Source organism: Pseudomonas sp. SJZ077 (assembly GCF_007993905.1).
Lineage (GTDB): Bacteria > Pseudomonadota > Gammaproteobacteria > Pseudomonadales > Pseudomonadaceae > Aquipseudomonas > Aquipseudomonas mandelii.
In genome coordinates this window covers 113,390-225,943 of sequence record NZ_VIUJ01000008.1, presented here as the reverse complement: position 1 = coordinate 225,943, position 112,554 = coordinate 113,390, and the positions used below count along the sequence as shown (strand labels likewise).

The following is a 112,554-nucleotide window of genomic DNA, read 5'->3' as shown; positions in this document are numbered from 1 at the left end:
AGCAGCAACTCGGCGGCGGCGCTGGCCATGGCGTAATGACCGAGCGCGGTGCTGCCGAGCAGGGCGCCGATGAACAGGTAATCGGAGCGCAGGATCACTTGCTGGAACAGCAGGTCGGGATGGCTGCGAGCGCTGTAGCGCAGCAGCTCGTTCTGGCTGGCGCGGTCCCATTGCAATTTCAGGGGCTGAGCGCGTTTGAGCCAGAACCAGCCTGCCAGTACCACCAGGCTGATGCCTGCCAGCCAACTGATCAGCGCTGCTTCCAGCGCGGCGTCTTTCCACATCCAGAACAAGGCGAGAAACAACAGCAGCGGCGCCAGGGATTCCACCAGGCGCAACGCGTTGAAGGCCACCACGCCGCCAGAGGCGTTGTGCAAGGTCAGCAGTCCGCTCTTGAGTACGGTCAGCGGCACCGCCAGCAACAACAGCCAGGCGAGCAGGCCCAGTTGCGTGGTGATGTCGAGTTCACTGCCGAACTCACGCACCAGGGCGACCACCAGCAAAGTCAAAAGACCCGCCAGCAAGCAACCGAACACCAGCACCTGACTCAGCAGCAACCCCATGGGGCGTTGCTTGGCCGCCTGAAAACCCACCGCCGAATTCAGCCCGCCGCTGGTGGCGGCGCTGATCAGGTCGGGCAAGGTGCTGAGCAGGGCAAACAAACCCCGTTCGCTCGGCCCGAGGATCCTTGCGAGCAACACGTTGCGCATCAGCCGCAAACCGATCATCGCCAGTTTGGTGCCCATGCTCAGGGCCAGATGCTTGAGGTAATGGCTGCGGCTCATGTGCGGGCCCCACGGAACAGGCGCCAGGACAGCAGCTGCGGATTGCGCGCCACCCGTTGGCTGACGCCGAAACGGGGCAGGTTCAAGGGGTCATCGGTGCCCCGATAGATCCCGGTGCCGGTGCCCAGGGCGAACGGGTAATCGTGATCGGCAACGTGTTCGCGTACCCGCGCATCGTTGTCGCCGTTGGGGTAGCAGTAGACCGGCAGCGGACGGTTGCAGCCATTGTGCAAGGCGTCGCGGCTGCGGCTGAGTTCTTCATGCAAACGCTGATCATCGAGGCCGGTGAGAATCGCATGGCTGGCGCCGTGGGGACCGAACCGCACCAGCCCCGAGCCTTCCAGCATGCGCACCTGCTGCCAGTCCAGCGCCTGGGGCAATGACTCGTCCGGGCACTCATCGGTCAGGCGATTCAAGTCAGCAGGGCTGAGGGTTTTCAGGCTGTGCAGAAAATGCAGCAAGGCCAGGCTGCGACGCTCCACATCCAGTTCATCGAAGGCCACCGGCAACGGCCGACCGACTTGTCGCAGGCAATCGATCAATTGCATCCGCGCCCGTTCACCGTGGCTGCCCCAGAGGGTTTCGCCGATGCTCTCCCACCAGAACCGCTGGCGGCTGCCGATGAAATCGGTGGAGAGAAAAATGCTCGCCGGCACCTGGTATTTTTGCAACAGCGGGAAGGCATTCAGCGCATTGTCGCGCCAGCCGTCGTCGAAGGTCAGGGTGATTTTCGGGCGATCCGATCTCACCGTGCCGGGTTGCAAGATGTCCATCAACGACACGCAATCGAAGTGTTTTTTCAGCCACACCAGCAAGTGTTCGAAGGCTTTCGGCCCGACACAGAGCTCATTGCGATGGGGCAGTTCGGCGGCGTGGTCGCTGGCCAGCACCCGGTGCAGCATCAGGATCACACCGGCGCCTTGCAGTTGATTGCGGCCCACTGGCGAGTTGAGATAAAGCCAGCCACTGGTACGTTTTAATAGTTGTTTGATCGCCATGGCTCAGTCCTTTCAACGGTTTTGCTCAGGGTTCCACTGGGCGTACCGCTGCCCCCGCAGGAACTGCCACAGACCGATACTCATCCCGGCCAGGGTCACTAGCAGGAACGCGGCGAGGCGGAAAGGTTTGGGCAGACGGTGTTGCGAATCCAGCAGACCGGCGATGGCCACGGCGTAACCGAGCAGTTGCGCGACCAGGCTCAGGCGATAGAAACCGTGTTCTTCCCACAGCCAGAAATTGCTCAGCAACAGCGGCAGCAACAGAATCGGCGCCAGACGGCGGATCAACTTGTGGCTGATCAAGGCAATCGAATACAGGCCATGTTTCAGCGGATTGAGCAGCTCGCTACGTTGGGCCAGGCTTTGCAAGCCCCCGACGGTAACCCGCTGACGGCGGCGGAATTGTTTGTCTGCTTCATCGACGCCTTGGTCAATTACTTGCGCTTCGGGCACATAGACAATGCGCTTGAACGCCACCGGCGCGCAGGTGCTGATGAAGAAGTCATCGTTGACCTCGGCCGGCACCTCCTGGAACAACTCGCGGCGCAGGGCAAGCAGGGCGCCGTCGGCGGAGACCATGCAGCCGGTGCGGTTTTCCACCCTGCGCAGCCAGCCTTCGTAATGCCGATAGAGACTGTCGCCGATACTCAGGCCACCGCCGGTGACCGGGATCACCATGTGCCCGGCGCAAGCGCCAACCTGGGGATCGCACAGCGGCGCCAGCAGGTGACCGAGGGTGTCGCGGGACCATTGGTTGTCGGCATCGGTGAACACCAGAATATCCCCGGTGCTCAATGCCACGCCGGCATTCAGGGTCGCGGCCTTGCCTTGGCGAGGCAGGTCGAGGATGGTGATGCGCGGGTCGATGACCTTGCGCGCACAGGCCACGGTGTCATCGGTCGAACCGTCGCTGGCCAGAATGATCTGCAGCGAGGCCGGCTCATAATCCTGAGCGAGCAACGTGCGCAACTTGTGTTCGATGTGCCGCGCTTCGTTGTGCGCGGCAATCACGATGCTGATGTTCATCGGTTCCGCGATTGCGTTACGCCGCGCCGCAAACAATGGCGCCAGCAGTGTCAACAGCAAGGGGTAACCGAGATAGGCGTAAACCGGCAGCAACAGGCACAACCAGAAAATGAATTCAGCCACGGGCAGGCCTCCTGGCTTTCCAATGACAAAAACTGAGAACAAACGCGGCACCGGCCAGATGCAGACGCAACCAATGCAGGCCCCAGAGTTGCAGGGTCAACAGCAGATCACGGTGTTTTAAGGTCTGGCGCATGCTCAAGGCCAGCGCCGGTAGGCTGGTCAGGAACAACATGAGCGCCGCATGGTGGGGGAAGCCATCGAGCAGGGCGGAGATTGCCAGGAAATCCAACATCCAGGCGGCGAGCGACATCAGCGGGAAGCGCAGCAGACGCATGCTCATCCCGTGACTGCGCAGTAACTGCAGATGACTGCCCTGACGCCAGAATTCCTTGCCCATCCATTCACGCCAACTGCACTCATACCCCCAATGCAGGGCGACGGTCTGGTTGACTGACAGCAGGCGCGCGCCCGCGTGGGAAAGGCGCATGGTGAAATCCTTGTCCTCGCCGGTGCGCAGGGTTTCATCGAAGCCGCCGACCTTGTCGAACCAGGGGCGGCGCATCAACAGGTTGGAACTGGGCAGCCAGCGCACCGTCTGCACCGTCTCGTTGTTCGGACGCAAGGTGCGACGTTGCCAGGCATTGGCATACCAAGGGGCTTCGGCCGGGGTGTGCAGGTCCAGTCCGAGGACGTCGACCTGAACCGCGGGCTCGATTTTCAACAACAGCGTGAGCCAGTCCTCGGGCATCTCGACGTCGGCATCGATGAAAGCCAGCCAATCGCCGGTGGCGATGGCCGCACCGCGATTGCGCAAGGCGCCGATGAGCACGCCCGGCAGCACCAGCACCTGAGCGCCGAATTGCCGGGCTATCTGCGGGCCCTGATCGTCGGAACCGTTATCGACCACGATCAGCTCGCATTCCAGACCGGCGGCGATGGCAGCGCGTTGCGCAGCCAGCAAGGTCCGAGCGATGTGGCGAGATTCGTTGTACATCGGAATAACAATACTGATGCGGCTCATGCCTTGGCCTCCGCGAGTGGGCTTTCTTCGGCTTTCAAACGCAGCACGCTGGTCAGGGCGAGCATGATCCACACGTACTTCTGATTGGGTGCGCTGAGGAACATCAAAAACAGTGTCAGCGACAGGAAACTCATGCTCAGGTGCGTCAGCAAATCCGCCTGTTCGCGGTTGCGTCGCTGCATCCATGCACGACGGGCGCGGACCAGGTTGTACAAACCGAGGCCGAGCATGCCGACGAACAACAGGCCGGCGGGAATCCCCAGCTCACTGAAGATTTCCAGGTAGGTGTTGTGGGCGCGGCGGTACAGGTCGCCGATCTTGCGGTTGGCCGAAAACGCCTTGGCATAACCGGTGGTGGCGTAGTGCAGCGGGAACGTCCCGGGGCCGGTGCCCAGCAACGGGTTCTCGCGGATCATCTCGCTGCCGACCACAATGTACGAGGCGCGGCGGCCGAGGGATTGGTCCTGGCTCTTGGCGCCGGCGCTCAAGATGCTCAAGGACTGAATGCGCTCGATGTAACCCTTGGGCATCGCATAAATGGCCAGCGGAATCACGATCACCAGGCCCAGCATGGCAAACCCCAAATGCCGTGGACGGATGCGTTTGAGCTCGAGGCGGTAGTGCCAGACGCCGATCAGCAGGCTGAGGAACAGCACCACCAGCCCCGAACGGGATTCAGTCTTGGTCATGCCGCCCAGCAGCAAAATGCAGCAAGCGACCCAGAAAATTCGATGCAGAAAGTGCGGGCTGCGCACCACCAGCAGCAAGGCAAGCGGCACGGCGAAGGCGATCAGCATGGCAAAGGCGTTCGGGTCTTCCAGCAGGCCGGCGGCGCGCCCCTGGTCCTGGTATTTGCTGGAGAACATCGCCAACACGCAGGTCGCCGTGACACTGAGGGTGACCATCTTGGCGAACAGGTCCATGTTCAGCTCGCGGCCGATCAGCAGGGTGATCACAAACAGCACCAGGCCGACACTCAGCTCCCGCAGATGCGCCATCGACATGCCCATGTTATCGGTGTTGATCACGCTCAGCAGGTACAGGACCATGAACCAGATCAGGTAGCGCCAGATGTTGCTGCGCAGGCGTTCGGAGGGTATCTGGTGGATGGCCAGTTGCAGCATCAGGATCACGGCCAGTGACGCGCCGAGGAACTTGGTGCCCGACAGCGAACTGTCCTTGAAGAAACCTTCGAACGGCACCAGCGCCGCGATCCCGAGCAAACCCCAGGTGGGTTTTCGGTAAAGCAGCGCGACACCGACCAGGCCCAGCACCGCTCCCGGCGCCAGATACGGATAAGGGCTGGCCAGCAAAGCGAGGCAGACCAGGCCAAACAAACTGACGATCGAGAGCGGAAAGATCACGCGCGTGCCTCCCGTGCAGTACGGAGATAAAGTTGCGACCAGCGTTCGGCCAGGGCCTTGAGGTCGTAACGGTCCAATTGCGTACGTTTTGCGTTGTCGATCAGGTCGCGGGCCATGGCCGGTTCAGTCAGCAACGAGCCGATCTGGCGGGCGAGGGCGGCGCTGTCGGCGGGTGTCGCCAGCAGGCCGTTGTGCCGGTCTTGCAGCACATCGGGGATCCCGCCGACGCCGAATGCCACCACCGGCACACCGGCTTGCATCGCTTCGAGCAGAATCATCGGCGTGCCTTCGGTGCGCGAGCTGATCACCAGCGCATCGAGTTGTCGCCACCACACACTCATGTCGGTCTGGTAACCCGGCAGGGTGATGCGGTCCTGTAAACCCGCTTCGTTGATACGCGCCAGCAGCGTCTCCCGTTCCGGGCCGTCGCCGAGCATCACGGCGTCCAGTTGCGGGTGTTGCCGGCAGAGTGGAATCAGCGCATCGAGAAAAAAGTCCGGGCCCTTTTCACTGCTCAGCCGCCCGACGTAACCGGCCAGCCAGCGCTGGCGTTTCGCGTGACGCGGCAACAGTCCGTCAGTCGCCGGCAGACCATTGGGAATCACCTGCAGCTTTTCCGCCCGGACGCTGGCCTGACGGCACAGCACGGCGATGCTTTCGGCAACGCAGACCACGCGATTTACCGACGCGGTGCGGCACAGTTGCAGGCTCAGCCAGGTGTAGAACTTCTGCTTGCGGCTGCGCGGTGTGAAACCGTGCTGGGTAATCACCAGCGGCAGGCGCAACAACGTTGCGCCCACCCAGCCAAACAACAGGCCCTTGAAGTTGTGCGTATTGATCAACGGCCGTTCCGCCCGGCGCTGGCGCAAATGCGCCAGTAATTCCCCCAACCCCGCGCAACCCCGGCAGTCGACCCCCGCCTGACGAAACCGCGCGATCAAGTCTGGCGGCGCATCGAGAAACAGCACCTGGTGCTGCCCCGGCGTCGCCAGGCAATGGTCCAGCAGCATCCGCTCAGCCCCGTAGAAGCCGCCGCTGCTGAGCAAATGAATGATCGGCAGGGAAGGGATGAGCGGCGCGTTCAATTGCGCACCCAATGCACGAGGCCAGGTACGGACCAGTTGCTGTGCGGATTGGTGGGTTCCACGTTCTGATCGTTGATCACCAACAGCACCGGCAAGCCCAGTTCGTGGGTGATTTGCGCTGGGTGTTTGAAACGGTGATCGAAGAACTCACGCACGTAGACCAGGGCAATCGCCAGCAAGAGACCGGTGAACAAGCCGAACGGAATGATCAGCATCGGTTTCGGGAACGCCGCTTCGGTGGGCTCATACGGCGGGCTGAGCACCCGTGCGTTGGACAGGTCGTTGTCCAGCGAACGTGCGCTGCTGCTTTCGGCGAAGCGTTGGGCATAGGTCGAGAACGCCGCGTGCAACGCGTTGATCTCGGTGTCCATCTGCCGCAGCTTGCTCTGGGTTTCCTGCAACTGGTGGATGCGCTCCTTGAACTCGGCAATGCGCTTTGTTTTCTGGTCGATCACCGAGCTGACAATCGCCAGATCAGTGTTGCGTTCCTGAATCCGGTTGCTGACCACTTTCAGAAACTGCTGACGGGTGCGGGCGATTTGCTCGCGGGTCAGCAACATCGGTTCGCTGCTTGGCTGGAAGATTGCCAGGTCGTTCATGTAGCGGCTGACCTGTGTGGTCAGGGCCTCACCCATCTGTTTGATCTCACGATCCTCGAACGCCACATTGTCCACGGTGGTGGTGAAGGTGTAGGGGAAGGTGTAGTCGTTGAGTTTCGAGTTGCTCGCTGCGGCCAGGCTGGTTTTCAGGTAGTCGAGCCAGCGTTGGCTTTGCAGCAGGCGATCGCGGTACAGGTTGAGCGCCTGCTCCTCGGTGTTGATGGCATTGAGGCGGAAGGTGATTTCTTCCTTCGGATCGGACGAGCCGACCGCTTCAAGCAAGCCCAGCCGAGTGCCTTCCAGGCCATCGAGACGCACCTGGTATTGCTTCTTCTTGGTTTCGTAGAAAGACTGCGGCAAATCGATCGATTGCAGTGCCTGACGGCTCGTCAGGTAGTTCTGCAGCAAGGCTGCGACAAAATGGGTGCCTTGGGTTGGATTGTCGAAGCTGTAGATGATGGAGATCACGTTGGAGCCTGGCAGGGTCTCGATTTTCAGACTGTCGATCGCCTGTTGGGTCAGGGCATCCAGCGCCGTGTCGCGTACCGGGTCGGTTTCCAGGCCCAGGGTGGCTTTCATCGGGTTGATCACGTATTCACGCAGCGGCGTGGTCACGTACTGTTTGAATGGCTGGGCCACCAGTTTGTTGAAAACGCCAGGGGTAGGCGTGTACTCACCCTTGTCGCGCAACTCGCTGATGGTCTGCCGAATCAAGGCCGGCGAGCGCAGGATATTGCTCTCGGTTTCCATGTCCGCCAGGGACGGTGGAATGAACGAGGCGTTCTCCTGGTTGAGGGAGGTTGTGGCGTCTCCCTGTGAGAGTTTTTTGGACTGCACGATCACCTGGGCAGTGATATCGAAGCTCTGTTTGAGCATCAGCGGCAGGACCAGCGCGATCACTGCAAAGACCAGGAAGACTCGTTTCACCAACTGCTTGTTGGCGAAAAAGATCCTGAAGAACTCGTGCAGGTAGTTTTCCTTTGGATTCATGGTCGGTCACCTGAGAGTTAGTTGCTGTCACTGTCTTTGTTGTCGACGCGGTAGCCGAAGCTGAAGCCCACGCCCTGGAACAACACCACGTCTGCCAGTTGCCGCGCGAGCTCACCGGCGCTCGCCAGTTTGGTCTTCGGCACATAGAGCATGTCGTCCGGTTGCAGGTACGCAATCTGCGACGCATCGCCGGCCAAAGCCTTTTCGACGTCGTAGCGCACGGCCTGCACCTGGTTGCCATTGCGGCGCATGATCATCACCGAATCGAGCCGCGCCTTGGTGTTGCTGCCACGGGCCAGGGTCAGCGCTTCAAGCACCGAGACTGGCCGGCGAATCGGGTAGGACCCCGGTTGGCCAACTTCGCCCAGCACATAGATTTCGTTACCCGCCGTGGACTTCAGCAGCACGTCGACGGTCATCCGCCCCGGCAGCTTCGCGTAGCGTTGGTTGAGGAAGGTTTCCAGTTGATTGACGGTCATGCCTTGCAGCGGCACGGCGCCGATTTCCGGGAAGCTGGCGTAACCGTCGGTGCCCACGGTGATCTCCCGGCTCATGCCGGTAGCGGGGTGGTTCAGGGCACTTTTGAGGTTCGACTCGTTGCTCAGCGGGCTGATGACCTGCACGGACAACTGGTTGCGGTTCGGCTGGAACAGCTGTTTGCGCTGGTAGGCGCGCTGGATTTCCTCACGTGCCTGTTCGGACGTCAGCCCAGCGATCTTCACCGAGGTGTTGGCGCCCGGCAGTTCAATGGTGCCATCGGGCAGCACCAGTTGATTGCCGTTGAGCTGGCTGGCAGCGGTGAAGTTCAGGCCGATCTGGTCGCCGGACTGGATGCGGTAGGCGTCCGAGCCGCTGGTGCTGATGTGAAAGATCACGTCCAGCACATCCTGTGGCCGCAAGGTCTGTTCGACCTTGGGCATGTCAGTGGCCTGGGCGTTGGCCGGTGAGGCCGTGAGGATATTCACCGGCATGTTCTGGGTTTCGGAAGTGCTGGAGCAACCTGCAAGCGGCAGCAACAGCAGGACAAGCATTTTGGCGTTCATGTCGTCATCCTTTTCTGATTGCTCACAGGTTTTTGTAGAGCCATTTCGGCATGTAGTACTTGCGCCGGTTGAAGACGCTGCCGACCAGTTTCGCGCCGGCCTGGGTCAAGCGCTGAACCGCCGCCTGGGCTACTTCCCACCGCGTGTCTTCGGAGCGCACGACCATGATCACGCCGTCCACCTGGGTACTGATGATCATGGTGTCGGCGGCGGAGTACACCGCGTCGCCGTCGATCACCACAAAGCGATACTGACTGCCGAGCTGATCGAGCAACGGGCCCAGGCGTTCAGGGGTCAGGTGCTCGGTGCCACGCACATACCGGCCGTTGGGCAGGATGTGGAAGGGCAGGCTGGAGACGTTCACCACGCAGTCCTGCAGCAGGGGCGGGCTCTGGGTGTTGAACAGCAGGTCGCGAAAACCGCGCTCCTTGGTCAGCCCCATCTGTTGCGTGAGGTTGGTCGATGACTGACTGGCATCGACCAGCAACACTTCACCGCTGCTCATTTTCGCCAGCTGACTGGCCAGCGCCAGGGCACTGGTGGTGGTGCCGGCGCCGGGGTTGGCGGCGGTCAGAAATAGGATCCGCAGATCTTGATCGAGCACGGTCGAGGTCAGGTTGGACTCGCTCGGGTTGGCAATGCTTAGGCTTTTGGCTGATGAACCGTCCATTTAACTCGCTCCGTGGCCGCTGAATACTTTGAAGGGGGTTTTCAACAGGATCTTCAGATCAAGCAACAGGCTCTGCTCGGCGATATAGCTGAGGTCCAACTCAACGCGCTGGTCGAAGTCGATGTTGCTGCGCCCGGAGATCTGCCACAGGCCGGTCATGCCGGGGTAGATGCTCAGGCGTGCAAGGTGATTGTCCTTGTAGCGGTAGGCGTTGAACGAGGTCGGCCGCGGGCCCACCAGGCGCATGTCGCCCATCACCACATTGATCAGGTTCGGCAGCTCATCCAGGCTGCTGCGCCGCAGGAAACCACCGATGCCGGTGATGCGCGGGTCCTTGTCGATCTTGAAATCGATCGCGTCGGCTCCGTGCTTGTTCAGGTGACGCAGGGACTCTTTAAGCTCCTCGGCGTTGGCCACCATGGTGCGGAACTTGTACATGCCGAATTTGCGACCGCGGTAGCCCGTGCGTTTCTGCACGAACATCACCGGTCCTGGGCTGCTGAATTTGATCGCCAGTGCCAGGCCCAACAAGATGGGCGAGATCAGCAGCAGAATCACCAACGCACCGAGGCAGGCGACCACGCGATTGGTGCGCGACAGCGTCCAGGGGCGACCGCCGTCACGGCCGGTCATCCAGCCACGACCCTGCATATGGATCGCGGTGTCGAGGCGCATTCGGTGCTCCGGGTCCAGGCGCTTGTCTCGGCGCATCTGTTGCATCGGCACCGTTTTTTCATGTCCAGTCATAGAATCCTCCGCTGAAGTTCAGCCGCTAGCGGCGCGTGGGCGATAGGCAGTGGGTAGTAATCGCGGAACCAGGCGATGAAGCGCCCGAGTCCTTCATCCAGCTCGATACAAGGCTGAAATCCGGTTGCCCGAGCCAGGTCGCTGGCATCGGCGCAGGTGTTGAGCACGTCGCCCGGCTGCAGTGGCAGCAACTCGACGAGGGCTTTTTGTCCAAGGTGTTTTTCCAGCAGCGCCAGGTAATCCTTGAGTTCCACCGGGTGCTGGCCGCCGATGTTGAAGATCCGCCACGGCGCCATGCTGCTGGCCGGGTCCGGTTGTTCACGGTCCCATTCGGCGTTGGCTTGCGGTGGACGGTCGATCAGGCGTGCGATGCTCTCGATGATGTCGTCGATGTAGGTGAAATCGCGCTGGTGTTCGCCGTAGTTGAACAACTTCAGTGGCTGCCCTTCGGCAATCGCCCGGGCGAACTGGATCGGCGACATGTCCGGCCGACCCCAGGGCCCGTACACGGTGAAAAAACGCAGGCCGGTGCAGGGAATGCCGAACAGGTGGCTGTAGCTGTGGGCCATCAGCTCGTTGGCTTTCTTGGTCGCGGCGTACAGCGACAGCGGATGGTTGACGCCGTCCTTCACCGAGTAAGGCGTGTGCTGGTTCGCGCCATACACCGAACTGGACGAGGCGTAGACCAGGTGCTTGACCGGGTGGTTGCGGCAGCTTTCGAGAATGTTGAGGAACCCGCTCAAATTGCTGTCGAGGTAAGCCCGTGGGTTCTCCAGGGAGTAACGCACCCCGGCCTGGGCCGCGAGATGAATCACCACCTCGGGCTTTTCACGGACAAACAGGGCCTCAATGGCAGGACCGTCGGCCAGGTCAACCGTCGCGAGCTGGAAAGCGCCAACCTGCTCCTGCACCCAATTCACGCGGTCGTGTTTGAGTTGCGGGTCGTAGTAATCATTGAAATTGTCGAGGCCGACCACCTGGTGCCCGTCACGGATCAACCGCAACACGCAATGGGCACCAATGAAACCGGCCGCTCCGGTGACGAGAATCTTCATGGCCGCGGCGCCTCGGGAACGATGTGCCGCAGGCCGATGCCGCTGTAGTGCAAACCGGCGGCCGCTACCTGTTCCGGGTTGTAGAGGTTGCGACCGTCGACGATCACCCGCGAACGCAGTTTGCTTGCCAGCAATTCAAAGTCGACCACGCGGAAGTTTTTCCACTCGGTGCAGATCACCAAGGCGTCGGCGTCCTCCAGCGTGTCGTCGCGGGTGGCGCACAGGTGCAGGTCATTGCGGTAGCCGTAGATGCGTCGGCATTCGGACATGGCTTCCGGGTCATAGGCCTGCACGCTCGCGCCTTCAGCCCATAACGCATCCATCAGGTAACGGCTGGGGGCTTCGCGCATGTCATCGGTGTTGGGCTTGAACGCCAGGCCCCAGATCGCAATGGATTTGCCGGCCAGCCCATCGGGGAATTGTGCTTTCAGTTTGCTGAAAAGAATGTGGCGCTGGCTGTCGTTGACGTCGGTGACGCTACGCAGCAAGCGCAGCGGCATGCCGTTGTGTTCGGCGGTATGCAGCAGGGCGCGCAGATCCTTGGGGAAGCACGAGCCACCGAAACCGCAACCTGGGTAGATGAAGTGGTAACCGATGCGTGGGTCCGAACCGATGCCTTTGCGAACCGCTTCGATATCGGCCCCCAGCAGCTCGGTGAGGTTCGCCAGTTCGTTCATGAAGCTGATGCGCGTGGCGAGCATCGCGTTGGCTGCGTATTTGGTCAGCTCGGCACTGCGGTTGTCCATGAACATGAGCTTTTCATGGTTGCGGCAGAACGGCGCATAGAGCTCGCTGAGCTGGCCGCGGGCTTCCTCGTCGTCGGTGCCGACGATGATCCGGTCGGGGCGCATGCAATCGGCGAGGGCGCTGCCTTCCTTGAGAAACTCGGGGTTGGAGACCACCCGTACATTGAGGGTGCTCTTGCCGCGACGAAGCAGTTCTTCTTGGGCGGTGGCGGCCACCTGGTCCGCGGTGCCGACCGGCACGGTGGACTTGATGATCAGGGTGCGATCGGCCTCCATGTAACTGGCGATCTGGCGGGCCACATTCAGTACGTGACTGAGGTCGGCCGACCCGTCTTCATCGGCGGGCGTGCCCACGGCGATGAAAATCAGCTCGGCGTGTTCGACCGCATCGCTGGCCTGGGTCGTGAACAGCAAACGGCCGGCCTTGATGTTCTCTTCCAGCGTGCCGGATAACCCCGGTTCGCTGATCGGCGGCACGGCCTGTTGCAGTTGCTTGATCTTGTTTGGATCGATGTCGACACATAAGACACGATGTCCGACATCGGCCAGTGCCGCTGCTTGTATCAGGCCGACGTAGCCCGTACCAAATACGCTCACGTCCATATTGGCGTGCCTCGTAAGACGGTTGAAAGAACTGAAATAAGACTGTCAAAAGGGGTATAGCCCAGCGTTGGGAAAACGTGTCAGCAAAATGACATGTTGCGCAGCTATAACAGCCCCATTTTTGGGGCGTTTTGCCATCAAGTGCTTGCCACTGCTGGATTTGCCGCGGTTTTGACGGGTTTTTCACAATTCGAAGAAAACGATAAACGGTCGTAGGGCTTGAAACACAAGGGTTGTAGCCGGTCAGGTGTGTCAGATTTGAGTCAACGTTTTTTTGACGCTTTGTGTAAAAACCCGACATTTCTTGCGCTTTGATGGCCCGGTGCTAGTGTCAAAAAATGGCTGACAATCTATTGGCCAACGGACGGCCGCGAGCATCGGAAATACTATGATTCGATATCTCAAAGAACTGCTCTTAGTTCTCTACTTATTCAAAAATTACGACTATTACCTGGAGCGCCTGAGCGCGTTGGGAATGGGTTTGCCGGTGCTGCTGTTTGGCGGGATGTTTATCGCGCTGACCGTGGCGCTTTTTATGACCGCGTACATTCGCCAGACGCTGATCCGTCATCTATTAGCTCTGATGATGTTTGTGTCTGCCGTGTTTTTCGATGTCTATACCCGCGTCACGGCCGACTACCTGACCTACAGCAGCTTCGTGTCGCTGGTGTATTCCGGCGGGTTCATTCAGGAGGCGGCGTACCAGTACCGCGACGCGATCATCAGCGGGGTGGTCGGCGGCTTGCTGCTGTTGTTCGGTATCGGGCTCAAACCGCGTCGGCGAATGCCGCTGCCCGGTGCGTTGCTGGTGGCGGCGCCGGTGCTCGGAGTGCTGCTGCTCAGTGCGGTGTTGTTCGTGCGAGCCGGCGAAGGCGCCCGTGGCCTGCCGATCATGTACACGCCGCTGGCCTACTTGAACCTGTTCACCTATGAAGCCCTGCACAACACCGTCGGCCCACGCGAGCCTGTGAGCCTGGCGCGCAACGACGCGCCGCCGGGGCACGACATCGTTCTGATCATCGACGAAAGCATTTCCGGCAACTACCTGGACATCAACGCCCCGTTCGGTGTGCACAGCAACCTCAAGGAACCGCGCCCGGGCGTCGCGATCTTCAATTACGGTTACGCCGCGTCCATTGCCAATTGCAGCGCCGACACCAACATCACCCTGCGGTACGGCGGCACCCGCGCCGACTACATGCGCATCAACAGCACGATGCCGTCGATCTGGCAGTACGCGAAGAAGGCCGGCCTGCGCACCGTCTACATCGATGCCCAGCGCACCGGGGGCAACTTGCAGAACCTGATGAACGACGCCGAGAAAAAGGACATCGACGAGTTTGTGCAATTCGACCAGGCCAGCGTGCGTGATCGCGACATGGCGGCCGCGGCGAAACTGATCAACCTGCTCAACGACGGCAAGCCCGAGCTGGTGGTGATCAACAAGGTGGGCGCGCATTTTCCGGTGCATGACAAGTACCCGGATGCGTTCATGGCCTATCGCCCGACCTTGCCTCGGGGCCAGTTTGTCGAGGTTGCGGACACCGCCAAGCGCGATGGTTTCAACGGACAGCCGGATGATTGGGTGCTCTACCGCAACGCCTACAAGAACACCTTGCTGTGGAACGTCGGGGAGTTTTTCTCACGGGTGTTTGCCCAGGCAGACATGAGCAATGCGCTGCTGATCTACACCTCGGACCATGGGCAGGACCTGCATGAACGGGGCAATCCCGGGTTGAATTTGCACTGCGGCGGTGATCCGGTGGCGGAGGAGGGCTTGGTGCCGCTGGTGGTGATTCAAGGGGATCAGTTGCGCACGCTGGATTGGCAGAAAGCGCTGGCCGCGAACAAGGATCGGTCGAGTCACTACAACATCTTCCCGACATTGTTGCAGTTGATGGGCTATGACCTGGCGGGGATCGAGGCAGTTTATGGCAAGCCGTTGAGTGTGCCGACGGCGGACGATTTTACATTCAACTATCGGTTCAATGCGCGGCTGGGGGCGAAGCCTGAGTGGAAGTATATTGATCTGAACAGCATTGTGACGCCTTCGCAGGCGCCTACAAGTGTTGCGGTGGGGCAGTGAGGTTTTTGGTTGACTGATCCGGCCTCATCGCGAGCAGGCTCGCTCCTGCAGGGGGGGGTGTCGTTCAAAAGTCCCCTGTGGGAGTGAGCCTGCTCGCGATGGCGTCAGCCAGATCAGAGAGAAGTTTTCGGATGTACTCTCGGCTATCCTAGGCGCTCTGACTTCAGCGAGCCTCCCTTCATGCTTCAGGTCCAAGGCGTCTTTAAAAGCTACGCCACTCCGCAAGGTCCTTTGCCGGTGCTGCAAGGTGTCGACCTGACATTGAAACCCGGCAGCAGCCTGGCGCTGATGGGTGAGTCGGGCAGTGGCAAGAGCACCTTGCTGCACTTGATCGCCGGCCTCGACAAGGTCGATCGCGGCAGCATTCAAAGCGGCGAGCATCGGCTGGACCAGATGAACGAAGGGCAACTGGCGAACTGGCGACGGACTGAAATCGGCTTGGTGTTCCAGCAGTTCAACCTGATCGGCAGCCTGCGGGTCGAGGATAATCTGGCTTTTCAGGCACGCCTGGCCGGGCGGCATGATCCGCGCTGGCAGGCGCACCTGGTGCAGCGGCTGGGCTTGAGTGATTTGCTGCGGCGTTACCCGGAGCAGCTCTCCGGGGGGCAACAGCAGCGAGTCGCTTTGGGCCGCGCCCTGGCGTCGAAGCCCAAATTGTTGCTGGCCGACGAGCCCACCGGCAGCCTCGATGAAGCCACCAGCGATGAAGTGTTGAAGTTGCTGCTGGAATTGCTCGACGACAGTCCGACCACCTTGTTGATGGTCACGCATAGTCATCGCGTTGCCGCACGGCTGGCGGAGAAGGTGGTGCTGCATCGCGGCCGTCTGGCTGGCGCGGGCGAACACTGAGGTGCGCGTCTTTCGCGAAACGCTGCGGGCGTTGCTCAGCCATTGGTGGCAGCACCCGGTGCAATTTTTCAGTGTGCTGACCGGGCTCTGGCTCGCCACCAGCCTGCTGACCGGTGTAGAGGCGCTGAACAGCCAGGCGCGTGAAAGTTATGCGCGAGGCAGTCAGTTGATCGGCGGTGAACCGCAGGCCAGCCTCAGTGCGCCCAGTGGCGCGACCTTTTCCCAGCATGTGTTTGTGGACCTGCGTCGCGCGGGCTGGCCGGTCTCGCCCGTGCTGCAAGGGCGGGTGACGCTCAAGGGCCATGAGGAACAACGTCTGCAGCTGATGGGCATCGAACCGGTGTCGCTGCCGGTTGGCTCGGCGGTGGCGGGGCGGTCGTTGGCGATCGAGCAGATTGTCGAATTTTTCACCCCGCCGGGCCGCACCTGGATCTCACCGCAGACCTTGCAGACGTTAGGTCTGCACGAAGGTGAACAGCCAGTGAACTCTAATGGCGAGATTCTGCCACCGCTGCACGTCCAAACCGATATGGCCCCCGGCATGTTGCTGGTGGACATCGGCTTCGCCCAGCAGGTTCTCGGCCTGCCGGAGCAACTGTCGCGCCTGTTGTTACCCAAGGATTTCAGCGCCGCACTGCCCGATCAATACAAAGGCCAGTTGCAGCTCAAAACCAGCGGTGAAGAAAACAATCTCTCGCGGCTGACGGAAAGCTTTCACTTGAATCTCGATGCCTTGGGTTTTCTGTCCTTCGTGGTCGGCCTGTTCATCGTTCACGCCGCGATCGGGCTGGCGTTGGAGCAACGTCGAGGCTTGCTCAGAACCCTGCGCGCCTGTGGGGTCAGCGCCCGAATGTTGATCACCTGTCTGGTGGTTGAACTCGGAGCACTGGCGATGATCGGCGGTATTGCCGGCGTCGCCAGCGGCTACCTGCTGGCCAGCGTATTGTTGCCGGACGTGGCCGCCAGCCTGCGCGGTTTGTACGGCGCCGAAGTGGCGGGGCAGTTGAGCCTCAGTCCGTGGTGGTGGTTCAGCGGGGTGGGCTTGAGCCTGCTGGGTGCGCTGCTGGCCGGGGCCAACAGTCTGCTGCGGGCGGCGCGCCTGCCGTTGCTGGCCCTGGCCGATCCGCAAGCCTGGCATCAGGCTCACGCGCGCTGGTTACGGCGTCAGGGTTGGGTCGCGGCACTGGCCGCTGTCATCGCGCTTATCGCCTTGTTCCGGGGGGACAGCCTGGCCAGTGGTTTTGTGCTGATGGCAACTCTGCTGATCGGTGCCGCACTGGCCTTGCCGGTGGTGCTGAATCTGGTCTTGAACCTGGCACTGAGCCGCAGTCATTCGGTGCTCGGCCAATGGTTTCTCGCCGACTGCCGTCAGCAACTGCCGGCGCTGAGCCTGGCGCTGATGGCGCTGCTGTTGGCGCTGGCGGCGAACATCGGTGCCGGCAGCATGACCGCCGGTTTTCGCCAGACCTTCAACGACTGGCTCGAACAACGCCTGACCGCCGAGCTTTACGTCAATCCGCAAAACCCGGCCCAGTCCCGAGAGCTGCACAGCTGGCTCAAACAGCAACCTTCATTGAGTGCCGTGCTGCCCAACTGGCAGGTATCGATCCAGCTGCAAGGCTGGCCGGCGGATATCTTCGGCGTGATCGATCACCCGACCTATCGCCAGCATTGGCCGCTGCTGGAAGCCTTGGGCGACAATCCCTGGGACCGTTTGGCCAAGGACGATGCGCTGATGCTCAGCGAACAACTGGCCCGCCGGTTGAAGGTGCGGCTCGGCGATCATTTGACCATCCCCACACCGGGCGGCCCGTGGTCACCTCGGATCGTCGGGATTTACGCCGACTACGGCAATCCCAAGGGGCACCTTCTGGTGAACGCCAACCATTTGCTGCGCGGGTGGCCGCAGCTCACGCCCAATCGTTTCAACCTGCGCATCGAGCCCGCGTTGATTGCACCATTCCTCAAAACGCTGCAAAGCCGTTTTACCCTGGACGACAGCCGTATCGTCGATCAGGCGCGCCTCAAGGGCTGGTCCACGCAGGTGTTCGAACGCACCTTCGCCGCCACCGCCGCGCTCAACAGCCTGACCCTGGCCGTCGCCGGTGTGGCGTTGTTCATCAGCCTGCTGACGCAGAGCCAGAGCCGCCTCGGCCAACTCGCGCCGCTGTGGGCGCTGGGCGTGACGCGCCGGCAATTGATGCTGCTCAACCTCGGACAAACCTGGCTGCTGGCGGTGCTGACGCTGGTGCTGGCATTGCCGTTGGGGATCGCGTTGGCGTGGTGCCTGGACACGGTGATCAACGTGCAAGCGTTTGGCTGGCGATTGCCGTTGCGGGTGTTTCCGTTGCAGCTGCTGCAATTGATGGGGCTGGCGTTGCTCGCAACGTTACTGGCGTCGGCGTGGCCGCTGTATTCGCTGTACCGCACGCAACCGGCGGACCTGCTGAGGACGTTTGCGCATGAGGATTAAGGTCGGCGTGTTGCTATTGGTTTTGTTGAGCGGCTGCGACAACCCCGCGCCTGACGAGAAGGGCTTCGCAGGTCTGGGTGGTGACGCCTCCGTATTCACACCGGTAGTGCCCGGGCGAGAATTCAGCTTCCCGGCAGATCACGGTCCTCACGATGGCTTTCGCATCGAATGGTGGTACGTCACCGCCAACCTCAAGGACGACCAGGGTCGCGAGTTCGGCGTGCAATGGACGTTGTTTCGCAGCGCGTTGAAAGCTGTCCCGGAGCAGTCGGGTTGGGGCAATCAGACCATTTGGCTGGGGCACGCAGCCGTGACGTCGGCAACGGCCCATCACGCGGCCGAACGTTACGCCCGTGGTGGCGTTGGACAGGCGGGGGTGAGTCTCGCACCGTTCAATGCCTGGATCGACGATTGGCGCTTCAGCAGCCAGGGGGCCGACGCCTTGGCGGACCTGCAACTCAGCGCGCGGGACAAGGGCTTCAGCTACCAACTGCGGCTAACGTCCACCCGCCCGCTGGTGCTTCAGGGGGACAAGGGTTTCAGTCAGAAATCCGAACAAGGGCAGGCGTCGTATTACTACAGCCAACCGTTTTTCCAGGCCAGCGGCGCGCTGGAAATCGACGGCAAGACGTATCAGGTCAGCGGTCCGGCCTGGCTCGATCGCGAGTGGAGCAGTCAGCCACTGACTGCGAACCAGACAGGATGGGACTGGTTTTCGCTGCACCTGGACAGCGGCGAACAGGTCATGCTTTATCGCATGCGGCAAAAGGACGGCGCGCCTTACCTCACAGGCACGTGGATCGATGCTCAAGGCCAGGCTCAGTCATTGCACGCCTCGGACATCAGCCTCACACCGCAAGACACCGCCAAAGTCGCCGGGCGTGAAATGCCGGTGCGCTGGGCGATCAAAATCCCGGCCAAACACCTCGACATCTCCATCACCGCCCTCAATCCCAACGCCTGGATGGATTTGCGCATTCCTTACTGGGAAGGCCCCGTGCAATTCAACGGCGGCACGGGTTATCTGGAAATGACCGGGTATTGAGTCGGAACTCTCGGTTCGGCGACGGCCTCCTAAGTTAACAAGCCCATTCAATGGAGCCCGTCATGAGCGAAGACCTCAAACCACCTGACCTCGATGCCTGGCAGCGCCTGTTCGAAGACAAGGCCTACTGGCAGCAATCCCCCGACGCCCACTACAGCGAACTGCTGCGGGTGGCCGACGACTTGCTGGGGCAGGGCGCCATTGACCTGGAACAGTGGCAGACCTTGAAGGCCAAGGCCGAGCAATCCCACAAAGACTCGCCCGCGGTGAACGTTGCACAAGAAGTCGATGATCCCGAAGCCTGAGGAGAACCACCATGAAACCCCAATCCCCCGACACCGCCGAACACCCTGACGATCCGCGACCACCCGGCGAAGTCGAACGCGACAACGATGCCCTGCGCCCCACCGATCCGACCCGGCGCAAGGAAAGCGGCAAGGGCACGCAAAGCGGTGAATCCACCGCGCAAGAAACTGCAAAAAAACCCTGAACTGCGTCTATGCTGAGTTGCACAGTCGGCGCTGACCCTCGGGCCAGAGCCGTCTGCTGCCACCCAATCACAGGGAAAGTATGCTTATGAAACTCCACGCACTGACGAAAGCCATCACCCTCGCTACCTTGCTGTCTGCCACCAGCCTTGGCGCCATGGCTGCGGATATTCCGCTGTCTGCCGTTGTGGAAGCGGATCAAGTCACCACCAAAGTCGTCTCGGTCGACGCGGCTAATCACCGGGTTGTCCTGGAAGGGCCGGAAGGCCGTCAGGTCCATGTACAGCTGACCGATAAGGCGAAAAACCTCGGTAATCTGAAAGTCGGCGATCAAGTCGACATCAAGGTCACCAGTTCCGTCGCCGCCCACCTCGACACCGATGTCGACAAAGGCTTGCCAGGCACCATCGAGCGCACCGGCGAAGCCCGTGCCGCCCCCGGCAGCGACAACCCGGGCGGCGAAGCCTACCGTCAGGTGCAGGTTCAGCTGAAAATCACCAAAATCGACTTGAAGAAAAACCAGCTGACCTTTGAAAATCCTGCTGGCCAGTCCAAGACCATCGACGTTGTCCGGCCCGAAGTTCAAGCAAAATTGAAAGACCTGAAAGTTGGACAGAGTGTCGTCGTGACCTACACCGATATCCTCACAGTGACCAGCAAACACTGAAGTTGAGTATTAGCTCTATATATTGATTGTTCTCGTACAGTTTTTTTGTATAAGAACAATCAGTTTTAATGGTCGAACTGGTGAGTTTTTGTTGTCGTACAATTAATATTTAAGATGACATTTAATTAATGTTGTATCGATAAATTTCATGATTATGTATGCGGACAACTTCGCCAACTTCCATTAAAATACTTCCCGTTCGCCCAGTGGCAAGGCTCTTTACCAGTGCATGGATTGCCGAGGCCATTACACTGGGCGAACACCTCCCAGGTGCGATACGCACCTGCAGCAATACGTCAACGCCGAATCCCGCTTGCCGTTTCGCTACCTCAAACACACCTCCAAGCTGACCCGTAAACTCGGCAACTCCGATATTTTGCGCTGCAACACAACAAAGTCATCAACCTCAAACAGGCCGTGTCATCAATTACGGCATAGTCATCGCGTCGGGTGAATACTTTTCCCTCTGCCGCCCGGTCGGCCGACTGACCCGCAAACGCGGCGTCGAAGGTATGGACCTGTCATTTGGTAGCAATTCAGTCGCCGCCTTTAGTGGTGGAGCGGTCAAACCACAGCTTCGATCGGTTTCCTGATGAAGGTCGGGTACTGCCATTCGGTTCAGGGGCGGCGATTTTTTATAACTACGTTGATCTGGTATTGCATAACCCGACGGATCGGCATTTTCAGTTGAAGTTGAACGTGGGCGAGCAGCAGTTGGAAGGGGAATTGTTGTGTGATCGGGTGCGGGGGGGGGGGTGGTATCACATTTATCAGGTTGGGCATCGGTTTTTGCGCGAGGGTGGGCGGGTGTTTCGGGGGAATGAGATTTGGCGGGAGGTGCGGAGTAAAGGGCAGGGGAGTGAGGTGTTGGGGAATGAGCGGCTTTATAGGAATTGGGTGGTTGTTAAGTGTGAGGTTGGGGAGAGTTTGTTGGTGGTGAATGGATGAAAAACGGGTGATCATAAGATCTCACGTTTTTTGTTGTTTAAATTTGTGCCTGTAGAAGCGGATACAGGCGTGCTTGAACACTAAATTTTTCTTAATATTTACGAGCTTCAAGCGAGCCAATTTTGGCGGTCAGTGCCAGGATAAATGCTTCTTCCGACGCGAACCGGGAAGTTTCCAGTAACTCTAAGAACCACTCTGCATTTAGCGCAGAGAAAAGTTTCAACCATTCAGCATTATTGGCCTTGTGAGCTGGGACAGCAGATCCACCCAATCCATGTCCCTTGCCTTCAAAAAAAAGAAAATAGTCATCGGCGTAACAATACCCGATCAACTTTGGCCACTCAGAACTATGGGGGAGCTCCGGTACAAGATCCTTTTCGGCAATTACGTAATAATTTCGGACCTTGGACTCCTGAGGTAGGCGGGAGCCGGAAAGCCAGATAAGGCATTGGGTCGCCCTGTCAATGTCGTCCATCCAGGCAGATTCTTTTTTATCCAGCTCAATAAATGCCCCACCTGATTCCTTAAGATAGAACATCATCCAACCCTCACGTCCTTCGTTGACGATCAAGTAGCTTTGTCCATAACCTTCGACAGTGAGTGACCAGCAGCCGAAAAATACTCGCTGGCCCGAGAATTCGCTAATGGTGAAGCCGGCACGCTGAATTGCATTTTTCAGTTCGGAATAAGGCATCGGTAGGCTCCCGTCATGAAATAAATCCGTCTATTTAACCGCTTTTTCGGAGATATTTATTGTTAAAGATTCTCTAAATCAGTTGGTCCGCCATCATTAATCAGCTTTGATAGTCGCCTGTTGTAAAGCTCGATGTCCTGTGCGTTCGTCGTTTTGTTTATTTCTTGGCGCAGGAATTCCATACATTTAGATATTGTCAGTTTTTCCTTGCTAGACATATCCCTGATTAGGTCAAATCCATTTTCCGATAAGGCTGGAACCTTTTTTCGCATATAGTAATAGCACCCTATATTTTCGAGAAGGTCGTTCACGTCTTCTACGTTGCTGTCTACAGTCATTACGTATTTTTCAAATGCATTTTTTAGGACTGATACTGGTTTTTTTTGTGTGTTGAGAAAGCTGCAAAGCCCTGCCAGTTAATGATGTGTAACTGAGTTCTCCAGTCAGGATCTCTTGTGAAATAAATGCCGGTACCTCTGAAATACTCTGGGAATTCATCTCTGTTTAGCGCCTTTTCAAAATTACTGATCATTGAAGTTGTTCCCAATCATCAAATTGGCTCAAAATAAGAAAAATGGAACGAAAAATTGGATAGATTTATTTTCGAGTGCAGAACATAAATCTGTTCAATTTTGTAATTTAAAGAGCTTCAAGATCAATGGTGCAGCCATTTCGTTTTAGTTTTTGAAGCTGTTGCTCGAATGAAATCATCTGTAAGTCTTTGGTTTTTATATCGTACTCTTTTCTTAACAATTTTATTAGTTTTGCTATGTTTTTCTTGCTTTCGTTATTGATCTCGTCAATTAGGTCGTAATTGTCCGCCGATAAAAAAGGATACATGCTTCTTGCTGAGTAGTAGGCCGATACATTAGCAAGTAATCCGACTGCGTCCTCATAGTTTTCTTTGAGGTATTTCACATACTCTTCAAATATATTGGTCAATAAGCTTTGTGCGAATTTCTGTGTTTCTAGAACGCTGCACATTCCCTGCCAGTTATTTATATGTAAGTGGTCGCCCCACTCGGATCCTCGAGCGAAGTAAATTCCATTTCCTTTAAAGAAGTCGGAAATTTCATGTTGGTCCAAAGCAGTTTCGAATGTAGTTTTCATTGGAGTTTTTCAATGTCCGTGAAGTTGCTAAGTAATGTGTCTAGGTTGCTGTTGTGCGTGATGCTCTCTGATCCGATTAAAGCTGCTTCTTTTGTTCCGCTTTTGGTGTGTCCTCCTGGAACCCATTCGTTTGGATAGGCGCCACGTTCCTGCCCATTCGGCATTTCATATCTGAATCGTGGGTCGTTAGGTTTGATCTTTACTATGTATATAGTGTCGCGCGACAGATCGTTTGATCCGAGATTTAGCTCTTTGTTTAGTACTTTCCAGTCGTTACCTGCAGCTCGATATTTGGCAACTACATCGTCCATTTCTGATGTCAATCCTACGAATTTTCGCGGTGGCAGATTTGCGTGACCGCCTTCGATCCAACTTTTGATCGCGATGAAAGAACCACCCTCTTTTGCAAAAAGCTCCCGGTGAGCGCTGATGTAACTGTCTGGTAGGTAATCACCAGGATTCGGCGGTCGGTCAGCCTTATTCATGTCAATAATTTCGTCGAATTTTTCCTGACTCATTGGCAAATGATCAGGCTTGGTCGCATTCGCAGAGTTACTAGGTATCTTGCAATCAGGCCCCGGACATCCTGAACTCAACCCCAACGGATCCACCCACCCCGTAGGATTAGGCACGTACTGGTAGTTATTCAACCCCCCAGCCAGCTTGATCGGATCCGGCGTCAAATACCGCCCGGTCCCGGGATTGTAGTAGCGATGCCGGTTGTAATGTAAGCCCGTTTCCCCATCGAAGTACTGACCCTGGAAGCGCAACGGGTTGTCGATTTCGGCGACGTCGAGGGTGGCGAGGTTGCCGTAGGCGCGGTATTTCGCCGACCACATGATCTGGCCGCTGTAGTCGGTGAGTTCCTGCGGGGTGCCGAGGTGGTCGAGTTGGTAGTAGAACGGCTCGGCTTTGAGCGGGCCTTCACCATCGAGCATGGCCAATGGGCGGAAGGTGCCCGGTTCGTAGATGTAGCTGCGATAGCGGTTGTCGGCGCTCTCGGCGATGAGGCGTTCGCCTTGCCACAGGAATTGCGTGGTGTGGCCATCGACGGTTTTGGAGATGCGGCGGCCAAAGGCGTCGTATTTGTAGGTTGCATTGCTGCCGCCGGGGAGGCTGACGCCGATCAGGCGGTGCTGGCAGTCGTAACGGTATTCGGTGACGAGTTTCTGGCCGGCTCCTCGACGTTCGCGCGCCAGGTTGCCGTAGGCGTCGTAATCGTAGTGGCGGTCGCCCTGCATGAGCAGGCGGTTGCCTTTGACGTTGGCCAGGTTTGCGGTTGGCTGGTCGCCCTGGCCCAGGAGGTTGCCCGCCGGGTCGTGGGCAAAGCTTTCCGGGGTGGTGCCGCGGACGTTGATCAGTCGGTCGAGCGGGTCGTAGTGGTAGCTGCGATTGCCTTTGCGGCTGTCGTCGATGCCCGCAAGGTTGCCATTGGCATCGTAGGCGTAGCGCCGCTGGAACAGGTTGCGATCTTGCTGACCCACCGTGTGGGCTTGCAGTCGGCCTTGTTCGTCGTACTGGTATTGGCTGAGCAGCAGGCCTTGTTGACGTTGCTGCTCGCGGCCGGCGCTGAACTGGTGAGTGGTCAGGCGCGAGCCGTTGAGGTCGATGCTGCTCAGGCGACCGCCGGATTGGTGGCGGTAGTCGAGTTTGCTGCCGTCGGGGAGGCGGCAGTGGCTCAGTTGGCCGAGTTTGTCGTACTCGTAACGCGTGGTGCCCCAGCCTTGGTGTTCGGTGATCAGTCGGTCTTGCAGATCGTATTCGTAGGCGAGAGGCCAGTGGCCGTCGTCGACGTTAACCAGGCGACCCAATGCATCGTAGCTGTAGTGAATTTCTTCGCCATCGGCCAGGGTTTTTACCAGCAAGCGCCCAGCGGCGTCGCGCTGGTACTCGGTAATCAGTTCGCTACCGTCGTCGCCAAATTCGGTTTTCTTCAGCAGTTGGCCGTTGAGGTCGTACTCGTAAGCGGTGCGGCGACCGTCGAAGCCGGTTTCCTGCTGGATCAGGCCGTTGGGGTAGTAATCGAGATGGTAGTGCTCGCCACGTTCGTTTTCGATCTCGCTGAGCAACAGGCGCGAGTTGTCGTAGTGGTAACGCAGTTGGCTGCCGTCCGGGTTGATGCGACGGCTGACCAGATGCAGGTTATCCGCATACTCGTAGCGGGTGACGCGGCCCAGTTCATCGCGTTCGGCGGTGACTTTGCCGTAAGCGTTATAGGTGAGCGCACGGGTTGCACCGCCGGGCAGAGTGATTTGCGCGAGGCGGTTCGCGGCGTCCCATTGATAGTGGGTGATCGCACCGCTTTCATCCTGACGCGTGATCTGTCGGCCCAACGCGTCGTAGCGATACTTGCGCTGGCCGCCGTCGGGAAGCTGTTCTTCGAGCAGTTGGCCAAGGTTGTTCCAGCCCAGTTGGTGGCGACTGCCATCAGGATGACGAATCTCCAGCAGACGGCCCTGGCGGTTGTAGCTGTAGTGGGTGGAGTTGCCGTCCGGGTCGATTTGTTCGGTGATGTCGCCCTGATCGTTGCGCCAGTAGGTCCAGGTGGCCGGACCACGGTTCACTACACGGACGAACCCGTGGTAGTACTCGTAAGTGGTGGGAGCGTCTTCCGGTGGAATCACCGCGACCAGTCGGCCGGCTTCGTTGTACTGGTATTCGGTAACTGCTCCGAGTGGATCTTTTTCGGCAATCAACCGGCCCTTGTCATCGTAGGCCTTGAGGTGTTCGGCACCATCCGGGTCAACCTTGGCGACCAGTCGAGCCTGATCGTCGTGGGTGTAGATTTCTTCGCTGCCGTCCGCGTTGGTAACCGTGACGCTGCCCTTGTCATCCCAGGCGTAATGCGCGTCCATCTGCGAGAAGCTTGCCCAGTGATGGATGCAGCGTGCCGACTTGCCTTCCTTTTCCCATTCCCAGTAGAAACTCGCGCCACCGGCCAGTTGGCGCTCAAGAATGACGTTTTGATCGTTGTAGGCGTAGCGTTCTGCTTCGCCCGCTGCGTTTCGGGCTTCGATCAGGCGGTGCTGGGCATCGTAGCCATAGGTGACCAGAGTCTGAACGGTACTCCAGGCATCTTCCAGATTGTCCGCCGGGCTGAACTGCTGATAGTCGATGGCAACGATGTGCCTGCGGTCATAACGCACGAGGAGGGCGCGACCGGCACCGTTATCGACACGCTTGATTCGCCCGTGGATGTCACGGGTGATGTGCAGGCGATTGCCGTAATCGTCGCTGATGGCGATTAGCGTGGCGCCCTTGCTGTTGTAGCGGAAGTGGTAAAACTGCTTGCGTTCACCGGCCTGTGTGAGCACCAGCTCGGAAGGGTCGTCACCGATGAAAATGGCCGCTTCCGAGAGGCTATTGGTGATCGCTGGACGCTGCACGCTTGGCAGCGGGAACGTGGTGACACGGTTCTCATGGTCGGTCCAGAGGACTTCGTCGTCGTGGATGTCGACGCGTTGGGCCAAGGCATGGCTCCAGCCGTAGCCGAGGCCGCAATCGATTTCTGCGGCGCTGGTGCGATAGAGTCGCGTCCAGCTGAAGGGCAGCAAACCGCCGAGTTCGCCATCGGTCAGGGTCAGCAACTCTTCGCCCGTAACCATCGACACGGGGCAACCATTGGTGCAGGTTTTCTTGGCGCAGGTGGCGCTTTTATCGTCGGGCGTCTTCGACTGCGTCGGAACGTCGTCGACCTTTTCCTTGGGTGTGAGGGTGGTCTGTTTTTCTTTCTTGCCACGCGGAAACGAAGAAGCGTCTTTCACTTCCTGCTTCGGCGTATCCGTGGTTTTCGGAACCTGACTTTTGGACCCGTTGGCGGCAGCCTCGTCGATTTTAATCGCCGCCGTTTTGGTAGGCTTCATCGGCACATTCTTGGCGCTGGCAATCAACGGTTTCGACACTTCAGCGTGTGCCGGCAGGCTGTGCTTGCCGCTCAACGTCATCAGTTTCGCGGCCAGTTCCTCAAGGTACTTGATGGCTGTACCCGACTTGACGGTGGAAAGGGCTTTGGTGCCCACCCGCACCGCGATCCCGGCGCCACCGGTGAGGCAGATGCCCAGCACCACGTTGATCAGGAACTCTGCTGCGATCGCCGTCACCACGTCGACAATGACCTGCGGAGGCAACATGCCGACCCAGGCGACAATTGCCGAAACGTAGATGAACATCAGTGGTTCGTCACTGAGGATCAACAGGCCTGACGCAATGGACTCCTTGGAGGCCGCATAGAGCTTGTCGATTTCGACGTCCGACAAGTATTTACGCAGTTTCTCAAGGTTTTCCTTCGGATGTGCGAGCAGTTCGAACAGGCTTTTGATGTCGTCCCACAGCCTGAGCAATGCTTTCTCCAGGCCATCCATCGCTTGTTTCAACAGAATGACCGAACGGCCCATGCGGTCGGCCGCCGAGTAGCTGGCCCACTGTGGCTGGAACTTGCCCGACCATTCACTTTGCAGCCAGCCTTCGAGATTGCCGATTACGCCCTGATAGGAATCGTAGAGCGCTTTGACGTCGCTCTGGGAAACGTTGGGGAAAAAGGTGATGCGGTACATCTGGCCTTTCTTGCAGCCGTCGATCACCTTGATGCCGCTGGGGCCTATAGTCGTTTCAATAACAGGGCCGGTGACGTCGTCGTAGAGCGCGCCTTTGGTGACAGGCTCCAATTTCACTGGCGTGTTGCCGATGGGGACGAAACGCGCTGACTCGAACATGTGGATCAGGGTGAAGTCGCCCGCCAGGGGGCAGGTCGCGTAGGTCTCGACTGCGCCGGTTTTGGTCTTGCGTTTGGTGAGGCTGACTTCATTGCCGACTTTGAATGTCTGGTCGACATCCAGTGCCCAACCAGTGAGGAAACCGTCCGCCCACTCCTTGTAATCGCTCAGGCAGTTCTTGAAATCTTTGAGAATCAGATTCACGTCAGGCGTTTTGGCGTCCAGCACGCGCAGGACCAAGGTACCAATCGGGGTATTCATGACGTGACTTCCTTTGTCAGCTGAGCAGCAAGACGCTCTGCCATATCTTCTGTGTTGGGTTGTTGGCGGACGAAACGCTCGACCTTGTGGCGCAAATTACTTTCGGGGAAGGCAAAGAACAGTTCAGGGCAGTCCTCGCCCAGCCACTGCATCAGGTTGTCGACGACGGTGCTGTGGTCTTTTTCCGCCAGCGTATCGAGCAGCTTCTGTGGCACTTCCCACCACGGCCAAGCCTTGGCCGGTGGCACGCCTCTCGGTCCCACGTCCAGTTTTTGGCCATTGATCAGGTAGCGGTCGAACACTGGTAAAAGCTCACCGGCTCCTGCACCTAGCCCTTCAAGAATCGGGAAGATGTGCCGCCCATCCCAGAACCGGAAAAACACCTCGGTCCCGTCGGGCATGAACACTTGAGTCAAACTGCGAAGGTGTTCGAGCACTACATTTGGGTTGCTGGTGGATACCGCCAACCAGCCCCAATCCTCAGCATCGGTTTCGGTAATCCACTGCATAAAACCAGCGTTTGGCTTCAGCTCGGCGAGATAAGGCATGACGGGCTGCCAATCGGCGTAAGGCGTGCCACCCCAGATGGGTATCAGTTCCGGTGCCATCTCTTGCTGATAAAAAGCCTTGAGTGGTTCGGCATCGCTGGCGGCGCTGACGATCAGGTACAGGCGTTCGTCTGCTTGCAACGGTTTTTCAGCAAGCCACGCTTGTGGCGTCAACAGATCAGATCGCACAAGCACCTGCCTTACACTTCTCGCACTCTTCACAAAACGGCGCATTGCGCTTCAGCGTATTGATCTGCGCCGGCGTCAACACCGCACCCGCCTTATCCGCATCCGCCTGCTTCAACACCCCCGGCAACAACGGCGCAGACCCGGTCCCGCTACCCGGCCCCCCCCCGGAGTTCATGTTGATCACCGGCCCGCTCATGGTCACGCCGCCAGCATCGATCTTGATAAAGCTGCCACCCCCGATCAGCGTCAACTCACTGCCCGCTTCCAACACGACTTTCATGCCGCTGCTCAGGTGAATCTCCTGGCCCGCGTCGATGAATTGCCCGGTGCCAATCTTGATGTGCTGGTTCACGCCCACGGTCAGGTGGTCGTTGGCCCGGGCTTCGACTTTGCGGTCGGCGTAGACGGTGTGGTGTTCTTCGGCCTTGAATTCGCTGTAGCTGTTTTGCTCGACGGTGTCGTGGCGTTCGTTGCCGACGCGGATTTTCTGGTCGTGTTCGACGTTTTCGTCCCAGTCGCGCTGGGCGTGGAGGAAGATTTGTTCCTGGCCTTTTTTGTCTTCGATGCGCAGTTCGTTGAAGCCGCCACCGCCCTTGGAGCTCAGGGTTTTGAAAGTGCTGCGGGTTTTGTTCGCCGGCAGCGGGTAGGGGACGACGTTTTCCTTGTGGTACAGGCAGCCGCTGATCAGTGGTTGGTCGGGGTCGCCTTCGAGGAAGGTGACGAGCACTTCCATGCCGATCCGCGGGATGGCGATGCCGCCGTAGTGGGCGCCGGCCCAGGCAGAGGAGACGCGCAGCCAGCAGCTGGTCTTGTCGTCGGCCTGGCCTTCGCGGTCCCAGTGGAATTGCACTTTGACGCGACCATACTGGTCGCAGTGGATCTCTTCACCCTTGGGCCCGGTGACCACGGCGCTTTGGCTGCCGAGGATGCGCGGTTTCTTTTGCGTCAGCGGCGGACGGTTCGGCACGTCCCATGGGGTGGCCTGGAAGCGGTTGCGATAACCCTGGTGGAAATCGCCCTTGAGGCTGGTGGTGTCGCTGGTCACCGACTCTTCCAGCACTTGCGGCTGTTTGCCTTCGTGCAGGACTTCGGTCAGCAGCCACAGGTCGTTCCATTTGGCTTTCGGGTGTTGGGTCAGGGCCAGGAAATGGCCGCTGACCAGCAACGGCTGATCGCTTTTGCCTTCGGCAAGTTGGAAGTCGCTGCGGTGGCGTTCCAGGTTGCGCTTGGCCAGGTGTTTGCCGCGATCGCGGTCGATGAAGCGACCGGGGTAGTCGTAGTCTTCGAGGTCGGGCAGGGCGTCGCCGCGGTTTTCGCTTTCGAGGGTCAGGCGCGGTTTTTCGAAGTCGTAGTCGCGGCGGGTGGTGCGGCTGGTGCGGGTTTCCAGGCGCAGATCGAAACGCTTGATCACCGGGTCGTTGGCGACCATGCCGGAGTCTTGCTGGTAGGCCACGGGTGCGAGTTTCGGGAACACCGTCTGGTCATCGCCGAACACCAGTTTGTGGGCCGTGGCGCTGTGCTGGAAGTGGTAGTGGATACCTTCTTCCTCGCACAGGCGCTGGATGAACTGCAGGTCCGATTCATCGTACTGAACGCAGTAAATGCGCTCGGGATAGATCGCCCCGACCTTGAATTCATAGGCGTTGCTTTGGATGCCGTGCTCTTCAAGGACCATGCCGATGATTTTCGGCACGCTGAGGTTCTGGAAGATGCGTTGGTTGATGCGGTGCGCAAGGTAGGACAGTTGCGGGCGCAGGGTCACCGCGTAGCGGGTCAGGCGTTTGCCGGAATCACCCTGGGCGGCGCGATAGATCAGGCCATGGATGCCGCTGCCGTCAGGCGAGAGCTGCAAAAAGGCCGGTTTGTGCAGCAGGGTCTCGAGGTCCAGGGACGGCTGTTCACTGACCAGCTCCACCTCAAACACAAAAGGCTGGCTGATGGCTTCCCGACCTTGCAGGGAAAAGACCTGGAAGTCGCTGGAAAGACCTTCGATGGTCAGGGCAAAGTGAGTTTGATTGGCCGGCGCGAACATCCCTTGTTCCTCGTGCAGTGCTGCGGCATGCGCTGACACCCGGAAACCGGGTCAACGGACGCGAAATTCTGGAAGGGCGGAAACAACATCGACCAGCAGAGCTGGCCGATGCTTGTGACGGTCAGCCTGACTTAGGCGACCGGCAGACGCCAGTCATCGGAACCCGAAGTACCGGATACTTCGTGGGTCCAGGTGATTTTGCGGTAGGTGAATTGCACTTCTTCCAGGTGAGTGAAGTGCGAGTTCGACGGATCCTGGCAGTTGTGCATTTTGTTGTTGATGGCGACGATGATCGCGTCTTCCAGTTTGGTGGTGTAATAGTGCTCTTGGGTACCTTGAGCCGAAGTGCGGTACCACTGGATAACGATTTCGCTCATGCGCTCGCCGGAGGTCAGAGCAGCTTGCAGCAGTGGCGAAGCCTTGTCGTAGACCTTGGTGATCACAACTGGCTTGTGAACGCGCTGACCGGTTGGCTGGCCGGACTGTGGGTCACGCGGGATGATCACGTCGTGGCTGAAAGCCTGAACCATGACCTGGTCTTCGTGACCTTCTTGATAAGTGTTGCCAACCGAGTCGGCGGTGAATGCGCCGGCGGTGATCAGACCTTGTTTTTCGCCAGTGACGGACATGTACGCTGGAGTAGCCATGGATGTGCTCCTTGCTGAATATAGTGAGGGTGCCCGGGAGGCGGTATCGCCCGGTGGGTGCCTGACTGTTATCAAGGTCCGTGCCAGAAATGGTTAAGGCTATACAAATCAAGGTGTTGAGACTTTTTTTAAAGTGCCTGGAAGGTTTTTGCAAGGAGCGCCGCATGAATGTGCGCAAGTTCTTGCGCAGCACTGCGCAAGAACTTGCGCACTTGGCCGGAGAGCCTGGCAGGCCGGGCGATCAGCGATCCTGCAAGCGCGTTTGACCCGAGCAGTGCGCAACTTCTTGCACAGCAAGGCTTTGCGCCATCACGTGAAGGTGTCTGGAACTCAGTGCAACGAATCGATGGGCTGAGCGGTCCATAAAAACAGCGCCGTCGAGCGTCCAAACAACCTGGAAGTGGAGTGAGAACGACATGAAAATCCTGATGGTTTTAACGTCCCACGATCAATTGGGCAACACGGGTAAGAAAACCGGCTTCTGGCTGGAAGAATTCGCCGCGCCGTACTTCGCCTTTAAGGATGCCGGCGCTCAACTGACCCTGGTTTCGCCCAAGGGTGGCCAGCCGCCGTTGGACCCGAAAAGCGACGAGCCAGATGCACAAACTGCTGCCACTGATCGCTTTCGCAAAGACTCCGCAGCCCAGTCTGCATTGGCGTCTACCGCGCTTCTGAGCAGCGCGAGAGCTCAAGATTACGATGCGGTTTTCTACCCGGGCGGTCATGGGCCGTTGTGGGACCTGACCGAAGACAAGAACTCGATCGCGCTGATCGAAGCGTTCATCAAGGCGGATAAACCGGTCGCGGCCGTTTGCCACGCACCGGGTGTGCTGCGTCACGTCAAGGGTGCGGATGGCCAGCCATTGGTCAAAGGTAAGCGGGTGACGGGGTTCACCAACACTGAGGAAGAGGCGGTGCAACTGACGAAGGTCGTGCCGTTTCTGGTGGAGGACATGCTGAAGGAGAAGGGCGGTGAGTATTCCAAGGGCGCGGATTGGGCAAGTTATGTGCTCACCGATGGCCTGCTGATCACCGGGCAAAACCCGGCGTCGTCCGAGGCTGCCGCTGAGGCGTTGTTGGCAAAACTCCGCTAAACACGGAATCTCAGCGGATTGAAGATTCTATGTGGCGAGCGAGCTTGCTCGCGCTGGGCTGCGAAGCGGCCCCAAAAATTCTACGTATGACGGAGATTTTGTGAGTGCTGCGCACTCAAGCGGGAGCAAGCTCCCTCGCCACACATTGCAATCGGCTGGCAGTTCGTTGAGTCAAATCAGACGCGACAATCTCGAAGTCTCAAAACACTGCTCGATCGAACGCCGCTGCGTCTCGGCATACAAGCCCAATTCATCAATGGTCGGCCGCCCCAGCGCCTGTTCAAAGGCCTGCTGGTTCGAATGCACGCCATAATTCACCTGCGCCGCATCCCCCAGGTTCGACTGGAAAATCCCCGCCGCACTGACCGGCAGAAAATCTTCATACACCAACGGTTCGACCCGCAAGTACCCGCCGCTGAGCAAATCGTCTAGCGACAACGATTTCAGCTCATCCGCCTCCAGGCCTTTTTCCGTGACGAAATAACGAAAGTACGCCAGTTCCTGTTGGCGCATGCCTTCATACGTGTCAGGGAATTCTGCAAAGTGCTGCGTCATCAGCGCGTTGTAGCGTGCGGCATTGGCCTCGTTGGGGAAGTCCTGCAACTCATCACGGGCTGCGTTGAGCAGGCGGTCGTAAAGTGCCCGGCCTTTCGGGGTGAGCGCCGCGCCGCGCTGTTCGATTTCACCGAAGCGTGCGCTGTGGCTGCCACGTGTCCCGGCTTGATCGGTGAAGGCAATCGGCTCGTCGAGCGCCTTGAAACTGGTCTGGCGCAGCAGGATCGGGCACTGACGGCGGGGCGGGCCTTCGATCACGGCTTTGGGCGTGATGCCGTGGGCGGGCATTTGCGCCTGGACGATGTCGATGTCCAGGGTACGCGGCGTCAGGTGATTGATGTGCGGGCCTTTGAACGCGACCACATCGGCAATCAGGCGATGCTGTGCGCTGAGTTTCTGGTACTGCTCGGCGGTGACGGTTGCGCTGTGGTGCCAGCGGAAGGTTTCAAGCGCCTGTTCGACGAAGTCCTGCGCCTCTTGTTCGTTCAGACCGCCTGCGGTTTCGGCGCGGTCGATCAGGGCAAGGGCTGTCGGGGTGAAGATCTGGCGTTTATCCAGCACCGATTGAGCGAAGGCTCGCAGCTCCAGGTCTTCGATCAGTTCCAGGCGCAGCAGTGAGGTGAACACCCGGAACGGGCTGACTTGCAGGGCGGTTTCATGCACGGCGCGGAACGCGGTGGAGTGCACCGGCACGCCGGCCGGGGTCAGGTCGTAATAGCCCACGGGTTGCATGCCCATGACCGCGAACAATCGGGCGAGGGTGGCCAGTTCGCCAGCGGTACCGACGCGGATTGCGCCGTGACGCTCCAGGTCCAGCCGCTCGATTTCGCCGGTGCTGTTCAACTGGCGGGCCACCTGCGGATCGCTGTCGAGCACGTGACGGTTGGTCTGCTCCACCAGCTTCATCAGCGCACCGTACAGCGGCACTTCTTCGCGGTACATGTCGGACATCGCTTTGGAGAAGCGTTGGCGGATCAGGTCAGGGCTGACGAAGCTTGGGTGGCTCATGAAAAAAATTCCTGGCGCGGTGACGTGAAGGATGGGGGAAAAGATCGCAGCCTTCTGCAACGCCGACAAACGAAGAATCTTACGGACTTCATTCTGCCAAGGACTGCTTCGCACTATTGGTTGCCCACAACCCCTGTAGGAGCGAGCGGGCGGCGGTCCCGCAGGATTGATTGGGGATTACAGGTGCGAACGGCTCTCCGAACGCAGCGATCCGAGGAACTCCCGATACAACCGCGCCGTATTGGCCGGTTGTTCGACCATCGGCATATGGCCAATGTGGTCCCAGATGTCCACGCGCAAATCAGCAATGCCTTTACTCCAGACCGCCACGCTGCTGACATCGATCAGACGGTCCTTGCGCCCCCACAGCAGCAGCGCCGGGCACTTGATGTCTGGGAGTTTGGGCTCCATCGGCGGGCTGGCGCGGAAGTCGTTGAAGATTTCTTCCAGCTCATCACGACTCTGTTCATAACGCTGGGCGATGGCGTCCAGCACCACGCCCGGCACCCACGGTGGCTCGGCCATGGTCATCGCGTAGAAGCGCTGGAATTCTTCCCGCGAGTTGATCAGAAACGGGTTGTGCCCCTTGGCCAGATGTCGCTCCAGGTCGCTGGCCTCGGGGGCGGTGACGCCAGCCGGGTCGATCAGGGCGACGGAGGCAATCCGGTCCGGGTACGTCGCCGCCAGCCACGCGGCGATGTAGCCGCCCATCGAATTGCCGATCACATGGACCTTTTCGACTCCGCAAACGTCCAGCAGCTGAATCATCCGCTTGGCCTGCAGCGGGATGTCATAGCCCCCACCGGCCTTGAAGCCGGTTTCGCCATGACCGGCGATGTCCGGGATGATCACCCGATGGTTGCCGACAAAGTGCCGGGCGAAGCGCAGCCAGATGTTCTTGTCGGCGCTGTAGCCGTGCAGCATCAGCACACTGCTGGACGCTTCATAGGGCCCGCCTTGCCAGGTCGAGACGGTCATTTCCGTGATGGGTACGACGATTTTGTGCAGCCGATACAGCTTGGCTTCCAGGGCCATATTCAGGTCATAGAGCCAATAGCCGATGGCCGGGTAACTCAGCCAGCTCCAGGCCACAAAAACCGCGATAAGGACAACCAACACAAGCATCAGGCATCTTCCTTTTACGTGTTCAGGACAAAATGTGGTCGGCGGGTTTCAGTGCCCGGGTCAACCGGTGATAGCTGAAACTGAACCCCGGGAACATGGCGATCACATGACCGCTCTTGCTTTGATACCAACTGTGGCAGCCCCCGGACTTCCAGACGGTACGCTCCATTTCACGGTGGATCATCTCAGTGTAGGTACGTTCTGCCTCGGGGCGTACTTCGATGCTGCGCAAACCCTTTTCTTTCAGCGTGCGGATGCAATCGAGGATGTAATTCATCTGTGACTCGATGATGAACAGCGCCGAGGTGTGGCCGATGCCGGTATTGGGCCCGGTGACGATAAACAAGTTGGGGAAGTCCGGCAGGCTGGTGCCCAGATAAGCCCGCGGGTACTGGGCCCAGACGTCTTTGAGCCGGGTGCCTTTTTTACCGGTGACCGGGTAGGAAATCACCCCGTCGGTGGCGTCGTACCCGGTGGACCAGACGATCAGGTCCAGGTCGATGTGCTGACCGTCCTGGGTGACGATGCCGGTTTCGTCGATGGACGCGATGCCTTGTTCGCGGCTGTGCAGCGTCACGTTGCTGCGCCCGAGTGCCGGGTAGAGGGTGCTAGAGACGATCACTCGCTTGCAGCCGATGGTGAAGTCCGGTGTCAGTTTGCGACGCAATTCGGGGTCAGGCACCTGGCGCTTGAGGAAGCGCAGGGCGTGTTGCTGGACCATGCGGATCGCCGGTTTCGAGTATTTGAAGGCAATCACCCGGGTTTCGAACTGCCAGTAGAGCATCCAGCGCAGCAGTTTGTATGCCGGTTTGAGGCCCAGCAGCCAACGCTGGAAAGGCCCGAAGGTACGGTCGGCGCGGGGCAACACCCAGTGCGGCGTACGCTGGAACACATGCAGGTGCTCGACGTCTGGGGCAATGGTCGGAATGACCTGGGCCGCACTGGCGCCGCTGCCGACGATGGCGACACGTTTGTGCCGGTAATCGAAGGTGTGATCCCAGTTGTTGGTGTGAAACGTCTTGCCCTGGAAGCGTTCCTGGCCTTCGAAATGAGGCACCACCGGTTGACTCAGCGGCCCCGTCGCGTTGATCAGGAACTGCGCGTAAAACGTGCCTTTGGCGCCGGTGTGCACCGCCCAGCGCTGGCCGTCGGCGTCCCATTCGATGCGCTCGACATTGGCTTGCAGTTCGACCTTGTCCCGCAGGCCGAAGTGCTCGACCACGTACTGGGTGTAGTGATGCAGTTCAGCCTGACCGGCGAACATTTGCGTCCAGCGGTAAGGGGCGAAGGACAGCGAATAGAGGGGCGAGGGCACATCGACGGCCGCGCCGGGGTAGGTGTTCTGGCACCAGGTGCCGCCAAAAAAGTCCCGTCGTTCCAGCAGGCGAAAATCGTCGATGCCTGCCTTGAGCAGATTGATCGCCGCGCACTGACCGCCAAAACCGCTGCCGATGATCAACACCTGAAAAGTCTGCATGGGTCTCCTTTATCGTTGTTTATCCAACTCTTCCTTCATGTATAGCCCAAACATGGCCCACAAAGACTGCGCAGGATTCAGGCTGCCCGCCGGTGATGGCTATTTAACGTTGCCCTGATAGACTCCCACCACACCCGCACCCCGTGTTTTGTCGGGTTCCGTTGTGTGACGCAGAGGCCCTTATGGGAAAAACGGGACGAAAAGGGCTTTCACTGGCCAGAAGGCTCTATACATCGCGAACCCTGGGCCTGGCCTTGGGGCTGTTGTGCGTAGGCGCGGCGATGTATCCACTCAACCCGGCGCCGTGGGTCTGGGTGCTGATGGTGGTCAATGGCGTGCTCTGGCCGCATGTTGCCTATCAATGGGCGCGTCGTGCGAAGGTGCCGTTTCACGCCGAACATCGCAACATTCTCGTCGACGCCTTTCTCGGTGGATTCTGGGTCGCCGCCATGCAGTTCAATCCACTGCCGAGCGCGGCGACGCTGTCCATGATGGCCATGAACAACGTGGCGATCGGCGGTTTGCGGTTCCTGCTGGTGGGCACGGTTGCGCAGATTCTCGGGGTGGGTGTCGGCCTGTTGGTGTTCACACCGGCCTTCGTTGCGCAAACCAGCCCGTTGCAGCTCTACGCCTGTCTGCCCTTGCTGAGCCTGTATCCGCTGGCGCTGGGCTGGATCTGTTTTCAACAGGCCACCACCCTGGGCCGCCAAAAGCGCGAATTGCTGGCCCTGAGCCGTACCGACAGCCTCACTGGCCTGCTGAACCATGGCGCCTGGAAAGACCAGCTGGAAGTTGAATTCCAGCGTTGCCAACGCCAGCAGCAGGGCGGGGCGATTGCGTTGATCGACATCGACCATTTCAAGACCATCAATGACACCTACGGCCACGTCGCCGGGGACATCGTGCTGCGGCAACTGAGCAAGATGCTCAAGCAGAACCTGCGGGCGACCGATGTGGCGGGGCGCTATGGTGGCGACGAATTCTGCGTGCTCCTCCCGGATTTGCCCCTCGACAGCGCAGCGGCTGCCATGGACGCCTTGCGTGATCGCTTCGCGACCCTGGGCTACGAGCAGAACCCGGCGCTGAAAGTCAGCTTGAGCATTGGCCTGGCGGCATTCGACCCGTCACACACCGACGCCACGTTGTGGCTCAATGATGCCGACCAGGCGCTCTACCAAGCCAAGACCACCGGCCGCAACCGCGTGATCTACCGCATAGACGGCAAACCCCATCACGAGCTGCTCGACCCGGTCTGAGGGCCTGCACACATCCCCCTGCGGGATAGGCCTCAGGTTCGTGTGCGTCGCATTCGGTCTAGAGCCTTGCGCCGTAGTCAGGTAGGGTGTTTTTGACCCCCGACACGAAACAAGGATCGATTCATGACGCTCAATCTCCCTCGTTCCCTGCTGGCCACCAGCCTTGGCCTGACCCTCGCCCTCGGCGCATTCGCCCCTGCAGCCTTCGCCGAACCCCACAAACAAGTCCTCGCCGACGCCGAACAGTACAAGGGTGAAGCCCTGAAACTGTTGGAGCGTCTGGTAAACATCGACTCCGGTTCCGGCTATGAACCCGGCCTGACGCAAGTGCGCGACATCGCCATCGACGAGTTGAAAAAACTCGGCGCCACCATCGAACTGGTACCCAACACACCGGACAAAAGCAGCCACGTGATCGCGACCCTCAAAGGCACCGGCAAGGCGAAAATTCTGCTGATGGCGCACATGGACACTGTGTTCAAGGAAGGCTCGGCCGCCGAGCGCCCTTTCCACATCAAGGACGGCCGCGCCTACGGGCCGGGCGTGATGGACGACAAGGGCGGCATCGTCGCCGGGATCTACGCACTGAAAGTCCTGAAAAACCTCGACTTCAAGGACTACGCGCAAATTACCTTCCTGCTCGATGCCAGCGAAGAGACCGGCTCGGACATCGCCACCGACCTGATCAAGAAAACCGCCAAGGCCCACGACGTGACCCTCAACCTCGAACCGGGCCGCCCGGCGGATGGCCTGGTGGTGTGGCGCAAAGGCAGCGCGACGGCGGTGGTGGAAGTCAAAGGCAAAGCCGCACATGCCGGTGTTGCGCCGGAGCTGGGGCGTAACGCGGCGATGGAGGCGGCGCACCAGATTCTGCAACTCGGCAAACTGGGCGACGCCGAGAAGAAAACCACCATCAACTTCACCGTGATCAAGTCGGGCGACCGCACCAACGTGATTCCGGACCAGGCCACGGCCAAGGCTGACGTGCGGGCGGCGGTACCCGAAGAGTTCGACCGGATCGAGAAGGACCTGGCGCGGGTGTCCAAGGACAAGCTGATTCCTGATGCCGAAGTCACCACCACGCTACAACGCGGTTTGCCACCGATGCCGCAAACGGCGGAATCGGATCGGCTGATGGCCATGGCTCAGGGGATTTACGGCGAGATCGGGCGCAAGTTGACGGAAGAAGGCAGCGGCGGGGCGGCAGACGCCAGCCTCTCGGCCGGGGTGGGTACGCCGACACTGGATGGGTTCGGGATTGTCGGCGGCAATATTCATACGCCTGAAGAATACGCGGAGGTGGAGAGCGTAGCGCCGCGGATTTATCTGCTGTCGCGGATGATCATGGAGTTGGCGAAGCGCTGAAAATTGTTCCCTGTGGCGAGGGAGCTTGCTCCCGCGGGACTGTGCAGCAGTCCCCTTTTCGTGGGGCCGCTTCGCAGCCCAGCGGGACGGTGCGGCGATCCGACAAGCTCCCTCGCCACAGGGATTTTTGGTGTTAGTAAAATCGATGTCCTACAGCGCAACAAGCAGCAGCGCTATTCCTTCACACTCATGAACTCTTCCGCCCAACGGATATATTCCTCAGGCTGCGTATACGTATGAGTCAGCTCGGTAGCGCTCAAATCCGACGCCTGGGTAAAGATCTGCCGTTGCTCGCGCAGGCTGTCATACGTCGCCTTGATCGCCGCGAAGTACGCGCCATGACCATCAATGGTCACCCGCACGCCCAGTTCGGCCAGGCGTTTGTCATCGCGCAGCAGCGGGTTGCCGTAGGTGACCAGCATCAGTGGCACGCTCAGGTGTTCGGCAATCTGTTCGAGGTGATCGAAGTCCCGCACGCCCACCATGCAAATCCCGTCCGCACCGGCCTGCTGGTAATGACAGGTGCGGCTGATGACTTCCTGAACCGGCAGGATCCCGGCGTTGGTACGCGCGATGATCGCCATTTCCGAGTCGACCCGGGCTTCCAGTGCCGCGCGAATCTTGCCGACGCCTTCCGCCACGCCGATCAGGTCGGTGGATTTGCGGCCGAATTGCGCCGGCAGCAGGGTGTCTTCGATGGTCAGGGCGGCGATGCCGGCGCGTTCCAGTTCGACGATGGTGCGCATCACGTTGAGCGCGTTGCCATAGCCGTGGTCGGCGTCGGCGATGACCGGCAATTGGGCCACTCGACCGATGCGCGTGGCCTGTTCGGCGAACTCGCTGAGAGTGATCAAGGCAAAGTCGGGAGCGCCCAGCACCTGCAACGAGGCAACAGAACCGCCGAGGATGCCCACTTCAAACCCCAGGTCAGCGGCAATGCGGGCCGACATCGGGTCGAAGACCGACGCCGTGTGATAGCAGGTGTTGGAAGCAAACAGCTCGCGGAAGTTACGGCGCAAATCTTGATGAGAAAGCCTGGACATATGAGTTCCACCAATACAAAGGAATGGAAAGGCTTGAGCAAAGGTGTCAACGCCGAAGGAACAAAAGGCTATCACGCGAAGGAGGGGAAGATGATGACGAATTTTGCTGGGGGGCTCAGATAGACGGGGACCTCTGTGCCGAGCGGGTTTACCTGTGGCGAGGGAGCTTGCTCCCGTTCGGCTGCGCAGCAGTCGTAAACGATGGGGGCGGTGTGTCTGGAAAAATAGATTAGGGTGGCAGTTTTGGGGCCGCTTCGCAGCCCAACGGGAGCAAGCTCCCTCGCCACAGGTGAACCCCACTCACCACAAGGGTGGGGGAGGACTCAGGATCTGATCACGCTGCCACCGCCTGCTGTTGCCGATTGGGTAACGGCACGGCCCGCACCGAGTTACCCGGTTGCAGTTGCAGGCGTTTGGCCGTGAGTCGGTCGACGACCAGGCTGTTGCCCACCAGCCTGGCCTGGGCGGTGGTGATGCGGCAGTTTTCCAGGCGGCGATTGTGGATCAGCCACACCGGGGCCTGCTCGTCGGGCGTGCCGATAGCCAAAACCAGCGGTTGGCTGTCGCGCACGGTGCGGATTTTCGCGACCGGGGCTTCGATCACCGGGCCTGCGTCGAAGATGTCGATGTAACCCTGATGCACAAAACCTTCGGCCTTGAGGATCTTCAGTGCCGGTTCGGTGTTTGGGTGGGCCTGGCCGATGACGGCCTGGGCCTGTTCGGTGAGCAGGCACGTGTAAAGCGGCTGGCGCGGCATCAGTTCGGCGATGAACGATTTGCTGCCCAGCCCCGACAGGTGATCGGCGTGGCTGAAATCCATCTTGAAGAAGTGCCGGCCCAGGCTGTCCCAGAACGGTGAACAGCCGTGTTCGTCGGCGCTGCCGCGCAGTTCGGCGATGAGTTTGTCGCCGAACAGGTGCGGGAACTCGGCCACGAACAGCAAGCGCCCCAGGGACAGCAACCGACCGTTGCTGCCGTGGCGCTGATCGGGGCGCAGGAACAGCGAGCAGATTTCCGATTGCCCGGTCATTTCATTATTCAGGAACAGCGTCGGAATCTGCCGTCGAATACCCAGGTCCGGCGACGAACTGACGGTCAGCCCGACCCGATAGTTGTACCAGGGTTCACGCAGGCCAACGGCACCGGCCAGCGCACTGATGCCGACCACTTGCTGATCGTCATCTTCCAGCACGAACAGGTAATCGGCATCGGCACGCTCGACCTGCTCGGCGAAGGTCCGCTGGGCCCAGCGCACCCGGTGCACCAGGCGTTCTTCGTTGGCCGGCAGGGTGGTAAACCCGGGGCCGGCCTGTTGCACCAGATCCATCAAGGCGGGCAGGTCGGTGATGCGAACCGGGCGGACAATCATGATGCAGCTCCTTCTTCGCGCCAGTTCGGGCGCTGTCGTTGGGCATGGGGCCGGGTGCTGCTCACAGGGCAATCAGCCGGATCGGGCTGCCATCGGTGACGTTCAGGGCGGCACACATCTCGGCGCTCAACCCCACCGGTTGCCCGGCCTGGACATTCAACTCGGCGACGATCGCGCGATAGTCCTTCAGCGCGTCATTGCTCACCAGGTAACGGCCGCACGCATCGATCAGTGAAGCCCGTTGCGCCGTGCCGGTCTGGCTTTGGGCGATGGAGAGAATGTTCGAGGTGCGCGCGTACAGCGTCGGCCCACCGTCAAACAGGTCGATGTAGCTGTTGGTTTCAAATCCCTCACGCTCAAGAATGTCGAAGGCCTCCTGGCCATCGGGGTGGATCCGGCCGATGCAATCCTGCGCAGCCTGGGGCAGCATCGGCACGTAGATCGGGTATTGCGGCATCAGTTCGGCGAGGAAGGTCCGGCTCTCCAGACCGCAGAGCCGCTCGGCTTCGGCGTAGGGCAGGTCGAAGAAATGCTTGCCCAGCGCATCCCAGAACGGTGATTGCGCCTCCTCGGTGCTGAAGCCGACGATCTCGGTGATCACCGCTTGCGCAAAACGCTGCGAATGGGCGGCAATGAACAACAGGCGCGCCCGGGACAGCAACTCCGAAAACGCTGTGCGCACCAGCGCTGTTTCGATGTGAAAGCCCCGTAGCAAGGTGTGGCCGCTGAGGTCCTGACACAACGACAACGCCGGTACGCCGTGCTCGATGTTCAGCTCCCGGGAGGCGCTGGTGAAGTGACGGTTGCGCAAACTGTAGAACGGTTCGTTGAAGCCGGCGGTGGCAAGGATCTCCGAGCACCCCACCAGACGCCGGGCCGCGAGATCCTCCAGCACGAAGAAATAGTTCTCCGGGCCATGACCTTCCACGTCTTTGTCGAACGAGGCGCAGGAGTCGAGAATCCTCAGGCGCAGGCGTTCAGTGTCATCCGGCAAGGACGTGACACCGACCAGGCTGTCGCGCGCCAGTTGCTGTAACTGGGGCAGGTCGGCTAACTCGACTGGGCGTAAGACCAGCATGGATGTACTCCTGTATCAAAGGGTTCGGCGCTGTGTGCCGAACCTGACTATCACTGTCGGTTTCCACGCATTAAATCGGCGGTCGCCTGATTTCTTGTCAGACGCCGCTCTTTTTATTGTCAGCCGTTGCTCGGGTCGGGCAACGCTGTGCTGGCGCCCAGTTTGTTGAGGAAAAACAGATACACCAGGCCCAGGGCAATCCAGATCAGTCCGAGTTTTTGTGCATCGACCCCCATGTTGTACATGATGGCCGCGACGATGATGAAGCCAACGACCGGGCAGACCAGGTGACGGATCACCTGGCCGGACTTCTGCCGACGCCAGTAGTAATTGATCACGGTCAGGTGCAGCAACATGAAACCGCTCAGCGCGCCGAAGTTCACCAGCGAAGTGAGGGTGTCCACCGAGTTGATGAACAGGTAGCAGATCACCAGCGACAGTACCGCTACGAGGTAAATGCTCAGGTAGGGGGTGTTGTGTTTCGGGTGAACCTTGGCCAGCACTTTCGGCAGCTTGCCGTCCCGGGCCATGCCGAACAGCAGACGCGATACCGCCGCTTGCGAGGTGATGGCAACCGCCACGCCCCAGGCCAGGGCGGTGGCCACGCCAGTCAGGGTTGCCAGCCAGCTGCCGGCAGCGATTTCGGCGATTTCATAGAACGCGGTGTCGGCGGAGGTGAAGCCCATGCCGGCCGCCAGGTCTGTGGCAATCCAGGTTTGCACGACGAAGATCACGCCCATCACCAGCAGCGTAATCAGCGCTGCCTTGCCAACGCTGCGGCCAGGGTCGCCCTTGATTTCTTCGGCGAGGGTGGAGATCGCATCGAAACCGAGGAAGGACAGGACCGCAATCGACACGGCTTGCATCAGCAGGGCGAAATTGAAGGTGTCCGGGTTGTACAGCGGCGCCAGGGTCAGTTGACCGTTACCGCCGCCGCTGTGCAGCGCATTCCAGGCGTAGAACAGGAAGATCCCCAGCACCACCAGTTGCGCCAGCAGAAAGACAATGTTCATGCGGGCAGTGAATGTAATCCCCCGCAGGTTGACGAACGTCGCGCTGACCAGAAACGCCAGAATGAAACCGACCTTGGGGATGTCAGGGTAAAGGTGATTCAGCGCCATGGCCGCGTACACGTAGAGCAGCGGTGGAATCAGCAGGTAATCGAGCAGCATCAGCCAGCCGGCGATAAACCCGACGTGCGGGTTGAGGCCGCGTTGCGCGTAGGAATACACCGAGCCGGCAATCGGAAAGGCCCGCGCCATGCTGCCGTAACTCAGGGCGGTGAACAGCATCGCCACCATGCCGATGATGTAGGCCAGCGGCACCATGCCGGGTGCTTCGGCGTTGACGTAACCGTACACACCGAACGGGGCGATGGGGATCATGAAGATCATCCCGTACACCACCAGGTCAGTCAGCGACAGGCTACGTTGCAACTCTTGCTTGTAGCCGAATTCTTCTAATTCCATGAAGCCCTACTCCTTGGGATGAAAGCAGCTGCATGCTGCGGGTTTGACGCGATTTCTTACAACAGCGGAGCCAGATAACCTGCCCAGCGACTGACGTTTTCAGCGTTGCGCAGCAGATCGTTGCGCACCTCGATCAACACCGATTCCAGTCCCCGTGCATCGCCGTGCACCGGCACGGTCATGTCGCCCAGCGGGTTGATTTTGTACGGCTCATTACTGGCAACCTTCAAGGGGTGCTGGCTCAACCCGTCAATCAGTCGTTGGGCGTAGTCCCTGGCTTCGCCAAACAGCACGCCGACTTCCAGCGCGCGCGGTTGGCCGTGGAAAACCGGGGTGAAACTGTGAATGCCGACCACCCGGACCGGCCGCCCTTGGGCGATTCGTTGGTCGATCAAGGTTTGCAGCCGGGCGTGAAACGGCTTGAACAGGCATTCGTGGCGGTACTCGCGCGTGACTTCGTCCAGATCCCGATTACCCGGTATCGGATAAATCTCGCTCTGCAGCGGGATGCTGTCCGGGGCATGGCGCGGGCGGTTGAGGTCAATCAAGAGCCGTGAGTAATTGGCCGTCAGCAACGTCGCCCCCAGTGCCTGGGACAAACCTTCAGCAAGCGCCAGCGCACCAATGTCCCAGGCGATATGCTCGCGGGCCGCGTCGTGACTCAGGCCCAGGTCATTCAACCCGGATGGAATAAAACGGCTGGCGTGTTCACACACCAGAATCAACGGGTGCGCCGAGTCTTCGCGGCTCAGGGTGTACGCGGGCTCGGTGTACAGGCCAAGTTCAGCGGATTCAGTACAGGCGTGCATAGTGCTCACAGCGTTCGGCGGGGGACAGCTGTTCCGTCACCGTCAGCTCCTCGGTTTTAAGGGCGAACCAGGTGTCCATCAACGCGCTCGGCAGGGCTTCGATCAGCGCCTCGCTATTGCGCAGGCACTCGAGCGCCTCGGCAAGGGAGGCGGGCAGGGCGACGATGCCGTGGGCCTGGCGTTGTTCTTCGTTCAGGGAATCGGGGATTTCATCGGTGATCGCGTTCAAGGCCAGGCGTTGCTCGATGCCCAGGCGACCGGCGATCAGCAGCGCGGCCATCGCCAGGTGCGGCGACGCCGTGGCGTCCATGGCGCGAAATTCCAGGTTGTATTGCGCCGCCACCGATTTGCCGCCCAGGCTCACGGTCGGGCAGATCCGCAGCGCCGCTTCGCGGTTGCGCTGGCCGAGGCAGGCGTAGGAGGCGCTCCAGTGATGCGGCTGCAAGCGCTCGTAGGACACCGGTGTCGGTGCGGTAAACGCGCACAACGCTGGCAAGTAATGAAGGATGCCGGCGGCCCAGTGCTGGCCGAGGGTCGACAGGCCATTGATCGTGCCGGCGTCGTACATCAGCGGTTGGCCGTCCAGATCCAACAGGCTGACATGCAGATGGACGCCGTTGCACACGGCATGTTCGGACGTCTTCGGCGCGAAGCTCACGTCCAGGGCCATCTGCCGGGCGATCTCGCGGGTGATCTCGCGCACGTTCACCGCACGGTCCGCAGCGGCCACGCCGAGGGCGGGGCGGCAGGTGATTTCGTATTGATGCTTGCCGTATTCGGGCAGGAACATTTCCGGTTCGACGCCACCGGCGCGCAGGGCGCTGAGCAGCCAGCCACCGAACTCGGCGCCCTGACGCTGGGCCTCAAGGGAGAACGCCAGCTGATCGGCCGCGCCGCTGCTCAGGTTGAATTCATGTTCGAACGCGGCGTTGACCTGCAAGCCCAATTCGGCGCGATACCGCTGCACTTCATTGCGCAACAACGTGCGTGGGCAGGCGCCCCACGGGCGGCCATCGGTTTCGTGAATGTCGCTGTGGATGAAGTCCAGCGCCGGGGCCGCGGCATCCGGGCCGTTACTGACTGTCACCCGGCTGCTCAGGTCGGGAATCAGGCGTAAATCGCCATAAGCGCCCCACGGGTTGGTGGAGGCGATGATGTCTTGCGGGGTCAGGGCGCTGTTGGCCGGCACCCAGCCGCAGCCCGTCGCCAGGTAATGTTCAAGTTCGTCCGTGGGAAACGAACGGCCACGGGTCACGCCGATCAAGTCGGTGGTGACGAGGGTGGTCATGGGCAGCGGCGACAGGCGTTCGCTCATGCTTGCATCTCCTGCAACCGGCCGAGCACGGTCTGGGTGTCGGTGATCCAGCAGTAACCCTTGATCGCGTTCAGGCAGGCTTGGTGACGCTCCGGCGTGTAGGTCGCGCAGGCATCCTCCACTAGCGTCACCAGGTAGCCACGGTCGGCGGCGTCACGCACCGCCATGTCCACGCACTGGTCGGTGACGATGCCGGCGATGATCAGGTGCCGCGTTTCAAGGTTGCGCAACACGTAGTCGATGTTGGTGGAGTTGAAGACCCCGGAAGAAGTCTTGGGCAAGACGATTTCGTTTTCTGTCGGCGCCAGGTCGTCGATGATCCGCGCCTGTGGGCTGCCCTTGGCCAAGTGCATGTCCGAGAGCTTGTGGTCCAGCGAGCGGTCGCGGCCATCGGCGGTCAGGCTTTCGATGATCGTGTGCAGCACATTTTGCTGCGCGCTGCGAAAGGCACTGAGCAATCGGCGTTGATTGGGCACCACCTGCATGTGGGTGCGGGTCAGGAAGTACTCGCCATCCGGTCCGTTGAGGTGCGGGTCGAACTGCGGTTCGAGCCAGGCACGTTGCATGTCCACCAGCAACAGCGCGGTGTGATCGGCAGTGAACGGCAAGTCCCGGGGCGAGTGGTGGGGGAGCGTGAACATCCTTATTTATCCTCCAGCAGGTGGGTGGCGAAATCGGTTCGCAGGGCATCGATGCCTTCCAGGCGATCGGCCAGCTCCGGGCTGCGCAGGGTCAGGCAGGCAATCAGCGCCTCGATCTGGGCCAGCGCCGGGACCATGGTGTCGAAGGCCGACACCGATTCCACCGGCGCACTGATAATCAGGTCGGCCATTTCCCGCAGCGGTGAGGCATAGATGTCCGTGAACAACACCACCCGGGCGTATCGGCTTTTCGCCGCATTGGCTACGCGCAGGGCCTGTGACTGGTAGCGGCGATAGTCGAACACCAGCACCACGTCCTGACGCTGCACGTCGAACAGCCGGTCCGGCAGTTGTGCGTTGTCTTCCAGGGCGAAACAGCCTGGGCGCAGCAGGCGCAAATGGTTGAGCAAATAATTGGCGAGGAAACTGCTGAAGCGCCCGCCAAAGCAGTGAACCTGATGACGGGTATCGAGCAGCCATTCCACCAGAATCCGCACATCTTCGGGTTGGGTCAGCGCATGGGTATCCACCAGCGCCCGATGGGTGTCCGCCAGGTAATGGCTCCAGGCGTCGTCTTTCTGAACATGAGAACGAAGCTGCAACAGGGCGCTGGGGGACCGGAGGCGGTGGTCCATGTCACTGAGCAAGGCATCCTGGAAATCGGCGTAACCGCTGAAACCCAGTTTTTTCACCAGCCGCACAATGGTGGGGTCGCTGACACCGGCATGTTCGGCCAAGCGTGACATCGGTCCCAGCCCGTTACGCGGGTATTGGTCCAGCAAGGCACGGATGACTTTGCGTTCCGCCGGCGTAAGGTCCAGGGCGGGATCGGTGATCAGGTCTCTGAGAGAGGGCATCCGGGCTCCTGCTGGATGGGTATGTCGGTTTTGTTTCATAAATCGCTAAAACAGTATTTATGTAGCGCATGCTACATGTCTAGCGAAACTTTCCGTGGTTTTTCAAGGCCCCAAAATGGGGCGAAAAGCCCGTGCGCTGAGGGCTACACGGAAGTCGACTGGCTTTGTAGTCCATCGCCCACATGAGTGTCAGAGATTGCCTAACTTAATGGGTTAAACAAGCTCGCGTCCCGTCGGTGCTGATGCAAACGAAACGCCCTGGATCAAGCGTCTTGCGGCACAATTGCGTGATTATCGGCGGCATCGAGCCGTTTTCCATTTCATCGACAGGGTGATAAACCGTGCAGTCAACCCGTTTGACCCTGATGTGCCACGCGCGAACAGTCGCACAAAAATTGGCGAGTTTTCCTACGAATGAGCCGTTGGAATTTTATGGCCAATTGGCAAAGGGTTCGCGCAGCAGTCAGTTCGAGGGGGCGCCACGGGTGCTCTGTGGACCGGAGTTGCGCACGCAGCAGACCGCCGAGTTGTTTGGCAATGACGTTGAAATCGTTTCGGCACTGAGGGATTGTGACTTCGGACGGTGGAGCGGGGTGCGGATCAATGACCTGCAAAAGTCCGAACCCGAGGCACTGCAAACCTGGCTAGATGATCCGACCTCGGCGCCCCATGGCGGTGAGTCGGTCGCGCAACTCTGTGAACGCGTGGCGCAGTGGCTCCAGGCCCTTGTGGCAACACCGGGGCATGTCCTTGCCATCACCCATCCCTTTGTCATTCGCGCAGCACTGACGCAGGTGTTGCAGGCCAAGGCATTCAACCTGATCGACGTCGAACCGTTGTCGGCCGTCGAGTTGCGGTTCACCGGCCGCTGGCGCCTGCGCTTGCTTGAAGGAGAAATTTGATGAAGAAGCTGCTGGTCATCGGCATCGGCGCCGGCAACCCTGACTACATCACAATGCAGGCCGTGAAGGCGCTGAACCTCGTCGACGTGTTTTTCCTGATGGACAAGGGCCAGAGCAAGGACAAATTGATCGACCTGCGCCGTGAGATCTGCGAGCGCTTCATCACCGGTCACGACTACCGCTTCGTCCAAGCCCATAGCCCGGAACGCGAGCGCGGGGAGGTGGACTACAAGACCAGTGTCGACGATCTGAACCTCGCCAAGCAGCAGACCTTCGAGCGGCTGATCAATGAGGAACTGTCCGACGGCCAGTGCGGCGGTTTTCTGGTGTGGGGCGATCCGGCGTTGTACGACAGCACCCTGCGGATTTTGCAGGCAATCCTGGCCTCGGGCCGTTGTGCGTTCGAGTATGACGTGATCCCCGGTATCACCAGCGTTCAGGCGCTGGCGGCGCAGCACAAGGTACCGCTGAATCGCATCGGCCGCTCAATTGAAATCACCACTGGCCGACGGCTGGCGGCGGGGCAAGTGAGCGATGCCGACAGCCTCGTGGTGATGCTCGATGCCGAGGATTCCTACCATCAAGTGGCGGATCAGGAGACGGAGATTTACTGGGGCGCGTATCTGGGGACGCCGGATGAAATCCTGATCAGCGGCAAGCTCAAGGACGTGGCGCCGGAGATTGAGCGGGTGCGCAAGGCGGCGCGGGTGGCGAATGGGTGGATTATGGATACTTACCTGTTGCGCAAGCCTTGAGGTAAACGGTGCCTGAGCTGATGTCTTCGCGGGCAAGCCTCGCTCCTGCAAAGGCGACGCAATACCTGTAGGAGCGAGGCTTGCCCGCGAAGAGGCCCTCAAGCGCACCTCAAATAATGGCTTTGACCCCACGCCCAAACCGCTCCCGATACACTGACGGCGGCACGCCCACCACCCCACGAAACGCCACGCGAAAGCTTTCCACCGAGCGATACCCACACTGCGCGGCAATCTGGTCGGTGTTTTGCCCGGTGCTCTCCAGCAACTCCTTCGCCCGCGCCAGCCGCTCATGCTGCAACCACGCCTTGGGCGGCATGCCGGTGGCCTCGGTAAACCGACGCAGAAACGTGCGTTCACTCATGGCCGCCTCGCTCGCCAGTTCGCGAACCTCCAGCGGTTCGTGCAAGCGTTCCCGGGCCCACTGCATGACGCGGGACAAATCGCTGCGCGGCGTCGGGCTGACGGGCGTAGGAATAAACTGCGCCTGACCGCCGGTGCGTTGCGGCGACATCACCAGGCGCCGCGCCACTGAGTTGGCCACCTGCGTGCCTAAGTCCCGCGTCACCAGGTGCAGGCACGCATCGATCCCCGCCGCGCTGCCCGCCGAGGTGATCAATTGGCCGGAATCGACATAGAGCACATCCGGGTCCACCCGAATGTTCGGAAAACGTTCGGCCAACTCAGCGGCATAGCGCCAATGGGTGGTGGCGCCATGACCGTCCAGCAGGCCGGTCGCCGCCAGCACAAACACACCGGAGCAGATCGACAGCAACCGCGCTCCCCGCGCATGCGCCTGGCGCAGGGCGGCGAGCACGTGTTCCGGTACCGGCGCGTTGCGATCGCGCCAGCCGGGAATGATGATCGTGCGGGCCTCTTCGAGCAGTTCCATGCCGCCATCGGCCAGCACCTGAATCCCGCCCATGGCGCGCATCGGGCCCTGATCCACGGCGACGATACGATGCTCGTACCAAGGGAAGTCGAACTCCGGCCGCGCCAGGCCGAAGATCTCCACGGCGATGCCGAATTCGAACGTACAGAGGCCGTCGTAGACCAGAATCGCGACCAATCCAGGGTTCGGTTGCATTTGGCGGAAAGTTCCCGGTAAGTGTCTTGTGCGCCACTGTAGCCGCAAGCGTCGGGCGGATAAAGTCTTCTCATACCCACTCAAGACTTTGGAGTACAGCCCATGACCAGCCTGGTCCGCGCCATTCCCGCAGCCCCTTCGGCCATTGCCCTGATGCACTTCAGCAACCGTCTGACCTTTGAAACCGATTGTTCCGACGTGTACGGCAGCCAGCAGGCCGGCGATGTGGATTTTGTCCTGGTGGACGTTCGCGGACCGTTGGCGTTCGAACGCGGGCATGTGCCCGGCGCGATCAACATTCCGGGACGCCTGCTCACCTCCGAGAGCCTGGCGGGTTACCCGACGTCCACCTTGTTTGTGGTCTATTGCGCCGGGCCGCACTGTAACGGTGTGCACAAGGCTGCGGTGAAGCTGGCGGCGCTGGGTTACCCGGTCAAGGAGATGATCGGCGGCGTGACCGGGTGGCTGGATGAGGGGTTGGAACTGAGTGTTGCGGTGCAGCGGCCTGCCACCACCGCCATCGGTTGCGAATGTTGATATTCAGACAGCGCTGAACCATCGTGGCGAGGGAGCTTGCTCCCGCTGGGTGGCGCAGCAGCCCCGCAATCTTGGCAATTGTCGAAGATTTTTGGGAGCGCTTCGCACTCCAGCGGGAGCAAGCTCCCTCGCCACAAAAGCTCCGTTGCCACAAAGGCTCACTGGCCACAGGAGCCCGTCAATCCTTAGTTCAGCGACTGCTTGAGCACGCTGCCCACCACCCATCCAGCGTTGCCTGCAACCATTCGAACACGGCTGCATGGGCGGCGCTGTCCTGTTGCCCTCGAGGCAACGGCGACTCCTCTCCAAAGTGCGCATTGAGCATCGCCACCGACTCCGCATTCCACTCTGGATGAAACTGCAAGCCCACCCGCGTCGGCCCCACGCGATACATCTGCTGTTCACATTGATCGCTGCTGGCCAGCACTTGCGCATCAGGCGGCAAGTCGATTGCGTCTTCGTGCCACTCCAGCACCTTCAGCGTCCGGCCATCGACGAACGTCACGGTGGTCCAGCCGGTTTCGGACCGATCCATCCGCCGCACGTTTCCACCCAGACTCAGCGCCAGCAACTGCGCCCCCAGACAAATCGCAAGTACCGCCGCGCCCTGATCCAGGCTGGCCGCCAGCCACTGCCGTTCTGCTTCCAGCCACGCCGGCCCGGCGTTGGATTCATAAGGTCCACCCAGCACGATCACGGGCGCCGCGCTAACCGGCGGTAACTGGCCGAGGTCGGCGCGAAAGATGTCCAGCGTCACCCCTCTGGACGCTACCCAATCGGCAATGGCGCCTGGACCTTCGGCGGGGTGGTGCTGGATCAGATTCAAGGTGGGCATCGGTACTCTCTGTAGTTTTTGCGTGTAGGTTTTGTCTGAAAAAAGGGCTTGTCCTACAGTCCTTGCACCGCCTTGGCGCACGCTTCAAGGGCTTTGAATGGAGCAGCCACGTTTCTATAAGTATTTGTCGCTTAAAAACAATTTGCCCATTAGAAGCCATTCTAGACTGCCGGCCACTTCGATCTTCACCGACCGAAAGTCATTCGAAAGCTGCCAATAAAAGCCTCCGCACACAGGAGTTATAAATGAAGAAGCTAGTGATGTTTGGTGCCTTGGCACTGTCGATGTTGTCCCTGACCGCCGTGGCCGATGACGCCAAGCCGATCCGCATCGGTATCGAAGCCGGTTACCCGCCATTCTCGATGAAAACCCCTGACGGTAAACTCACCGGTTTCGACGTCGATATCGGCGACGCGCTGTGCGAGCAGATGAAAGTGAAGTGCACCTGGGTCGAGCAAGAATTCGATGGCCTGATCCCGGCACTGAAAGTGAAGAAAATCGACGCGATCCTGTCGTCCATGACCATCACTGACGATCGTAAGAAGAACGTCGATTTCACCATCAAGTACTACCACACCCCGGCTCGTTTCGTGATGAAGGCAGGCACCGACATCAAGGACCCGCTGACCGAACTCAAGGGCAAGAAAGTCGGTGTGCTGCGCGCCAGTACCCACGACCGCTTCGCCACCGAAGTACTGGTTCCGGCCGGTATCAACCTGGTTCGCTACGGCTCCCAGCAGGAAGCCAACCTGGACATGGTGTCCGGTCGCGTAGACGCGCTGCTGGCCGACTCGGTCAACCTGGACGACGGTTTTCTGAAAACCGACGCCGGTAAAGGCTTCGCTTTCGTCGGCCCGACCTACGAAGACGCCAAGTACTTCGGCGGCGGCGCCGGTATCGCTGTGCGCAAGGGCGATACTGCGCTGGCCGACAAATTCAACACCGCCATCACCGAAATCCGCGCCAACGGCAAGTACAAGCAAGTGCAAGACAAGTACTTCGACTTTGACGTTTACGGCCAGTAATCACGCCGTTCAAAAAAGTGGCAACCGTTGACGCGGTTGCCATTTTTTATGCCCGCTCTGTGTTGAAATGAAATCCCTTGTGGGAGCGAGCCTGCTCGCGAAATCGGTCGTTCAGCTGCATTTATGTTGACTGACCCACCGTTTTCGCGAGCAGGCTCGCTCCCACAGATGATTTTCGCCGTTCAGCCATTCAGGAGTGACCATGCAACGCATCGACCATCCTCTGCCCTGGAGCCACCTGGGCACCGAACGCACCCTCAGCGTGTTTCGTTACGGCGCGGGTCCTCGCAAGGTTTACATCCAGGCCAGCCTGCACGCTGACGAGTTGCCCGGCATGCGCACAGCCTGGGAGCTGAAGAAGCGCCTGGCCGAACTCGAAACCCGGGGCCAGTTGCAGGGCGTGATCGAGCTGGTGCCGGTGGCCAATCCGATCGGTCTTGACCAGCACCTGCAAGGCAGCCATATGGGGCGCTTCGAGCTGGGCAGCGGCAAGAACTTCAACCGCGCCTTCGTTGAACTCAGCACCCCGGTGGCCGCATTGATTGGCGACCAGTTGGGTCAAGATGCGCAGGCCAACATCGCGCTGATTCGCCAGACCATGGGCCAAGTCCTCGACGACTTGCCGGCACCGGCTTCGCAGCTGGAGGCCATGCACCGCCTGCTGCTGCGCCACGCCTGCGAGGCTGACATCACGCTGGACCTGCATTGCGATTTCGACGCGGCGATTCATTTGTATGCGTTGCCGCAACACTGGCCGCGGTGGCAATCCCTGGCCGCGCGTCTGAAGGCCGGGGTGGCGTTGCTCTGTGAAGACTCCGGCGGCAGTTCATTCGATGAGTCCTGCTCGTCGCCGTGGCTGCGCCTGGCGCGGGCCTTCCCCGAGGCGGCGATTCCCCCGGCCAATCTGGCGACGACGCTGGAACTGGGCAGCATGGGCGATACGCGAGTCGATCAGGCCCAGGCCAATTGCGAGGCGATCCTGGGGTTCCTCGCCGAGCAGGGCTTCATCACGGGCACCTGGCCTGCGGCACCCAGCGAGTGCTGTGAAGGCATGCCGTTCGAGGGCACCGAATACCTGTTTGCACCGCATCACGGTGTCGTCAGTTTTCTGCGTGATTCGGGTGAGTGGGTGGAGAAGGGCGATGCGCTGTTTGAGGTGGTTGATCCGCTGAGCGACCGCGTGACAACCGTGCGCGCCGGGACCAGCGGTGTGTTGTTTGCGATTGATCGCGGGCGGTATACGCAGCCGGGGACGTGGCAGGCGAAGGTGGCGGGGCGTGAGGTGATTCGGGTGGGGAAACTGGTTAACGACTGAGGGTTGTCGCCATTGCCAAAGGCCTCTTCGCGAGCAGGCTCGCTCCCACAGGTTTGATGTGCGACACACGTCCACTGTGGGAGCGAGCCTGCTCGCGAAGACGGCATCAACAGCGCCACAAATCCCCTTGCTATGCGCACAGTGTTAGGCTCCCCCCGAATCCTGCACTTGTGAAGGAAGGCTTATGTTGAAGTTTCTCGCTCTGCTGACGCTGCTGGCCTCGGCCACCGTCCACGCTGAACCCCCGCTGCACACTGATCTGCCACTCAAATACCTTGAGCAGGCGCATCCCGAGTCCCGCCACCAGCCCCTGGTGATTTTCCTCCACGGTTACGGCAGTAACGAGCAGGACCTGTTCGATATCAAGGATCAATTGCCTGCGCAATACACCTTCCTGTCAGTGCGGGCACCGATGGTGATGGAGGAGGGCAGTTACAAGTGGTTTCGCGAGAAGGGCAACGCTGCCTACAACGGTGAGACCGATGATCTGAAGGCCAGCGGCCAGGTGCTGCTGGACTTCATTGCACAGGCGGCGAAGAAGTATCACACCGAACCTGACAAGGTCTTCCTGGTGGGTTTCAGCCAGGGCGCGATCATGTCCTACGAGGTGGCGCTGCGTCATCCCGAAGCCGTCGGCGGGATTGCGGCGCTGAGCGGGCGGATTCTGCCGGTGCTGAAATCCGAACTCAAACCGGATGAAAAACGCCAGAAGCTGGCGATCTTCATCGGTCATGGCACGGCAGACAAACGCTTGCCGTACATCGACGGCACCGAGGCCAACAGCCTGTTACAGAGCCTGTCTCTCAAGCCTGAGTTTCATGCCTACCCCGGTGTCGGTCACAGCATCAGTGCCACCGAAATGCAGGATTTGAGCGCCTGGTTGCAGCGCCTCAACCCCTGAAGCTTATTTGCCGCTGACGATCTGCTTGACCAGCGTCTCGTGGCCGCCGTTGTCGCTGAGGCGGGAAATCACCTGAACGATCGCCATGCGCGTGTTGGACGCGGCCATCACTGTGGTGTCGAGGGTTTTGCCGCCGCCCTGGGTGGCGGTGCTGTCGATCTGCCGCAAGCCCAGACCGGTGCCTTTCTGCGTCAGGCTTTTTTCGCTGAGTTTGGTGAAGTCCGGCAGCGCCTTGGCTTGTTCGGAGGCGAAGTCGGCCGCTGCGGAGTCGAGGAACGGACCGTCGTTATCCTTGACGTTGGCGCCACCGGGGATGGTGTTTTCAGCGGCGATTACGACGGTTTTGGTGGTCTGGTTGGTGTACATGGTGCCCGTTGCCCCGGCTGTACCGGTAGCCGCGTCGCCGGCCGGGAGCGGGTTGGCGATGAAGCCCTTGGGCAGGGTGAACTTGAACTTGCCGCCGAGCATCGAGACCACTTGCGCGGGCGCTTTATCGCTGGCGGTGGCCTTGGCGGCAGAGGCATTCAACGCCCCCAGGCTGGCGGCCGCCGTCAGTAACAGGACAACGGCTTTTTTACTCAACAATGACATTCGGAAACTCCAGGGATAATCGCGCATTCGCCGCAATCATCCCATGGAACACGATTTGTAGCAGCTGCCGAAAACCATCCTCGCCACAGTCTCAGGCCTGATTTTGCGCAAACAGGTTATGACGGGTTTCTTCGTTGAACTCGGCCTTGAACACCCATTTCTCCCTGAGATCCTGCGCACGCTGGGCGCCCGGGCGGGCGCTGTTTCATCGAACAGACGCTTGACGTTCGGGTAGGCCGCCAGGCCGTTCTCGCCGAGGATGTAATGCGCGTAGCCAGACGCTTCAAGTAGCAGGGCAACGTTCATCGGGTTCGGCAGCTTTACTCGTTCGGAACAATTGAACGTGTTGCGGGCGCTCTATCGCTTGCGCTCGACGTGGCGATCACCGCCCCCGCGATGATCAACACGGCAGGGATGATCAGGATCGGACCGGCCTGGCTGCGTCCCACGGCAAGCAGCAATAACGTCGATATCAACGGTGCCAGGTAGGAAAGCGCCCCCAGCGTCGCCAGACTGCCGTGTTTGGTGGCGTGGTCCCAGGCTAGAAATGCCAACCCGACCGGCCCGAGGCCAAGCACCACAATCGCGGTCCATTGGCCGGGATCAGGCAGTACCGTGGTTTCGAAGGCCAGATGGCAAATCAGACCGGACACGGCCGACATACCGCAGATCCCGCCGATGATGCTGCTGGGCACGTTGTTGAACCGTCGGTTGATCACCGAGTAACCGGCCCAGATCACCGCACAGCCGAAGGCCGCGAGATAACCGGCGATGGGCATCGAGGCGCCAGCCTCCGGGCCGTGTTGTTGCATGATGAACGCGGTGCCGGCCAGCCCCAGCAGTGCGCCGAGCATTTGCCGTTTGTGCAGCTTTTCTCCGGCCGAGAACGCCGAGAGCAGCACCAGCAACAGCGGCCACAGGTAGTTGATCAGACTGGCTTCGGCCGCCGGGGCTACTTTGAGCGCGAAAAAATACAGCGCGTGATAAACGAAAATGCCCACGAACCCGGTCACCCATACCGCCCAGGGCTGTCGCCAGCTACTGAAGCCGGCGAGCCCGCGCCGACCCAGAATCACCAGGCTCGCCACAAACGCTATGCCGAAGCTCAGTGTCAGCAGTTCAAAGGGCGGAATGCCTTCGGTGAGGGTGGTCAACAGCGCGAGGCAGGACCAGAGAACTATCGCGATCACGCCAACGGCGGTGGCTGAGTGGGGGGGACGGACGAGGGACGATGCGAGACTCATGTCTGTTCCTTCAGCACGTAGCGGGCGACATCCTGGCCCTCTGGATGTGAAGGAGCTTAGCGTTTGATCGCTGATCGTCCAGTCTCGGTGGTCGAGTTGATCGGTCGCGCCAGCAAGCGCCTGGTTATGCCCAACATCCCCACGGACACCGCAACACCGAGGGCAAAGGCGCTCATGCCCATGTCGGGCAACGCCAGCGCCAACACCAGGCAAAACGCCGCGAACGAATACATGCCGGTCGCCGTCGCCCGCAGCAATGCTGCCGTAAACGCCGGGCCGCGGGTTTGCTGGGAAAACACCGCCATCACGCTGCCGAGTACCGGGAACACCGCGAGCAAACCGCTCCAGCCTTCGCCGACGGTGCTGGCGAGTAAGGTCACGGCGAGGGTGAGCAGGGCGCCGGCCATCATGCGCAGCAGCAGTCTGTCGGACTTCGGCGCCGGGCCTGTAACGATGGGTTGCACACTGGGAAACAGGTACGGCGCCGCCAGCAGCGCGGTGGCGGCCGCGATCACCGAGAACATCAGCGAGGGGGGTATCAGCGAGAGCACCACGGCCACGGCGGACCAGACCAGCAGTGAAATGGTCAACGCCCATGGCCATCCTGCCCGTTGAGCGACTTGGGCGTAGGTCACGCAGAAGGCAATCATCGCGGACATCGCCGACAACGCCGCCGTCGCTGATTGAGCGGCGAACACCTGGCCTTGTTCGATGGCAAGGAAGAACAGAATCGGCCCGACCACCACCGGCAATCCCGACAGCCAACCGGCCACGCTGGGGCCCCAGCGTTTGCCAGCCAGGGAAATCAACAAGAGGAAGCCTGGAATCACCAGCAGCTTGAGCATCAGCACGCACACGTCTCCGACCTGAGTGAGGCGCCAACGTTAGCACTGCGGACGCAGGATTGCTCTAGGAATGAGGGGGTTTTGTATACAAAACTTGCAACTCAAATAATTGTACAAAACGTAGCTTTGCGTATAAGTTTTTAACAGATGCCCATGGTGAGAAAAACGCGATGAACAGACTCCGGTTGCGCCTGTATCACGGTGTGTTGTTGCTGGGATTGTCATGCACCCAGGCCTTGGCCAATTGGCAGGAGGCATTGCCCGGCGCGCAGATCATCGGTGCCGGCGAGTTTCGGGTGTTCGGATTCGATGTCTACAACGCTCGGCTCTGGAGTGCGGCCCGGCCTTTGGCACCAGATCAGCCGTTTGCCCTGGAGCTGATCTATCAGCGCAGCATTTCCCGCGATGATTTGGTGCAGGCCAGTGTCGATGAAATCAAGCGGTTGTCCGGCGCCTCGGTCAGCACCGAGCAACTCGAGCGCTGGAAGGTGCAGATGCAACAGTCGTTCGTCGACGTAAAAGCCGGCATGCGCATTACCGGCGTTTATTTGCCGGGGCAGGGCGCGCGGTTCTTTGTCGGCCAGCAGCCGCAACACGAAGTGAAGGACCCGCAATTCGCCCGGGCCTTTTTCGATATCTGGCTCGACCCACGTACACGTAATCCGGAGTTGCGCCAGCAGTTGCTGGGCAGCGCCAAGCCTTGAGGTGCATGACATGTTGAAAAATCTGCTGCTGGTGTTGTGCGTCTGCCTGGCGGGTTGCAGCGTCGATGTGCAGCATTACAGCGAGCAAAACCCCAAGCTCGATCTACCCGGGTTCTTCGTCGGGCGAGTGGATGGCTGGGGAATGTTCCAGAAGCGCTCGGGCGAGGTGGTCAAACGCTTTCATGTGCTGATCAACAGCCGAATGGACGGTCAGAACCTGATCATGCATGAAGCCTTTACCTACAGCGACGGCACGAAGCAGACCCGTGTCTGGACGTTGTACCCGGACGGCCCTGGCCGTTGGCGCGGTACGGCCGGCGATGTGGTCGGCGAGTCTCGCGGTGAGGTCGCCGGCAACGCGCTGCACTGGCGCTATGAACTGAGCCTGCCGGTGGACGACAAGGTCTACCAGGTGCATTTCGACGACTGGATGTACTTGCTGGACGAAAACACCATGGCCAATCGCTCCGCCATGACCAAGTTCGGTGTTGAATTGGGCCAGGTGACCTTGTTCTTCCGCCGCCACGGCGCCTGATACCCGGGCATTTGCCCCTTGGGCGCAGGGGCTGAAACGTCTAAGCTGCGCTTTTCCAACTGTCGACGGATGTGTCCGTGAAATTCAGTTTGCCCAAGGTTGGCACTGCGCCGTTTTGCCCGCCGGAAGTGGCGGGCAGCGTTGCAGTTGATCCCAACGCTTCATTTTTCAAACGCATGCTGCGCTTTGCCGGTCCTGGCTTGCTGGTGTCCATCGGCTACATGGACCCGGGCAACTGGGCGACCGCCATCGAGGCCGGTTCGCGTTTTGGTTACAGCCTGTTGTTCGTGGTGCTGCTGGCGAGTCTGGCGGGGATGGTGGTGCAGTGTCTGTGTTCGCGCCTGGGCATCGCCACCGGCCGCGATCTGGCGCAGCTGTCCCGGGAGCGCTACAGCACACGGACCGCGCGGACTCAATGGGTGCTGGCGGAAATCTCGATCATCGCCACCGATCTGGCGGAGGTGCTCGGTTGCGCACTGGCCTTTCACTTGCTGCTGGGCTGTTCGCTGACTGTCGGCATCGCGCTGACCGCGTTTGACACGCTGCTGGTGCTGGCCCTGCAAAACCGTGGTTTCCGCCGCCTGGAAGCGATCATGCTGGTGCTGGTGAGCACCATCGGCGTGTGCTTCTTCGTCGAGTTGCTGCTGATCAAACCGTACTGGCCGGACGTCGCCCGTGGGTTTACGCCGTCCCTGTCTGCCATTGGCGATGCCGCGCCGCTGTACCTGGCCATTGGCATCCTCGGGGCCACGGTGATGCCGCATAACTTGTACCTGCACACCTCGATCGTACAGACCCGAATGATCGGCAAGGACCTGGCCAGCAAGCGGGACGCGGTCAAACTGGCGCGCATCGACACCATTGGCTCTCTGGCGTTGGCGCTGCTGGTCAATGCGGCGATCCTGATCCTCGCCGCGGCGGCCTTTCATCAGAGCGGGCATACCGATGTGGTGGACATCCAGGACGCCTATCACTTGCTCGACCCACTGGTGGGCGGCGCCTTGGCCAGTGTGTTGTTCGGGGTGGCCTTGCTGGCGTCCGGGCAGAGCTCGACGTTTACCGGGACCATCGCGGGGCAGGTGATCATGGAGGGTTATCTGAACCTACGGATCCCGTGCTGGCAACGACGGCTGATTACGCGAGGGCTGGCGTTGATCCCGGCGTTCATCGGCGTCTGGCTGATGGGTGACAATGCGATCGGCAAGTTGCTGGTGTTGAGTCAGGTGGTGTTGAGTCTGCAGTTGCCGTTTGCGTTGTACCCGCTGATTCGCATGACCAACGATCACAAATTGATGGGACCGTTTGTGAATCGCTGGCCGACGCGGGTGTTGGCGTGGGGGTTGTTTGGGGTGATCAGTGGGGCGAATAGCTGGTTGATCTTGCAATTTTTGGGGTGACTGGGCCGGCCTCATCGCGAGCAGGCTCGCTCCCACAGTGGATCTGCGGTGAACACAAAACCCTGTGGGAGCGAGCCTGCTCGCGATGAACGATAACGCGGTTTTCCGGGCGGCCCGTTGCCCACGCTGAATCTGGTGAGATTTGCCTGAAGGCTGGGGCAAAAAAGAACCCGGTGCTTCTGATGACTGTCAGCCCATACAGATACTGACTGTGGCGAGGGAGCTTGCTCCCGCTCGAGCGCGAAGCGCTCGCAAAATCTTCGACAATTGCCGGGATTTTGGGGCTGCTTCGCAACCCAGCGGGAGCAAGCTCCCTCGCCACAAAAGCCTGCAACTCAGGAACACCGGGGGTGTTACCAGACCGCGCGGTTCTTCGTGGGTCCCCGCGCAGTCTGTTGAACGCTTTACGCCCGTTCGATCGCCAAAGCCACGCCCTGACCACCACCAATGCACAAGGTGGCGAGGCCTTTCTTGGCGTCGCGCTTGATCATTTCGTGCAGCAGGGTCACCAGCACCCGGCAGCCCGACGCACCGATCGGGTGACCGAGGGCGATGGCGCCGCCGTTGACGTTGACCTTGTTCAAGTCCCATTCCAGGTCCTTGGCCACCGCCAGGGATTGCGCGGCGAAGGCTTCGTTGGCCTCGACCAGGTCCAATTGGTCGATGGACCAGCCAGCCTTGCTCAGGCAACGGCGCGTGGCCGAGACCGGGCCGATGCCCATGATTGCCGGGTCGACGCCCGCGTTGGCGTAAGCGGCGATTTTCGCCAGCACTGGAAGACCCAGGGCCTTGGCTTTGTCGGCGCTCATCAGGATCACGGCGGCGGCACCGTCGTTCAGGGAAGAGGCGTTACCGGCAGTCACCGAACCGTCCTTCTTGAAGGCCGGTTTCAGTTTGCCCAGCGCTTCAGCGGTGGTGCCGGCACGCGGTTGCTCATCGGTGGCAAAGGACAGCGGATCGCCCTTGCGCTGCGGGATCAGGATCGGTGTGATCTCATCGACAAAACGCCCGGCTTCGATGGCAGCCGTGGCTTTCTGCTGCGAGGCCGCGGCGAAGGCGTCCTGTTGCTCGCGGGTCAGGTTGTACTTGTCCGCCAGGTTCTCGGCGGTGATGCCCATGTGGTAATCGTTGAACGCATCCCACAGGCCGTCGCTGATCATGGTGTCGACGATTTGAGCGTGACCCATGCGCAGGCCAGTGCGGGCTCCGGGCATGACGTAGTTGGACAGGCTCATGTTTTCCTGGCCGCCGGCAATGATCACCTCGGCGTCGCCGCAGCGGATCGCCTGAGTGGCCAGGTGCAAGGCTTTCAAACCCGAGCCGCAGACCTTGTTCAGGGTCATCGCCGGCACGGTAAACGGCAGGCCGGCCTTGATCGCGGACTGGCGCGCCGGGTTCTGCCCGGCACCGGCGGTCAACACCTGGCCCATGATCACTTCATCGACTTCAGCAACGTCCAGGCCGGTTTGCGCCAGCAGCTGACGGATCACCGCGGCACCGAGGTCAACGGCGGACACATTGGCCAGCGAGCCCTGGAAACTGCCGATGGCGGTTCGGGTGGCGGCAACAATAACGACGTCTTGCATGGAAGAATTCCTCACTGGGCAGCGAACTGCATTTCCGGAACGTGATCCGGCACGATCAGTTTACCGGCGGTCTTGGCGACAATCTCTTCGACGCTGACGCCCGGCGCACGTTCTTTGAGAATGAACGCGCCATTTTCGATTTCAAGGTAAGCCAGGTCGGTCAGCACACGCTTGATGCACCCGGCGCCGGTCAGCGGCAGGCTGCATTTGGACAGAAGCTTGGACTCACCGTCCTTGGACGCGTGGGTCATGATGACGATGATGTTGTCCGCGCCGGCCACCAGGTCCATGGCGCCGCCCATGCCCTTGACCAGTTTGCCGGGGATCATCCACGAGGCGATGTTGCCTTGCACGTCGACTTCAAAGGCGCCCAGCACGGTCAGGTCGACATGACCCCCGCGAATCATCGCGAAGGACTCGGCCGATGAGAAGATCGACGCGCCGATACGCGCGGTCACCGTTTGTTTGCCGGCGTTGATCATGTCGGCATCGATGGTTTCTTCAGTAGGAAAGGGGCCCATGCCGAGCAGGCCGTTTTCCGACTGCAGCATGACTTCCATGCCTTCAGGGATGTAGTTGGCAACGAGGGTCGGAATGCCGATGCCCAGGTTCACGTAAAAGCCGTCCTGCATTTCGCGGGCGACGCGTTGAGCCATTTGTTCGCGGGAAAGTGCCATTGTTATTTTTCCTTCAGGTCCGGGGGCTGGGGATCACTTACGCACGGTGCGCTGTTCGATGCGCTTCTCGAACGTGCCGCAAATGACTCGGTCGACGTAGATGCCAGGGGTGTGGATCTGCGACGGTTCCAGCTCGCCGGGTTCGACGATTTCTTCGACTTCGACCACGGTGATCTTGCCGGCAGTGGCGGCCAGCGGGTTGAAGTTCTGGGCGGTGTGGCGATAGATCACGTTGCCGAAGTGGTCGGCTTTCCAGCCTTTGACGATGGCGAAGTCACCAGTGATGGATTCTTCCATCAGGTACTTGCGGCCATGGAATTCGCGCACTTCCTTGCCATCGGCAACCGGAGTGCCAACGCCGGTGGCGGTGAAGAAAGCGGGGATGCCGGCACCGCCAGCGCGCATTTTTTCGGCGAGGGTGCCTTGCGGGGTCAGGACGACTTCGATTTCGCCTTTGAGCAGTTGGTCTTCGAACAGTTTGTTCTCACCGACGTAGGAGGCCACCACTTTGCGAATCTGCCGGTCTTCCAGCAACACGCCGAGGCCGAAACCATCGACGCCGCAATTGTTGGAAACCACGGTGAGGTCACGGGTGCCCTTGCGCTTGATCTCGGCGATCAGGTTTTCCGGGATCCCGCACAGGCCGAAGCCGCCGGCGATCACGGTCATGCCGTCTTCAAGACCTGCCAGAGCTTCCTCATAGGAACTCACGCGCTTGTCGAAACCTGCCATATGCACCTCTTTTATTCTTTGTGGGCGGCTGGCTAGCCGTATGGGGTAGGAGTGTCTCGCCGGATGATTTATTTGTTAAGTTGATTTTTAAGGTTGATTGATAGATAAAACTCACCAATCACTTATCTTTAATAAGTTGGAGCCCGCGCCCATGACAGTCAAGCAGATCCGCGCATTCCTGGCCGTGGCCCAGAGCCTGAGTTTCGCCGTGGCCTGCGAGCGGTTGCACCTGTCGCAATCGGCCTTGAGCCTGACCATCAAAGCCCTGGAGGAGGGGCTGGGCGGCCGGCTATTCACCCGCAACACACGTAATGTGGCGTTGACGGCGGAAGGCGAATCCCTGGTGCCCCTGGCTCGCCGGTTGATTGCGGATTGGGACAACGCCGAGGATGAACTGCGCCAGCGTTTCACCCTCCAGCGCGGGCGCGTGACCCTGGCGGCAATGCCGTCGTTTGCCGGCAATCTGCTGCCGCCGATCCTCAAGACTTTTCGCGCCCGTTATCCCAAGGTCAACGTCACGGTGAACGACGTGATCAACGAGCAAGTGCTGGAAATGGTGCGCGACCGGCAGGTGGAGCTGGGGGTGGCGTTTGAGCCGTCGCAGAGTTCATCGCTGGCATTCACGCCGTTGTATATGGACCGTTTTGTTGCCGTGGTGCCGGACGACTCTCCCTTGGCGCAACGGCACGACATTGATTGGCAGACGTTGCTCCAGGAACCGTTCATTACCTTGCAGCGTCCGTCGACGGTACGGGTGATGCTGGAAGAACACTTGCAGGCCCGGGGGATGAAATTGCCGGTGGAGTTTGAAAGCCATCAGTTGGCGACAGTCGGAAGGATGGTGGCCAGCGGATTGGGCGTCAGCGCCGTGCCAGCCCTGTGCGCCGGGCAGATGCGCGAGTTGGGCGCACGGTGCATTACCTTGCGCGACCCGGTGGTGGAGCGGGCGATCGGGGTGCTGACCAAGCCAGGAGTGGAACTGTCGGCGGCGGCGCAGGCGTTGTTCGATATCCTGAAAGCCGAGAATCTGGGCGAGCGAGTGTCCATGCCCTGATCACAATCCCCTGTAGGCGCGAGGCTTGCCCGCGAAAAGGCCGGCACCTTCAACATTGAAGTCGACTGACACGACGCCTTCGCGAGCAAGCTTCGCTCCTACAGGGGTTTAGGGTGATGAGGGGGAGAGGTGCTGTGCCAGCAAGGGCAACAGCTGTTCGCACGAGGCCTCAATCTTCATATCCAGGAGGTCATCTGCCCGGGTCTTGCCCAGATTGATCGCCATCAACGGCTTGCCCTGATCCGCCACCACCCGGCACAAGCGAAACGCCGAATACGCCATCAACGAAGAGCCCACCACCAGCAATCCCGCCGCCTGCTCCACCGCTGCCATGGCCTTGGCCGCCGTCACCTGCGCGACGTTCTCGCCAAAAAACACCACGTCCGGCTTCATCCGCTCACCCGCGCAATGCGGGCAATGCGGCACCTGGAACCGCGCCTCGAACGCCGGATCCAGCAACGTGTCGCCGTCCGGCGCCTGCACCGCATCGACCCCGGCCAGATAGGGATTCTGCGCCTCCATCAGGTGCTGGATCGAATCCCGCTCGCTGCGCTGTCCGCAGTCCAGGCACAGCACCCGGTGCAAGCTGCCGTGAAGTTCGATCACATCATGGCTGCCGGCCTGATCGTGCAAGGTGTCGACGTTCTGAGTGATCAGCCCGCTGATCTGCCGGCTGCTTTGCAGACTGGCCAGGGCTTCGTGGGCCACGTTCGGTTGAGCCTGGCGCACGCGCGGCCAGCCGAGCATCGCCCGCGCCCAATAGCGGCGCCGTGATTCCGGGGCCGACAGGAACTCCTGATACATCATCGGTTGCCGGCCACGCCGAACGCCCTCGTTGTCGCGGTAGTCTGGAATGCCCGACGGGGTGCTGATGCCGGCGCCGGTGAGGACCATGAACGGCTGCTCGGCCATCAGCTGCTGGAGCCGGTCGAGTTGTTCGCGGATGCGGCGGTCAAGCATGTTCAACACTCCGGGTATCTTGAGTGTTTGCAGCGTAGCACTTGCCAACCTGCCGAATGCGAGCCCGTGAGCGGCGTGGTTATTTTCGTGCCTCCAGAATCAGGTTGAACGGCGTTTCCGTGGCCCGCCGGAAAGTCTTGAACCCCGCTTCGGTGAAGACCTTGCGCAACCGCGCTTCACCCGCCTGAGCGCCGAGCCCAAGGCCGACTTCCTGGGACAGCGAGTTCGGCGTGCAAATGAAGGTCGAGGCGGCGTAGAACAGCCGGCCAACCGGGGTGACGTTGTCGTCCAGCGAGTCGTTGGCGAACGGTTCCACCAGCAGCACCGTGCCGTCCGGTTTCAGAGCGTCATAGGCGTGTTTCGCCGCGCCCACCGGGTCGCCCATGTCGTGCAGGCAGTCGAAATAGCAGATCAGGTCATAGTCGTCGCCGGGGAAGCTTTTCGCCGTGCCCTGAAAGAACCGCGCACGCCCGGACACGCCACCTTCTTCGGCGCGCTGGGTCGCGACGGTGACGGACGGTGCGTGGTAGTCGAAGCCGACGAACCGCGAGTCCGGGAACGCCTGGGCCATGATCACCGTGGAGGCGCCGTGTCCGCAGCCGATGTCGGCGACTTTGGCGCCCGCCTGTAATTTGGCGACCACGCCTTCCAGGGCCGGCAGCCACTCGGCGATCAGGTGCGCTTTGTACCCGGGGCGGAAGAACCGCTCCGTGCCGCTGAACATGCACGGATGGTGATCGCCCCAGGCCAGGGCGCCGTTGCCGCGCATGGCGTTGACCAGTTTGTCCTTGTCATGGAAAAACGACGCGACCACCCCGATACCGCCGGCGATATAGACCGGCGAATCCTCGATCGCCAGCGCCAGGGCTTGCTCTTCGGGCAGGCGGAACTGGCCGCCCTCGTGTTCCATGTAGCCGGAAGCGGCGTGGGCGCTGAGCCATTCGCGCAGCAGGCGGGGGTTGCAGCCGGTTTTGTCGGCGAGTGCTTCAGGGGTGATCGGCTGACTGTCGGCCATGGCCCGGTACAGGCCGAGCTCTTCGCCGAGGATGACGTTGGCAAGCATCGCCGCGCCGCCCATGTCGTTCACCAGTTTGCCCATGAAGTCATTGAGTCTGGCCTCGTCCATCACATGTGCTCCTTCAGCAGGATCACGGTCCAGAGGCCTTGTTTATCGAGGCGCACCTCTGGGCGGTGGTCGTGGGAATGAACAGGACGCTGTGCACGTCCCGCGTGCAGTAAGTTTAGTCCGAGCCCCGTGCGCGGCGGCCTGAAGCGACGAAAGCGCCATTCCCCTGGCCGACACAAATCCCCTGTAGGCGCGAGGCTTGCCCGCGAAGTCGCCGTGTCAGTCGACAAAAGTATTGCCTGACACTCCGTCTTCGCGGGCAAGCCTCGCTCCTACAAGGATTGGCGATGTGTATCGCACTGTATCCAGCCGCCGTCCCGATACATTCCACTTCATTCGCGACTCCCACCGAACACAGACCAGATACAAACCTGAGATGAACTGTAAAGGCTAACCAGCGCCCGAAATCCGGGGCTGTCGAGGCACTTTTCAGGGTCGTCGCAACAGGCGGCCGTCTTTGCTCGTGACTCCGTGAAGGGAACAATAATGACCACGCTCGTGCCTGAAACCGACCTGAAATCCGCTCCCGTCAACCATCTGCGCGTCGATCAGTACACCAACGGCCTCATTGGCCCCAGCCAGCCGATGCTCGGCCCGCTCGCCGACGGCGGCACCCTGATTACCGGCACACCGCCGGGTTGCTGGGGCCCGATGATCACGCCCGCCTTCGAGGGCGGCCACGAAGTGACGCAACCGGTAGCCATCGCTGGCGCGGAAATCGGCGACGCCGTGGCGATCAAGATCAAGAGCATGCGCGTCACCTCGCTGGCGACGTCGTCCGGGGTCATGAGCTTCGTTGAGGGGCGCTACAACGGCGACCCGTTTGTCGCCAAATTTTGCTCCAAGTGCGGCACCGACCACCCGGCCAGTCATGTCGAAGGCATTGGCGAGGAGTCGATTCGCTGTAACAACTGCGGCGCCGAGGTCAGTGCGTTTCGCTTCAGCCATGGCTACGTGATCGTGTTCGATGCACAGAATCAGGTCAGCCTGACCGTCAACCAGGACGTCGCCAACCGACTTGCCGGCAATGCCTCTGAAATGTCGGCGCTGCCGGAATTCGCCGCCCAGCATTCGATCCTGTCTCTGGCCCGTGCCGACATCCCCGGAGTTGCCGCGCACATGCGCCCGTTCCTCGGCAACATCGGCACCACGCCGTCCCGTGACTTGCCCGATTCGCACAACTGCGCCGATTTCGGCCAATACCTGATCAACGCCCCACACCGTTTCGGCATGACCCGCGAAGAGCTGCACGCGGCCAAGACCGACGGCCACATGGACACCAACTCGATCCGCGAAGGCTGCGTGTTGATCTGTCCGGTGAAAGTGCCGGGGGCCGGTGTGTACATGGGTGACATGCACGCCCAGCAAGGCAACGGCGAGATCGCAGGGCACGCCACCGACTGCTCCGGGGAAACCGAAGTGGTGGTGCAAGTGGTGAAGAACCTGACCCTGGACGGGCCGATCCTCCTGCAAAACCTCGACGATCTGCCGCCGATGGCCCGGCCCATGAATGGCCAACAACGGCAGAAAGTCCGCGAACTGGGCGAGCGCTGGGGTCAGCATGAAATCGAGCAGAGCGGGCCGATCACCTTTATCGGCAGCGGTGAGAATCTCAACGTCGCCGTCGAGAACGGCTTGAAACGTGCCGCTTCGGTCACCGGTTTGCCGTATGACGAAGTGCTCAACCGCGCGACCATCACCGGCTCGATCGACATCAGCCGCCTGCCGGGCACCGTGCGCGTGACCTTCCTGTGCCCGATGAACGTGCTCGATCGCATCGGCATCGGCCATCTGGTACGCGAGAAATACGACCTGGCGTAACGCCTGCCGAAGGGTCTGTACCGGAGTGTGTACAGGCCCGTCGGCGATACAACCGCCACGATGTTCTGCCGAACCGGAACACAGCCCCGATACATCGCTTCGGTTAACTGTGACTCCGTACTGGCAACCCTTGAGATCGACACCATGCAGACCCCCATCACCTCAGCGAAAGCCACCGTCGGGCTTGGCTTGCGTCGCGGATTAATGAAGGACCTCCAGGCCGCCCGTACCGGCGATTTCGATTTCCTGGAAGTTGCGCCGGAAAACTGGATCGGCATCGGCGGCGCCCATGGCCATGCGCTGCGGGCCCTGGCCGAGCGTTTTCCGTTGTCTTGCCACGGCTTGTCGCTGTCGCTGGGTGGGCCGGCACCGCTGGACGTCGGTTTTTTGCAGGAAGTGCGGGTGTTCCTCGATCACTACAACGTGCCGCTGTACAGCGAGCACCTGAGCTATTGCAGCGATGACGGTCACCTTTACGACCTGTTGCCGTTGCCGTTTACCGAAGAAGCGGTGCACCACGTGTCCGCGCGAATTCGCCAGGCCCAGGACATTCTTGGCCGCCGTCTGGCGGTGGAAAACGTCTCCTACTACGCCGCGCCCCAGCAGGATATGGACGAAGTGACCTTCACCAACGCGGTCCTGCGTGAAGCCGATTGTGACCTGTTGCTGGACGTCAACAATGTCTACGTCAACTCGATCAACCATGGCTTCGATCCACAGACCTTTCTGGCCGGCATCGATTCGGGCCGGGTGGTGGCGATGCACGTGGCCGGGCACTTCGATGAGTCCGACACGTTGAAAATCGACACCCATGGCGCGTCGGTGAAACCGGTGGTCTGGTCGTTGCTGGCCCAGGCCTACGCCCGGTTTGGCGCACAGCCGACATTGCTGGAGCGGGATTTCAACTTCCCCGCGTTCTCTGAACTGGTGACTGAATTGCAGACTATTCGTCGCTTGCAGGCCGAGGGGGTAAACCGTGGATAAGCCAGGCCTGTTTGACCAGCAAAACACATTGGGTCTGTACCTGCGTGACCCGGACCATTGCGCGCCGCCAGCCGGGATGGATGTGGCGCGGGCACAGGTTTACCGCGACCTGATTTTTTCCAACCTGTCGTTGTTGCTTAGCGGGACCTTTCCGGTGCTGATCAAGATTCTCGGTGATGAGCGCTGGCGTTCGCTGGTACGGATCTTCCTGCGGGACTGTCGTGCGCGTACCCCGAAATTCGGCGAAATCGCCCAGGAGTTTGTCGAGTTCCTGGCCTCGGAACCGAGTGCATCGAGCGAAGGTGTGTGGCCTCCGTTCATGGTGGAGCTGGCGCATTACGAGTGGGTCGAAATGGCGTTGCAACAGTCCGAAGCGGAGCCGTTGCCGCCGAGTGATGTGGCGTTGATTCTGGCGCGACCGTTGCTGGTGTCACCGTTGGCGTGGCCGTTGGCCTATGCCTGGCCGGTGCAGTTGGTGGGGCCGGATCATCAACCGGAAGCGCCACCGGCTCAACCGACTTTGCTGCTGGTGCGTCGAGCCGAGGACTGGAGTGTGAAATTTTCCGAGCTGAGCCCGCTGGCGTGGCGGTTGTTGCAGCGGATCGAGGCATTTCCCGAGCTGGATGGGCAGGCGCAGTTGGAAGGGCTGGCAGTGGAGGCGGGGGCCGTTGGATCGCCGGAGTTTATGGCGAGTGGCACGGCATTGTTGCGGCAGATGCATGGCGAAGGGGTGATTGGGTTTGCATGATCGTTCCCATGCTCTGCGTGGGAATGCCTCACCGGTCGCTCCGCGCCCGCGTCAGGGACGCGGAGCGTCCCGGGCTGCATTCCCACGCAGAGCGTGGGAACGATCACTGACAGGGGTGGTGTCTATTTTATGGGGCGGAAAAGAAATACCGCGTCAGGTGAAAGAAAATCGGCGCCGCGAAGCAGATCGAATCCATCCGATCCAGCATGCCGCCATGCCCTTTGATCATGGTCCCCCAATCCTTCGCGCTCAGGCTGCGCTTAATGGCGGACATGACCAGCCCACCCAGAAAACCCATCACCACGATCACCAGCGACATCAGCAGCGACTGCCAGAAACTGAACGGGGTCATCCAGAACATGCACCCGCCAATCAACGTGGCCGACAGACCGCCACCGACCAAGCCTTCCACCGTTTTCGACGGACTCACCAGCGGCGCAACTTTGTGCTTGCCCAATAGTTTGCCGAACACGTACTGCAACACGTCACTCAGTTGCACGACGAACACGAGATAGAACAGCAGCAGCGCGTTCTGCCCCTTGAAACCTTCCAGGTCCAGCAGCAACAGGGCCGGCGCGTGGCTGATGCAGTAGACGCAAATCATCACCCCCCACTGAATCTTGGCCGCCCGTTCCAGAAAAGCGTCGGTGTCCTGGCTCAGCACCGCAATCGCCGGCAATAGCAGGAACGCGTACACCGGAATCAACAGGGTGAACAGCGAATACCAGTGCGTGCCGATCAGCACGTATTGCAGCGGGATCAGAATGAAGAACGCCGAAAACAGCGCGTTATGGTCGCCCAGCCGGGTCGGCGTCAGGGTAATGAACTCCCGGAGCGCGAACAGCGAAATGAAGCCGAACAGAATAACCGTCGCGTTCCCGCCCAGCAGGTAGGACACGAAGAAGATGATGACCATGCCCCACCAGGCATTCACCCGCTGGTTGAGGTTCTCGATGGTCGACATCGAGCTTTCTGTTTTGGCGCGCTTCGCCAGAATCCGGCCGATGACCGAAGCGATTGCCAGCAGGACGGCAATGGCGCCGAAGAACCACAAGAACTTTTCGTCAAGATTCATTCCGACAACCTCACAATCGCTTCACGCGCCCGATCCAGAAACACCTGTTTTTCCTCGCCACTGATCCGTGGCAGCGGGTCGCCAATACGGATCGTGCAGATGATGGGCAGCGGGACGTGTTTGCCTTTCGGCATGGAGCGATGCAGGTTTTCCAGGTAGATGGGCACCAGATCCACCTCGGGGAATGTCTCGGCCAAACGGTACAGCCCTGATTTGAAAGGACCGGGCAACGCCTCGCTGCCTCGGGTGCCTTCCGGAAAGATGATGATCGAATGGCCGGCCCGCACCACATCGAAAATCGGCTCCAGCACGTTAACGCCGGGCGCCGGGTTTCGCTCGATCAGCACTGCGTTCAGGCCTTTTTGCGAGATGTACGACAGAAATTTGTTCTTTCCCCAGTAATCCGCAGCGGCGACCGGTTTCACGTTCACCCGGGCTTCCGGGGGCAGCGCCGCGATGATTGCCAGGGTGTCCATGTGGCTGGAGTGATTGGCGAAATAGATGCGCTGGCGTGTCAGGTCCGGCGGGCTTTCCCATCGGGCGGTGACGCCGATCAGGAAGCGAAGAACAGAAATCAGCGCGTTACTGATCCACATGAGCATTCCCCTTGAGCTGGCGCGAGATGGCCAGCGTGCGCGTGACGCAGGTCGCGGCTGAACCGAACGCGATGATGACCAGCGCGATCAACAGCACGTAGTGAGTGCCATAAACGCTGGCTTCGACGGCATTCAACAGAAGGGCCACAGTCATCACGGCCATTCGATGCTGCTTGGCCATTGGGCCGATGAAACTCTGCTTCAGGCCAATCGAACCGCCGAACACCCTGACATACGCCGTCAGTGCCGCGGCCAGCGCCGCGAACCAGCCGAGATCGGCGTACCCGATGGCATACCCCAGCGCGACGATCAGCAGGCTGTCGGCAATGCGGTCGGGGAATTCGTTGTAGAGGCTGCCGATGTCGGATTTCTTGCCGCCCTCGATCGCCACCATGCCGTCGAAGAGGTTGCACAGCAGGCGCAATTGAATGCCGACGGCGCAGAGGATCGAGCCGATGAGCCCGTTATCAATATTCAATGCCACCGCCCCGGCGAGCGCGAAGGCGATGCTGGCGACGGAGATCTGATTGGGGGAGATGTCTCGTTTCACCAGAAGGTCGGTGATGTATTTCGCCCAGCCCGCAGAGCGCGTCTTGATGGGCCTTCGGTTGTCATCCATTTTGCCAATATCCATATAGGTGTCGGTTGCTATCAGGGCATCGCCGTCGGCTGCTGCACGACGGTGTCCGACAATATAAAGGCTTTCCTTGGCCTTTGTGTCTGTTTACTGACTGCCAGGTCGAAGCGGTAACTTCAACTCCGCACACAACCCGCCGCCCTCACGATTGCTCAACGTCAACGATCCCCCGAGCGCCAACGCCAATTGCTGCGCGATCGCCAGCCCCAACCCCGTGCCGCCGGTGCTGCGATTGCGCGAATTCTCAACCCGGTAAAACGGTTCCATCACGTGGGTCAGTTCCTCTTCGGCAATGCCCGGTCCGCGATCCATGATCTTCACCGAGAGGCCGCCGTTTTTCGCTTCCACCCACAGCTCGGCGGCGCCGGCGAACTTCAGAGCGTTATCCGTCAGGTTTACCAGTACCCGCCGCAAGGCATGGGGCCGGGTGTCGATCACCGCGCCACTTTTGCCACCCAATGTCACGTCTTTGCCCACGTCCTGGTAGTCGAACACCAGGCTGTCGAGGAACGAATCCAGGTCGGTGCGGCGGCTCTCTTCGGTGGCGCCGTGAACGCTGCGGGCATACGCCACGCCTTCGCGCACCAGGTGCTCCATCTCACTGAGATCGCTCCACAGTTTGTCTTTTTCGCTGCAGTCGTCCATGAATTCGGCGCGCAGTTTCATGCGGGTGATGGGGGTTTGCAGGTCATGGGAAATCGCCGCCAGCAGTTGCATGCGCTCCTTCAAGTACGCGGCGATGCGTGCCTGCATCGAATTGAAGGCGATGGCGGCATGGGCGACTTCGGTCGGGCCTTTTTCGTCCAGGTGCACCGCGTGGGTGTTGGGATCAAGGTTGTCCACGGCCTCGGCAAGGCGGGTGAGGGGGCGGATGGCGATTCTCACCGCCAGCCAGGTGCAGAGGATCATCAGCGCCAACTGGCCCAGCAGAACGATGGGCAACCACGGCGACAACGGCACCATTGATGGCCTGACGTCGATGGTCACCGGGCTGCCGTCCGCGAGTTTCAGGTGCACCTGAAAGTGTTTCTGTTCGCCGGGAATGTCCGTCACGGTCATCGGGTAATCCTTGCCGATGGCGTCCTTGATCGATGTCATCGCGATGGGCGTGTCGCTCATGGCCACGCCCGGCGAACCCTCGTCGAGCAAATAACGGTAGTTGCGGCGGTTCAGTTGTTGCAGCCAACCCATGCGTTCTTCGGCTGGCAAGCGGTCAAGAATGGCGATGGAGGTCGAGACGTCGGTTTCCAGATTGCCAAGCATGGTGTTTTTTGCGCTTTCGTAACGCTCGTAATACTGCGCGCCAAAGGACAGCGCCTGCGCAAGGATCAGGCCAATCAGAAAGATCAGCGAGAGGCGCGAGGCCAGGGTGCGGGGCCAACGAAGGGTGAGGTTCATGACGGCGCACCGAGCACTTCCACCGGCAGGGAAAAGACGTAGCCCTCACTGCGCACGGTTTTGATGTAGGCCGGTTCGCGGGCATCGTCCAGCAAGCGTTGGCGCAAGCGGCTAACCAGCAAATCGATGGAACGGTCAAACAGATCGGCGTCGCGGCCCTGGGTCAGATTGAGCAACTGGTCGCGATTGAGCACCCGCTGCGGGTGATCGAGGAACACCCGCAGCAATCGGTATTCCGCACCGCTGAGCGCGACCATGGTGCCGTCTTCGTCCAGCAAGTGCCGGGCCGAGGTGTCCAGGCGCCAGCGCCCGAACGCCAGCAAGCGACCGCTTTCGGTGACCACCAGGTTTGGCGGCAGCATCCGCGTGCGGCGCAGTACGGCGTTGATTCGCGCGAGCAGTTCACGGGCGGCGAACGGCTTGACCAGGTAATCGTCGGCGCCCATTTCCAGGCCGATGATGCGGTCGGTTTCGTCGTTGCGGGCAGTGAGCATCAGCACCGGCGTGGCCTTGTGTTTGCCGGCGCGCAACTCGCGGCAGAGCATCAGGCCGTCGTCGCCCGGCATCATGATGTCGAGCACGATCAGGTCCACCGGCGTGGACTCAAGGAAGCTGCGCATCTGGCGTCCATCGGCGACGACCGTGGTGCGCAGGCCGTTCTTCTTGAGGTAGTTGCCTACCAGTTCCCGGATCTCGCGGTCATCGTCCACGATGAGAATGTGATCGACGTGTTCCATGGGGGCCAAGCCTCTATCAATGGGGGATGTTGCGCAGTCTATCGAGCCTTGGCCCGCTCGCCCGCAGCCCTTTGTATTGCAGTGTATCTGGCGTAGCGACGGATACATGCAAAGGCAAAAATGCGGTTTTCCAGGGGTTTTGTATCGCTCTGTATCAGGGGCCGGCTTTGATACGTACCGATTTACACGCGGCTGTTTTCGACACAGACGAGATACCTCGCGAGCTTCTAATGGGTTCCATCGAGGCAACCCACACCGCCTCTGCTCAATCGAACGACCTACCCATTGAAGCCTTGAGGAAACCGCCATGAACACCAAAGCCATCTACGCCGCTTGCCTGTTTGCCGCCCTGAACATCTGCACCTTGTCGGCCCGCGCCGAAGCCGCCGATGTCAGCGCCAAAACCTACACCTACGGCACCCACCTTGACATCAAGAAAGTGGTGTCGTTGAAAGAAGACGCCGCGCCTTCCTGCGGGGTTGTGAATGCCCAGCTGACCTACCTGGACTCCCAGCACAAAACCCAGGTGCTGGATTACCGCAAATTTGCTGACGGCTGCAACGCGGACAACTGAGTCCTTCGCTGAGCGATTGCCAACCCCCTTTGAAACAGGAAGAACACCATGAACAACGTCACCCGCTTTTTGACCGCTGTTGCTTTCTCCGCAGCCGGCGCGGCTGCCCATGCCAATGCCGCTGTTGAACAGAAAAGCTGTGGCAGTGCGACCTGCTTCCAGCTGACGCCGGTGGCCGAGCAGGGCGCTCATGCCTTCCTCGCACAGGACGGCTCGAGCCGCACGCCTCAAGGTCAGCTACAGGAAAACCAGAAGGCCTGATGCCCGAACCCGGTTTTGTGAACACCACAATTCCAGTGTAGGAGCGAGCCTGCTCGCGATGGCGGAGTGTCAGATAACACTGATGTCGACTGACACTCCGCCATCGCGAGCAGGCTCACTCCTACAGGGGGTAGGTGGTGTGTCGTTCTTCTCTATTTCAAGGTGATTACCATGTTTCTCATCGCTTTTCTGGGCGGTATATTGACCGTCCTCAGCCCCTGTATCCTCCCGGTGGTGCCGTTCCTGTTCGCCGGTGTCAAACGCACCCGTTCATCCATTCTGCTGACCCTCGGCGGCATGGTCCTGACCTTTGCCCTGATCGCCAGCCTGGCCGTGGTCAGCAGCGAATGGGTGGTGCAAGCCAACAACACCGGTCGTCACGTCGCGCTCTTCGTGATGGGATTGTTTGCTCTGTCGCTGATTTCCGCCCGTGTCGGTGACTGGATGGCCCGTCCGTTCGTGGCGCTGGGCAATCGCCTTGATCCCGACACCCGCAAAATGTCCGGCCCGCTGGGTTCGGTCATGATCGGTGTGGCCACAGGGTTGCTCTGGGCGCCGTGTGCCGGCCCGATCCTCGGGGTGATTCTCACCGGCGCCATGCTCCAGGGTGCGAACGCACAGACCAGCCTGTTGCTGCTGGCCTACGGCCTGGGCAGCGCACTGTCCCTGGGGACCTTGATCTTCGCCGGTCGCGGTTTGGTCAATCGCTTGAAAGTGTCGATCCCGGTCACTGGTTGGTTGCGTCGTGGTGCCGGTGTTGCCGTGCTGGCGACCGTGGCGGTGATTTCCACCGGTGCCGACCGGACACTGTTGGCCGGCACCTCGTCCGAAGGCGTCAGCAGCCTCGAGAAGGGTGTGATGGAAAGCGTGCCGAAAGTCGTCGACTACTTCGTCAGCAAGGTCAGGGCCGACTCCATGGACAACGCCCAGGGTGCCATGCCGTCGCTGTCCGGTGCCGTCCAGTGGCTGAACTCGCCAGCGCTGAGCAATGATTCGCTCAAAGGCAAAGTGGTGCTGGTGGACTTCTGGACCTACGACTGCATCAACTGCCAGCACACCCTGCCGTATGTGAAGGACTGGGCGAAAAAATACGAGAAGGATGGCCTGGTGGTCGTCGGCGTCCACACCCCTGAATACGGTTACGAGCGCATCATCGACAACGTCAAGGACCAGGTGAAAAAGCTCGGCATCACCTACCCGGTGGCCATCGACAACAACTACGCGATCTGGCGCGCCTTCGACAACCAGTACTGGCCCGCTCACTACCTGATCGACGCCAAGGGTCAGGTGCGTTACACCCACTTCGGTGAAGGCGCCTACGAAACCCAGGAAAAGATGATTCAGCAACTGCTGGAAGAGGCCAAGGCACCTTCGGCGTAACCCTCGCCATCAATGGCTCACAGGCTGCGTGCCGCGGGCCATTGGTTTTTTCTCCTGATTGCGCCGCCACGCCGCGGGTGGCGCACCGTACTCTCGACGAAAGGCACGGCTGAAGGCCGTGTCGGTCTGGTAGCCCACCTCTTCGGCAATCCGCATCAACGAACTGTTACTGCTGCGTAACAGGTTCGCCGCCAGCAACATCCGCCACTGCGTCAGGTACTGCATCGGCGAACTCCCTACCAACTGCGCAAAGCGTTCTGCCAACACCGACCTTGAGGTGCCGGCGGTTCGCGCCAGTTCATCCAGGGTCCAGGCGTGACAGGGTTTTTTGTGCAGCGCATTCAGGGCGGCACCGACGATCCGGTCACCCACACCGGCCAGCCAGCCGGTCCGGCCTTCACCGCGCTCGTTCATGTACAGGCGCAACACCTCGATGAACAACACCTCGGCCAGTTTCGCCAACACACCTTCGCCCCCGGGCCTGGGCGAGCGTGCTTCGGCCAAGGCATAACGGACCGATGATTCCAGCCAGATTCCGGCATTGGAGCCGCGCACATTGACCCGGACCACCGCCGGCAATCCCGTCAGCAACATGCCCGCCAACCGCGTATCGCAGGCCAGATAACCGCACACCAGCCGCGTGACCGCGCCGCCTCCGCCGTAACTCAGTTGCCGGGGACGGCGCGCCAGCACCACGTCCAGCCGCTTGCCGGTGACCGGCGTCAGCCCCGGTTGCGAGCTCATGCGATGGGCATCGCCCTGAGGGAATACCACCACATCGCCGGCGGTCAGGCGCAGCGGCGCAGCGTTTCCCATCTCGACATAGCACTCGCCTTCGGTGATCAGGTGGAATATCACCACCCGCTCGGCACCGGGCTCCAGAAAGGGGGCCGCCGTGTCGGCACTGGGCGACTGGTAGCACCAGGGTGCCGTGAACCTGGCATTGATGAAAATCGCGCCGACCAGGCGGACGACGCGCAGGGTTTGGGACAGGGCGTCCATGGTGACTTCCCATGCGACTAAGGGCTTTCTGATTGTGAGCGCGTTGCCGGGTAACGTGAATTCTCCGGACGATCGGGCAGTGTTGCCCGACGATCGGGCAGGACGCCGGCCCGCGCCGGAGCGATAGTTTGCCTACAGGGCCACTGCCGACCCTGTCATCAATAACAAGACTGAGAGGTTGCCATGCCAAAGTTCGTCATAGAACGCGAGATTCCAGGTGCTGGAACACTGTCAGAAAGGGATTTGAAAGCCGCTTCGCAAAAGTCCTGCCGGGCATTGCGCGACTTGCCGCAGGTGCAGTGGCTTCAGAGTTATGTCACGGGTGACAAGTTGTACTGCGTGTACATCTCGCCGAGCGAAGCGCTGATCCAGGAGCACGCGAGGCAGAGCGGTTTCCCGGCCAACCGCATTTCCCAGGTGATGAACATCATCGATCCGACCACGGCGGAGTAAGCCGGGCTTGCGTTCCAATCCTTACGGAGCAGATTTAATGAGCACCCCCCTTGATCTCACTGCCCTGAAAAACCGCCAGATGGTCTCCTGGGCCAGCGGCGATTACGCCGTGATCGGCACCACCCTGCAAATTGTCGGCGAGCAACTGGCTGAAGCCTGTGACTTGCTCTGCGACGAACGCGTGCTGGACGTGGCCGCCGGCAACGGCAATGCGACGCTCGCCGCTGCACGCCGAGGTTGCAACGTCACCTCGACCGACTACGTGGCGGCGCTGCTGGAGCGCGGCGAAGACCGGGCCCGGGCCGAGCGCCTGGAGGTGACCTTCCAGGTCGCCGACGCCGAGGCGCTGCCGTTCGAAGACGCCAGCTTCGATGCGGTGCTCTCGACCTTCGGCGTGATGTTCACGCCGGATCAGGCCAAAGCGGCTTCAGAACTGGCGCGGGTCTGCCGTCCTGGCGGACGCATCGGCCTGGCCAACTGGACGCCTGAAGGTTTTGTCGGCCAGATGTTCAAGACTCTGGGCAAACACCTGCCGCCACCGCCAGGCGCACAACCGCCTTCAAACTGGGGAACCGAAGCCTGGTTGCACTCGCACTTCGATGAGCGTGACTTTCAGGTCCAGGTGACGCGCCGCACCTTCAACTTCCGTTATCGCTCGGCGGCGCACTTCATCGATACGTTTCGCACCTGGTACGGCCCGGTCCACAAGGCCTTCGCGGCGCTGTCTCCCGAGGGAGCCCAAGCCTTTGAAAGCGACCTGACTGAGCTGATCAACCGGATGAACAGAGCGGGAGAGAAATCGGTGGTGGTGCCGAGTGAATACCTGGAGGTCGTCATCACCCGACGTTAACCAGACAACACAAAACCCTGTAGGAGCGAGACTTGCCCGCGAAGACGGAGCGTCAGGCAACATCGTTGTCGACTGATACTCCGTCTTCGCGGGCAAGCCTCGCTCCTACAGGGGATGCGGTGTTTTGTAGAGGGCGTTACTCATCCACCCGCTCGGTGTACACCACCCACACGCTGCAGGGCATTTTGTACAGCAGGTGTTCCACTGTGCTGCCGATCAACCGGCCCAGACCGCGATGGCCGACCCGGCCCATGACGATCACGTCGACGTCGTAGGCGTCGACATAGCGGGTCAGGACCTTGGCCGGGTTACCCATGATCATGTGCCGCTGCTCGGGCGCGATGCCGTTGCGCTCGGCCAATTCGTTGAAGGCGTCCTCCTGGTAGTCGAACAGGGTCTTGGCCTTGCCGGAATTGAAAAACGCCGAGCCGTTGTCAAAGCCGAACTCGTCTGCGCTGATCGAGGAAAGGTCATAGGCGTAGACCACGTCCAGCTCGGCGTTACAGGCACTCGCCAGCTTCGACGCTTCGTGCAGGATCCGGTCATTGAACGTTTTGTAGTGATCATCGCGATGAAAAGGATCGACCGCCGCGACAACCTTGCGTGGCAGGGCGTGAACGGCATGGCTGACAAAATGCAGCGGCACCGGGCATTCACGCAGCAAATGCACGTCGAGCGGGGTAAACAACAACCGCGACAGCAGTGATTCGTGCTCCAGCGCCTTGATCAGCACGTCCATCGGCTGCTCTTTGAGGTGAATCAGGATTTCTTCCAGCGGGCGTTCGACCCACGCCACCTCGGTGGTGACGTGGACGCCGATCTTGCGCAGGGGACGGGCCTGTTCTTCGAGCCACTGGCGGTGTCGATCGACGTAGCCCAGACGCATTTGTTCCAAGGCCTTTTCGTTGACCAGGCTGGCGGTGGCCAGGCCTTCCAGGTAATCGAACGCCACGATGTGCAAAGCCGCATCTTCAGCCTTGGCCAGCGCCGCGGCTCTGTCGAAGGCGGGGCTGTGTTCCATCAGTGGCGAGGCGACCAGCATGAAGCGTGATTGACCAGACATGTCGAACCTCCCGCGTCGTTCAATCCCCTAAGTATTGACCATGATCGACCTCCCGTCCGTCAGACCGGCGCAGGTTGGGTGGGCGTGGCAGTCAGAGGGAGGTCAGTCGCCGTTCCATGATGATCGTGCGCTCGGCTCCGTGGAATTCGTCGCGGACTTTTCGAAAGCCCAGCTTGAAGTAGAAGGCTTCTGCGGTGATGGAGGAGGGGACGCGCAAGACCTCGATTTTGGCTTCGGCGGCGATGGACTCGATCGTGGCCATCAATTGCCTCCCGAGGCCGCGTCCTTGTTGAGTCGGGTCGACAAAGACGCTGCGCACCACATCGCGATCAAGGCTGGCCGTGGCCACGATATGACTGTTGATCATTGCGACGAAGACCTGGCGTTGGGTCAGCAGCGTGCGAATAGACTCGGTGGAAAAGCTTTTTTCCACCTGCTCGATGATGTCGGGTGGGTAGTCCAGGGCATTGGACTGGCGCAGCGACTGGATGATGACCTGGCTGATGGCGGACGCGTCAGCTGCGGTGGCGGGCCGTATTTGCGGTTTCATGGTGCTACCTCAGTCCTTTGAACATCCAATTCCCCGTGGGGGCGAGCCTGCTCGCGATGGCTGGTGTCAGTCGACATCTACATCGGCTGGAAAGCAGTCATCGCTAGCAGGCTAGCTCCCACAGGGATCTAGGCAATCTGTGCGCCGCGTGCTGCCAGCAACTCCCGCAACACAGAACGATGGCAATGCGCTTCATCCTCGCAATAACACCCAACCGCCAGCGCGGTTTGATGGGAGAGGGCGGCCAGCAGATCCAGCAGTTGACTGGGCGCCGGGTGGTTCATTTCCGCCTTGAACTTGCGCCGAAAGGCTTCCCAGGCTTTGTCATCGGTGGCCGCTTTGGCTTCGGCCACCAGTTCCGCACTCGGCGACAGCAGTGGCTGCCACACATCATAAAAGTCCCGACGGGCGAAATTGGCCTTCGGTACACCACGAGGTGGGCGGCGTACCGTGCCGATCCGCAACCCTTCATCAGGCAGGCGCGGCGAGCCGAGTCGAACGATATGGATGGCCATGCTGCGTTACTTTTGGCGCGATCCGTCGAACCACTCCATGGCGGTGCGCCAGATGCAGATCCCCAGGAAGTAAGCCGACATCAGCAGCCAAAGCCCCATGACCATCGGGTTGGTGACCGGGTGATTGACCACCAGCGACAAGCTGCACAGCAGCCAGATGGCGGTCACGGCAATGTTGATCGGCATGAACTTGCGCACGCGAAACGGGTGCAGGAACTTCATGCGGGTCACGGTCAGCAAGGCCAGGCCAATGATCGTCAGGAAGGTAATCCACGGCGACGGGGCAATGATGTACAGGCACAGGGCCACGACGTTCCAGGCGGCGGGGAAGCCCTGGAAGTAATTGTCTTTGCTTTTCATGTTGACGTTGCAGAAGCAAAACAGCGACGAAACCAGAATCAGCGACACGGTCAGCAGCAGCGTGTAGTCCGGCAAGGGGATGTAGCGATAGATGAACAGCGCGGGGATGAACACATACGTCAGGTAGTCGATCACCAGATCGAGAATCGATCCATCGAAACTTGGCAGCACCGATTGCACATTGACCTTGCGTGCCAGGGCACCGTCCAGCCCATCGACGATCAGGGCCACGCCCAGCCACAGCAGGCAGTTGGTGGCCTGGTTTTCCAGCAAGGCGAGGGTGGCGAGGAAGGCAGTGACCACGCCGGTGGCGGTAAAACCATGGGCGCCCCATGCTTTGAGTCTGGCGATGTGTAGGGTGGATATCACGGGGGGCGTTCTCCAGAAAGATGAAGCAAGCCAGTCATCACCCTCATTATCAAGGGCGGCGGCAAACCGGTTCGGTTGCAGGTATCGACCGGAAATCCGGGAATAAGGTTCACCGCCAGTAAATCTTAGCTGGGCCGGCAAAAAATACTTTGGATTAATCTGCAGTGCTGTTCGCTGAACACTGGCACACAGACTTACCCGTTTTTGTGGCGAGGGCGCTTGCTCCCGCCGGGCTGCGTAGCGGCCCCAAAAAAATGTGGCAGCAATGCCGGTTTTTGTGAGTGCTACGCACTCAAGCGGGAGCAAGCTCCCTCGCCACAGGCCAAACGGTAATGGCGCATTTGCCGGCGAGGACTATTGTTGCCTGACCGGGTCACTCCCATCGATGAGGACGTCGTCATGAACACCAGCGATTTGCTCGAACAACTCCTGCGGGCCGGCCAGGGCTCCAGGGAGCGACAGGGTGGCGCATCTGCCCAGGGCGGCATCGACGGCGGTCTGGGCGGGTTGCTTGGCGGCTTGTTGGGCGGTGGCGGTGGTTCAGCCATGGGCGGGGGCGGCTTGGGTGGTTTGCTCGGTGGCCTGCTCGGCGGCGGCTCACCGCTGGGCGGCTCGACCCGGACCCGCTCAAGTGGCGGCACCAACTATGCGGCCCTGGCTTCGCTCGGGATGATGGCCTTCCAGGCGTATCAGGCATGGCAACGCAGTCAGGCGGCTGCGCCGCAACAGGCACCGCGCACCGTAGACCTTTTGTCCGGCCCGGAAGTCGAGGAGCACAGCCATGCTGTGCTGCGGGCGTTGATTGCTGCAGCGAAGGCCGATGGCCGGATCGACGACGCCGAGAAACAGATGATCAGTACCGAACTGGGCCGCCACACCGACGACCCGCAATTGCAGCAATGGCTGGATGACGAAGTGGCCCGGCCGCTGGATGCCACCGATGTGGCGCAGTCGGCGACGGATCCTGGCATGGCGTCAGAGATGTACCTGGCCAGTGTGATGCTGGTGGACGATCAGCAGGATGCCGAGCGCAACTATCTGGATGAGCTGGCGGCGGCGCTGAAGATTGACCCTGAGCTGCAAGTGCATCTGGAGCAGCAGGCCAAGGGTGGTGCGGTTTAGGGTGTGCCCGTTAAACCGGGTTGTCTTTCAGGCCGCCTTCGTTAGCAGGCCAGCTCCCACAGTGGATTTGCGGTGTGCGCAAGGTCCCTGTGGGCGCTAGCCTGCTAGCGAAGAATGAAAACGCGGTCAAACTGCCGGTTTGGGCACCAGGAAAATAACCCCGTACGCTTCGGCAATCTCCAGTATCCGCGGTAAATCCTCCGGCACCCTTAATTGATCCACCGCCGCAAAAAACTGCCCGCCCCGCGGATCCGACACCACGCCAATCATCTTCGCGGTAGGGCTGATGTTCTTGTAGGCATGAATCGAACCCCCGGGGATATGCACATACCCCCCGGCCGAGACGGTGGTGGACTTGCCCGCCACGGTCACTTCGACCTGGCCGTCGACCACATAGAACGCCTCGTCCCACGGATGAAAGTGCAGCGGCGGCCCACCGCCTTGCACGCCTTCCTGGATATGCATCTCAAAGGGCTTGCTGAGGTCGCCGCCCGCGAGGATGGTGATCGCCTCGCCCACGACATTTACGGGTGCCGGCGATTGCTCGATGACGTGCACCGTTCGCATGATTGCTCTCCGAAGATGACCCCGCGCCCGCTGATTATAGGCCGCGTGCACCGGGCGGGCGGTGCTGCACAGGTCCGTCCGTCAGGGCGATTTCAACGTCGATTGAATTTTTCTCCGGGCAAATCGCTCTGCTGATGTAGAGACGTGTTGATTCAACGTCCTGCCACTGGCCTTAGACCGAGAGATGCGCCCATGACTGCCCTGACCCGACTTGAATCGCGGCCCGCCCACGAACACCCGATCCCGGCCGCCGGGAGCCTTAAACAAGCCTATGAACAACTGATGCTGAGCGTCGACCCCGAGCAACGGCGTGCTCTGGCGCGAAGCTTTCTCGAAGTGCAGCTGGAACACGCCACCCACTTGCCTCAAGAAATGCCAACGGACCTGTCGGCCCTGCAATCGTTCGTCGAACACCACAGCGTCGACGTTGCCCGCCAATACGCCGACTACCTGCAACAACGCAAAGAAGGCGGGCCCCGGCAGTTTTTCACTAACAAGGCCCACGCGCTGTTTTTCCTGCAAGCCGTGGCCCCGACCAAACTGGTCGACGGCGCCTGGTTGTACGGCCTGTTGCGTCAGTGGCGCGACCCGCGTTTCGAAGGGCTGATCTGCACCTATCTGGAAGAGCTCGGCGACGGCAACCCGGCGCAGAATCATGTGGTGATCTACCGCAAGCTGCTCGCCGAACATGGTCTGCAAGACCCTGGGGTGATCGCCGACGAGCATTACCTGCAGGGCGCGATACAACTGGCGCTGGGCGAATCCGCCGACGAGTTTTTGCCGGAGGTGATCGGCTACAACCTGGGCTACGAACAGCTGCCGTTGCACCTGCTGATCAGCGCCTATGAACTCAGCGAATTGGGCATCGATCCGTATTACTTCACCCTGCACGTGACCATCGACAACGCCAGCACCGGCCACGCGCAAAAAGCCGTGCAGTCGGTGCTGCAACTGCTGCCGGTGGAAGGCGATCACGAAGACTTTCTGCGTCGGGTTGCGCTGGGCTATCGACTCAATGATCTGGGGCAGGGCAGTCGCGCGATCATCGAGTCGTTCGACCTCGACGCCGAGTTGCTCAACATGCTTGAGCGCAAGCGTCCGTTCGGCCAGCACATGCATTCCGACTACTGCCGTTTTGAAGGCAAGACCGTCAACCAATGGCTGTCCGCGCCGGAGCAGTTGCCAGGGTTCCTTGCCGCCATGGAAAAAAAAGGCTGGATCAAGCGCGGACAGGATCCTCAGGCCAGTCGCTTCTGGCAGTTGATCGAGGGGGATGGTGCCGCCATGTTCGGCGTATTCAGCCCCTATGAAAAACAGCTGCTGCATGACTGGATTGCCGGCAACTGGACGCCTGAGCGCTCAGCCACGGCGGTCCGCCGAGGCACGAGTGTCGCGACAGAACTGCCAGTGCCCGACAACGACCCGGATATCCAGAGCCTGCAAACCTCGCTGGAGGGGCTTGCCGCACACGAGCAGATGCCGGTGCTGATCCCGTGGTTGTCGGCCCATCGGCATTCCCATCCAGCCGGCCTGATGGCCACGCGACGGTTCATCGAACTCAAATCCAGCCTGCGATAGGAGCACGGCATGAATCAGGAAGAACAACTGGGCGCTGCCGATCTGGCGCTGGTGCAGCTGGGGCGCCGTTTGCAGGCCGATGGTTACCGGTTTATCACCCCGACGCCGCTCACGCACCAGCGGGTCAACGACCGTGCCTTTGGGCAAAACGCCCGGACCTTGCGCGACGTGTTCGGCTGGTCGCGCGCATTCGAACCGGGCCTGCTGTCGACCGATGAACAGCGGCAGTTGCAGGAGGCGGGCGTGCTGCAAGAAAGCAACGGCCGACTGAAAAGCCGTGTGCGCTGGTCCAGCCTCGATGATTTGCTGTTCGTGCACTCGGGGTTTCCCACCGACGCGGCGGACGCGGTGTTTTTCGGACCGGACAGCTACCGGTTCGCGCAGCTGATCCACGCTCATCTTCAACAATCCTTCGCGCCGATCCGGCGCGCCGTCGACATTGGTTGCGGCGCGGGTGTCGGGGCGATTGTGATTGCCCGCGCACGCCGTGAAGCCGAGGTGCTGGCCGTCGATATCAATCCCGCGGCGCTGCGTTTGACGGCGGTCAACGCGGCCCTGGCGGAAGTCGCTAACGTCACGGTCGAGGCCAGCGATGTGCTGCAGGACGTCGACGGCCAGTTCGACCTGATCGTCGCCAACCCGCCCTACATGGCCGACCCCACCGAGCGCGCTTACCGGCATGGTGGCGGCGCTCTCGGTGCGCAGTTATCGTTGCGCATTGTCGAGCAGGCGTTGCTTCGACTGGCGCCCGGTGGCTGTTTAGTGCTGTACACCGGGGTGGCAATGATCGATGGCCAGGATCCGTTTCTTGAGGCACTGACCCCGCGCCTTGAATCGCCGATGTTCGGCTGGACCTATCGCGAACTCGATCCCGATGTGTTCGGTGAAGAGTTGCTGACGCCCGGCTATCAACGGGTGGAGCGGATTGCGGTCGTGGCCTTGATCGTCACGCGCATCGGCCCCGGCATTGGGGGACGCGTCGAGCCAGCAGGTGCGCCATGAACAAGAATCTGGACGATTACAACCGCATGCGCGATTTTTCGGCGACCTCTGAGCCCGCCGCGAAACGTTCAGGCAAGAAAACTGCGAAAGACCATGCCTTGCAGTTCTGTATCCAGAAGCACGATGCCTCGCGATTGCACTATGACTTTCGCCTGGAACTCGATGGCGCACTGAAAAGCTGGGCCGTGCCGAAAGGCCCCTCGCTAGACCCCAAGGTCAAGCGCCTGGCGGTCCACGTTGAAGACCATCCGATCGATTACGCCACGTTCGAGGGCAGCATTCCCGAAGGGCATTACGGTGCCGGCGATGTGATTGTCTGGGACCGGGGCGTGTGGATCCCCCAGGAAGATCCGGCCAAGGCCTATGCCAAAGGCAAGCTCAAGTTCGAGCTCCAGGGCGAGAAACTCGGCGGCTTGTGGAACCTGGTTCGCACGCACATGCCGGGCAAGCAGGAGCAGTGGTTTCTGATCAAGCATCAGGACAGCGCGGCGAAACCCGAGAGTGATTACGACGTGGTCGCCGCCGAGCCCGACAGCGTGCTCAGTGACCGCACCATTGTCCCCAAAAAGGCCAAGACCGCCGCCAAGCCCAAGCCGGTAAAGAAGCCAGCGCGCAAGGTCGCGGCTAAACAGCAGTCGGCCCAACTCACCGGGGCTCACAAGGCCAGGCTGCCCGACCAGCTCAAACCGGAATTGGCGACGCTGGTGGAAAAAGCCCCGCCGGGCGAGTGGAGCTATGAGATCAAGTTCGACGGCTACCGGATCATGGCGCGCATCGACCACGACGAGGTGAAACTCTTCACCCGCAACGGCCACGACTGGACCCACAAATTGCCGAAACAGGCCGAGGCGCTGGCCGCTCTGGGCCTGGAGTCAGCCTGGCTCGACGGTGAGATGGTGGTGGCTAACGAGCAGGGTGTGCCGGACTTTCAGGCGCTGCAAAATGCCTTTGAATCCAATCGCAGCGGCAACATCCTTTATTACCTGTTCGACATGCCTTACCTCAATGGCGTGGACCTGCGCGAGGTGCCGGTCGAGGAGCGGCGGGTCGCGCTGGCGACGGTACTCAAACCCAATAAAGATCCTTTGCTGCGCTTCTCCGACGCGTTCGGCGAGGAGCCGGAAGCCTTGCTCAACAGTGCCTGCCAAATGCAGATGGAAGGGCTGATCGGCAAGCGACTGGGGTCGCCTTATGTGTCACGGCGCAGCAGTGACTGGATCAAGCTCAAGTGCAAACATCGGCAGGAATTCGTCGTGGTCGGGTTCACCGATCCCCAAGGTGCGCGCAATGCCTTCGGCGCGCTGCTGTTGGGATTGCATGACCGGGACAGTGGCGAGTTGCGCTACGCTGGCAAGGTCGGCACCGGTTTCAACGAGACCACGCTCAAGCACATTTATGAACAGCTCAAACCGTTGCAGGTGAAAAAACCGGCGGTGGTCAATCCGCCGACCGGTTTCGACGCCAAGGGTGTGCATTGGCTCAAACCGGTGTTGCTCGCCGAAGTCGCGTTCGCCGAGATGACCAAGGACGGGTCGGTGCGCCATGCCGTATTCCATGGCTTGCGCGATGACAAACCCGCCGAAGACATCACCGAGGAGCGTGCGAAAGCCGTGAAAGCCCAGACCAGCAGGAAATCCGCCGCTGACAAACCGGCCACCGCGACGAAAAAGAAACCGGCCAAGGCAGCGCCCGCGCCCTCACAAGTCGGCCTCGGCGACGGCAAAGTGCGCATCACCCACCCGGACCGTGTGATCGATGCGAGCAGCGGCACCACCAAAGTGCAGCTGGCGGAGTATTACGCCAGCGTCGCCGAATGGATTCTGCCCGAGCTCAAGGATCGGCCGGTGGCGCTGGTGCGCGCCCCGGACGGGATCGCCGGCGAGCTGTTCTTCCAGAAAAACGCCGAGCGCCTGGCCATTCCGGGCATCACCACGCTGGACAAGGACGTCACCGGCCAACCGGTGATGATCATCAACAACGCCGAAGCGCTGATTGGCGCCGTGCAGATGAGCACGGTGGAACTGCACACCTGGAACGCTACCACGGAGAATCTCGACAAACCTGACCGCTTCGTTCTCGACCTCGATCCGGACCCGGCGCTGCCGTGGAAAAGCATGGTCGAGGCGACTCAGCTGACGCTGTCGGTACTGGATGAACTGGGGCTCAAGGCCTTCCTCAAGACCAGCGGCGGCAAGGGGATTCACCTGGTGGTGCCGCTGACCCGAAAGCACGGTTGGGACGAGGTGAAGGACTTCAGCCACGCAATTGTCAGTCACATGGCGAAGTTGCTGCCGGAGCGCTTTTCGGCGGTGTCAGGGCCGAAGAATCGCGTCGGGCGGATCTTCATCGATTACCTGCGCAATGGACTGGGTGCCACTACCATCTGCGCCTATGCCGCCCGCACCCGCGAAGGGTTGCCGGTGTCAGTGCCGATTTTTCGGGAAGAGGTGGCAGAGCTCAAGGGCGGTAATCAGTGGAATATCCACAACGTGCAGGAACGACTGGCTGAAGTGGGTGATGAACCTTGGGCGGACTTGAAGAAAACCCGGCAAACCATCACCGCCGACATGCGTCGGCGGGTCGGAATGAAAAAATAGCGTCTTGGTTAGTCGCGTTCTTTGCAGCTGCCGCTACCGGACAAACGCCTGCAAATCGCTGGCCAGTTTGTCGATCGCCACTTTGAAGTCTTTGGCGGTGATTTCCTGGCTGGCATTGGACAGCGTGCTGCCGAAGACTTTGCGCACGACTTTGGCCACGGTCTGGTTGGTGCTGGCGTCTTTAAACTCGGCCTCGATGAACAACGTGGAGTCCTGATCCCGATGCCCGCTGGCAGCGGAAACACCACCGACAACGGCCGCGACAGGCACCACTTCATACCATCTCATGCCTTCGTTTTCGGCATTCACCCCGGTGATCGCCGCGCGCATGATCAGTTTTTTTGAACCGCCCGGCGCTGATTGTTCGCTCGATACCACGCGGTATTTCTGCCCCAACACACCTTTGACCTTGCTGGTCATGTAGTTCTGCAGTTCATCCAGGGTTTGCCGATTGACCCGCTCGGTCGGCTTGGGCGCCGGATAGAGCTCCAGTTTGTTGAAGACCACGGTGTCGTAGGCGTTTGGATTCCAGGACGGGCTCACCCAGCGCATCGCGGTTTCGCCACTGGTGGTGGTGACTTGCTGCAAGTTGTTGTAGTCGGTAAGGAAGCCCGAGTACTGGTCTTTTTCGGTGACTTTCGAGGTGCAGCCCCCGAGTAGCAGACTGGTCAATGCGACGCCGATGAATAATTTCCGGGACAGGTTCATTGTGGTGTGTGCTCCATGGGGGTTGTCTTTTTTTTTCGATTGCAGGCATCAAAAACGCCAGGTCATGTTTCCGGTCACCGCTTGAATCCAGGCCTTGTCGAATTGACCGGAAGTTCGAGTGCCCGACGTGGACTTGGTCTGGTCCACCGGCATGTCGCCAAGCCAGACCATGGCCCAGCTGACGTTAATGTCGGTGACCTTGTTCAGAGCATAGGTGGCCCCAGCCGCAACGCGCCAGGATTCGTCCATGGGCACGGTAAATGTGCGGTTGCCGTCGGAAACGGCGCTGCTGTCGTAAGCCACGCCGAAATTCCACAACAGCTGCGGGGTGGCCTGGTACTGCGCGCCCAGGGCCAGTTGCCAGGTGTCTTTGAAATGGGCGTCGACGGTGGTCGATTGTGAACCGACTGCGGTGGTGTCGACTTGCACCGCGATATCGCCGAACTCGGACCAGTCCTGCCAGTTGACGGAGGCGAGCAAGGCCCATCGCGGGTCGAGTTGCTGGAACAGGCTCAGGGTCGCGGTTTGCGGCACGGTCATGTCGAGTTGGGTATTGGTGTTGTTGACGCGCTCCAGCAAACGGCCGTCGCCTTTCACATCCAGCCGGTCTTCGAAGTCCAGATCGACCTTGCTGGTGTAGGCCAGGCCAATACGGGTGCCGGGTTGCGGGGCGTAGATCACTCCCACATTCGCCCCAAAACCCCAATCGTTGTCTTTGTACTTGAACTGGCCGTCGCTGCGGTCGGTGAAGCCAAAGGGTGAACGATCGATCGCGGTTTGCGCTTGCAGCATGCCGTACATGGCTTTCACACCGACGCCCACCGACCATTGATCATCGAAGCGATACGCCACGCTGGGCACAAACGACAAACCGGCGAGGCTGACGTTCTGCGCAAAATAGCGCCCGGACCAGTCGTTGTCGTAGTTGGCCGCCAACCCGAAGTCGCCGTAATTGCCGAAACCGACGCTCCAGTGGTCATCGAATTGATGGCTGATGAAAAAGCTGCCGCCGGGAATCGGGTCGAAGGCATTGCCACTGCCGCTGCCCGTGCCGTTGGTGTTTGAGTCACGATCAAAGCTCAGGTCGCCGTAGAGCACCTGCAATCCGCCGGTAATTTGCGTACCTGGCAGATAACTCATGCCCGCCGGATTGCTGGCGATGGTGGAAGGGCCTTGTGCACGGGCGGCGGCACCGGCGTTGGCAAGCCCCACGTTATCGGTGCCGATTTCATAGAGCATGATGCCGCCGGCCTGGGCCTGCTGGTAGCACAGCGCAAACAGGGTGAAGGCGGGTAGGACGGCTGTTTTTAATTGCATGGATCACCTCAGCGGATGTCCGTCATGAACGCGGGTGGCTGGCAGCCGCCACCCGTGTATTCGCCTGTCTACTTGGCCATGGCCGCCCGGGCCGCTTCGATCCTGGCTTTGACCGCTTCCAGGTTAAAGCTCGCGCCTTTTTGCATGGGTGGGAACTCAACCGCCGTTTCAGCCAGTTTGACCACCTGCTGCTGTACAAACACAAAGCGCCAGAACTGGAACTTGAACCACTCGAAGTACTCCAGTGAGCCACTGGCTGCCATGTTTTCCGGCCACCCGGCGCGTTCGAACGGGTCGAGCCGCAGGTTGGTCAGGACCGGCATGTCCAGCGTGACCTTAGCCCCCAGCCAGCCACCGGGCTGATCGATGAAGCGGTACTTGAAGTCATCGATACGGATCGCACCCAGCGTACTTTCGCCGAAGTAGAAAACTTCATGCCGGTTCGACGGACCTTTACCGGTGATCATCGGTGTCTGGTCATAGCCATCGAGGTGGACCTTGTACGTTCTGTCGCCCAATTGCTTGCCCTTGAGCAGCTCGGTGGCGATGTTCGGGTTGCCGGCGGCGGCAACGAGGGTCGGGAACCAGTCCAGGCCGGACATGATGCCATTGGCCACGGTGTTGGCCGGTACGTTGCCAGGCCAGCGAACGATCGCCGGAACCCTGAAGCCACCTTCCATCACGGTGCCTTTGCCCATGGCGAACGGTGTGGTGCCGCCATCCGGCCAGGTGAAGTTTTCCGCGCCGTTGTCGGTGGTGAAAATCACGATGGTGTTGTCATCCATGCCGTCTTTTTTCAGCTTGGCCATGACGTCGCCGACGATGTCATCGAGCTGCGCCATGCCGGCTTCCTGCTCCGACCAGCCATTCTGCGAATTGCGCATCGCTTCGTACTTGTCGGACAGGTGCGTGACGATGTGCATGCGGGTCGGGTTCAGCCACAGGAAGAACGGTTTGTTATCGGTCTTGGCCTTGTCGATGAAGGTGAAAGCCTTGTCGCGGATTTCGTCGTCGACGGTTTTCATCCGCTCGGGATAGAGCGTACCGGCGTCTTCGATTTTCTGTTTGCCGACCTTGCCCCAGCGCGGCATCACCGTCGTATCGTCGGTGGTGGTCGCCCAGCTGTGGACCATGTTGCGCGGGCCAACGGTGGCCAGAAGTTCTTGCGGATAATTGGGGTGTGCCGGGTCTTCCATGGCGTCGAGGTGATAGAGGTAACCGAAGAACTCGTCGAACCCGTGCGCGGTGGGCAGAAATTCGTTCAAGTCGCCCAGATGGTTTTTGCCAAACTGGCCAGTGGAGTAACCCATGGCCTTGAGCGCGGTGGCAATGGTGACCGCTTCAGCGGGAATACCGACAGGTGAGCCGGCCTGGCCGACCGTGGTCATGCCGGTACGGATCGGCAGTTCACCGGTAATGAAATTGGCACGCCCGGCGGTGCAACTGGCTTCGGCGTAGTAGTCGGTAAAGCGCATGCCTTCTGCAGCGAGCTGGTCGAGGTTGGGGGTCCGGCCGGCCATCATGCCCTGGTTGTAGACGCCGATATTGGACCAGCCAATATCGTCGCCCATGATGACCACGATGTTGGGGGCGGGTTTGTCGGCCGCTTGGGTGATGCCGGGTAGAACCATTGCAGACAACAACATTGAAACAGCAAACAACCGGGTTAATTTTGTCTGGTTCATGAGCAGCTCCTGCGTACTGATAAGTACCGAAGTCAGGCCCCCCGACCTTTTTTAAATGGGTATCCCCCGAAAGAGCGTAGGTATGAACTGGGAAATATCCAGTAGTAATTGACAGTGATGTGCAGCTGTCTCATGAGCTTTACAGCGTGGTCGGCGATGGCCGGATTCAACTGATCTTTTCGCACCAATCCCTGCCCGACGACTCCATCACCAGCGAAACATTGGCAGCGGTTTGAGCGGGGAGCGCAGGAATTGCCGTGCGGTTTGCCGGAGCAGCATCCCGTGAAAACCATGATTGGGCAGTGCCGACTTCACCGTTTTGATGTAGGCCCGCGGCAGGCCGAACGTCAGCAGGCCGAGCGACACGTCAATGATATCGGCGCGTCGGAAGGGCTCGACGCTGAGCGCATGGTCGGCAGCATAGGACCGCACTTTGTGGTGTTCGAGGATCAGTGCCGTCACTTCGCCGCTCAAGTGCGACAGTTGCCGATTGGCGAGGTAGTCGGTGGCCAGGCGCACCGAGGGTTCCAGGTAATCAATGGTTTGATCGGTCCAGATGCCCAGGTCGTGAAACGCCCCGGCGATCTGCACGGCTTCGGAGGGCAGGCCTTCAATGCCGCTGATCGCGCGGTAGAAGTTCAGCACCCGGTAAATGTGATTGCGATAACCCAACAAATCGGCACCGATCGCCAGGGCGTAGGACGTCAGTATTTCGTCGGTCACGGGGAATTCGAGAAGGGGATTCATCGGTACGGACCTCACGCGTCGCGCAACAGGTCATTGGCGTTGAGGATCTCGAAGGCGATCTCCGGGCGTTTCTCCAGGCTGCGGCGAATCGCGGCGGGGATCGACTGGCGGGTCTTGCGGCACAAGCCCGGCAACTCGCCGAGGGTGATGCCGATGCCGCGCATGGTACGCACTTCATTGAAGCTGGGGACGATGTCCACACGGATGCCCAGTTGTGCGTACATGCGGTTTTGCAAGCGTTCGAGGTCAGCCAGGCTTTCCAGGTTTTCCAGACGATCGAGCAGACGCTTTTCTTCCTGTCGGGTCAGAAACAGGATGCGCACGTCCGCGCCCGGTGTTTCCAGCAACGGGTCTCGCCCGCAGATGCAGGCGCCGGGCGGGCAGGGTGAGCGGATCGGAGCAGAGGTCGTCATGGGCCTTAATCATAGAGCGCCCCAGACGAATCGTCAGTCGGAAATATCGGTCACCGGGATGATCTGTTCGCCGTCGGGCTGAGTGCCGGTCACCGTTTTCCTTTCCCGACGATCATTGATCCAGTTGTCCACCTGGGCGCCGAACTCGGCCGGGGCTTTACGTCCGACCCTGCGGGCAAGGTCGAGAATGGTCTGCTGGGCGAGGGCGTCTTCCATGCGTTTCTGCGCGGTCATCATGACGGCGTGAACCGAGCAATGACCTTCCACTGCCCACGTCGGCGGGGAGCCTTCAAACAGCGCGCAACGCCCACGGATATCACGGCAATCGAAGATGAGCTTCTGGCCATCAATGGCGTTGACGATGTCCAGCACGCTGATTTCGTCCGCCGGCCGCGCCAGTTTGAACCCGCCGCGCACGCCCTCGGTCGCGACCACCAGTTTGGCCTTGGCCAGTTTGGTGAAAATTTTCGCCAGGTAGTCCAGCGGCACGCCTTGCAGCTCAGCGAGGTCGCGCACGCTTGCCTCACGGCTGTCGCCGTAATCGCCCACCAGAAAAAGCAGGCAGTGAATGCCGTACTCAACGCCCGCGCTGTAGAGAGACATGGTTATCTCCGACTGAATGAGTCGCCAATGTTACCAGCCGATTGTCAGGGGTGCAACGAAGCATCGGTATGCCTAGATCGCCTGTCTGTCCTGTGCTGCATATGGATAGAAGCTTGTGTCTGGATTGTCGAGGTATCTGAATGTGTGATGATAACCATCGATAGAAGGTTGTTGTGTCTTGTAACTCGGATCACTATAGTCGCCGTTGTCAGCTCGGCGACGAGTTCAGTCTTTGGTCTTCTTCGGAGTTAAAACAATGAAACAGCACATTCTGGTCATCGGCGCAGGTTTCGGTGGCATGTGGACGGCATTGAGCGCCACGCGCCTGTTGGACATCCATGATCACAACCACGTAGACGTCACGGTACTGGCGCCTCAGGCCGAGCTGCGGGTGCGTCCACGCTTCTACGAGCCGAATGCTCATCAACTGGCGGCACCCCTTGGCGACCTGTTCGATGCCGTCGGTGTGAAGTTCATCAAGGGCGCAGCGCAATCCATCGACGTGCAGCAAAAACAAGTCGGCTACACCGATGCATCGGGTGCCGAACAGGTGTGCAGCTACGACAAACTCGTTCTGGCCACCGGCAGCGGTCTCGCGTTGCCCAACACTCCGGGCGTGGCCCAACACGCCTTTGACGTGGACCAGATTGAACAGGCGATACGCCTGGAAAACCATCTGAAATCCCTGGCCAACCTGCCGCAAAGTAAAGCTCGAAACACCGTGGTTGTGGCCGGTGGCGGCTTTACCGGGATTGAAACGGCGACTGAAATGCCGGCGCGTCTGCGGGCCATCCTCGGCGAGGACGCTGACATTGAAGTGATCATTGTCGATCGCGGTGAAAAAGTCGGGGCGTCCATGGGCAGCGAAATCAGCCAGTCGATCGCCGAAGCCAGCACTGAGCTGGGCGTGAAATGGCGCTTGAAGTCGTCAGTCGTTGCTGTCGATGAAAACGGTGTGACCCTGGCCGATGGCCAACGCATCGACGCCAAGACTGTGGTCTGGACCACCGGGGTGCGGGCAAGCTCGCTGACCGAGCAGATCCCGGCCGAACGCGACCACCTCGGTCGCCTGCACGTTGACGCCCACCTGAAAGTCATCGGTCAGGACGACATCTTTGCCACCGGTGATGTGGCTTATGCCGCCGCGGATGACATCGGCAACTACGCCATGATGACCTGCCAGCACGCGATCTCGCTGGGCCGTCATGCCGGCAACAACGTCGCTGCGCAAATCCTGGGCGTGGCGCCGAAGGCGTACAGCCAGCCCAAGTACGTTACCTGTCTGGATCTGGGCGCGTGGGGCGCGGTGTACACCGAGGGTTGGGATCGCCAGGTCAAACTGGTCAAGGAGGAAGGCAAATCGCTGAAGACCCAGATCAATACGGTGTGGATCTATCCGCCGGCCGCTGACCGCGCAACTGCGCTGGCGGCTGCGGACCCGATGATTCCGGTTGTGGCCTGATAAGCAGCTGTCTCGATAAGGCTGCCTGCATGAAAAAATCCCGCTCAAGTCACCTTGAGCGGGATTTTTTTATTCAGATGCGGAAGGCTTGCCGGCCTACCAGCAACCATTTGCCAGCCTTCTTTTGCCAGATCTGGAAGTTTTCGATTTCAGTCGGGACCACCTCGGTGCCCTTGATCGCCTGTGCCGAAAAATGATGACGAACCAGCGCTACATCACCCGAGACGGTGATGGTCTGGTTCTGCATTTCCAGGGTTTTGAAAGCGCTCTTGCCCGTTTCGATATCGGCGATGAAGTCTTTCTTGTCCTGGACCTTGCCGCTCGAGTGGCCGTAGGTCAGGTTCTCAGCAGTAAGCGCTTTCAGTTCGGGGATGTTCTTGTTGAGCATGGCTTGCGTCAGATGGTCCACCGCCTGCGCCACATCCTTCTCGCCCGGAGCAGGGGCTGCCATCACGTAGCCACTGAAGAGGCACAGAAAACCAATCAGCACTTTCACTTTTTTCATGGGTAGTTCCTTGTTGTTATGAATGACTCATCGGTCATCGTACAACCTAGCAGAAATTTAATGAATAGTGGCAAAACGACGTGGCAAGACTTCTACGGGCAGATAGAAGTCTTGCCGGTTAAAGGGAGGGGGTTTGGATTGCAGCTTCAGGCCAGCATCGATAGCAGGACACCTTGACGGTCCAGTTTGGCCAGGTCGTCGAAGCCTCCGACATGGGTGTCACCGATGAATATCTGCGGCACGCTGCGACGACCGTTGCGGGTGAGCATTTCCTGGAATTTTCCGGGGTCCGATTGAACATTGATCTCCTGGCTGGCGATGCCTTTGCTGGCCAGCAGCGCCTTGGCATTGCGGCAATAAGGGCAGGTGTCGGTGGTGTAAAGCGTCACAGTGCTCATGGGGTGTACTCCTCGGGTCAGACATCCGCCTCAAGCATCGATGGCAGGGAAGTCGATGTCGGTCAGGGCCAGGTTGTTGAGGTAGTTGGTCAGCGTCTGCGAGGCAATGTGGGCGACCACCTCGATGATCTTGGCATCGGTGATGCCGGCTGCACGCGCCGCTTCAATCTGCTCGTCACTCAGGTGGCCGCGACTTTCGGTAATTTGCCGGGCTAGCGTGGCAAATGCGTTGAGTTGACCGTGTCGAGCACTGACGATGTCTTGCGCGGACAGCCCGGCCTTGCCGGCAAATACGGTGTGCGCCGCCAGGCAGTAGTCGCAACCGTTGACCTGCGAAGTGGCGAGAAAGATGGCTTCTTTTTCAGGGGCGCTCAGGGATGTTTTGCCCAAGGCCACCGACTGTTGCAGATAGGCCGACAGGACGGCGGGGGCGATTGCCAGCGTCTTGAAGACATTGGGCAAAAAGCCGATTTTTTTCTGCACGCCTTCCAGCAGCGGGCGAGTGGTGTCGGTGGCGTGTTCAAGGTTCAGGGGGGCGATGCGGCTCATGTTGAGACTCCGTCGATTCAAGCGCGGTATGCGCTGGGTACGGGGTCCATGCTATGGATCATTGCTGGCCTTAAGGGTGCAAATCGTCGAGGATATGCGACAGATCGTCCAGATCTGTTCCCCGGGGAGTCGTTCCATGGATCGCTTGTCCACCTTGCTCACGCATTTCGGTGTCAGTGCCGGCACTTTCCACAGTGGCGATTTTTGCGGCGTCACGTCCTTCGATGGCGAACAGGCCACCGGGCACCTGCATTTGCTTCAGGCTGGCGAACTGACGCTCAAACTGGCTGATGAGCGAGTCCTGCAGCTCAATGAACCGACGCTGATTTTTTTCCCGCGACCTTATCGTCACCGCTTGTTCGCCAGCGAAGCGTCGGGCACTCAATTGGTGTGCGCCTCTCTGGAGTTCGACGGTGGGGCGGGCAACGCCCTGGCGGCTGCGCTGCCTGAATACCTGGTGCTCAAACTCGACAGCATCCCGACCCTGGCCGGCACGCTGGACTGGCTGTTCAGCGAGGCGTTCGGCGGCATTTGTGGTCGCGAAGCGATGATGGATCGGCTGTTCGAACTGCTGGTGATTCAGTTGTTGCGGCACATCCTGACCAGCCGTGACCAGACGCCCGGGATGATGGCCGGTCTCGCCGACCCACGCCTGGCGCGCCCCTTGAGCCTGATGCACGACGCGCCCGGCAAGGCCTGGACCGTGGCCGAGCTGTCGGCGGCAGCCAATATGTCCCGGGCCAGTTTCGCCGACTACTTTCGTTCGGTGGTGGGGCAGACGCCGGTCGACTATCTGGTGAGTTGGCGGATCAGCCTGGCGCAGAAACGCTTGCGTGAGGGCAGGTCCATCGCGCTGATCGCCGATGAAGTCGGCTACGAAAGCCCCTCGGCGCTGGCCCGGGCGTTTCGTCGTAAAACCGGTGCCAGCCCGCGCGAGTGGCTGCAAGACGCCAAACGCCCGCGGTGACCACCCCCGTTGGTCAAGCACGTTCCCTGTAGGAGCGAGCCTGCTCGCGAAGAGGTCGGCACATCCAACATCGATAGCGCCTGACCCACCGCTTTCGCGAGCAGGCTCGCTCCCACAGGTTGGGTGGGCGTGAGATAGACTCATCTACGGGCACCGAACCGTGGGAGTGACACCTGTGGCGCAATTTAAATGGACTCACTGATCACCGCCGCAGCGCACGCACTCGCGGCGGGCGATCCCCTCGGTGCGCTGAACCGGGTTGCCTTGCGCGACGATGCCCCTGCGCTGGCGCTTCGCGGCATCGCCATGGCGCAATTGGGCGATCTGGTCCGGGCCAAGGCGTTGGTGCGCAGCGCCGCACGCGCCTTTGGTCCGAAAGCGCCTGTGGCCCGGGCGCGGTGCGTGGTCGCCGAGGCCGAAATCGCCCTGGCTTCACGGGATCTCGGCTGGCCGGTGAAGGCGCTCGAAGCGGCGCGAGTGACCTTGCAGGCGCATGGCGATGGCGCGAATGCGGCCCATGCGCGGTATTTGCAGGTTCGACGTTTGTTGTTGATCGGGCGTCTGGATGAGGTCGACCGTTTGCTCGCCGAGCTCGACCCCGCACCGCTGCCGCCGGCATTGCGCGTCGTTCATGAATTAGTGGTGGCCGGGATCGCCGTGCGGCGACTCGAAACAAGAAGGGCACGGTCTGCGCTCGAAAGGGCCGAACGTGCGGCCTCAGACGCCGGTATTCCCGCGCTCACCGCCGAAGTTGAACACGCCGCTCAAGTCCTCGACACGCCCGCTGCGCGACTGATTGCCCGGGGTGAAGAACGCCCCCTGCGGCTGGATGAGGTGGAAGCATTGCTGAGTTCACCGTCTCTGGTCGTCGACGCGTGCCGATACGGCGTGCGCGGCGCGGGGATGTCGGTGTCCCTGGCCAAACGACCGGTGTTGTTCACCCTCGTGCGGGCGTTGGCCGAAGCCTGGCCCGAGGATGTGGCGCGGGAAACACTGATCACCCAGGCCTTTCGCCAGAAGCTCACCGATGAATCCCATCGCGCCAGACTGCGCGTCGAAATCGGTCGGCTTCGCAAAGCGCTGAAACCTCTGGCCGGTATCAGTGCGACGAAACGCGGGTTTGCGCTGCAACCTGAGAGTGCTGATGACGTTGTGGTGCTGGCGTGGCCCGTCGAAGAGCCCCAGGCGGCGCTGCTGGCCTTCCTGGCCGACGGCGAATCGTGGTCGAGCTCGGCGCTGGCCCTGACGCTGAAGGCCAGTCAACGCACGGTGCAACGGGCCCTCGATTCGCTGGCAAGCGCCGGCAAAGTGCAATCGTTTGGTCGCGGGCGCGCCCGGCGCTGGATGACGCCGCCGCTGTCTGGATTCGCGACGACTTTGTTACTCACAGCTTGGGTGCCGGGTGACTAGGATCCATCTCACCACCCAACGAAGAGGATGCAACCATGAAGCAATCATCTGCCGAGATCATCCACGAATACGGACCCTTTCCGGGCGTCGACGCCGTGCATGGCGTTTCTTATGACGGCGAGCACGTCTGGTTCGCCTCCGGAGAAAAACTCAACGCCCTCGACCCTGTAAGCGGTAAGACGCCTCGTTCCATCGATGTCGCCGCGCATGCCGGAACAGCCTTTGACGGCCGGCACCTGTACCAGATCGCCGAGGATCGCATCCAGAAGATCGATCCTTCGAATGGTCGTGTACTCCGCACCATTCCGGCGCCTGGCGGTGGGGGCGACTCAGGGCTCGCCTGGGCTGAAGGCACGCTTTGGGTGGGCCAGTATCGCGAACGCAAGATCCATCAAATCGACCCCGACACCGGCAAGATTCTTCGCACGATCGAGTCCAACCGTTTCGTCACCGGGGTGACCTGGGTGGAAGGCGCGCTGTGGCACGGCACTTGGGAAGGAGAGGAAGGTGAATTGCGGCGAGTAGACCCGAACACCGGCGAGGTGCTGGAAAGCCTCACGCTACCAACCGGCGTCGGCGTGTCAGGGCTTGAGTCCGACGGTGCGGACCGATTTTTTTGCGGCGGAGGCAATAGTGGCAAGGTGAGGGCCGTTCGTCGGCCCGCCTGATCCTAAAACGTGAATTGACGCGAAGACCGAGGCGCGCTCTGGGCCAATTCGATCTCCAGCAGGTGTTCAACCAACACGTCATTGAGGAACCGGAATTGATCGTTGAGCCCGACCACTTCATTGTTGAAGTGGTTCGCGGCTGCCGGTATCAGCAATGCCTCGAAGTTTTTGTCGAACACCAGTGACAACTCTTTGCGAGAGACGAATGGCTGCGAATAGAAGTTGTTGCCGAACACCGGGAAGCTTACGCAAAGGGTAATGGCGTGGATCATGATCTGCGCTCCTTGGCGAGGACGATGTAGGAAAAGACAGTCAGCGTAACGGCCGTCAGGGCCAGGCAGGTCAGCAGATGGATCAACATGATTTTCCCCTCCGGTGTGGGCTTTTGCCTTGGGATGGGTTGATCCTGCGCCAGGCGGTTTTTTAGCGGAAGGCAATCGTCGCGATGGTGAGTATCGACGCCGTTGATGGTGATCTTCAGGGCCCCATCGCGAGCAGGCGCGCTCCCACAGGGATTGGCGTCGTTCGCAAGCCTGTGTTTCACCACAGACCACTGTGGGAGCGAGCCTGCTCGCGATGAGGCCCTGGAAAACACCACCAGCTCCAAGCGAACAAACCCCGCCACCTATACTCAAATAAACAGTCCTTTGAACACCGGACATACCGTCCGGGGAACACTGTAGGAACCGCGATCTTGAACCTGCGTTCGCTGATCGTCCCCGTGATGGTGGTGTTGGCGGGATGCGCCACGCCTGTGCGTGCCCCGGTGGTGGCGCCGGTCGTGGTGGTGTCGCAAAGCACCTGGCGGCAGGTGGACCAGGAGATTGTCGCCGCGTCGCAGTCCGCGACCGAGCAGACAAAAATCTATGCCCGGGGTGCCATGGATTACTGGCGCACGCGGGTCTACCAACTGACCGAAGAGAACTTCATTCCCTGGTTCAGCAGTTACTGGACCCAGGAATGGCTATCGGTGAAGGTCAGCTGGTACAGCCTCAGTGCCAAGGGTGAGCAGGATGCCTCGGCCAAGCGCCTGGCGGCCTACCTGCTGGAGCAATACCAGAAACGCGTGCTGGCGCCGGTCGCGGTAGAGATCGATCCCGACGCGATTCTCGGCTTGGCGACGGCCTTCTACGTGGACATTCTTCAGGAGGAACTGCAGCGAATCTCCCAGCGCCACGGCGTGCCGATGGCCCAGCTCAACGGCCGCATCCAGAAAATCCCCGCGATAGCACTCGGGCCACCGCCCGCGCGTGATGCGTCGCTGTATCAGGTCGTGCACACCCAACCGCTGAATTCGTTGCCGGCCTACGCGGCGTTGATCGAGAAAATCCACAAGGCGGGGGGCGACAAAGGCGTTGATTCGACCGACACCGCCATGGCGCCGGTGGCCAAGCGCGCCAGTCAACGGATGGAGGCCGAAATGGCCCCGCGAGGCGCGGCCAGTGCGGTGGCCGCAGCAGCCGGGAAACTGGCCGGCGCCCTGATTTCGGTGGGGGTAGCCGGCATTCGGGCGATTATTCAGGCCAATGACCGGCCGGACAGCGAAGCGCTGATTCGCGCCAGCCTGGGCAATACGTTCGACAAGGCCTGGATGAAACTGGTGCAGAACCCGACCTCCGGCGTCATGGCGGGGACGCTGTACATGGCGGCGCAGATCGAGGGCAACCTGGCGGAGAGCGCCGACGTACCGTCGGTCAGTTCGGGCGGCGGCGCTGTCGATTGGAGCCCGACAGAATCGACTACCCAGCAGACCGTTCCATAACCGAAGGAGAAACACCATGTCCTACGTTGATGGCTTCCTCGCTGCCGTGCCCACCGCCAACCGCGAGAAATTCAAGAAACACGCTGAGACCGCTGCGGTCATTTTCAAGGAATGTGGCGCGCTCAGCGTCGCTGAATGCTGGGGCGACGACGTGCCGGACGGCAAAGTAACCTCGTTTCCCATGGCGGTGAAACTCAAGGAGGATGAAACCGTGGTGTTCAGTTGGATCATCTGGCCGGACAAGGCCACCCGTAATGCGGGCATGGACAAAATGATGAACGATCCGCGGATGCGGCCGGACGTCAATCCGATGCCCTTCGATGGCCAGCGCCTGGTCTTTGGTGGTTTTGAAATGATCGTGAAGGCCTGATCCCGTCGAAAGGATCACTCCGGCGACGGGGTGATCCTGCAACTTTTGCGGTTGCGGATCTCGCTGTCCGTCGGCCGCTCCCTGACGAATTCGAAGCGCGGCTCACCTTCGCTATAGTGAACCAGCCAGCCCCATTCCAGCTCGGACTCATCCTGCCCCGGTTTCGGTGGCATTGCCCACCATGGCTCTTTGCTGATGATCTGTCGCATGGCCCCCTCCCGTTGATTCGGTTGGTTCAACTATAACGTGCATGTCAGGAGCTGCCAGGCATGACTGACGAATCCCGTGAACCGTTCAAGCGGCTGTTTTTCGCGCTCAATTGCCCGCCGCAGCAGCGCAAGGCCATTGCTCAATGGCGCAGCGCCCTTGAGCTGCGCAGCGGGCGTCCGGTGCCGGCGGAAAACTTTCACCTGACATTGTTGTTTTTGGGGGCTGTCGGCGTGGCGCAGATTGGCGAGATCTGTACGGCGGCCGAGAAGGTCCACATACCGGGTATACCGCTGAGGTTGGCGCTGGATCGAATGGAGGTCTGGCGCCGGGCAGGGGTGTTGGTCCTGGCGCCGGAGCAGGCACCGCCGGAGTTGTTGCGTCTGGTATATGCGCTGGAACAGGCGATGTTGCCGTTTGGCGTTGAAGAGACGCCGAAGGCGTTTCGGCCGCACCTGACGTTGATGCATGATTATCGAATGCCGGTGCCTGAGTCCGCGACGCCGCCCGAATTTTTCCTGCGGGCTGATCGCTTTATCTTGTTTGAATCCCATAAGGGGCGGTATCGGGCGCTGGCGGAATGGCCGCTGGCCCTTGCATAAAAAAAGGCGCCCGAGGAGGGCGCCTAAGTTCACCTTAACCGAGGAAGCCAGGTGAGGCCGTTCGTCAGAGAGGATGCAGCGGTGGTAAGGCGCTGCGTGAACGGAAACTTTGACAGTGATCGTTCCCACGCTTCGCGTGGAAATGCCTCCCCGGACGCTCCGCGTTCGGCTTTGGAAGGGGCGCGGAGCATCCCGGGCTGCATTCCCACGCAGAGCGTGGGAACGATCATTGAGCGACTATTTCCCGAGTTTCACCCGCGTCCAGCCCCGAGTCATCACGCGCTGAACGCCGATCGGCATATCCGGAATCGCATACAGCGTCGCCATGACCGCTTGCGGCGGATACGACCCAGGATCATCCCGGATGGCCTCGTCCACCAACGGTGTGGCCGCCGCATTGGCGTTGCTGTAGCCGATGTTGTTGGTGATCTCGGCGATGATCTCCGGGCGCATCAGGAAGTTCATGAACAGGTAGGCGTTCTCCACGTTCGCCGCGTCCTTGGGGATCGCGACCATGTCGTAGAAGCTGCCGGCCCCTTCTTTCGGAATGCTGTAATCGATCTTCACTTTGTCGCCCGCTTCCTGGGCTCGCGCCTTGGCTTGCAGCACGTCCCCGGAGTAACCGACCGCGACGCAGATGTTGCCGTTGGCCAGGTCGGAGATGTATTTCGACGAATGGAAGTACGCCACCGACGGCCGAATTTTCATGAACAGCGCTTCGGCTTCGGCGATCTGAGCCTTGTCCTGGGAGTTCACCGGATAACCCAGGTAGTGCAGGGCCGCCGGGAGCATCTCGGTAGGCGAGTCGAGGAAGCTGATGCCGCACGCTTTCAGTTTTTCCGCGTTTTCCGGTTTGAACAGCAAGTCCCAGGAGTTGGTCGGTGCGTTGGCGCCGAGCACTTCCTTGACCTTGGCCGGGTTGAAGCCAATGCCGATCGAACCCCACATGTACGGGAAAGCGTGGCCGTTATCCGGGTCACTGGCGGACGCGTTTTTCAGCAGCACCGGGTTGAGGTTTTTCCAGTTCGACAGCTTCGACTTGTCCAGTTCCTGATAGACCCCGGCCTTGATCTGCTTGGCCAGGAAACTGTTGGACGGCACCACGATGTCGTAGCCGGACTTGCCGGCGAGCAGACGGGCTTCAAGGGTTTCATTGCTGTCGAACACATCGTAGGTCACGCGGATGCCGGTCTCGTCTTCGAACTTCCTGACGGTGTCCGGGGCGATGTAATCCGACCAGTTGTAGACGCGCAGAACCTTGTCATTGGCCTGGGCAACGGTGGCAATCGCGCCCACTAAGGACAGTGTCAGCAGAGTCCTGCCAAACATTTTCATCGGTACAACTCCATTCTTTTTATTCAGTGACACAAAGCAAAAATGCGGTAAACACAAAACCTGTGGGGCAATACACAACCTGTGGCGAGGGAGCTTGCTCCCGCTTGGCTGCGAAGCGGCCCCAAGAATTCTGGCAACCCTGCCAATTGGGTGAGTGCTGCGCACTCAAGCGGGAGCAAGCTCCCTCGCCACAGTTAACTCAACAACCTAAACCGTCGCTTCCACCATTCGCTTTTCAGGTTGCTGCCACGATTCGCTCGCGGTCTGGTCCATCGCTTCCTGGATCGCACGTTTGCGGGTGGCTTCGGCACGGCGGCTGAAGTACCAGACCATGAAGGTCACGATCGAAACGGCCAACAGAATCAAACTCGCCACGGCGTTGATCTCAGGCTTCACCCCCAGACGCACCGCCGAGAACACTTCCATCGGCAAGGTCGTCGAACCCGGCCCCGAGACGAAACTCGCCAACACCAGGTCATCCAGCGACAGGGCAAACGACATCATGCCGCCGGCCGCCAGTGACGGCGCGATCATCGGAATGGTGATCAGGAAAAACACCTTGAACGGCTTCGCCCCAAGGTCCATCGCCGCTTCTTCGATGGACAAATCCAACTCACGCAAACGCGCCGAGACCACCACCGCGACGTACGCCGCACAGAACGTGGTGTGGGCGATCCAGATGGTGACGATGCCACGCTCCATCGGCCAGCCGATCAACTGCGCCATCGCCACGAACAGCAGCAACAGCGACAGGCCGGTGATGACTTCCGGCATCACCAGCGGCGCGGTCACCAAACCGCCAAACAAGGTGCGACCCTTGAAGCGCGTCACGCGAGTCAGCACGAATGCCGCCAACGTCCCCAGCGCCACCGCCGCAATCGCCGTGTAGCAGGCGATTTCCAGCGAGCGCACCACCGAGCCCATCAGTTGCGTGTTGTCGAGCAGACCGGCGTACCACTTGAACGACCAGCCGCCCCAGACCGTCACCAGTTTGGAAGCGTTGAACGAGTAGATCACCAGAATCAACATCGGCAAGTAGATAAACGACAGGCCGAAAATCAGCATGAACTTTGAAAATCCGAAGCGTTTCATCCCCGTGCCTCCATCTCTTTGGCCTGGCTGCGGTTGAACAGCAGAATCGGCACAATCAGGATCAACAGCATCACCACCGCCAGGGCAGACGCCACCGGCCAGTCGCGGTTATTGAAGAACTCTTGCCACAGCACGCGACCGATCATCAGCGTCTCAGGGCCGCCCAGCAGCTCCGGAATCACGAACTCACCGACCACCGGAATGAACACCAGCATGCAACCGGCAATGATCCCGTTCTTGGCCAGCGGCACGGTGATTTTCCAGAAGTTGTTGAAGTTGCTCGAACCCAGATCCGACGCCGCCTCCAGCAAGCTTTGATCGTGCTTGACCAGGTTGGCGTACAGCGGCAGCACCATGAACGGCAAGTAGGCGTAAACCACACCGATATACACGGCCGTGTTGGTGTTGAGGATCTCGATCGGGTGATCGGTCAGCCCGGTCCACATCAAAAACCCGTTGAGCAAACCGTTGTTGCTCAGGATGCCCATCCACGCATACACGCGGATCAGGATCGCGGTCCAGGTCGGCATCATGATCAGCAGCAGCAAAACGTTTTGCGTTTCCTTGCTGGCCTTGGTGATCGCGTAGGCCATCGGAAAACCGATCACCAGGCACATCAATGTGCTTAAAAACGCGACCTTCAACGAGCCGAAGTAGGCCGAGATGTACAGCTCATCCTGAGTCAGCAGCGAGTAGTTGCCGAGGTTCAGCAGCAGCTGGAATTTCTGCTCGGCGAAGGTGTAGATCTCGGAGTAAGGAGGAATGGCCAGGGCCGCTTCCGAGAAGCTGATCTTCATCACCAGGAAGAACGGCAACAGGAAAAACAGGCACAGCCACAGGAAAGGAATCCCGATGACGAGCTTTCGACCACTCGGCATCAGCCGCATGAACCGCTGATTGAGTGTTTTCATGAGCGCAGTACCACGCCGCTGTCGTCTTCCCACCACACGTAGACTTTGTCGTCCCAGGTCGGTCGCGCGCCACGGCGTTCGGCGTTGGCCATGAACGATTGCACGACTTTGCCGCCAGGCAATTCCACGTAAAACACCGAGTGACCGCCGAGGTAGGCGATGTCATGCACCTTGCCTTCGGACCAGTTGTAGCGAGTGTCCGGCTTGAGGGTACTGACCAACATTTTTTCCGGGCGGATCGCGTAGGTGATCGACTTGTCCTGCACCGAGGTGCTGACGCCGTGACCGACGTAAATCTTCTGTTCCAGGTCCGGGCTATGAATGATCGCGTGACCTTCAAGGTCTTCCACCACCGTGCCTTCGAAGGCGTTCACGTTGCCGATGAACTCGCAGACCATGCGGCTGACCGGTGCTTCATAAATGTCGACCGGACTGCCGATCTGCGCGATCCAGCCCAGGTGCATGATCGCGATGCGCTCAGCCATGGTCATGGCCTCTTCCTGGTCATGAGTCACCATCACGCAGGTCACGCCGACCCGTTCGATGATTTCTACCAGCTCCAGTTGCATCTGCGAACGCAGCTTCTTGTCCAGGGCGCCCATCGGTTCGTCGAGCAGCAACAGCTTCGGACGCTTGGCCAGGGAGCGGGCGAGGGCCACGCGCTGACGCTGACCGCCGGACAATTGATGGGGTTTGCGTTTGGCGTACTGGGTCATGTGCACCAGGCGCAGCATCTCTTCAACGCGGGCGTCGATTTCGCTGGCGGGCAAACGGTCCTGCTTGAGGCCGAAGGCAATGTTCTGCGCCACTGTCATGTGCGGGAACAAGGCGTATGACTGGAACATCATGTTGATCGGCCGTTCATACGGCGGCATGTCGGTGATGTCGACACCGTCGAGCAGAATCCGTCCCTCGGTCGGGCGCTCGAAGCCTGCGAGCATGCGCAGCAGGGTCGATTTGCCGGAGCCGGAACCACCGAGCAGGGCGAAGATTTCACCTTGATGGATCTCAAGCGAGACATCATCCACCGCGGTGGTTTCGTCGAATTTCTTGGTGACGCGGTCGACTTTCACCAGCACCTTTTTCGGTGCCTGGTGACCCTCAAGAGCCTTCCTGTAGATGCTGGAGGCGTTTGCCATGTGAAACTCCCAACAGGTTTCAGTCGTCGGGCCAACGCGGCCTGACTTAAGAGTGGATTGCTAGCCCGGACAGGTTCAGTCGGAGCACGAACCCTGTAGGAGCGAGGCTTGCCCGCGAAGGCGGTGTATCAGGTATCGATGATGTCGTCTGACACTCCGCCTTCGCGGGCAAGCCTCGCTCCTACAAGAGGTTGCGCTCGCCTGATCCGCATCGATCGGGCTTGTTCGGCGCCGCCGTCCTGGCTGCCTGGTAGTACTTGTTGTTATCGCAGTGTGTTGTTGTCGCAAGTCACGGACGCGCAAAGACACGCCCGCCTGACTCGCGGGGGCAGTAAAGGGTTGTTTTAAGTCAGCGGGTTTTACGCAACGCGGCCCGTCGCCGGCACGCATCACCGAACGCCTGGAAAATGCTCAAGTAGGGCGGGTTCGACAGGACCTGCCATTCCGGGTGCCATTGCACACCGACGGCAAACGCCTGGCTGTGTTCCACCGAAATGGCTTCGATCAAACCGTCCGGCGCAACCGCTTCGGCGCGCAGGCCTGGCGCCAATCGATCAATACCCTGACTGTGAATCGAATTGACCCTGAACTCGGCGGGCAACTCCATCGCTTCGAACACGCCACCCGGTTGCACCGTCACGGTATGCGCCGGGGCGTATTGCACCGCCAGCTCGGGACTGTCCGCTTCCCGGTGATCGAGCATGCCGGGCAGTTCATGCACCTTCTGGTGCAGGCTGCCGCCGAACGCCACGTTCATTTCCTGAAAGCCTCGGCAGATGCCGAGCACCGGCACGCCCGCCGCAATGGCTGCACGCAATAAAGGAAGGGTGGTGGCGTCCCGCGCCGGATCGTGATCCGTGCCGGGGGCACTGTCCGGGCCTTGATAGTGGAAGGGTTCCACATTCGAGGGCGAGCCGGTCAGCAGCAGACCGTCGAGCTGCGCGAGCAGATCGTCGATATCGGTCAATTCGCCTAGGGAAGGAATAACGACGGGCAGCCCCAAAGCCGCAACGCTGACAGCACGCAAGTACTTGTCGCCGCTGATGTGGTAGGGGTGCAGGCCAATCTGTTTGACGCACGCTGTAACGCCGATCAATGGCTTGAATGCCATTTTTATCACCTCGAAGTTTCACACTTGAACGAGCTTTTCCGGAGCTTAGCCTTGTTGATTTTAATTAACAACTCTCATGTAAAAAATTCTAAACGCCGATCGTCCGATCCTCAGGGTTTACGCGGTGCTCAAGACCGTTATGGCACTCTCGTCCCCCAAAAAGGCCCGAAAATAAAGGTGGAGAGGCCAAGTGTTCGCTATTGACTTCACTTTGCCGTTCGGGTTGACTGGGCTCGCAACAAGGTAGTGAACATAATAATTAACAGCTAATAGGTGCATCATGTCGGTCCCTCTGCGTACCGTTCAACTCAACGAAGCAAACGCATTCCTTAAGAAATATCCTGAGGTTTTGTACGTCGACCTTCTGATTGCGGATATGAACGGTGTGGTGCGCGGCAAGCGCATCGAACGCACCAGTCTTCATAAGGTTTACGAAAAAGGCATTAACCTGCCGGCGTCTCTGTTTGCTCTGGACATCAATGGTTCTACGGTGGAAAGCACCGGCCTGGGTCTGGACATCGGCGACTCGGATCGAATCTGCTATCCCATCCCTGGCACTCTGAGCATCGAGCCGTGGCAGAAACGTCCAACCGCGCAGTTGCTGATGACCATGCACGAACTGGAAGGCGAGGCGTTCTTCGCTGACCCGCGTGAAGTGCTGGCCAATGTGGTGCGCAAGTTCGACGACATGGGCCTGACCATCTGCGCGGCGTTCGAGCTTGAGTTCTACCTGATCGACCAGGACAACGTGAACGGTCGTCCGCAATCGCCACGTTCGCCGGTCTCGGGCAAGCGTCCGGTGTCGACCCAGGTGTATTTGATCGACGACCTGGATGAATACGTCGACTGCCTGCAAGACATCCTTGAAGGCGCGAAAGAGCAGGGCATTCCTGCCGACGCCATCGTCAAGGAAAGCGCCCCGGCGCAGTTCGAAGTGAACCTGCATCACGTCAACGACCCTATAAAGGCCTGCGACTACGCGGTGTTGCTCAAGCGTCTGGTGAAGAACATCGCCTACGACCACGAGATGGACACCACGTTTATGGCCAAGCCGTATCCGGGCCAGGCGGGCAACGGTTTGCACGTGCACATTTCGATTCTCGACAAAGAAGGCAACAACATCTTTGCCAGCGAGGATCCCGAGCAGAACGCCGCGCTGCGACACGCGATCGGCGGTGTGCTCGAGACCCTGCCGGCGCAGATGGCCTTCCTGTGCCCGAACGTCAACTCATACCGCCGTTTCGGCGCGCAGTTCTACGTACCGAACTCGCCGAGCTGGGGCATCGACAACCGTACCGTTGCCGTGCGTGTGCCGACCGGTTCCGCCGATTCGGTGCGCATCGAACACCGCGTGGCGGGTGCCGATGCCAACCCGTATCTGTTGATGGCGTCGGTGCTGGCCGGTATTCACCACGGCCTGACCAACCAGATCGAGCCGGGCGCCCCGGTGGAAGGCAACAGCTACGAGCAAAACGAGCAGAGCCTGCCGAACAACCTGCGCGATGCATTGCGCGAGCTGGACGACAGCGAAGTCATGGCCCGTTACATCGACCCGCTGTACATCGACGTGTTCGTGGCGTGCAAGGAAAGCGAGCTGGCCGAGTTCGAGAACTCCATCTCCGACCTTGAGTACAACTGGTATCTGCATACCGTTTGATGGGTTGAGCGGTGGGGCAATTACTTTCGATATTGAATGTGAGGGCCTCTTCGCGGGCAAGCCTCGCTCCTACAGGGAGAAGTGCCTGGCGCAGAAGCCGTGCACGCTGCAATACCTGTAGGAGCGAGGCTTGCCCGCGAAGACGGCCGCGCAGTCAGCGATGCAATTCGCCTGATACACCACCTTCCAACGACTTCTTATTCCTCTGCGTCGAGTCACAACCATGACAAACACTCGCAGCGACTGGGAACAACGCTTCCAGTCCCTCACTATCGAAGGCCGCGCATTCATCGACGGCCAATACCGCCCGGCACTCAGCGGCGACACCTTTGAATGCATGAGCCCGGTCGACGGTCGCTTCCTCACCAACGTTGCCAGCACCGACGAAGCCGATGCCAACGAAGCCGTGGCCGTCGCGCGCCGCACCTTCGAATCCGGTATCTGGGCCAACCTTGCCCCGGCCGAGCGCAAGCGCATCCTGATCCGCTTCGCCGATCTGATCCTGGCCAACCAGGAAGAACTCGCCCTGCTCGAAACCCTCGACATGGGCAAGCCGATCAACGATTCCATGAACATCGACATCCCGGCGACCGCCAACGCGATCCGCTGGAGCGCCGAAGCTATCGACAAAATCTACGACGAAGTCGCCGCCACGCCGCATGATCAACTGGGCCTCATCACCCGCGAGCCAGCGGGCGTGGTCGCCGCCATCGTGCCGTGGAACTTCCCGTTGATCATGGCCAGCTGGAAGTTCGCCCCGGCGCTCGCGGCCGGCAACTCGTTCATCCTCAAGCCTTCGGAAAAGTCGCCACTGACCGCCATCCGCATCGCCCAGTTGGCAGTGGACGCTGGCATCCCCAAAGGCGTGTTCAACGTCCTGCCGGGTTACGGTCATACCGTCGGCAAGGCGCTGGCGTTGCACATGGACGTCGACGTGCTGGCCTTCACCGGCTCGACCGCGATTGCCAAGCAACTGCTGATCTATTCCGGGCAAAGCAACATGAAACGCGTCTGGCTCGAAGCCGGGGGGAAGAGCCCGAACGTGGTGTTCGCCGACGCGCCGGATTTGCGCGCGGCAGCACAAGCGGCGGCCGGTGCGATTGCCTTCAACCAGGGCGAAGTCTGCACCGCCGGCTCGCGCTTGCTGGTGGAACGTTCGATTCGCGAGCAGTTCATTCCGCTGCTGGTGGAAGCGCTGCAAGCCTGGAAACCGGGGCACGCACTCGATCCGGAAACCACCGTCGGTGCGGTTGTCGATCAGCGTCAACTGGACAACGTGTTGCGCTACATCCAGGTGGGCAAAGACCAGGGCGCGCAACTGATCGCGGGCGGCCGTCGCACCCTCGAAGCCACCGGTGGCCTGTACGTGGAGCCGGCGATTTTCGACGGCGTGACCAACGCCATGACCATCGCCCGGGAAGAAATCTTCGGCCCGGTGCTGTCGCTGATCACCTTCGACACCGAGGAAGAAGCGCTGGCCATCGCCAACGACAGCATCTTCGGCCTGGCCGCCGGCGTGTGGACCAGCAACCTCAGCAAGGCCCACACCTTCGCCCGTGGCTTGCGCGCCGGCAGTGTCTGGGTCAACCAGTACGACGGCGGCGACATGACCGCGCCGTTCGGCGGGTACAAGCAGTCGGGTAACGGTCGGGACAAATCGCTGCACGCGTTCGACAAATACACCGAACTCAAAGCGACCTGGATCAAGCTCTAATACTTCTACAACGGCGGCCGCCGGCTTGTGTCGGCGACCATCGGAGAAACCTATGAAACAGACTCATGTAAATAGCTACTACGCTGCAACCCGCAACTTCACCGGCGACTTCCCCGTCCTGGAACAAGCCGTGGACTGCGACGTCTGCATCATTGGCGCCGGCTACACCGGTC

At 60.3% G+C, this 112,554-nt stretch carries 108 protein-coding genes and 2 pseudogenes (2 of these 110 only partly in view); 43 read left to right on the top strand and 67 right to left on the bottom strand.

Annotation, left to right across the window (positions count from 1 at the left end):
• The 12 genes in view from FBY01_RS14910 to FBY01_RS14855 are tightly spaced (at most 22 nt apart) and all read right to left on the bottom strand, a layout consistent with a single transcriptional unit that may run on beyond the window.
• Positions 1-785, bottom strand: the 5' portion of a protein-coding gene (locus tag FBY01_RS14910; protein ID WP_145308195.1) for a lipopolysaccharide biosynthesis protein. 520 nt of this gene lie to the left of the window's left edge; 785 of the gene's 1,305 nt are visible here — the first part of the coding sequence; the start codon lies at positions 783-785; its stop codon lies off the left edge, out of view.
• Positions 782-1,783, bottom strand: a complete 1,002-nt coding sequence (locus FBY01_RS14905) for a polysaccharide deacetylase family protein (protein WP_083376384.1) — start codon at positions 1,781-1,783, stop codon at positions 782-784. Before FBY01_RS14905 ends, FBY01_RS14910 begins: the two co-directional genes overlap by 4 nt.
• A 12-nt stretch (positions 1,784-1,795) precedes the next feature.
• Positions 1,796-2,932 (bottom strand): glycosyltransferase, encoded by a 1,137-nt coding sequence (locus tag FBY01_RS14900; RefSeq protein WP_145308197.1) that lies wholly within the window; start codon positions 2,930-2,932, stop codon positions 1,796-1,798.
• Complete coding sequence (locus tag FBY01_RS14895) at positions 2,925-3,893, bottom strand: glycosyltransferase family 2 protein (protein WP_010455631.1); 969 nt, start codon at positions 3,891-3,893, stop codon at positions 2,925-2,927. The genes FBY01_RS14900 and FBY01_RS14895 overlap by 8 nt, the downstream gene beginning before the upstream one ends.
• Entirely contained in the window at positions 3,890-5,257 is a 1,368-nt protein-coding gene (locus FBY01_RS14890; RefSeq protein WP_145308199.1) for an O-antigen ligase, read from the bottom strand. Before FBY01_RS14890 ends, FBY01_RS14895 begins: the two co-directional genes overlap by 4 nt.
• On the bottom strand, positions 5,254-6,342 hold the full coding sequence (locus tag FBY01_RS14885) for a glycosyltransferase family 4 protein (RefSeq protein WP_083376386.1): 1,089 nt from the start codon (positions 6,340-6,342) through the stop codon (positions 5,254-5,256). The genes FBY01_RS14890 and FBY01_RS14885 overlap by 4 nt, the downstream gene beginning before the upstream one ends.
• Positions 6,339-7,931 (bottom strand): Wzz/FepE/Etk N-terminal domain-containing protein, encoded by a 1,593-nt coding sequence (locus FBY01_RS14880; protein WP_145308201.1) that lies wholly within the window; start codon positions 7,929-7,931, stop codon positions 6,339-6,341. Before FBY01_RS14880 ends, FBY01_RS14885 begins: the two co-directional genes overlap by 4 nt.
• 17 nt (positions 7,932-7,948) lie before the next feature.
• Positions 7,949-8,974: a polysaccharide biosynthesis/export family protein gene (locus FBY01_RS14875; protein ID WP_010455623.1), complete on the bottom strand. Its 1,026-nt coding sequence runs from the start codon at positions 8,972-8,974 to the stop codon at positions 7,949-7,951.
• A 22-nt stretch (positions 8,975-8,996) separates the two neighbouring features.
• A complete protein-coding gene (locus FBY01_RS14870; RefSeq protein ID WP_010455621.1) occupies positions 8,997-9,644 on the bottom strand; it encodes a CpsD/CapB family tyrosine-protein kinase in 648 nt (215 codons plus the stop codon).
• Positions 9,645-10,391, bottom strand: coding sequence for a sugar transferase (locus FBY01_RS14865; RefSeq protein WP_077749055.1), 747 nt, complete (start codon positions 10,389-10,391; stop codon positions 9,645-9,647).
• Positions 10,388-11,446: an NAD-dependent epimerase gene (locus tag FBY01_RS14860; protein WP_138739056.1), complete on the bottom strand. Its 1,059-nt coding sequence runs from the start codon at positions 11,444-11,446 to the stop codon at positions 10,388-10,390. The genes FBY01_RS14865 and FBY01_RS14860 overlap by 4 nt, the downstream gene beginning before the upstream one ends.
• On the bottom strand, positions 11,443-12,795 hold the full coding sequence (locus FBY01_RS14855; RefSeq protein ID WP_102594871.1) for a UDP-glucose/GDP-mannose dehydrogenase family protein: 1,353 nt from the start codon (positions 12,793-12,795) through the stop codon (positions 11,443-11,445). Before FBY01_RS14855 ends, FBY01_RS14860 begins: the two co-directional genes overlap by 4 nt.
• Positions 12,796-13,183: 388 nt before the next feature.
• Between FBY01_RS14855 and FBY01_RS14850 the strand changes: the two genes are divergently transcribed.
• The 8 genes and pseudogenes from FBY01_RS14850 to FBY01_RS32130 all read left to right on the top strand — a co-directional run.
• A complete protein-coding gene (locus FBY01_RS14850; RefSeq protein WP_145308203.1) occupies positions 13,184-14,881 on the top strand; it encodes a sulfatase-like hydrolase/transferase in 1,698 nt (565 codons plus the stop codon).
• A 180-nt stretch (positions 14,882-15,061) separates the two neighbouring features.
• A complete protein-coding gene (locus FBY01_RS14845) occupies positions 15,062-15,730 on the top strand; it encodes an ABC transporter ATP-binding protein (RefSeq protein WP_077749058.1) in 669 nt (222 codons plus the stop codon).
• A 1-nt stretch (position 15,731) separates the two neighbouring features.
• Positions 15,732-18,203 (top strand): ABC transporter permease, encoded by a 2,472-nt coding sequence (locus FBY01_RS14840; protein ID WP_145308206.1) that lies wholly within the window; start codon positions 15,732-15,734, stop codon positions 18,201-18,203.
• Positions 18,193-19,248, top strand: coding sequence for a lipocalin-like domain-containing protein (locus FBY01_RS14835; RefSeq protein WP_102594867.1), 1,056 nt, complete (start codon positions 18,193-18,195; stop codon positions 19,246-19,248). Before FBY01_RS14840 ends, FBY01_RS14835 begins: the two co-directional genes overlap by 11 nt.
• Before the next feature lie 62 nt (positions 19,249-19,310).
• Positions 19,311-19,553, top strand: coding sequence for a hypothetical protein (locus FBY01_RS14830; protein WP_145308208.1), 243 nt, complete (start codon positions 19,311-19,313; stop codon positions 19,551-19,553).
• Positions 19,554-19,564: 11 nt separating this feature from the next.
• On the top strand, positions 19,565-19,738 hold the full coding sequence (locus FBY01_RS31565) for a hypothetical protein (protein ID WP_178113254.1): 174 nt from the start codon (positions 19,565-19,567) through the stop codon (positions 19,736-19,738).
• 86 nt (positions 19,739-19,824) lie between these two features.
• Positions 19,825-20,403, top strand: coding sequence for a hypothetical protein (locus FBY01_RS14825; protein ID WP_145308210.1), 579 nt, complete (start codon positions 19,825-19,827; stop codon positions 20,401-20,403).
• A 304-nt stretch (positions 20,404-20,707) separates the two neighbouring features.
• Positions 20,708-21,351 (top strand): annotated as a pseudogene (locus FBY01_RS32130) (VanW family protein); the annotation flags it as partial.
• A 91-nt stretch (positions 21,352-21,442) separates the two neighbouring features.
• Here FBY01_RS32130 and FBY01_RS14815 read toward each other — a convergent pair.
• The 6 genes from FBY01_RS14815 to FBY01_RS14785 form a co-directional block, all read right to left on the bottom strand.
• A complete protein-coding gene (locus FBY01_RS14815) occupies positions 21,443-22,045 on the bottom strand; it encodes a hypothetical protein (protein WP_145308212.1) in 603 nt (200 codons plus the stop codon).
• Between the two features lie 639 nt (positions 22,046-22,684).
• The gene (locus tag FBY01_RS14805) at positions 22,685-23,155 is read right to left on the bottom strand and encodes a hypothetical protein (protein ID WP_145308214.1); all 471 of its coding nucleotides are present in this window, start codon (positions 23,153-23,155) and stop codon (positions 22,685-22,687) included.
• Positions 23,152-28,128, bottom strand: coding sequence for an RHS repeat-associated core domain-containing protein (locus FBY01_RS14800; protein ID WP_145308216.1), 4,977 nt, complete (start codon positions 28,126-28,128; stop codon positions 23,152-23,154). Before FBY01_RS14800 ends, FBY01_RS14805 begins: the two co-directional genes overlap by 4 nt.
• Positions 28,125-28,865 carry a DUF4123 domain-containing protein gene (locus FBY01_RS14795; protein WP_145308218.1) on the bottom strand — a complete coding sequence of 247 codons (741 nt, stop codon included), beginning with the start codon at positions 28,863-28,865 and terminating at the stop codon, positions 28,125-28,127. The genes FBY01_RS14800 and FBY01_RS14795 overlap by 4 nt, the downstream gene beginning before the upstream one ends.
• The gene (gene tssI, locus FBY01_RS14790) at positions 28,855-30,897 is read right to left on the bottom strand and encodes a type VI secretion system tip protein VgrG (protein WP_145308220.1); all 2,043 of its coding nucleotides are present in this window, start codon (positions 30,895-30,897) and stop codon (positions 28,855-28,857) included. The genes FBY01_RS14795 and tssI overlap by 11 nt, the downstream gene beginning before the upstream one ends.
• 131 nt (positions 30,898-31,028) lie before the next feature.
• Positions 31,029-31,544: an Hcp family type VI secretion system effector gene (locus FBY01_RS14785; protein WP_033058787.1), complete on the bottom strand. Its 516-nt coding sequence runs from the start codon at positions 31,542-31,544 to the stop codon at positions 31,029-31,031.
• Positions 31,545-31,960: 416 nt separating this feature from the next.
• On the opposite strand from FBY01_RS14785, the gene FBY01_RS14780 reads away from it, so the two are divergent.
• Positions 31,961-32,638, top strand: coding sequence for a type 1 glutamine amidotransferase domain-containing protein (locus FBY01_RS14780; protein ID WP_145308222.1), 678 nt, complete (start codon positions 31,961-31,963; stop codon positions 32,636-32,638).
• 171 nt (positions 32,639-32,809) lie between these two features.
• Here the strand turns inward: FBY01_RS14780 and FBY01_RS14775 are convergent, their stop codons facing one another.
• The 3 genes from FBY01_RS14775 to FBY01_RS14765 form a co-directional block, all read right to left on the bottom strand.
• Positions 32,810-34,201 carry a VOC family protein gene (locus FBY01_RS14775; RefSeq protein ID WP_145308224.1) on the bottom strand — a complete coding sequence of 464 codons (1,392 nt, stop codon included), beginning with the start codon at positions 34,199-34,201 and terminating at the stop codon, positions 32,810-32,812.
• Positions 34,202-34,378: 177 nt separating this feature from the next.
• Positions 34,379-35,326, bottom strand: a complete 948-nt coding sequence (locus FBY01_RS14770) for an alpha/beta fold hydrolase (RefSeq protein WP_102595353.1) — start codon at positions 35,324-35,326, stop codon at positions 34,379-34,381.
• 22 nt (positions 35,327-35,348) lie between these two features.
• Positions 35,349-36,803: an NAD(P)/FAD-dependent oxidoreductase gene (locus FBY01_RS14765; RefSeq protein ID WP_145308226.1), complete on the bottom strand. Its 1,455-nt coding sequence runs from the start codon at positions 36,801-36,803 to the stop codon at positions 35,349-35,351.
• Between the two features lie 182 nt (positions 36,804-36,985).
• Between FBY01_RS14765 and FBY01_RS14760 the strand changes: the two genes are divergently transcribed.
• Entirely contained in the window at positions 36,986-38,059 is a 1,074-nt protein-coding gene (locus tag FBY01_RS14760) for a diguanylate cyclase (RefSeq protein WP_145308228.1), read from the top strand.
• Positions 38,060-38,182: 123 nt separating this feature from the next.
• The gene (locus tag FBY01_RS14755) at positions 38,183-39,424 is read left to right on the top strand and encodes a M20/M25/M40 family metallo-hydrolase (protein ID WP_145308230.1); all 1,242 of its coding nucleotides are present in this window, start codon (positions 38,183-38,185) and stop codon (positions 39,422-39,424) included.
• A gap of 173 nt (positions 39,425-39,597) precedes the next feature.
• Here the strand turns inward: FBY01_RS14755 and FBY01_RS14750 are convergent, their stop codons facing one another.
• The 8 genes from FBY01_RS14750 to FBY01_RS14715 form a co-directional block, all read right to left on the bottom strand.
• Positions 39,598-40,467: an oxaloacetate decarboxylase gene (locus FBY01_RS14750; RefSeq protein ID WP_010455567.1), complete on the bottom strand. Its 870-nt coding sequence runs from the start codon at positions 40,465-40,467 to the stop codon at positions 39,598-39,600.
• 334 nt (positions 40,468-40,801) lie between these two features.
• Positions 40,802-41,836: an arginine N-succinyltransferase gene (gene astA, locus FBY01_RS14745; RefSeq protein ID WP_145308232.1), complete on the bottom strand. Its 1,035-nt coding sequence runs from the start codon at positions 41,834-41,836 to the stop codon at positions 40,802-40,804.
• 61 nt (positions 41,837-41,897) lie between these two features.
• Complete coding sequence (locus tag FBY01_RS14740; protein WP_145308234.1) at positions 41,898-42,914, bottom strand: arginine N-succinyltransferase; 1,017 nt, start codon at positions 42,912-42,914, stop codon at positions 41,898-41,900.
• A gap of 119 nt (positions 42,915-43,033) precedes the next feature.
• Positions 43,034-44,383, bottom strand: coding sequence for an APC family permease (locus tag FBY01_RS14735; protein ID WP_077749072.1), 1,350 nt, complete (start codon positions 44,381-44,383; stop codon positions 43,034-43,036).
• A 56-nt stretch (positions 44,384-44,439) separates the two neighbouring features.
• A complete protein-coding gene (locus FBY01_RS14730; RefSeq protein WP_145308236.1) occupies positions 44,440-45,192 on the bottom strand; it encodes an N-formylglutamate amidohydrolase in 753 nt (250 codons plus the stop codon).
• Positions 45,176-46,507 carry a glutamine synthetase family protein gene (locus tag FBY01_RS14725; RefSeq protein WP_145308238.1) on the bottom strand — a complete coding sequence of 444 codons (1,332 nt, stop codon included), beginning with the start codon at positions 46,505-46,507 and terminating at the stop codon, positions 45,176-45,178. Before FBY01_RS14725 ends, FBY01_RS14730 begins: the two co-directional genes overlap by 17 nt.
• The gene (locus tag FBY01_RS14720; protein WP_145308240.1) at positions 46,504-47,148 is read right to left on the bottom strand and encodes an isochorismatase family cysteine hydrolase; all 645 of its coding nucleotides are present in this window, start codon (positions 47,146-47,148) and stop codon (positions 46,504-46,506) included. The genes FBY01_RS14725 and FBY01_RS14720 overlap by 4 nt, the downstream gene beginning before the upstream one ends.
• Before the next feature lie 2 nt (positions 47,149-47,150).
• Positions 47,151-48,005: a MurR/RpiR family transcriptional regulator gene (locus tag FBY01_RS14715; RefSeq protein ID WP_145308242.1), complete on the bottom strand. Its 855-nt coding sequence runs from the start codon at positions 48,003-48,005 to the stop codon at positions 47,151-47,153.
• A 341-nt stretch (positions 48,006-48,346) separates the two neighbouring features.
• Between FBY01_RS14715 and FBY01_RS14710 the strand changes: the two genes are divergently transcribed.
• Entirely contained in the window at positions 48,347-48,907 is a 561-nt protein-coding gene (locus tag FBY01_RS14710) for a histidine phosphatase family protein (RefSeq protein ID WP_145308244.1), read from the top strand.
• The gene (gene cobF / locus FBY01_RS14705; protein ID WP_145308246.1) at positions 48,907-49,662 is read left to right on the top strand and encodes a precorrin-6A synthase (deacetylating); all 756 of its coding nucleotides are present in this window, start codon (positions 48,907-48,909) and stop codon (positions 49,660-49,662) included. Before FBY01_RS14710 ends, cobF begins: the two co-directional genes overlap by 1 nt.
• A 109-nt stretch (positions 49,663-49,771) precedes the next feature.
• Here the strand turns inward: cobF and ftrA are convergent, their stop codons facing one another.
• Positions 49,772-50,746 carry a transcriptional regulator FtrA gene (gene ftrA / locus FBY01_RS14700; protein ID WP_010455550.1) on the bottom strand — a complete coding sequence of 325 codons (975 nt, stop codon included), beginning with the start codon at positions 50,744-50,746 and terminating at the stop codon, positions 49,772-49,774.
• Positions 50,747-50,848: 102 nt separating this feature from the next.
• Between ftrA and FBY01_RS14695 the strand changes: the two genes are divergently transcribed.
• A complete protein-coding gene (locus tag FBY01_RS14695) occupies positions 50,849-51,283 on the top strand; it encodes a rhodanese-like domain-containing protein (RefSeq protein ID WP_145308247.1) in 435 nt (144 codons plus the stop codon).
• A 190-nt stretch (positions 51,284-51,473) separates the two neighbouring features.
• Here the strand turns inward: FBY01_RS14695 and FBY01_RS14690 are convergent, their stop codons facing one another.
• A complete protein-coding gene (locus tag FBY01_RS14690; protein WP_145308249.1) occupies positions 51,474-52,118 on the bottom strand; it encodes a type 1 glutamine amidotransferase in 645 nt (214 codons plus the stop codon).
• Positions 52,119-52,363: 245 nt separating this feature from the next.
• Here FBY01_RS14690 and FBY01_RS14685 point away from each other — a divergent pair, with 245 nt between their 5' ends.
• From FBY01_RS14685 to FBY01_RS14675, 3 genes are all read left to right on the top strand, one after another.
• The gene (locus tag FBY01_RS14685; RefSeq protein WP_077749081.1) at positions 52,364-53,143 is read left to right on the top strand and encodes an ABC transporter substrate-binding protein; all 780 of its coding nucleotides are present in this window, start codon (positions 52,364-52,366) and stop codon (positions 53,141-53,143) included.
• 202 nt (positions 53,144-53,345) lie between these two features.
• Positions 53,346-54,458 carry a succinylglutamate desuccinylase/aspartoacylase family protein gene (locus FBY01_RS14680; RefSeq protein ID WP_145308251.1) on the top strand — a complete coding sequence of 371 codons (1,113 nt, stop codon included), beginning with the start codon at positions 53,346-53,348 and terminating at the stop codon, positions 54,456-54,458.
• Positions 54,459-54,642: 184 nt separating this feature from the next.
• A complete protein-coding gene (locus FBY01_RS14675) occupies positions 54,643-55,359 on the top strand; it encodes an alpha/beta hydrolase (protein ID WP_145308252.1) in 717 nt (238 codons plus the stop codon).
• Positions 55,360-55,362: 3 nt separating this feature from the next.
• Here FBY01_RS14675 and FBY01_RS14670 read toward each other — a convergent pair whose 3' ends face one another.
• From FBY01_RS14670 to FBY01_RS14655, 4 genes and pseudogenes are all read right to left on the bottom strand, one after another.
• Positions 55,363-55,950 (bottom strand): hypothetical protein, encoded by a 588-nt coding sequence (locus FBY01_RS14670; protein WP_010455538.1) that lies wholly within the window; start codon positions 55,948-55,950, stop codon positions 55,363-55,365.
• Between the two features lie 91 nt (positions 55,951-56,041).
• Positions 56,042-56,229 (bottom strand): annotated as a pseudogene (locus FBY01_RS32125) (glutathione S-transferase family protein); the annotation flags it as partial.
• Between the two features lie 41 nt (positions 56,230-56,270).
• Positions 56,271-57,194 (bottom strand): DMT family transporter, encoded by a 924-nt coding sequence (locus FBY01_RS14660; protein WP_010455534.1) that lies wholly within the window; start codon positions 57,192-57,194, stop codon positions 56,271-56,273.
• Positions 57,195-57,250: 56 nt separating this feature from the next.
• Positions 57,251-58,045: a hypothetical protein gene (locus FBY01_RS14655; protein ID WP_145308255.1), complete on the bottom strand. Its 795-nt coding sequence runs from the start codon at positions 58,043-58,045 to the stop codon at positions 57,251-57,253.
• 164 nt (positions 58,046-58,209) lie between these two features.
• Here FBY01_RS14655 and FBY01_RS14650 point away from each other — a divergent pair, with 164 nt between their 5' ends.
• The 3 genes from FBY01_RS14650 (at position 58,210) to FBY01_RS14640 (ending at position 60,675) form a co-directional block, all read left to right on the top strand.
• Positions 58,210-58,743 (top strand): chalcone isomerase family protein, encoded by a 534-nt coding sequence (locus FBY01_RS14650; RefSeq protein WP_010455529.1) that lies wholly within the window; start codon positions 58,210-58,212, stop codon positions 58,741-58,743.
• 10 nt (positions 58,744-58,753) lie between these two features.
• A complete protein-coding gene (locus FBY01_RS14645) occupies positions 58,754-59,278 on the top strand; it encodes a DUF3833 domain-containing protein (RefSeq protein WP_010455527.1) in 525 nt (174 codons plus the stop codon).
• A gap of 77 nt (positions 59,279-59,355) precedes the next feature.
• Positions 59,356-60,675 (top strand): Nramp family divalent metal transporter, encoded by a 1,320-nt coding sequence (locus tag FBY01_RS14640; protein ID WP_077749086.1) that lies wholly within the window; start codon positions 59,356-59,358, stop codon positions 60,673-60,675.
• Positions 60,676-61,079: 404 nt separating this feature from the next.
• On the opposite strand, the gene FBY01_RS14635 is transcribed toward FBY01_RS14640, so the two are convergent.
• The 3 genes from FBY01_RS14635 to FBY01_RS14625 are packed head-to-tail and all read right to left on the bottom strand — an operon-like array spanning position 61,080 to position 63,670.
• Positions 61,080-62,261, bottom strand: coding sequence for an acetyl-CoA C-acetyltransferase (locus FBY01_RS14635; RefSeq protein WP_083376409.1), 1,182 nt, complete (start codon positions 62,259-62,261; stop codon positions 61,080-61,082).
• An 11-nt stretch (positions 62,262-62,272) separates the two neighbouring features.
• Positions 62,273-62,938 (bottom strand): CoA transferase subunit B, encoded by a 666-nt coding sequence (locus FBY01_RS14630; RefSeq protein WP_010455523.1) that lies wholly within the window; start codon positions 62,936-62,938, stop codon positions 62,273-62,275.
• A gap of 33 nt (positions 62,939-62,971) precedes the next feature.
• A complete protein-coding gene (locus tag FBY01_RS14625; protein ID WP_010455522.1) occupies positions 62,972-63,670 on the bottom strand; it encodes a CoA transferase subunit A in 699 nt (232 codons plus the stop codon).
• 151 nt (positions 63,671-63,821) lie between these two features.
• Between FBY01_RS14625 and FBY01_RS14620 the strand changes: the two genes are divergently transcribed.
• A complete protein-coding gene (locus FBY01_RS14620) occupies positions 63,822-64,724 on the top strand; it encodes a LysR family transcriptional regulator (protein WP_102595014.1) in 903 nt (300 codons plus the stop codon).
• A 108-nt stretch (positions 64,725-64,832) separates the two neighbouring features.
• Here FBY01_RS14620 and FBY01_RS14615 read toward each other — a convergent pair whose 3' ends face one another.
• Both FBY01_RS14615 and FBY01_RS14610 read right to left on the bottom strand, forming a co-directional pair.
• Positions 64,833-65,684 carry an NAD-dependent protein deacetylase gene (locus tag FBY01_RS14615; RefSeq protein WP_145308257.1) on the bottom strand — a complete coding sequence of 284 codons (852 nt, stop codon included), beginning with the start codon at positions 65,682-65,684 and terminating at the stop codon, positions 64,833-64,835.
• Positions 65,685-65,763: 79 nt separating this feature from the next.
• Positions 65,764-66,810 carry a class I SAM-dependent methyltransferase gene (locus FBY01_RS14610; protein WP_010455519.1) on the bottom strand — a complete coding sequence of 349 codons (1,047 nt, stop codon included), beginning with the start codon at positions 66,808-66,810 and terminating at the stop codon, positions 65,764-65,766.
• A 486-nt stretch (positions 66,811-67,296) separates the two neighbouring features.
• Between FBY01_RS14610 and FBY01_RS14605 the strand changes: the two genes are divergently transcribed.
• From FBY01_RS14605 to FBY01_RS14595, 3 genes are all read left to right on the top strand, one after another.
• Positions 67,297-68,631: an acetamidase/formamidase family protein gene (locus tag FBY01_RS14605; protein WP_102595016.1), complete on the top strand. Its 1,335-nt coding sequence runs from the start codon at positions 67,297-67,299 to the stop codon at positions 68,629-68,631.
• 144 nt (positions 68,632-68,775) lie between these two features.
• Positions 68,776-69,615, top strand: a complete 840-nt coding sequence (locus FBY01_RS14600; RefSeq protein WP_145308259.1) for a DUF692 domain-containing protein — start codon at positions 68,776-68,778, stop codon at positions 69,613-69,615.
• Positions 69,608-70,363 (top strand): DUF2063 domain-containing protein, encoded by a 756-nt coding sequence (locus FBY01_RS14595; protein ID WP_145308262.1) that lies wholly within the window; start codon positions 69,608-69,610, stop codon positions 70,361-70,363. Before FBY01_RS14600 ends, FBY01_RS14595 begins: the two co-directional genes overlap by 8 nt.
• 127 nt (positions 70,364-70,490) lie before the next feature.
• Here FBY01_RS14595 and FBY01_RS14590 read toward each other — a convergent pair whose 3' ends face one another.
• The 5 genes from FBY01_RS14590 to FBY01_RS14570 all read right to left on the bottom strand — a co-directional run bounded on the left by FBY01_RS14590 (position 70,491) and on the right by FBY01_RS14570 (position 74,806).
• A complete protein-coding gene (locus FBY01_RS14590) occupies positions 70,491-71,438 on the bottom strand; it encodes a phosphatidate cytidylyltransferase (RefSeq protein ID WP_010455511.1) in 948 nt (315 codons plus the stop codon).
• Positions 71,435-72,034 (bottom strand): 1-acyl-sn-glycerol-3-phosphate acyltransferase, encoded by a 600-nt coding sequence (locus tag FBY01_RS14585; protein WP_077749092.1) that lies wholly within the window; start codon positions 72,032-72,034, stop codon positions 71,435-71,437. The genes FBY01_RS14590 and FBY01_RS14585 overlap by 4 nt, the downstream gene beginning before the upstream one ends.
• Positions 72,021-72,653 (bottom strand): CDP-alcohol phosphatidyltransferase family protein, encoded by a 633-nt coding sequence (locus FBY01_RS14580; protein ID WP_145308381.1) that lies wholly within the window; start codon positions 72,651-72,653, stop codon positions 72,021-72,023. Before FBY01_RS14580 ends, FBY01_RS14585 begins: the two co-directional genes overlap by 14 nt.
• Before the next feature lie 105 nt (positions 72,654-72,758).
• Complete coding sequence (locus FBY01_RS14575; RefSeq protein ID WP_077749094.1) at positions 72,759-74,069, bottom strand: HAMP domain-containing sensor histidine kinase; 1,311 nt, start codon at positions 74,067-74,069, stop codon at positions 72,759-72,761.
• Positions 74,066-74,806, bottom strand: coding sequence for a response regulator (locus tag FBY01_RS14570; protein ID WP_010455506.1), 741 nt, complete (start codon positions 74,804-74,806; stop codon positions 74,066-74,068). Before FBY01_RS14570 ends, FBY01_RS14575 begins: the two co-directional genes overlap by 4 nt.
• Positions 74,807-75,113: 307 nt before the next feature.
• On the opposite strand from FBY01_RS14570, the gene FBY01_RS14565 reads away from it, so the two are divergent.
• The 3 genes from FBY01_RS14565 (at position 75,114) to FBY01_RS14555 (ending at position 77,021) form a co-directional block, all read left to right on the top strand.
• Complete coding sequence (locus FBY01_RS14565; RefSeq protein WP_145308264.1) at positions 75,114-75,380, top strand: DUF2790 domain-containing protein; 267 nt, start codon at positions 75,114-75,116, stop codon at positions 75,378-75,380.
• A gap of 48 nt (positions 75,381-75,428) precedes the next feature.
• Entirely contained in the window at positions 75,429-75,641 is a 213-nt protein-coding gene (locus FBY01_RS14560) for a hypothetical protein (RefSeq protein WP_010455503.1), read from the top strand.
• A 171-nt stretch (positions 75,642-75,812) separates the two neighbouring features.
• Entirely contained in the window at positions 75,813-77,021 is a 1,209-nt protein-coding gene (locus FBY01_RS14555; protein ID WP_083376417.1) for a cytochrome c biogenesis protein DipZ, read from the top strand.
• 9 nt (positions 77,022-77,030) lie between these two features.
• On the opposite strand, the gene FBY01_RS14550 is transcribed toward FBY01_RS14555, so the two are convergent.
• Positions 77,031-78,023 (bottom strand): AraC family transcriptional regulator, encoded by a 993-nt coding sequence (locus FBY01_RS14550; protein WP_010455501.1) that lies wholly within the window; start codon positions 78,021-78,023, stop codon positions 77,031-77,033.
• 183 nt (positions 78,024-78,206) lie between these two features.
• On the opposite strand from FBY01_RS14550, the gene FBY01_RS14545 reads away from it, so the two are divergent.
• Entirely contained in the window at positions 78,207-78,476 is a 270-nt protein-coding gene (locus FBY01_RS14545) for a DUF4242 domain-containing protein (RefSeq protein ID WP_010455500.1), read from the top strand.
• 37 nt (positions 78,477-78,513) lie between these two features.
• Positions 78,514-79,326, top strand: a complete 813-nt coding sequence (locus FBY01_RS14540) for a class I SAM-dependent methyltransferase (RefSeq protein ID WP_010455498.1) — start codon at positions 78,514-78,516, stop codon at positions 79,324-79,326.
• Positions 79,327-79,462: 136 nt separating this feature from the next.
• On the opposite strand, the gene FBY01_RS14535 is transcribed toward FBY01_RS14540, so the two are convergent.
• The 4 genes from FBY01_RS14535 to pcsA all read right to left on the bottom strand — a co-directional run bounded on the left by FBY01_RS14535 (position 79,463) and on the right by pcsA (position 82,183).
• Positions 79,463-80,389, bottom strand: coding sequence for a universal stress protein (locus tag FBY01_RS14535; RefSeq protein ID WP_010455496.1), 927 nt, complete (start codon positions 80,387-80,389; stop codon positions 79,463-79,465).
• Positions 80,390-80,480: 91 nt separating this feature from the next.
• Positions 80,481-80,939, bottom strand: coding sequence for a GNAT family N-acetyltransferase (locus FBY01_RS14530; RefSeq protein ID WP_102595019.1), 459 nt, complete (start codon positions 80,937-80,939; stop codon positions 80,481-80,483).
• 128 nt (positions 80,940-81,067) lie between these two features.
• Complete coding sequence (locus tag FBY01_RS14525; RefSeq protein WP_145308266.1) at positions 81,068-81,454, bottom strand: DUF488 domain-containing protein; 387 nt, start codon at positions 81,452-81,454, stop codon at positions 81,068-81,070.
• A 6-nt stretch (positions 81,455-81,460) separates the two neighbouring features.
• Positions 81,461-82,183, bottom strand: coding sequence for a phosphatidylcholine synthase (gene pcsA, locus FBY01_RS14520; protein ID WP_145308268.1), 723 nt, complete (start codon positions 82,181-82,183; stop codon positions 81,461-81,463).
• 399 nt (positions 82,184-82,582) lie between these two features.
• On the opposite strand from pcsA, the gene FBY01_RS14515 reads away from it, so the two are divergent.
• Entirely contained in the window at positions 82,583-83,305 is a 723-nt protein-coding gene (locus FBY01_RS14515; RefSeq protein WP_145308271.1) for a tellurite resistance TerB family protein, read from the top strand.
• Between the two features lie 126 nt (positions 83,306-83,431).
• Here the strand turns inward: FBY01_RS14515 and FBY01_RS14510 are convergent, their stop codons facing one another.
• Positions 83,432-83,872: a cupin domain-containing protein gene (locus FBY01_RS14510; protein WP_077749101.1), complete on the bottom strand. Its 441-nt coding sequence runs from the start codon at positions 83,870-83,872 to the stop codon at positions 83,432-83,434.
• Positions 83,873-84,064: 192 nt separating this feature from the next.
• Here FBY01_RS14510 and FBY01_RS14505 point away from each other — a divergent pair, with 192 nt between their 5' ends.
• Genes FBY01_RS14505 through ligD form a run of 3 tightly spaced genes read left to right on the top strand, consistent with a single transcriptional unit; the run spans position 84,065 to position 89,049 of the window.
• Positions 84,065-85,450 (top strand): iron-containing redox enzyme family protein, encoded by a 1,386-nt coding sequence (locus FBY01_RS14505; RefSeq protein WP_145308272.1) that lies wholly within the window; start codon positions 84,065-84,067, stop codon positions 85,448-85,450.
• 9 nt (positions 85,451-85,459) lie between these two features.
• On the top strand, positions 85,460-86,452 hold the full coding sequence (locus tag FBY01_RS14500) for a class I SAM-dependent methyltransferase (protein WP_145308274.1): 993 nt from the start codon (positions 85,460-85,462) through the stop codon (positions 86,450-86,452).
• Complete coding sequence (ligD, locus tag FBY01_RS14495) at positions 86,449-89,049, top strand: DNA ligase D (protein WP_145308276.1); 2,601 nt, start codon at positions 86,449-86,451, stop codon at positions 89,047-89,049. The genes FBY01_RS14500 and ligD overlap by 4 nt, the downstream gene beginning before the upstream one ends.
• Positions 89,050-89,082: 33 nt before the next feature.
• Here the strand turns inward: ligD and FBY01_RS14490 are convergent, their stop codons facing one another.
• From FBY01_RS14490 to FBY01_RS14465, 6 genes are all read right to left on the bottom strand, one after another.
• Entirely contained in the window at positions 89,083-89,757 is a 675-nt protein-coding gene (locus FBY01_RS14490) for a DUF3313 domain-containing protein (RefSeq protein WP_010455479.1), read from the bottom strand.
• A 48-nt stretch (positions 89,758-89,805) separates the two neighbouring features.
• Positions 89,806-91,074, bottom strand: a complete 1,269-nt coding sequence (locus FBY01_RS14485; RefSeq protein WP_145308278.1) for an OmpP1/FadL family transporter — start codon at positions 91,072-91,074, stop codon at positions 89,806-89,808.
• Positions 91,075-91,142: 68 nt separating this feature from the next.
• Positions 91,143-92,759: an arylsulfatase gene (locus FBY01_RS14480; RefSeq protein ID WP_083376425.1), complete on the bottom strand. Its 1,617-nt coding sequence runs from the start codon at positions 92,757-92,759 to the stop codon at positions 91,143-91,145.
• 207 nt (positions 92,760-92,966) lie between these two features.
• Positions 92,967-93,506, bottom strand: a complete 540-nt coding sequence (locus tag FBY01_RS14475; protein ID WP_145308280.1) for an HD domain-containing protein — start codon at positions 93,504-93,506, stop codon at positions 92,967-92,969.
• 11 nt (positions 93,507-93,517) lie between these two features.
• Positions 93,518-93,919, bottom strand: coding sequence for a hypothetical protein (locus tag FBY01_RS14470; protein WP_010455472.1), 402 nt, complete (start codon positions 93,917-93,919; stop codon positions 93,518-93,520).
• Positions 93,920-93,952: 33 nt separating this feature from the next.
• Positions 93,953-94,522 (bottom strand): Rrf2 family transcriptional regulator, encoded by a 570-nt coding sequence (locus FBY01_RS14465; protein ID WP_102595026.1) that lies wholly within the window; start codon positions 94,520-94,522, stop codon positions 93,953-93,955.
• A gap of 256 nt (positions 94,523-94,778) precedes the next feature.
• Between FBY01_RS14465 and FBY01_RS14460 the strand changes: the two genes are divergently transcribed.
• Entirely contained in the window at positions 94,779-95,984 is a 1,206-nt protein-coding gene (locus tag FBY01_RS14460; protein ID WP_010455468.1) for an NAD(P)/FAD-dependent oxidoreductase, read from the top strand.
• 73 nt (positions 95,985-96,057) lie between these two features.
• Here the strand turns inward: FBY01_RS14460 and FBY01_RS14455 are convergent, their stop codons facing one another.
• From FBY01_RS14455 to FBY01_RS14445, 3 genes are all read right to left on the bottom strand, one after another.
• Positions 96,058-96,489, bottom strand: coding sequence for a nuclear transport factor 2 family protein (locus tag FBY01_RS14455; RefSeq protein ID WP_102595028.1), 432 nt, complete (start codon positions 96,487-96,489; stop codon positions 96,058-96,060).
• A 146-nt stretch (positions 96,490-96,635) separates the two neighbouring features.
• Entirely contained in the window at positions 96,636-96,887 is a 252-nt protein-coding gene (gene grxC, locus FBY01_RS14450; protein WP_145308282.1) for a glutaredoxin 3, read from the bottom strand.
• Between the two features lie 30 nt (positions 96,888-96,917).
• Positions 96,918-97,436: a carboxymuconolactone decarboxylase family protein gene (locus FBY01_RS14445; protein ID WP_145308284.1), complete on the bottom strand. Its 519-nt coding sequence runs from the start codon at positions 97,434-97,436 to the stop codon at positions 96,918-96,920.
• 136 nt (positions 97,437-97,572) lie between these two features.
• Here FBY01_RS14445 and FBY01_RS14440 point away from each other — a divergent pair, with 136 nt between their 5' ends.
• The 3 genes from FBY01_RS14440 to FBY01_RS14425 all read left to right on the top strand — a co-directional run bounded on the left by FBY01_RS14440 (position 97,573) and on the right by FBY01_RS14425 (position 100,481).
• Positions 97,573-98,403, top strand: coding sequence for an AraC family transcriptional regulator (locus FBY01_RS14440; RefSeq protein WP_102595029.1), 831 nt, complete (start codon positions 97,573-97,575; stop codon positions 98,401-98,403).
• Between the two features lie 189 nt (positions 98,404-98,592).
• Positions 98,593-99,813, top strand: a complete 1,221-nt coding sequence (locus FBY01_RS14430; protein ID WP_145308286.1) for a helix-turn-helix domain-containing protein — start codon at positions 98,593-98,595, stop codon at positions 99,811-99,813.
• Positions 99,814-99,848: 35 nt separating this feature from the next.
• The gene (locus tag FBY01_RS14425) at positions 99,849-100,481 is read left to right on the top strand and encodes a PQQ-binding-like beta-propeller repeat protein (RefSeq protein WP_145308288.1); all 633 of its coding nucleotides are present in this window, start codon (positions 99,849-99,851) and stop codon (positions 100,479-100,481) included.
• Positions 100,482-100,483: 2 nt separating this feature from the next.
• Here the strand turns inward: FBY01_RS14425 and FBY01_RS14420 are convergent, their stop codons facing one another.
• Positions 100,484-100,753 carry a hypothetical protein gene (locus tag FBY01_RS14420; protein WP_010455456.1) on the bottom strand — a complete coding sequence of 90 codons (270 nt, stop codon included), beginning with the start codon at positions 100,751-100,753 and terminating at the stop codon, positions 100,484-100,486.
• Between the two features lie 422 nt (positions 100,754-101,175).
• Between FBY01_RS14420 and FBY01_RS14415 the strand changes: the two genes are divergently transcribed.
• Both FBY01_RS14415 and FBY01_RS14410 read left to right on the top strand, forming a co-directional pair.
• Positions 101,176-102,243, top strand: coding sequence for a hypothetical protein (locus FBY01_RS14415; RefSeq protein WP_010455451.1), 1,068 nt, complete (start codon positions 101,176-101,178; stop codon positions 102,241-102,243).
• A 16-nt stretch (positions 102,244-102,259) separates the two neighbouring features.
• On the top strand, positions 102,260-102,613 hold the full coding sequence (locus FBY01_RS14410) for a DUF1428 domain-containing protein (protein WP_145308290.1): 354 nt from the start codon (positions 102,260-102,262) through the stop codon (positions 102,611-102,613).
• Between the two features lie 14 nt (positions 102,614-102,627).
• Here the strand turns inward: FBY01_RS14410 and FBY01_RS14405 are convergent, their stop codons facing one another.
• Positions 102,628-102,822 (bottom strand): hypothetical protein, encoded by a 195-nt coding sequence (locus FBY01_RS14405; protein WP_010455448.1) that lies wholly within the window; start codon positions 102,820-102,822, stop codon positions 102,628-102,630.
• A 60-nt stretch (positions 102,823-102,882) separates the two neighbouring features.
• Between FBY01_RS14405 and thpR the strand changes: the two genes are divergently transcribed.
• The gene (gene thpR / locus FBY01_RS14400) at positions 102,883-103,422 is read left to right on the top strand and encodes an RNA 2',3'-cyclic phosphodiesterase (protein ID WP_145308292.1); all 540 of its coding nucleotides are present in this window, start codon (positions 102,883-102,885) and stop codon (positions 103,420-103,422) included.
• 237 nt (positions 103,423-103,659) lie between these two features.
• Here the strand turns inward: thpR and FBY01_RS14395 are convergent, their stop codons facing one another.
• The 5 genes from FBY01_RS14395 to FBY01_RS14375 all read right to left on the bottom strand — a co-directional run bounded on the left by FBY01_RS14395 (position 103,660) and on the right by FBY01_RS14375 (position 109,010).
• Complete coding sequence (locus tag FBY01_RS14395) at positions 103,660-104,757, bottom strand: polyamine ABC transporter substrate-binding protein (RefSeq protein ID WP_145308294.1); 1,098 nt, start codon at positions 104,755-104,757, stop codon at positions 103,660-103,662.
• 207 nt (positions 104,758-104,964) lie between these two features.
• Positions 104,965-105,849, bottom strand: coding sequence for an ABC transporter permease subunit (locus FBY01_RS14390; RefSeq protein WP_010455442.1), 885 nt, complete (start codon positions 105,847-105,849; stop codon positions 104,965-104,967).
• Positions 105,846-106,727: an ABC transporter permease subunit gene (locus FBY01_RS14385; RefSeq protein ID WP_162179703.1), complete on the bottom strand. Its 882-nt coding sequence runs from the start codon at positions 106,725-106,727 to the stop codon at positions 105,846-105,848. The genes FBY01_RS14390 and FBY01_RS14385 overlap by 4 nt, the downstream gene beginning before the upstream one ends.
• 29 nt (positions 106,728-106,756) lie before the next feature.
• The gene (gene potA, locus FBY01_RS14380) at positions 106,757-107,899 is read right to left on the bottom strand and encodes a polyamine ABC transporter ATP-binding protein (RefSeq protein ID WP_077749122.1); all 1,143 of its coding nucleotides are present in this window, start codon (positions 107,897-107,899) and stop codon (positions 106,757-106,759) included.
• Positions 107,900-108,248: 349 nt separating this feature from the next.
• Positions 108,249-109,010, bottom strand: a complete 762-nt coding sequence (locus FBY01_RS14375) for a gamma-glutamyl-gamma-aminobutyrate hydrolase family protein (protein ID WP_077749123.1) — start codon at positions 109,008-109,010, stop codon at positions 108,249-108,251.
• 280 nt (positions 109,011-109,290) lie between these two features.
• Between FBY01_RS14375 and FBY01_RS14370 the strand changes: the two genes are divergently transcribed.
• From FBY01_RS14370 to FBY01_RS14360, 3 genes are all read left to right on the top strand, one after another.
• Positions 109,291-110,667 carry a glutamine synthetase family protein gene (locus FBY01_RS14370; protein ID WP_010455434.1) on the top strand — a complete coding sequence of 459 codons (1,377 nt, stop codon included), beginning with the start codon at positions 109,291-109,293 and terminating at the stop codon, positions 110,665-110,667.
• A gap of 223 nt (positions 110,668-110,890) precedes the next feature.
• Positions 110,891-112,381, top strand: a complete 1,491-nt coding sequence (locus tag FBY01_RS14365) for an aldehyde dehydrogenase (RefSeq protein ID WP_145308296.1) — start codon at positions 110,891-110,893, stop codon at positions 112,379-112,381.
• Positions 112,382-112,433: 52 nt separating this feature from the next.
• Positions 112,434-112,554 carry the 5' end (the start) of an FAD-binding oxidoreductase gene (locus FBY01_RS14360; RefSeq protein WP_145308298.1) on the top strand. 1,163 nt of this gene lie beyond the right edge of the window, so 121 of the gene's 1,284 nt are visible here — the first part of the coding sequence; its start codon is at positions 112,434-112,436; its stop codon lies off the right edge, out of view.

What these genes read in the sequence shown, in the direction of transcription:
- FBY01_RS14905 (WP_083376384.1), bottom strand. Translation starts at nt 1,783, where the DNA reads ATGGCGATCAAACAACTATTAAAACGTACCAGTGGCTGGCTTTATCTC.
- FBY01_RS14895 (WP_010455631.1), bottom strand. Translation starts at nt 3,893, where the DNA reads ATGAGCCGCATCAGTATTGTTATTCCGATGTACAACGAATCTCGCCAC.
- FBY01_RS14880 (WP_145308201.1), bottom strand. Translation starts at nt 7,931, where the DNA reads ATGAATCCAAAGGAAAACTACCTGCACGAGTTCTTCAGGATCTTTTTC.
- FBY01_RS14875 (WP_010455623.1), bottom strand. Translation starts at nt 8,974, where the DNA reads ATGAACGCCAAAATGCTTGTCCTGCTGTTGCTGCCGCTTGCAGGTTGC.
- FBY01_RS14870 (WP_010455621.1), bottom strand. Translation starts at nt 9,644, where the DNA reads ATGGACGGTTCATCAGCCAAAAGCCTAAGCATTGCCAACCCGAGCGAG.
- FBY01_RS14865 (WP_077749055.1), bottom strand. Translation starts at nt 10,391, where the DNA reads ATGACTGGACATGAAAAAACGGTGCCGATGCAACAGATGCGCCGAGAC.
- FBY01_RS14860 (WP_138739056.1), bottom strand. Translation starts at nt 11,446, where the DNA reads ATGAAGATTCTCGTCACCGGAGCGGCCGGTTTCATTGGTGCCCATTGC.
- FBY01_RS14855 (WP_102594871.1), bottom strand. Translation starts at nt 12,795, where the DNA reads ATGGACGTGAGCGTATTTGGTACGGGCTACGTCGGCCTGATACAAGCA.
- FBY01_RS14850 (WP_145308203.1), top strand. Translation starts at nt 13,184, where the DNA reads ATGATTCGATATCTCAAAGAACTGCTCTTAGTTCTCTACTTATTCAAA.
- FBY01_RS14845 (WP_077749058.1), top strand. Translation starts at nt 15,062, where the DNA reads ATGCTTCAGGTCCAAGGCGTCTTTAAAAGCTACGCCACTCCGCAAGGT.
- FBY01_RS14835 (WP_102594867.1), top strand. Translation starts at nt 18,193, where the DNA reads ATGAGGATTAAGGTCGGCGTGTTGCTATTGGTTTTGTTGAGCGGCTGC.
- FBY01_RS14830 (WP_145308208.1), top strand. Translation starts at nt 19,311, where the DNA reads ATGAGCGAAGACCTCAAACCACCTGACCTCGATGCCTGGCAGCGCCTG.
- FBY01_RS31565 (WP_178113254.1), top strand. Translation starts at nt 19,565, where the DNA reads ATGAAACCCCAATCCCCCGACACCGCCGAACACCCTGACGATCCGCGA.
- FBY01_RS14825 (WP_145308210.1), top strand. Translation starts at nt 19,825, where the DNA reads ATGAAACTCCACGCACTGACGAAAGCCATCACCCTCGCTACCTTGCTG.
- FBY01_RS14815 (WP_145308212.1), bottom strand. Translation starts at nt 22,045, where the DNA reads ATGCCTTATTCCGAACTGAAAAATGCAATTCAGCGTGCCGGCTTCACC.
- FBY01_RS14805 (WP_145308214.1), bottom strand. Translation starts at nt 23,155, where the DNA reads ATGAAAACTACATTCGAAACTGCTTTGGACCAACATGAAATTTCCGAC.
- FBY01_RS14800 (WP_145308216.1), bottom strand. Translation starts at nt 28,128, where the DNA reads ATGAATACCCCGATTGGTACCTTGGTCCTGCGCGTGCTGGACGCCAAA.
- tssI (WP_145308220.1), bottom strand. Translation starts at nt 30,897, where the DNA reads ATGTTCGCGCCGGCCAATCAAACTCACTTTGCCCTGACCATCGAAGGT.
- FBY01_RS14785 (WP_033058787.1), bottom strand. Translation starts at nt 31,544, where the DNA reads ATGGCTACTCCAGCGTACATGTCCGTCACTGGCGAAAAACAAGGTCTG.
- FBY01_RS14780 (WP_145308222.1), top strand. Translation starts at nt 31,961, where the DNA reads ATGAAAATCCTGATGGTTTTAACGTCCCACGATCAATTGGGCAACACG.
- FBY01_RS14775 (WP_145308224.1), bottom strand. Translation starts at nt 34,201, where the DNA reads ATGAGCCACCCAAGCTTCGTCAGCCCTGACCTGATCCGCCAACGCTTC.
- FBY01_RS14770 (WP_102595353.1), bottom strand. Translation starts at nt 35,326, where the DNA reads ATGCTTGTGTTGGTTGTCCTTATCGCGGTTTTTGTGGCCTGGAGCTGG.
- FBY01_RS14765 (WP_145308226.1), bottom strand. Translation starts at nt 36,803, where the DNA reads ATGCAGACTTTTCAGGTGTTGATCATCGGCAGCGGTTTTGGCGGTCAG.
- FBY01_RS14760 (WP_145308228.1), top strand. Translation starts at nt 36,986, where the DNA reads ATGGGAAAAACGGGACGAAAAGGGCTTTCACTGGCCAGAAGGCTCTAT.
- FBY01_RS14755 (WP_145308230.1), top strand. Translation starts at nt 38,183, where the DNA reads ATGACGCTCAATCTCCCTCGTTCCCTGCTGGCCACCAGCCTTGGCCTG.
- FBY01_RS14750 (WP_010455567.1), bottom strand. Translation starts at nt 40,467, where the DNA reads ATGTCCAGGCTTTCTCATCAAGATTTGCGCCGTAACTTCCGCGAGCTG.
- astA (WP_145308232.1), bottom strand. Translation starts at nt 41,836, where the DNA reads ATGATTGTCCGCCCGGTTCGCATCACCGACCTGCCCGCCTTGATGGAT.
- FBY01_RS14740 (WP_145308234.1), bottom strand. Translation starts at nt 42,914, where the DNA reads ATGCTGGTCTTACGCCCAGTCGAGTTAGCCGACCTGCCCCAGTTACAG.
- FBY01_RS14735 (WP_077749072.1), bottom strand. Translation starts at nt 44,383, where the DNA reads ATGGAATTAGAAGAATTCGGCTACAAGCAAGAGTTGCAACGTAGCCTG.
- FBY01_RS14730 (WP_145308236.1), bottom strand. Translation starts at nt 45,192, where the DNA reads ATGCACGCCTGTACTGAATCCGCTGAACTTGGCCTGTACACCGAGCCC.
- FBY01_RS14725 (WP_145308238.1), bottom strand. Translation starts at nt 46,507, where the DNA reads ATGAGCGAACGCCTGTCGCCGCTGCCCATGACCACCCTCGTCACCACC.
- FBY01_RS14720 (WP_145308240.1), bottom strand. Translation starts at nt 47,148, where the DNA reads ATGTTCACGCTCCCCCACCACTCGCCCCGGGACTTGCCGTTCACTGCC.
- FBY01_RS14715 (WP_145308242.1), bottom strand. Translation starts at nt 48,005, where the DNA reads ATGCCCTCTCTCAGAGACCTGATCACCGATCCCGCCCTGGACCTTACG.
- cobF (WP_145308246.1), top strand. Translation starts at nt 48,907, where the DNA reads ATGAAGAAGCTGCTGGTCATCGGCATCGGCGCCGGCAACCCTGACTAC.
- ftrA (WP_010455550.1), bottom strand. Translation starts at nt 50,746, where the DNA reads ATGCAACCGAACCCTGGATTGGTCGCGATTCTGGTCTACGACGGCCTC.
- FBY01_RS14695 (WP_145308247.1), top strand. Translation starts at nt 50,849, where the DNA reads ATGACCAGCCTGGTCCGCGCCATTCCCGCAGCCCCTTCGGCCATTGCC.
- FBY01_RS14690 (WP_145308249.1), bottom strand. Translation starts at nt 52,118, where the DNA reads ATGCCCACCTTGAATCTGATCCAGCACCACCCCGCCGAAGGTCCAGGC.
- FBY01_RS14685 (WP_077749081.1), top strand. Translation starts at nt 52,364, where the DNA reads ATGAAGAAGCTAGTGATGTTTGGTGCCTTGGCACTGTCGATGTTGTCC.
- FBY01_RS14680 (WP_145308251.1), top strand. Translation starts at nt 53,346, where the DNA reads ATGCAACGCATCGACCATCCTCTGCCCTGGAGCCACCTGGGCACCGAA.
- FBY01_RS14675 (WP_145308252.1), top strand. Translation starts at nt 54,643, where the DNA reads ATGTTGAAGTTTCTCGCTCTGCTGACGCTGCTGGCCTCGGCCACCGTC.
- FBY01_RS14670 (WP_010455538.1), bottom strand. Translation starts at nt 55,950, where the DNA reads ATGTCATTGTTGAGTAAAAAAGCCGTTGTCCTGTTACTGACGGCGGCC.
- FBY01_RS14660 (WP_010455534.1), bottom strand. Translation starts at nt 57,194, where the DNA reads ATGAGTCTCGCATCGTCCCTCGTCCGTCCCCCCCACTCAGCCACCGCC.
- FBY01_RS14650 (WP_010455529.1), top strand. Translation starts at nt 58,210, where the DNA reads ATGAACAGACTCCGGTTGCGCCTGTATCACGGTGTGTTGTTGCTGGGA.
- FBY01_RS14645 (WP_010455527.1), top strand. Translation starts at nt 58,754, where the DNA reads ATGTTGAAAAATCTGCTGCTGGTGTTGTGCGTCTGCCTGGCGGGTTGC.
- FBY01_RS14635 (WP_083376409.1), bottom strand. Translation starts at nt 62,261, where the DNA reads ATGCAAGACGTCGTTATTGTTGCCGCCACCCGAACCGCCATCGGCAGT.
- FBY01_RS14630 (WP_010455523.1), bottom strand. Translation starts at nt 62,938, where the DNA reads ATGGCACTTTCCCGCGAACAAATGGCTCAACGCGTCGCCCGCGAAATG.
- FBY01_RS14625 (WP_010455522.1), bottom strand. Translation starts at nt 63,670, where the DNA reads ATGGCAGGTTTCGACAAGCGCGTGAGTTCCTATGAGGAAGCTCTGGCA.
- FBY01_RS14620 (WP_102595014.1), top strand. Translation starts at nt 63,822, where the DNA reads ATGACAGTCAAGCAGATCCGCGCATTCCTGGCCGTGGCCCAGAGCCTG.
- FBY01_RS14615 (WP_145308257.1), bottom strand. Translation starts at nt 65,684, where the DNA reads ATGCTTGACCGCCGCATCCGCGAACAACTCGACCGGCTCCAGCAGCTG.
- FBY01_RS14610 (WP_010455519.1), bottom strand. Translation starts at nt 66,810, where the DNA reads ATGGACGAGGCCAGACTCAATGACTTCATGGGCAAACTGGTGAACGAC.
- FBY01_RS14605 (WP_102595016.1), top strand. Translation starts at nt 67,297, where the DNA reads ATGACCACGCTCGTGCCTGAAACCGACCTGAAATCCGCTCCCGTCAAC.
- FBY01_RS14600 (WP_145308259.1), top strand. Translation starts at nt 68,776, where the DNA reads ATGCAGACCCCCATCACCTCAGCGAAAGCCACCGTCGGGCTTGGCTTG.
- FBY01_RS14590 (WP_010455511.1), bottom strand. Translation starts at nt 71,438, where the DNA reads ATGAATCTTGACGAAAAGTTCTTGTGGTTCTTCGGCGCCATTGCCGTC.
- FBY01_RS14585 (WP_077749092.1), bottom strand. Translation starts at nt 72,034, where the DNA reads ATGTGGATCAGTAACGCGCTGATTTCTGTTCTTCGCTTCCTGATCGGC.
- FBY01_RS14580 (WP_145308381.1), bottom strand. Translation starts at nt 72,653, where the DNA reads ATGGATGACAACCGAAGGCCCATCAAGACGCGCTCTGCGGGCTGGGCG.
- FBY01_RS14575 (WP_077749094.1), bottom strand. Translation starts at nt 74,069, where the DNA reads ATGAACCTCACCCTTCGTTGGCCCCGCACCCTGGCCTCGCGCCTCTCG.
- FBY01_RS14570 (WP_010455506.1), bottom strand. Translation starts at nt 74,806, where the DNA reads ATGGAACACGTCGATCACATTCTCATCGTGGACGATGACCGCGAGATC.
- FBY01_RS14565 (WP_145308264.1), top strand. Translation starts at nt 75,114, where the DNA reads ATGAACACCAAAGCCATCTACGCCGCTTGCCTGTTTGCCGCCCTGAAC.
- FBY01_RS14560 (WP_010455503.1), top strand. Translation starts at nt 75,429, where the DNA reads ATGAACAACGTCACCCGCTTTTTGACCGCTGTTGCTTTCTCCGCAGCC.
- FBY01_RS14555 (WP_083376417.1), top strand. Translation starts at nt 75,813, where the DNA reads ATGTTTCTCATCGCTTTTCTGGGCGGTATATTGACCGTCCTCAGCCCC.
- FBY01_RS14550 (WP_010455501.1), bottom strand. Translation starts at nt 78,023, where the DNA reads ATGGACGCCCTGTCCCAAACCCTGCGCGTCGTCCGCCTGGTCGGCGCG.
- FBY01_RS14545 (WP_010455500.1), top strand. Translation starts at nt 78,207, where the DNA reads ATGCCAAAGTTCGTCATAGAACGCGAGATTCCAGGTGCTGGAACACTG.
- FBY01_RS14540 (WP_010455498.1), top strand. Translation starts at nt 78,514, where the DNA reads ATGAGCACCCCCCTTGATCTCACTGCCCTGAAAAACCGCCAGATGGTC.
- FBY01_RS14535 (WP_010455496.1), bottom strand. Translation starts at nt 80,389, where the DNA reads ATGTCTGGTCAATCACGCTTCATGCTGGTCGCCTCGCCACTGATGGAA.
- FBY01_RS14530 (WP_102595019.1), bottom strand. Translation starts at nt 80,939, where the DNA reads ATGAAACCGCAAATACGGCCCGCCACCGCAGCTGACGCGTCCGCCATC.
- FBY01_RS14525 (WP_145308266.1), bottom strand. Translation starts at nt 81,454, where the DNA reads ATGGCCATCCATATCGTTCGACTCGGCTCGCCGCGCCTGCCTGATGAA.
- FBY01_RS14515 (WP_145308271.1), top strand. Translation starts at nt 82,583, where the DNA reads ATGAACACCAGCGATTTGCTCGAACAACTCCTGCGGGCCGGCCAGGGC.
- FBY01_RS14510 (WP_077749101.1), bottom strand. Translation starts at nt 83,872, where the DNA reads ATGCGAACGGTGCACGTCATCGAGCAATCGCCGGCACCCGTAAATGTC.
- FBY01_RS14505 (WP_145308272.1), top strand. Translation starts at nt 84,065, where the DNA reads ATGACTGCCCTGACCCGACTTGAATCGCGGCCCGCCCACGAACACCCG.
- FBY01_RS14500 (WP_145308274.1), top strand. Translation starts at nt 85,460, where the DNA reads ATGAATCAGGAAGAACAACTGGGCGCTGCCGATCTGGCGCTGGTGCAG.
- ligD (WP_145308276.1), top strand. Translation starts at nt 86,449, where the DNA reads ATGAACAAGAATCTGGACGATTACAACCGCATGCGCGATTTTTCGGCG.
- FBY01_RS14490 (WP_010455479.1), bottom strand. Translation starts at nt 89,757, where the DNA reads ATGAACCTGTCCCGGAAATTATTCATCGGCGTCGCATTGACCAGTCTG.
- FBY01_RS14485 (WP_145308278.1), bottom strand. Translation starts at nt 91,074, where the DNA reads ATGCAATTAAAAACAGCCGTCCTACCCGCCTTCACCCTGTTTGCGCTG.
- FBY01_RS14480 (WP_083376425.1), bottom strand. Translation starts at nt 92,759, where the DNA reads ATGAACCAGACAAAATTAACCCGGTTGTTTGCTGTTTCAATGTTGTTG.
- FBY01_RS14475 (WP_145308280.1), bottom strand. Translation starts at nt 93,506, where the DNA reads ATGAATCCCCTTCTCGAATTCCCCGTGACCGACGAAATACTGACGTCC.
- FBY01_RS14470 (WP_010455472.1), bottom strand. Translation starts at nt 93,919, where the DNA reads ATGACGACCTCTGCTCCGATCCGCTCACCCTGCCCGCCCGGCGCCTGC.
- FBY01_RS14465 (WP_102595026.1), bottom strand. Translation starts at nt 94,522, where the DNA reads ATGTCTCTCTACAGCGCGGGCGTTGAGTACGGCATTCACTGCCTGCTT.
- FBY01_RS14460 (WP_010455468.1), top strand. Translation starts at nt 94,779, where the DNA reads ATGAAACAGCACATTCTGGTCATCGGCGCAGGTTTCGGTGGCATGTGG.
- FBY01_RS14455 (WP_102595028.1), bottom strand. Translation starts at nt 96,489, where the DNA reads ATGAAAAAAGTGAAAGTGCTGATTGGTTTTCTGTGCCTCTTCAGTGGC.
- grxC (WP_145308282.1), bottom strand. Translation starts at nt 96,887, where the DNA reads ATGAGCACTGTGACGCTTTACACCACCGACACCTGCCCTTATTGCCGC.
- FBY01_RS14445 (WP_145308284.1), bottom strand. Translation starts at nt 97,436, where the DNA reads ATGAGCCGCATCGCCCCCCTGAACCTTGAACACGCCACCGACACCACT.
- FBY01_RS14440 (WP_102595029.1), top strand. Translation starts at nt 97,573, where the DNA reads ATGGATCGCTTGTCCACCTTGCTCACGCATTTCGGTGTCAGTGCCGGC.
- FBY01_RS14430 (WP_145308286.1), top strand. Translation starts at nt 98,593, where the DNA reads ATGGACTCACTGATCACCGCCGCAGCGCACGCACTCGCGGCGGGCGAT.
- FBY01_RS14425 (WP_145308288.1), top strand. Translation starts at nt 99,849, where the DNA reads ATGAAGCAATCATCTGCCGAGATCATCCACGAATACGGACCCTTTCCG.
- FBY01_RS14420 (WP_010455456.1), bottom strand. Translation starts at nt 100,753, where the DNA reads ATGATCCACGCCATTACCCTTTGCGTAAGCTTCCCGGTGTTCGGCAAC.
- FBY01_RS14410 (WP_145308290.1), top strand. Translation starts at nt 102,260, where the DNA reads ATGTCCTACGTTGATGGCTTCCTCGCTGCCGTGCCCACCGCCAACCGC.
- FBY01_RS14405 (WP_010455448.1), bottom strand. Translation starts at nt 102,822, where the DNA reads ATGCGACAGATCATCAGCAAAGAGCCATGGTGGGCAATGCCACCGAAA.
- thpR (WP_145308292.1), top strand. Translation starts at nt 102,883, where the DNA reads ATGACTGACGAATCCCGTGAACCGTTCAAGCGGCTGTTTTTCGCGCTC.
- FBY01_RS14395 (WP_145308294.1), bottom strand. Translation starts at nt 104,757, where the DNA reads ATGAAAATGTTTGGCAGGACTCTGCTGACACTGTCCTTAGTGGGCGCG.
- FBY01_RS14390 (WP_010455442.1), bottom strand. Translation starts at nt 105,849, where the DNA reads ATGAAACGCTTCGGATTTTCAAAGTTCATGCTGATTTTCGGCCTGTCG.
- FBY01_RS14385 (WP_162179703.1), bottom strand. Translation starts at nt 106,727, where the DNA reads ATGCCGAGTGGTCGAAAGCTCGTCATCGGGATTCCTTTCCTGTGGCTG.
- potA (WP_077749122.1), bottom strand. Translation starts at nt 107,899, where the DNA reads ATGGCAAACGCCTCCAGCATCTACAGGAAGGCTCTTGAGGGTCACCAG.
- FBY01_RS14375 (WP_077749123.1), bottom strand. Translation starts at nt 109,010, where the DNA reads ATGGCATTCAAGCCATTGATCGGCGTTACAGCGTGCGTCAAACAGATT.
- FBY01_RS14370 (WP_010455434.1), top strand. Translation starts at nt 109,291, where the DNA reads ATGTCGGTCCCTCTGCGTACCGTTCAACTCAACGAAGCAAACGCATTC.
- FBY01_RS14365 (WP_145308296.1), top strand. Translation starts at nt 110,891, where the DNA reads ATGACAAACACTCGCAGCGACTGGGAACAACGCTTCCAGTCCCTCACT.